Origin of the sequence: Streptosporangium sp. NPDC023615, assembly GCF_040640155.1 — a bacterium.
Taxonomy (GTDB): domain Bacteria; phylum Actinomycetota; class Actinomycetes; order Streptosporangiales; family Streptosporangiaceae; genus Streptosporangium.
The window spans coordinates 54,970-169,716 of sequence record NZ_JBFABE010000004.1; the positions used below are offsets into that span (position 1 = coordinate 54,970).

Annotated in this window: 102 protein-coding genes, 3 tRNA genes and 1 other RNA gene (1 of these 106 only partly in view); 58 read left to right on the forward strand and 48 right to left on the reverse strand. The window is 71.3% G+C overall.

Going from position 1 to position 114,747, the window contains the following annotated elements; translation table 11 throughout:
- Positions 1–127: 127 nt before the first annotated feature.
- The 3 genes from AB0G16_RS04435 to AB0G16_RS04445 all read left to right on the forward strand — a co-directional run bounded on the left by AB0G16_RS04435 (position 128) and on the right by AB0G16_RS04445 (position 2,677).
- Positions 128–1,141 (forward strand): RNA polymerase subunit sigma-70, encoded by a 1,014-nt coding sequence (locus AB0G16_RS04435; RefSeq protein WP_362798447.1) that lies wholly within the window; start codon positions 128–130, stop codon positions 1,139–1,141.
- Between the two features lie 213 nt (positions 1,142–1,354).
- Positions 1,355–2,041 (forward strand): alpha/beta hydrolase, encoded by a 687-nt coding sequence (locus tag AB0G16_RS04440; RefSeq protein WP_362798450.1) that lies wholly within the window; start codon positions 1,355–1,357, stop codon positions 2,039–2,041.
- A gap of 78 nt (positions 2,042–2,119) precedes the next feature.
- Positions 2,120–2,677, forward strand: coding sequence for a cysteine hydrolase family protein (locus AB0G16_RS04445; protein ID WP_362798453.1), 558 nt, complete (start codon positions 2,120–2,122; stop codon positions 2,675–2,677).
- Between the two features lie 150 nt (positions 2,678–2,827).
- Here the strand turns inward: AB0G16_RS04445 and AB0G16_RS04450 are convergent, their stop codons facing one another.
- On the reverse strand, positions 2,828–3,511 hold the full coding sequence (locus tag AB0G16_RS04450; protein ID WP_362798456.1) for a TetR/AcrR family transcriptional regulator: 684 nt from the start codon (positions 3,509–3,511) through the stop codon (positions 2,828–2,830).
- A 65-nt stretch (positions 3,512–3,576) separates the two neighbouring features.
- Here AB0G16_RS04450 and AB0G16_RS04455 point away from each other — a divergent pair, with 65 nt between their 5' ends.
- Positions 3,577–3,882: an antibiotic biosynthesis monooxygenase family protein gene (locus AB0G16_RS04455; RefSeq protein ID WP_362798459.1), complete on the forward strand. Its 306-nt coding sequence runs from the start codon at positions 3,577–3,579 to the stop codon at positions 3,880–3,882.
- A 169-nt stretch (positions 3,883–4,051) separates the two neighbouring features.
- Here the strand turns inward: AB0G16_RS04455 and AB0G16_RS04460 are convergent, their stop codons facing one another.
- Together AB0G16_RS04460 and AB0G16_RS04465 are read right to left on the reverse strand one after the other, a co-directional pair.
- Positions 4,052–4,579, reverse strand: coding sequence for a hypothetical protein (locus tag AB0G16_RS04460; RefSeq protein WP_362798462.1), 528 nt, complete (start codon positions 4,577–4,579; stop codon positions 4,052–4,054).
- A 94-nt stretch (positions 4,580–4,673) separates the two neighbouring features.
- Positions 4,674–4,883 (reverse strand): hypothetical protein, encoded by a 210-nt coding sequence (locus AB0G16_RS04465; RefSeq protein WP_362798465.1) that lies wholly within the window; start codon positions 4,881–4,883, stop codon positions 4,674–4,676.
- 95 nt (positions 4,884–4,978) lie between these two features.
- Here AB0G16_RS04465 and AB0G16_RS04470 point away from each other — a divergent pair, with 95 nt between their 5' ends.
- On the forward strand, positions 4,979–7,114 hold the full coding sequence (locus AB0G16_RS04470; protein WP_362798467.1) for a tetratricopeptide repeat protein: 2,136 nt from the start codon (positions 4,979–4,981) through the stop codon (positions 7,112–7,114).
- Between the two features lie 130 nt (positions 7,115–7,244).
- Here the strand turns inward: AB0G16_RS04470 and AB0G16_RS04475 are convergent, their stop codons facing one another.
- The 3 genes from AB0G16_RS04475 to AB0G16_RS04485 are packed head-to-tail and all read right to left on the reverse strand — an operon-like array spanning position 7,245 to position 10,206.
- Complete coding sequence (locus AB0G16_RS04475) at positions 7,245–8,213, reverse strand: carbohydrate kinase family protein (RefSeq protein ID WP_362798470.1); 969 nt, start codon at positions 8,211–8,213, stop codon at positions 7,245–7,247.
- Positions 8,210–8,968: a hypothetical protein gene (locus AB0G16_RS04480; protein WP_362798473.1), complete on the reverse strand. Its 759-nt coding sequence runs from the start codon at positions 8,966–8,968 to the stop codon at positions 8,210–8,212. Before AB0G16_RS04480 ends, AB0G16_RS04475 begins: the two co-directional genes overlap by 4 nt.
- A 23-nt stretch (positions 8,969–8,991) precedes the next feature.
- Positions 8,992–10,206 carry a hypothetical protein gene (locus tag AB0G16_RS04485; RefSeq protein ID WP_362798475.1) on the reverse strand — a complete coding sequence of 405 codons (1,215 nt, stop codon included), beginning with the start codon at positions 10,204–10,206 and terminating at the stop codon, positions 8,992–8,994.
- Between the two features lie 229 nt (positions 10,207–10,435).
- Here AB0G16_RS04485 and AB0G16_RS04490 point away from each other — a divergent pair, with 229 nt between their 5' ends.
- The 3 genes from AB0G16_RS04490 to AB0G16_RS04500 all read left to right on the forward strand — a co-directional run bounded on the left by AB0G16_RS04490 (position 10,436) and on the right by AB0G16_RS04500 (position 15,140).
- Positions 10,436–13,543: a tetratricopeptide repeat protein gene (locus AB0G16_RS04490; protein WP_362798478.1), complete on the forward strand. Its 3,108-nt coding sequence runs from the start codon at positions 10,436–10,438 to the stop codon at positions 13,541–13,543.
- Between the two features lie 509 nt (positions 13,544–14,052).
- On the forward strand, positions 14,053–14,652 hold the full coding sequence (locus AB0G16_RS04495; protein WP_362798481.1) for an amino acid transporter: 600 nt from the start codon (positions 14,053–14,055) through the stop codon (positions 14,650–14,652).
- A 185-nt stretch (positions 14,653–14,837) separates the two neighbouring features.
- Positions 14,838–15,140 (forward strand): DUF6461 domain-containing protein, encoded by a 303-nt coding sequence (locus AB0G16_RS04500; RefSeq protein WP_362798942.1) that lies wholly within the window; start codon positions 14,838–14,840, stop codon positions 15,138–15,140.
- 238 nt (positions 15,141–15,378) lie between these two features.
- On the opposite strand, the gene AB0G16_RS04505 is transcribed toward AB0G16_RS04500, so the two are convergent.
- Together AB0G16_RS04505 and AB0G16_RS04510 are read right to left on the reverse strand one after the other, a co-directional pair.
- Positions 15,379–15,452 (reverse strand) — tRNA-Ile (locus AB0G16_RS04505).
- A gap of 240 nt (positions 15,453–15,692) precedes the next feature.
- The gene (locus tag AB0G16_RS04510) at positions 15,693–16,139 is read right to left on the reverse strand and encodes a DUF3566 domain-containing protein (protein ID WP_362798484.1); all 447 of its coding nucleotides are present in this window, start codon (positions 16,137–16,139) and stop codon (positions 15,693–15,695) included.
- Here AB0G16_RS04510 and AB0G16_RS04515 point away from each other — a divergent pair.
- On the forward strand, positions 16,138–16,617 hold the full coding sequence (locus AB0G16_RS04515; RefSeq protein ID WP_362798487.1) for a hypothetical protein: 480 nt from the start codon (positions 16,138–16,140) through the stop codon (positions 16,615–16,617). The two genes, AB0G16_RS04510 and AB0G16_RS04515, sit on opposite strands and share 2 nt — an antisense overlap.
- Before the next feature lie 4 nt (positions 16,618–16,621).
- On the opposite strand, the gene gyrA is transcribed toward AB0G16_RS04515, so the two are convergent.
- From gyrA to dnaA, 8 genes are all read right to left on the reverse strand, one after another.
- Complete coding sequence (gene gyrA, locus AB0G16_RS04520) at positions 16,622–19,183, reverse strand: DNA gyrase subunit A (RefSeq protein WP_362798490.1); 2,562 nt, start codon at positions 19,181–19,183, stop codon at positions 16,622–16,624.
- A gap of 31 nt (positions 19,184–19,214) precedes the next feature.
- Positions 19,215–21,158: a DNA topoisomerase (ATP-hydrolyzing) subunit B gene (gene gyrB / locus AB0G16_RS04525; protein WP_362798493.1), complete on the reverse strand. Its 1,944-nt coding sequence runs from the start codon at positions 21,156–21,158 to the stop codon at positions 19,215–19,217.
- A 309-nt stretch (positions 21,159–21,467) separates the two neighbouring features.
- Positions 21,468–22,166, reverse strand: a complete 699-nt coding sequence (locus tag AB0G16_RS04530) for a DciA family protein (RefSeq protein WP_362798496.1) — start codon at positions 22,164–22,166, stop codon at positions 21,468–21,470.
- Positions 22,156–23,331, reverse strand: coding sequence for a DNA replication/repair protein RecF (recF, locus tag AB0G16_RS04535; RefSeq protein WP_362798499.1), 1,176 nt, complete (start codon positions 23,329–23,331; stop codon positions 22,156–22,158). The genes AB0G16_RS04530 and recF overlap by 11 nt, the downstream gene beginning before the upstream one ends.
- A gap of 135 nt (positions 23,332–23,466) precedes the next feature.
- Entirely contained in the window at positions 23,467–24,411 is a 945-nt protein-coding gene (gnd, locus tag AB0G16_RS04540) for a phosphogluconate dehydrogenase (NAD(+)-dependent, decarboxylating) (RefSeq protein WP_362798502.1), read from the reverse strand.
- A 13-nt stretch (positions 24,412–24,424) separates the two neighbouring features.
- Complete coding sequence (locus tag AB0G16_RS04545) at positions 24,425–25,249, reverse strand: 3-keto-5-aminohexanoate cleavage protein (RefSeq protein WP_362798505.1); 825 nt, start codon at positions 25,247–25,249, stop codon at positions 24,425–24,427.
- Positions 25,249–26,388 carry a DNA polymerase III subunit beta gene (gene dnaN / locus AB0G16_RS04550; protein WP_362798508.1) on the reverse strand — a complete coding sequence of 380 codons (1,140 nt, stop codon included), beginning with the start codon at positions 26,386–26,388 and terminating at the stop codon, positions 25,249–25,251. The genes AB0G16_RS04545 and dnaN (AB0G16_RS04550) overlap by 1 nt, the downstream gene beginning before the upstream one ends.
- Positions 26,389–26,996: 608 nt before the next feature.
- Positions 26,997–28,796: a chromosomal replication initiator protein DnaA gene (gene dnaA, locus AB0G16_RS04555; RefSeq protein WP_362798511.1), complete on the reverse strand. Its 1,800-nt coding sequence runs from the start codon at positions 28,794–28,796 to the stop codon at positions 26,997–26,999.
- 543 nt (positions 28,797–29,339) lie between these two features.
- Between dnaA and rpmH the strand changes: the two genes are divergently transcribed.
- From rpmH to AB0G16_RS04595, 8 genes are all read left to right on the forward strand, one after another.
- Entirely contained in the window at positions 29,340–29,477 is a 138-nt protein-coding gene (gene rpmH / locus AB0G16_RS04560; RefSeq protein ID WP_184543430.1) for a 50S ribosomal protein L34, read from the forward strand.
- Between the two features lie 110 nt (positions 29,478–29,587).
- On the forward strand, positions 29,588–29,962 hold the full coding sequence (gene rnpA, locus AB0G16_RS04565; RefSeq protein ID WP_362798515.1) for a ribonuclease P protein component: 375 nt from the start codon (positions 29,588–29,590) through the stop codon (positions 29,960–29,962).
- Positions 29,962–30,240, forward strand: a complete 279-nt coding sequence (gene yidD, locus AB0G16_RS04570) for a membrane protein insertion efficiency factor YidD (protein ID WP_344893437.1) — start codon at positions 29,962–29,964, stop codon at positions 30,238–30,240. Before rnpA ends, yidD begins: the two co-directional genes overlap by 1 nt.
- 4 nt (positions 30,241–30,244) lie before the next feature.
- Complete coding sequence (yidC, locus tag AB0G16_RS04575) at positions 30,245–31,192, forward strand: membrane protein insertase YidC (protein ID WP_362798518.1); 948 nt, start codon at positions 30,245–30,247, stop codon at positions 31,190–31,192.
- A gap of 35 nt (positions 31,193–31,227) precedes the next feature.
- Positions 31,228–31,731, forward strand: coding sequence for a R3H domain-containing nucleic acid-binding protein (locus AB0G16_RS04580; protein ID WP_362798521.1), 504 nt, complete (start codon positions 31,228–31,230; stop codon positions 31,729–31,731).
- Between the two features lie 233 nt (positions 31,732–31,964).
- Positions 31,965–32,675: a 16S rRNA (guanine(527)-N(7))-methyltransferase RsmG gene (rsmG, locus tag AB0G16_RS04585; protein ID WP_362798524.1), complete on the forward strand. Its 711-nt coding sequence runs from the start codon at positions 31,965–31,967 to the stop codon at positions 32,673–32,675.
- A 238-nt stretch (positions 32,676–32,913) separates the two neighbouring features.
- Positions 32,914–33,798 (forward strand): ParA family protein, encoded by an 885-nt coding sequence (locus tag AB0G16_RS04590; protein WP_362798527.1) that lies wholly within the window; start codon positions 32,914–32,916, stop codon positions 33,796–33,798.
- A gap of 71 nt (positions 33,799–33,869) precedes the next feature.
- Positions 33,870–34,859: a ParB/RepB/Spo0J family partition protein gene (locus AB0G16_RS04595; protein ID WP_362798530.1), complete on the forward strand. Its 990-nt coding sequence runs from the start codon at positions 33,870–33,872 to the stop codon at positions 34,857–34,859.
- Positions 34,860–35,560: 701 nt separating this feature from the next.
- On the opposite strand, the gene AB0G16_RS04600 is transcribed toward AB0G16_RS04595, so the two are convergent.
- The 3 genes from AB0G16_RS04600 to AB0G16_RS04610 all read right to left on the reverse strand — a co-directional run bounded on the left by AB0G16_RS04600 (position 35,561) and on the right by AB0G16_RS04610 (position 39,568).
- Positions 35,561–36,619, reverse strand: coding sequence for a beta-eliminating lyase-related protein (locus tag AB0G16_RS04600; protein ID WP_362798533.1), 1,059 nt, complete (start codon positions 36,617–36,619; stop codon positions 35,561–35,563).
- Between the two features lie 221 nt (positions 36,620–36,840).
- Complete coding sequence (locus tag AB0G16_RS04605; protein ID WP_362798536.1) at positions 36,841–37,794, reverse strand: D-alanine--D-alanine ligase; 954 nt, start codon at positions 37,792–37,794, stop codon at positions 36,841–36,843.
- Positions 37,795–38,335: 541 nt separating this feature from the next.
- Positions 38,336–39,568 carry a PLP-dependent aminotransferase family protein gene (locus AB0G16_RS04610; protein WP_362798945.1) on the reverse strand — a complete coding sequence of 411 codons (1,233 nt, stop codon included), beginning with the start codon at positions 39,566–39,568 and terminating at the stop codon, positions 38,336–38,338.
- A 297-nt stretch (positions 39,569–39,865) separates the two neighbouring features.
- On the opposite strand from AB0G16_RS04610, the gene AB0G16_RS04615 reads away from it, so the two are divergent.
- Positions 39,866–40,486 (forward strand): GNAT family N-acetyltransferase, encoded by a 621-nt coding sequence (locus AB0G16_RS04615; RefSeq protein WP_362798539.1) that lies wholly within the window; start codon positions 39,866–39,868, stop codon positions 40,484–40,486.
- Positions 40,487–41,073: 587 nt separating this feature from the next.
- Here the strand turns inward: AB0G16_RS04615 and trxB are convergent.
- The 7 genes from trxB to AB0G16_RS04650 form a co-directional block, all read right to left on the reverse strand.
- Entirely contained in the window at positions 41,074–42,009 is a 936-nt protein-coding gene (trxB, locus tag AB0G16_RS04620) for a thioredoxin-disulfide reductase (protein ID WP_362798948.1), read from the reverse strand.
- A 229-nt stretch (positions 42,010–42,238) separates the two neighbouring features.
- A complete protein-coding gene (locus AB0G16_RS04625) occupies positions 42,239–43,135 on the reverse strand; it encodes a zf-HC2 domain-containing protein (protein WP_362798542.1) in 897 nt (298 codons plus the stop codon).
- A complete protein-coding gene (sigM, locus tag AB0G16_RS04630; RefSeq protein WP_362798545.1) occupies positions 43,125–43,772 on the reverse strand; it encodes an RNA polymerase sigma factor SigM in 648 nt (215 codons plus the stop codon). The genes AB0G16_RS04625 and sigM overlap by 11 nt, the downstream gene beginning before the upstream one ends.
- Positions 43,773–43,883: 111 nt before the next feature.
- Positions 43,884–45,416: a protein kinase family protein gene (locus tag AB0G16_RS04635; protein WP_362798548.1), complete on the reverse strand. Its 1,533-nt coding sequence runs from the start codon at positions 45,414–45,416 to the stop codon at positions 43,884–43,886.
- Positions 45,417–45,611: 195 nt separating this feature from the next.
- Positions 45,612–47,216, reverse strand: coding sequence for a murein biosynthesis integral membrane protein MurJ (murJ, locus tag AB0G16_RS04640; RefSeq protein ID WP_362798551.1), 1,605 nt, complete (start codon positions 47,214–47,216; stop codon positions 45,612–45,614).
- Positions 47,217–47,387: 171 nt separating this feature from the next.
- Positions 47,388–49,571, reverse strand: a complete 2,184-nt coding sequence (locus AB0G16_RS04645; RefSeq protein WP_362798554.1) for a hypothetical protein — start codon at positions 49,569–49,571, stop codon at positions 47,388–47,390.
- 46 nt (positions 49,572–49,617) lie between these two features.
- Complete coding sequence (locus tag AB0G16_RS04650; RefSeq protein WP_362798557.1) at positions 49,618–50,139, reverse strand: YbaK/EbsC family protein; 522 nt, start codon at positions 50,137–50,139, stop codon at positions 49,618–49,620.
- Between the two features lie 159 nt (positions 50,140–50,298).
- On the opposite strand from AB0G16_RS04650, the gene AB0G16_RS04655 reads away from it, so the two are divergent.
- The gene (locus AB0G16_RS04655) at positions 50,299–51,696 is read left to right on the forward strand and encodes a CCA tRNA nucleotidyltransferase (protein WP_362798560.1); all 1,398 of its coding nucleotides are present in this window, start codon (positions 50,299–50,301) and stop codon (positions 51,694–51,696) included.
- Positions 51,697–51,704: 8 nt separating this feature from the next.
- Complete coding sequence (locus AB0G16_RS04660) at positions 51,705–52,928, forward strand: adenosylmethionine--8-amino-7-oxononanoate transaminase (RefSeq protein ID WP_362798951.1); 1,224 nt, start codon at positions 51,705–51,707, stop codon at positions 52,926–52,928.
- On the opposite strand, the gene AB0G16_RS04665 is transcribed toward AB0G16_RS04660, so the two are convergent.
- On the reverse strand, positions 52,882–54,180 hold the full coding sequence (locus tag AB0G16_RS04665; protein ID WP_362798563.1) for an MFS transporter: 1,299 nt from the start codon (positions 54,178–54,180) through the stop codon (positions 52,882–52,884). The genes AB0G16_RS04660 and AB0G16_RS04665 overlap by 47 nt on opposite strands.
- Positions 54,181–54,314: 134 nt before the next feature.
- Here AB0G16_RS04665 and idi point away from each other — a divergent pair, with 134 nt between their 5' ends.
- The 6 genes from idi (at position 54,315) to AB0G16_RS04695 (ending at position 58,498) form a co-directional block, all read left to right on the forward strand.
- Positions 54,315–54,896, forward strand: a complete 582-nt coding sequence (gene idi / locus AB0G16_RS04670) for an isopentenyl-diphosphate Delta-isomerase (protein ID WP_362798566.1) — start codon at positions 54,315–54,317, stop codon at positions 54,894–54,896.
- A gap of 111 nt (positions 54,897–55,007) precedes the next feature.
- Positions 55,008–55,679, forward strand: a complete 672-nt coding sequence (locus AB0G16_RS04675; protein WP_362798569.1) for an HAD family hydrolase — start codon at positions 55,008–55,010, stop codon at positions 55,677–55,679.
- Positions 55,660–56,838, forward strand: a complete 1,179-nt coding sequence (locus AB0G16_RS04680; RefSeq protein ID WP_362798572.1) for a helix-turn-helix transcriptional regulator — start codon at positions 55,660–55,662, stop codon at positions 56,836–56,838. The genes AB0G16_RS04675 and AB0G16_RS04680 overlap by 20 nt, the downstream gene beginning before the upstream one ends.
- A 175-nt stretch (positions 56,839–57,013) precedes the next feature.
- Positions 57,014–57,685, forward strand: a complete 672-nt coding sequence (locus tag AB0G16_RS04685; RefSeq protein WP_362798575.1) for a hypothetical protein — start codon at positions 57,014–57,016, stop codon at positions 57,683–57,685.
- Entirely contained in the window at positions 57,682–58,131 is a 450-nt protein-coding gene (locus AB0G16_RS04690) for a hypothetical protein (RefSeq protein ID WP_362798577.1), read from the forward strand. Before AB0G16_RS04685 ends, AB0G16_RS04690 begins: the two co-directional genes overlap by 4 nt.
- Positions 58,115–58,498 carry a hypothetical protein gene (locus tag AB0G16_RS04695; protein ID WP_362798580.1) on the forward strand — a complete coding sequence of 128 codons (384 nt, stop codon included), beginning with the start codon at positions 58,115–58,117 and terminating at the stop codon, positions 58,496–58,498. Before AB0G16_RS04690 ends, AB0G16_RS04695 begins: the two co-directional genes overlap by 17 nt.
- A 288-nt stretch (positions 58,499–58,786) precedes the next feature.
- Here the strand turns inward: AB0G16_RS04695 and AB0G16_RS04700 are convergent, their stop codons facing one another.
- Together AB0G16_RS04700 and AB0G16_RS04705 are read right to left on the reverse strand one after the other, a co-directional pair.
- Complete coding sequence (locus AB0G16_RS04700) at positions 58,787–59,866, reverse strand: inositol-3-phosphate synthase (protein WP_362798583.1); 1,080 nt, start codon at positions 59,864–59,866, stop codon at positions 58,787–58,789.
- Between the two features lie 31 nt (positions 59,867–59,897).
- Positions 59,898–60,572, reverse strand: coding sequence for a PadR family transcriptional regulator (locus AB0G16_RS04705; protein ID WP_362798586.1), 675 nt, complete (start codon positions 60,570–60,572; stop codon positions 59,898–59,900).
- A 1,002-nt stretch (positions 60,573–61,574) separates the two neighbouring features.
- Here AB0G16_RS04705 and AB0G16_RS04710 point away from each other — a divergent pair.
- The 3 genes from AB0G16_RS04710 (at position 61,575) to AB0G16_RS04720 (ending at position 66,691) form a co-directional block, all read left to right on the forward strand.
- Positions 61,575–64,097 (forward strand): transglycosylase domain-containing protein, encoded by a 2,523-nt coding sequence (locus AB0G16_RS04710; RefSeq protein ID WP_362798589.1) that lies wholly within the window; start codon positions 61,575–61,577, stop codon positions 64,095–64,097.
- Positions 64,097–65,431, forward strand: a complete 1,335-nt coding sequence (locus tag AB0G16_RS04715) for a glycosyltransferase 87 family protein (RefSeq protein WP_362798591.1) — start codon at positions 64,097–64,099, stop codon at positions 65,429–65,431. The genes AB0G16_RS04710 and AB0G16_RS04715 overlap by 1 nt, the downstream gene beginning before the upstream one ends.
- Positions 65,432–65,551: 120 nt before the next feature.
- Complete coding sequence (locus tag AB0G16_RS04720) at positions 65,552–66,691, forward strand: hypothetical protein (RefSeq protein ID WP_362798594.1); 1,140 nt, start codon at positions 65,552–65,554, stop codon at positions 66,689–66,691.
- A 109-nt stretch (positions 66,692–66,800) separates the two neighbouring features.
- Here the strand turns inward: AB0G16_RS04720 and AB0G16_RS04725 are convergent, their stop codons facing one another.
- Positions 66,801–67,559 carry a deoxyribonuclease IV gene (locus AB0G16_RS04725; protein WP_362798597.1) on the reverse strand — a complete coding sequence of 253 codons (759 nt, stop codon included), beginning with the start codon at positions 67,557–67,559 and terminating at the stop codon, positions 66,801–66,803.
- A gap of 93 nt (positions 67,560–67,652) precedes the next feature.
- Here AB0G16_RS04725 and AB0G16_RS04730 point away from each other — a divergent pair, with 93 nt between their 5' ends.
- From AB0G16_RS04730 to AB0G16_RS04765, 8 genes are all read left to right on the forward strand, one after another.
- Positions 67,653–67,832: a hypothetical protein gene (locus tag AB0G16_RS04730; RefSeq protein ID WP_362798600.1), complete on the forward strand. Its 180-nt coding sequence runs from the start codon at positions 67,653–67,655 to the stop codon at positions 67,830–67,832.
- Positions 67,833–68,136: 304 nt separating this feature from the next.
- The gene (gene rpsF / locus AB0G16_RS04735; protein WP_030919721.1) at positions 68,137–68,427 is read left to right on the forward strand and encodes a 30S ribosomal protein S6; all 291 of its coding nucleotides are present in this window, start codon (positions 68,137–68,139) and stop codon (positions 68,425–68,427) included.
- Positions 68,428–68,503: 76 nt separating this feature from the next.
- Positions 68,504–69,088, forward strand: a complete 585-nt coding sequence (locus AB0G16_RS04740) for a single-stranded DNA-binding protein (protein ID WP_362798603.1) — start codon at positions 68,504–68,506, stop codon at positions 69,086–69,088.
- A gap of 100 nt (positions 69,089–69,188) precedes the next feature.
- Positions 69,189–69,425, forward strand: coding sequence for a 30S ribosomal protein S18 (gene rpsR, locus AB0G16_RS04745; protein ID WP_344892480.1), 237 nt, complete (start codon positions 69,189–69,191; stop codon positions 69,423–69,425).
- A gap of 13 nt (positions 69,426–69,438) precedes the next feature.
- Positions 69,439–69,885, forward strand: coding sequence for a 50S ribosomal protein L9 (gene rplI, locus AB0G16_RS04750; RefSeq protein ID WP_362798606.1), 447 nt, complete (start codon positions 69,439–69,441; stop codon positions 69,883–69,885).
- A 441-nt stretch (positions 69,886–70,326) separates the two neighbouring features.
- Complete coding sequence (locus tag AB0G16_RS04755) at positions 70,327–71,214, forward strand: ABC transporter substrate-binding protein (protein WP_362798609.1); 888 nt, start codon at positions 70,327–70,329, stop codon at positions 71,212–71,214.
- A 109-nt stretch (positions 71,215–71,323) separates the two neighbouring features.
- Positions 71,324–72,190, forward strand: coding sequence for an amino acid ABC transporter permease (locus AB0G16_RS04760; protein ID WP_362798612.1), 867 nt, complete (start codon positions 71,324–71,326; stop codon positions 72,188–72,190).
- A 127-nt stretch (positions 72,191–72,317) separates the two neighbouring features.
- Positions 72,318–73,061, forward strand: coding sequence for an amino acid ABC transporter ATP-binding protein (locus AB0G16_RS04765; protein ID WP_362798614.1), 744 nt, complete (start codon positions 72,318–72,320; stop codon positions 73,059–73,061).
- Positions 73,062–73,365: 304 nt separating this feature from the next.
- Here AB0G16_RS04765 and AB0G16_RS04770 read toward each other — a convergent pair whose 3' ends face one another.
- Positions 73,366–75,138 carry an amino acid permease gene (locus AB0G16_RS04770; RefSeq protein WP_362798617.1) on the reverse strand — a complete coding sequence of 591 codons (1,773 nt, stop codon included), beginning with the start codon at positions 75,136–75,138 and terminating at the stop codon, positions 73,366–73,368.
- A gap of 307 nt (positions 75,139–75,445) precedes the next feature.
- Complete coding sequence (locus tag AB0G16_RS04775) at positions 75,446–76,711, reverse strand: MATE family efflux transporter (protein WP_362798955.1); 1,266 nt, start codon at positions 76,709–76,711, stop codon at positions 75,446–75,448.
- A gap of 554 nt (positions 76,712–77,265) precedes the next feature.
- On the opposite strand from AB0G16_RS04775, the gene dnaB reads away from it, so the two are divergent.
- Together dnaB and AB0G16_RS04785 are read left to right on the forward strand one after the other, a co-directional pair.
- Positions 77,266–80,037: a replicative DNA helicase gene (gene dnaB / locus AB0G16_RS04780; protein ID WP_362798620.1), complete on the forward strand. Its 2,772-nt coding sequence runs from the start codon at positions 77,266–77,268 to the stop codon at positions 80,035–80,037.
- A gap of 170 nt (positions 80,038–80,207) precedes the next feature.
- The gene (locus AB0G16_RS04785; RefSeq protein WP_362798623.1) at positions 80,208–80,801 is read left to right on the forward strand and encodes an NAD(P)H-dependent oxidoreductase; all 594 of its coding nucleotides are present in this window, start codon (positions 80,208–80,210) and stop codon (positions 80,799–80,801) included.
- A 112-nt stretch (positions 80,802–80,913) separates the two neighbouring features.
- On the opposite strand, the gene AB0G16_RS04790 is transcribed toward AB0G16_RS04785, so the two are convergent.
- From AB0G16_RS04790 to AB0G16_RS04810, 5 genes are all read right to left on the reverse strand, one after another.
- Positions 80,914–81,630 carry a zf-HC2 domain-containing protein gene (locus AB0G16_RS04790; RefSeq protein ID WP_362798626.1) on the reverse strand — a complete coding sequence of 239 codons (717 nt, stop codon included), beginning with the start codon at positions 81,628–81,630 and terminating at the stop codon, positions 80,914–80,916.
- On the reverse strand, positions 81,627–82,007 hold the full coding sequence (locus tag AB0G16_RS04795; RefSeq protein ID WP_362798629.1) for a sigma factor-like helix-turn-helix DNA-binding protein: 381 nt from the start codon (positions 82,005–82,007) through the stop codon (positions 81,627–81,629). Before AB0G16_RS04795 ends, AB0G16_RS04790 begins: the two co-directional genes overlap by 4 nt.
- Positions 82,008–82,469: 462 nt before the next feature.
- Positions 82,470–83,189 carry a metallophosphoesterase gene (locus AB0G16_RS04800; RefSeq protein ID WP_362798632.1) on the reverse strand — a complete coding sequence of 240 codons (720 nt, stop codon included), beginning with the start codon at positions 83,187–83,189 and terminating at the stop codon, positions 82,470–82,472.
- A 340-nt stretch (positions 83,190–83,529) separates the two neighbouring features.
- Positions 83,530–84,264, reverse strand: coding sequence for an ABC transporter permease (locus tag AB0G16_RS04805; RefSeq protein WP_362798635.1), 735 nt, complete (start codon positions 84,262–84,264; stop codon positions 83,530–83,532).
- The gene (locus AB0G16_RS04810) at positions 84,264–85,160 is read right to left on the reverse strand and encodes an ABC transporter ATP-binding protein (protein ID WP_362798638.1); all 897 of its coding nucleotides are present in this window, start codon (positions 85,158–85,160) and stop codon (positions 84,264–84,266) included. The genes AB0G16_RS04805 and AB0G16_RS04810 overlap by 1 nt, the downstream gene beginning before the upstream one ends.
- Positions 85,161–85,313: 153 nt before the next feature.
- Between AB0G16_RS04810 and AB0G16_RS04815 the strand changes: the two genes are divergently transcribed.
- The 3 genes from AB0G16_RS04815 to dnaN (AB0G16_RS04825) all read left to right on the forward strand — a co-directional run bounded on the left by AB0G16_RS04815 (position 85,314) and on the right by dnaN (AB0G16_RS04825) (position 88,782).
- Complete coding sequence (locus AB0G16_RS04815; protein ID WP_362798641.1) at positions 85,314–86,846, forward strand: histidine kinase; 1,533 nt, start codon at positions 85,314–85,316, stop codon at positions 86,844–86,846.
- Positions 86,843–87,502: a response regulator transcription factor gene (locus AB0G16_RS04820; protein ID WP_362798958.1), complete on the forward strand. Its 660-nt coding sequence runs from the start codon at positions 86,843–86,845 to the stop codon at positions 87,500–87,502. The genes AB0G16_RS04815 and AB0G16_RS04820 overlap by 4 nt, the downstream gene beginning before the upstream one ends.
- A gap of 179 nt (positions 87,503–87,681) precedes the next feature.
- Positions 87,682–88,782 (forward strand): DNA polymerase III subunit beta, encoded by a 1,101-nt coding sequence (gene dnaN, locus AB0G16_RS04825; RefSeq protein ID WP_362798644.1) that lies wholly within the window; start codon positions 87,682–87,684, stop codon positions 88,780–88,782.
- Positions 88,783–89,050: 268 nt separating this feature from the next.
- Here dnaN (AB0G16_RS04825) and AB0G16_RS04830 read toward each other — a convergent pair whose 3' ends face one another.
- The 5 genes from AB0G16_RS04830 to upp form a co-directional block, all read right to left on the reverse strand.
- Positions 89,051–89,752: a FadR/GntR family transcriptional regulator gene (locus AB0G16_RS04830; protein WP_362798647.1), complete on the reverse strand. Its 702-nt coding sequence runs from the start codon at positions 89,750–89,752 to the stop codon at positions 89,051–89,053.
- A 108-nt stretch (positions 89,753–89,860) separates the two neighbouring features.
- On the reverse strand, positions 89,861–91,207 hold the full coding sequence (locus AB0G16_RS04835) for a helix-turn-helix transcriptional regulator (RefSeq protein WP_362798650.1): 1,347 nt from the start codon (positions 91,205–91,207) through the stop codon (positions 89,861–89,863).
- Positions 91,208–91,364: 157 nt separating this feature from the next.
- Positions 91,365–91,895, reverse strand: coding sequence for a PH domain-containing protein (locus tag AB0G16_RS04840; protein WP_362798653.1), 531 nt, complete (start codon positions 91,893–91,895; stop codon positions 91,365–91,367).
- A 400-nt stretch (positions 91,896–92,295) separates the two neighbouring features.
- On the reverse strand, positions 92,296–92,526 hold the full coding sequence (locus tag AB0G16_RS04845; RefSeq protein WP_344892548.1) for a hypothetical protein: 231 nt from the start codon (positions 92,524–92,526) through the stop codon (positions 92,296–92,298).
- A 376-nt stretch (positions 92,527–92,902) separates the two neighbouring features.
- Entirely contained in the window at positions 92,903–93,541 is a 639-nt protein-coding gene (gene upp, locus AB0G16_RS04850) for a uracil phosphoribosyltransferase (protein WP_362798656.1), read from the reverse strand.
- A 178-nt stretch (positions 93,542–93,719) separates the two neighbouring features.
- Between upp and AB0G16_RS04855 the strand changes: the two genes are divergently transcribed.
- The 5 genes from AB0G16_RS04855 (at position 93,720) to AB0G16_RS04875 (ending at position 96,793) form a co-directional block, all read left to right on the forward strand.
- The gene (locus tag AB0G16_RS04855) at positions 93,720–94,229 is read left to right on the forward strand and encodes a tRNA adenosine deaminase-associated protein (RefSeq protein ID WP_362798659.1); all 510 of its coding nucleotides are present in this window, start codon (positions 93,720–93,722) and stop codon (positions 94,227–94,229) included.
- Between the two features lie 16 nt (positions 94,230–94,245).
- A complete protein-coding gene (locus AB0G16_RS04860; protein ID WP_362798661.1) occupies positions 94,246–94,737 on the forward strand; it encodes a tRNA adenosine deaminase-associated protein in 492 nt (163 codons plus the stop codon).
- Positions 94,738–94,763: 26 nt separating this feature from the next.
- Positions 94,764–95,207 (forward strand): tRNA adenosine(34) deaminase TadA, encoded by a 444-nt coding sequence (gene tadA / locus AB0G16_RS04865; RefSeq protein ID WP_362798664.1) that lies wholly within the window; start codon positions 94,764–94,766, stop codon positions 95,205–95,207.
- Positions 95,208–95,231: 24 nt separating this feature from the next.
- Positions 95,232–95,321, forward strand: a tRNA-Ser gene (locus AB0G16_RS04870).
- A 164-nt stretch (positions 95,322–95,485) separates the two neighbouring features.
- Positions 95,486–96,793 carry a UDP-glucose/GDP-mannose dehydrogenase family protein gene (locus tag AB0G16_RS04875; RefSeq protein ID WP_362798961.1) on the forward strand — a complete coding sequence of 436 codons (1,308 nt, stop codon included), beginning with the start codon at positions 95,486–95,488 and terminating at the stop codon, positions 96,791–96,793.
- A 49-nt stretch (positions 96,794–96,842) separates the two neighbouring features.
- On the opposite strand, the gene AB0G16_RS04880 is transcribed toward AB0G16_RS04875, so the two are convergent.
- From AB0G16_RS04880 to AB0G16_RS04890, 3 genes are all read right to left on the reverse strand, one after another.
- Positions 96,843–97,145 carry a type II toxin-antitoxin system VapB family antitoxin gene (locus AB0G16_RS04880; protein WP_362798667.1) on the reverse strand — a complete coding sequence of 101 codons (303 nt, stop codon included), beginning with the start codon at positions 97,143–97,145 and terminating at the stop codon, positions 96,843–96,845.
- Between the two features lie 221 nt (positions 97,146–97,366).
- On the reverse strand, positions 97,367–98,233 hold the full coding sequence (locus tag AB0G16_RS04885; protein ID WP_362798670.1) for a neutral zinc metallopeptidase: 867 nt from the start codon (positions 98,231–98,233) through the stop codon (positions 97,367–97,369).
- Positions 98,234–98,746: 513 nt separating this feature from the next.
- A tRNA-Ser gene (locus tag AB0G16_RS04890) sits at positions 98,747–98,835 on the reverse strand.
- 82 nt (positions 98,836–98,917) lie between these two features.
- Between AB0G16_RS04890 and ffs the strand changes: the two genes are divergently transcribed.
- Together ffs and AB0G16_RS04900 are read left to right on the forward strand one after the other, a co-directional pair.
- Positions 98,918–99,013, forward strand: an RNA gene (gene ffs, locus AB0G16_RS04895) — signal recognition particle sRNA small type.
- Between the two features lie 31 nt (positions 99,014–99,044).
- Positions 99,045–101,420: a DNA polymerase III subunit gamma and tau gene (locus AB0G16_RS04900; RefSeq protein WP_362798673.1), complete on the forward strand. Its 2,376-nt coding sequence runs from the start codon at positions 99,045–99,047 to the stop codon at positions 101,418–101,420.
- A gap of 68 nt (positions 101,421–101,488) precedes the next feature.
- Here the strand turns inward: AB0G16_RS04900 and AB0G16_RS04905 are convergent, their stop codons facing one another.
- A complete protein-coding gene (locus tag AB0G16_RS04905; protein WP_362798676.1) occupies positions 101,489–103,045 on the reverse strand; it encodes a GAF domain-containing protein in 1,557 nt (518 codons plus the stop codon).
- Positions 103,046–103,394: 349 nt separating this feature from the next.
- On the opposite strand from AB0G16_RS04905, the gene AB0G16_RS04910 reads away from it, so the two are divergent.
- The 5 genes from AB0G16_RS04910 (at position 103,395) to AB0G16_RS04930 (ending at position 107,307) form a co-directional block, all read left to right on the forward strand.
- The gene (locus AB0G16_RS04910; RefSeq protein ID WP_362798963.1) at positions 103,395–103,748 is read left to right on the forward strand and encodes a YbaB/EbfC family nucleoid-associated protein; all 354 of its coding nucleotides are present in this window, start codon (positions 103,395–103,397) and stop codon (positions 103,746–103,748) included.
- A gap of 3 nt (positions 103,749–103,751) precedes the next feature.
- The gene (gene recR / locus AB0G16_RS04915; protein ID WP_344892578.1) at positions 103,752–104,351 is read left to right on the forward strand and encodes a recombination mediator RecR; all 600 of its coding nucleotides are present in this window, start codon (positions 103,752–103,754) and stop codon (positions 104,349–104,351) included.
- Complete coding sequence (locus tag AB0G16_RS04920; RefSeq protein WP_362798681.1) at positions 104,344–104,877, forward strand: DUF5063 domain-containing protein; 534 nt, start codon at positions 104,344–104,346, stop codon at positions 104,875–104,877. The genes recR and AB0G16_RS04920 overlap by 8 nt, the downstream gene beginning before the upstream one ends.
- 91 nt (positions 104,878–104,968) lie before the next feature.
- A complete protein-coding gene (locus AB0G16_RS04925; protein ID WP_362798683.1) occupies positions 104,969–106,243 on the forward strand; it encodes an aspartate kinase in 1,275 nt (424 codons plus the stop codon).
- Positions 106,240–107,307, forward strand: a complete 1,068-nt coding sequence (locus tag AB0G16_RS04930; RefSeq protein ID WP_362798686.1) for an aspartate-semialdehyde dehydrogenase — start codon at positions 106,240–106,242, stop codon at positions 107,305–107,307. Before AB0G16_RS04925 ends, AB0G16_RS04930 begins: the two co-directional genes overlap by 4 nt.
- Positions 107,308–107,380: 73 nt before the next feature.
- Here AB0G16_RS04930 and AB0G16_RS04935 read toward each other — a convergent pair whose 3' ends face one another.
- On the reverse strand, positions 107,381–108,031 hold the full coding sequence (locus AB0G16_RS04935; protein ID WP_362798689.1) for a hypothetical protein: 651 nt from the start codon (positions 108,029–108,031) through the stop codon (positions 107,381–107,383).
- A gap of 1,345 nt (positions 108,032–109,376) precedes the next feature.
- On the opposite strand from AB0G16_RS04935, the gene AB0G16_RS04940 reads away from it, so the two are divergent.
- Positions 109,377–110,051, forward strand: a complete 675-nt coding sequence (locus tag AB0G16_RS04940; RefSeq protein ID WP_362798692.1) for a TetR family transcriptional regulator — start codon at positions 109,377–109,379, stop codon at positions 110,049–110,051.
- A gap of 313 nt (positions 110,052–110,364) precedes the next feature.
- Complete coding sequence (locus AB0G16_RS04945; protein ID WP_362798695.1) at positions 110,365–111,132, forward strand: hypothetical protein; 768 nt, start codon at positions 110,365–110,367, stop codon at positions 111,130–111,132.
- Positions 111,133–111,417: 285 nt separating this feature from the next.
- Here the strand turns inward: AB0G16_RS04945 and AB0G16_RS04950 are convergent, their stop codons facing one another.
- Positions 111,418–111,540 carry a hypothetical protein gene (locus AB0G16_RS04950; RefSeq protein ID WP_362798698.1) on the reverse strand — a complete coding sequence of 41 codons (123 nt, stop codon included), beginning with the start codon at positions 111,538–111,540 and terminating at the stop codon, positions 111,418–111,420.
- A 1,494-nt stretch (positions 111,541–113,034) separates the two neighbouring features.
- On the opposite strand from AB0G16_RS04950, the gene AB0G16_RS04955 reads away from it, so the two are divergent.
- Entirely contained in the window at positions 113,035–114,003 is a 969-nt protein-coding gene (locus tag AB0G16_RS04955; protein ID WP_362798701.1) for an LLM class F420-dependent oxidoreductase, read from the forward strand.
- A gap of 13 nt (positions 114,004–114,016) precedes the next feature.
- Positions 114,017–114,747 carry the 5' portion of an amidase gene (locus AB0G16_RS04960; protein WP_362798966.1) on the forward strand. It continues 685 nt past the right edge of the window, so 731 of the gene's 1,416 nt are visible here — the first part of the coding sequence; its start codon is at positions 114,017–114,019; its stop codon lies beyond the right edge, outside the window.

Consider the following 114,747-nt stretch of genomic DNA (forward strand, 5'->3'; position numbering starts at 1 on the left):
CCCTCATCACGTATTCTCGCCCCGAACGGTTCGGCGCCACGGACCGCCCCGGTCGCGGGCCGACCCCTTTCCGGCCGTTCGCCCGTCCCAACGAGGACGAACGGCGCGAACACCGGGGGCGGATCATTTGAACGAGGACAGGGAAGGGGCGCTCGCCGACGCCGTACGGGCGGGCGACGAGCCGGCCTTCGCCGAACTGTTCGGACGCCACCGGCGGGAGCTGCGGGTGCACTGCTACCGGATGCTCGGCTCGCTGGAGGAGTCCGAGGACCTGGTGCAGGAGACGTTCCTGCGGGCCTGGCGCGGACGCGAGACCTTCCAGGGCCGCTCCAGCGCCCGTGCCTGGCTCTACCGGATCGCCACGAACGCGTGCCTGGACTTCCTCGACCGGCGTCCGCGCCGTCCACGGCCGCACGGGGTCCGTCCGCGAAGGGATGCCCCGGACGGGATCCCCTGGCTGCAGCCGTACCCCGATCACCTGCTGGAGCCGGTCGCGCCCGGCGCCGAACCCGACGCCGCCGCGGTGGGCAGGGAGAGCATCGAGCTGGTCTTCCTCGTCGCCCTCCAGCACCTTCCCCCCGGCCAGCGGGCGGCGCTGATCCTGCGGGACGTGCTCGGCTGGCCCGCGAGGGAGACGGCCGCGCTGCTCGGGACGAGCGTCGACTCGGTCAAGAGCGCTCTGCGGCGGGCGCGGTCGACGTTGCGGGCGCACCTTCCGGAACGCCGCCTGGACTGGGCGCCGTCCACGGCCCCGAGTGCCGGTGAACGGGAGCTCCTGCGGCGCTTCATGGACGCCCACGAGCGAGCCGACGCATCCGCACTCGCCAGGCTGCTCCACCAGGACGTGCGGATGACGATGCCTCCCCTTCCGTTCTGGTTCGCCGGGCGCGAGGCGGTCACGGCCTTCGCCGCGGACGCCTTCGGATCCGGTTCGCCGCTGTACGGGGGGCGGTGGCGGAGCGTACTCACCCGCGCGAACCGGCAGCCGGCCGTGGCCGGGTACGTCCGGCCGCCGGGGGGCCGCGAGTACAGGGCCCAGGTGCTGAACGTGCTGCGGATCGAGGACGGGAGGATCGTGGAGATCACCGTCTTCGAGCCGCGCCTGTTCGCCGCCTTCGGGCTGCCGGCGACATCACCCTGACCGTCGGCGACCCCGATCGTCGACGGTCCCGCTCGTCGGCGACCCCGCTCGTCGGCGGCCCCGCTCGTCGACGGTCCCGCGACCGCGCGGTGCCTTACCGGTTCCCGCGGCGTCTCGCCGGGTCACCGCCCGTGAGACCGACCCCTTTCCGGGCGTCCCGGCGTCTCAACGGGTGCGGGCCGCGACGAGCGCGGCCGGGGAGGGGAAACCGGTATGACCACCTACGTACTGATCCACGGTGCCGCGTCCGGCTCGTGGTACTGGCATCTGCTGGAGGGAGAGTTGCGGGCGCGTGGACATGACGTGGTCGCGCCCGACCTGCCGTGCGACGACGACTCGGCCGGTCTGTCCGAGTACGCGGACGCGGTGGTCGAGGCCGTGGGTGACCGTACCGGTCTGGTCGTGGTCGCGCAGTCCCTTGGCGGTTTCACCGCGCCGCTGGTGTGCGAACGGGTACCCGTCGGGCTCCTGGTGCTTCTGACGGCGATGATCCCCTCGCCGGGCGAGACGGCCGGGGACTGGTGGGGCGCGACCGGCTGGGAGCGGGCACGACGCGAACAGGACGAGCACGACGGCCGGGACCCGGACGACGACGCCGCCCTGTTCCTGCACGATGTCCCGTCCGGCCTCGCGGCGGAGGCCGGGCGAAGGGGCCGGGACCAGTCCGCGACCCCGTTCACCGAGCCCTGGCCGCTCACCGCCTGGCCGGCCGTGCCGACGCGCTTCCTGCTCTGCCGCGACGACCGCTTCTTCCCCGCCGGGTTCATGCGCCGTGTCGTCCGGGAGCGCCTCGGCGTCGTCCCCGACGAGATGGGCGGGGGTCACGCCGTCGCCCTCGCCCGGCCCCGCGAACTGGCCGACCGCCTGGAGGCGTACACGCGCTCCGGTACGCGGCCGTAACCGGTGTCGTGTCCTTCGGCGCGGGTGTTTAACTGTGGGTTCGGGTACACAAGTCCCGCATCGACGCAGAGGGAGAGCATGACCACACTGAAGAACCGGCCGAACACCGCGCTCCTCGTCGTCGACGTGCAGAACGCCGTCGTCGGAGAGGCTCACGGGCGGGACGCGGTCGTCGCGAACATCGACGGTCTCGTCGAGAAGGCGCGGCGGGAACGGGTCCCGGTCGTCTGGGTCCAGCACTCCGACGAGGACCTCGAGAGGGAGAGCGACGGGTGGCGGATCGTCCCCGAGCTGACCCCGGGCGACAGCGAGCCGGTCGTCGAGAAGCACTACGGCGACTCCTTCGAGGCCACCGCCCTGGAGACGGTGCTGTCGGATCTCGGTGTCGGGCGGCTCGTCGTCACCGGCGCGCAGACCGATCAGTGCATCCGCGCGACGCTCCACGGCGCGTTCGTCCGGGGGTACGACACGACCCTGGTCAGTGACGCCCACACGACCGAGGACCAGACGGAGTGGGGGGCGCCGCCGCCGGAGAAGGTCATCGCGCACACGAACCTGTACTGGACCTACGAGACCGCGCCCGGGCGGACGGCCGGGACGGTCGCGACCGAGAACGTCGACTTCGGCGCGCCCTGAGGCTCTCGCGCCGGGACCCGCACGCCAAGGCTCTCGCCCTTGGGAGTCCCGCCCCTGGCTCTGCGAAGGCCCGGGTCCCCGTGAGGAGGGTGCCGCCGGGCTCTCCGTGAAGGCCCCGGGCTCTCCGTGAGGGGGTGTCATCGGGGACGGTCAGTCGTCCTCGGCGGCGTCATGCCGTTCGGTCGGGACCTGGCCGCCGAGCGCCCGCCAGACCAGGGCGGCCGTCCGCTCCGGCCACCGCGGGGGCAGTGGGGCTCCGGCGAGCTCACGCCCGTACCAGGAGCCGGTGCACATGGTCAGGGCGACCTCCAGGTCGGCCTCGGCGTCGATGCGCCCGAGCCGCCGCGCGGCCTCCAGGATGGCCAGGAGTCTGGTGCGCCGGGGAGCGATCACGCGGGCGCGGTAGCGGGCGCGGACGCCTGGGTCGGTGGTGTCCTGGAGCATGGTGCCCACCAGCGACAGTCTTCCGGGGAGGGACACCCCGCGCTGGAAGTCGGTGAGCTCGGCCACCAGCGCGGTGAACGGGTCGGTGGCCGACGAGTCCCTGCCTTCCCTGCCTCCCCGACCTTCCCGCCCCTCCCGGTCCTCCCGGTCCTCCCGGTCCTCCCGGTCCTCCCGGTCCTCCCGGTCCTCCAGCGTCGCGATCACCGCGGCGGCCAGCTCGGCCTTGCCCGGCCAACGCCGGTACAGGGCCTGGCGAGTGGTGCCGGCCTCCTCCGCGACCGCCGACAGGGACATGGCCGCGTACCCGTACCGGGAGAGATGCCTGGCCGCGACGGCGAGAACCCGATCGTCGATCGCGCTGTCACGAGCCCGGCCCTGCTTCTGACCCACGCCAGACCTTCCAATCCAATACTGTATTGTATTTATTAATCGCATTCGAGTTGAGGACGGCGGCCATGGTCATCGAGTACATCCGTTATACCGTTCCCCCTTCCCGGGCCGACGAGTTCGAGCGGGCCTACCAGGACGCCTCCCCTGTCCTGGACGCCGACCCGCACTGCCTGGCCTACGAGATCGCCCGGGGCGTCGAGGAACCCGAACACTACGTCGTGCGGATCGAGTGGGACTCGATAGAGGGGCACGAACAGGGCTTCCGCCACAGCCCCGGCTTCCGCGTGTTCCTCGCCGCCGTGCGGCCGTTCATCCCGCAGATCCAGGAGATGAAGCACTACGTCGTCCGCCGGAGCGGGACGTCCGGATGACCGGACCGCCGGCGGACGCGGCGGACGCGGCCAACCCGATGAACGCGGAGCTACGGGCGTCCCCGGCCACGGCCACGCTCACGACCGGACCGGGCCGGGCGCCGTCGGCAGGGCGGGGCCGGGCGCCTCGGAAGCCGGTCGACGGCGAGGACCCGGAGGGGCCGCTCACTCACGTCGAGAGGGACCGGTCCCAGTGCGACAGGATCCGCTGGACGTCCCAGACGTGATGAGTCCCGTCGTGCGCGTTGTTGCGGGCCACGTCCTCGGCACGCTGGATTCCGCGCGCCGCGTGACGAAGGACCACCTGGTGGTCGAGAGCCGCCGACACGGACTCCACCCAGGCGTCGACGGCACCCCGTAACGACCACAGGGCCGCCGCCGGCGCGATCTCGTCGTAGCGGCGGGCACGAGCGAGAAGGTCCTGGTCGTAGCCGGGGACGTGGTCGGCGCCGGCGAGTCGCGCACCCGCCAGCCGCTCGGCCCAGTTGCGCAGGTTGTCCGTGACATGGCTGACATAGGCGGCGGGCGTCCAGGCCAGTTCCGGATGCCGTTCGCTCCCGGTGCGGCCTTCCAGCAGGACGGAGAACCGTCCCGGCAACTCCTCCACCTGCCGTATCGCCTCGTACGGCGTCAGGGACCAGACGTAGCCACAGTCCCGGCAGGGGTCTCCGTACAGGTTCGCACCCCATGGTTCCATGGGGTGCGAACCTATCGGGGCCCCGAGGCCTGAGGCTTCGGGGGGCCGGCCCGCCGGTTCACCCGCGGAAGGGGGCCGTTCCGGACCGCGCCGTTCACGGTGCCGGCATCGGTCCGACGCGGGTTTCACCGAACGCCCCGCGTGCTTTCGCACCATCCCTTCCATTGCTCAATACCCATATCTTCTCGAGAGCCATAAAATAATATTTCTCCTGATCAGGAGGGATATTCATGCCTATTCCCTGCACGAGAACGGCCGGGGAACATCCTTTCGCCTTGACGAGGGCTTCGAATGACGTGAGCATGGAAGGCGCCGTTCATTTTCTCATGTGTGCAAATCTTCGATTCGGTCAACGATTATTCACGGGTGCGGCCTCTTACCCGTGACACGAGCAGGGCGATGAGTGCCGACTCCAGTGCCAGGAACCAGCCATCCGAAAGTCATTTCAACGAGCTGAGCGGAACCGTGCTGGGGCCGGCCGTCCAGGCCCGTGACGTCCACGGCGGGATCCACCTGCATCAGGCGTCAACCCCTCTGCCGCGGCCGACCCAGTTGCCGGCCGGCAGCGCCCTGGTCGATCGCGTCGAGACACTCGCCCTGCTGGACGCCGCGTGTTCCGACCGGGGCGGGACGGGAGTGCCCAGGGTCGCGGTCGTCAGCGGCCCGGCGGGCATCGGTAAGACCGCGGTGGCGTTGCACTGGTCGCACCGGGAACGTGGCGCGTTCCCGGACGGTCAGCTCTTCGCCGACCTGCGAGGGCACTCCGCGGACGCCCCCGTGCAACCGGCGGAGGTCCTGGGGCGGTTCATCCGCGCCTTCGGGATCGCGCCCGAGCGGATCCCCGGCGACCTGGCGGAGCGTTCGGCGCTCTACCAGTCGCTGGTGAACGGGCGTCGCCTGGTCGTCGTACTGGACGACGCCCTGTCGGTGGCGCAGGTGAGCCCGCTGCTGCCGGCCTCCGCGGACGGTGTCGCGATCGTCACCAGCCGGTCGCGGCTGGCGGGGCTGCTGGTGCGCGGGGCGAGAGGGGTCCAGCTCGGCCGGCTCAGCCCGGCCGCGGCCCTGACGCTGCTGGAGCGGGCCGTGGGCGACGATCGGGTGCGCGGTGAGCCGGAGGCGGCCGGCGAGCTGGTGGAGTTGTGCGCGCGGTTGCCGCTCGCCCTGTGCGTGGCCGCCGCCAGGCTCGCCACCAGACCGCACCGGCCGCTGTCGGAGATGGTGGAGGCGCTCGCACACGAGCGACGGCGCCTCAGCGAGCTGTCAGTGGAGGACGACATGACGATCCGGGCCGCTCTCATGCTCTCCTACCAGGGGCTCTCCCCGCGGGAGGCGGCACGCCTCTACCGGTTGCTCGGGCTCTTCCCCGGCCCCACCTTCGACAGCCGGGCCGTGGCCGCCACGGCGGGTCTCCCGCGTGTCCAGGCCCGCCACCTGCTGGAGGTCCTCACGGACGCCAATCTGCTCGACGACGTACCCGGCGGGCGCTATCGCTTCCACGACCTGACCCGGCTGCACGCCCGGGAACTGGCCGAGCAACTGGATTCCGGGACGACCCGGGAGGAGACCGTGCGAAGGGCGCTCGACTGGTTCCTGCACACCGCCTGGAGCGCGAGCCGGATCGTGCTGCCGTACCGCCGGGTGCCCCGGGGGGTGGTGGTCCACGAACCCGCCGAGCCGATCGTCTTCACCGGCCCGGTACAGGCACTCGACTGGCTGGAGGACGAGTTCGACAATCTCAGGGCCGCCTGCCGTGCCGCCTCCGAAGGAGGCCTGTTCGATCTCGCGTGGCAACTGGTGGACGCTCTCTGGCCCCTGTTCCTGTACCGCGGTCATCACGCGGAAAGGCTGGAGGTCGACAGGCTGGGCCTGGCCGCGGCGCGCGCCTGCGCCGACTCCCGGGGCGAGGCCAAGATGCTGAACCGGACCGGGCTGGCCCTGCGTGCCCTCGGCCGGCTGGACGAGGCCGCCGACGACTTCCGCGGTGCGATGGAGATCTGGCGGCGTGAGGGGGACCTGCGGCGGGTGGCCGGCGGCCGGCGCAGGCTGGGGCTGGTGGAGATGGACCGGGGACGGGTCGACGAGGCCATCGCGCTCTTCGGGGAGGCGCTCGACGACTACCGCGCGGTGGGCGGATCGCGCAAGGTGGCGTTGACGTTGTGCGACCTCGGCGACGCTCTGAGCGAGAGAGGTCGCGATGCGGAGGCCGTCGAACACCTGACGGAGGCGCGTCGGCTCCTCGCGGCGGAACCCGACCCCTACAACCAGGCACGCGTGCTCGTCCTGCTCGGCCGCGCGCGGGCAGGGGGACCCGCCGCGGCGGGTGATCTCCTGGAGCGGGCGCTGGAGGAGATGCGGCGGATCGGCTCTGACAGCGGCGAGGTACAGGCCCTGGAGGCGCTGGGAGACCTCGCTCTGGAGAACGGCCGCCGGGACGACGCCCGCGGCCGCTACGAGGACGCACGACGGATCCTCGTCCGGCGCGGGGCCCGGAGCGGAAGGCTGGACGATCGGCTGTCCCGCTTGAACGGCCCCTGACGGCCGGGCGGTGCCCGGCCGTCGGGGCCGCCCCGGCGGGATGCCCGGACGACCTCGGCGGTCTGCGCGTCCCGGCGATCTGCGCGTCCCGGCGGTCAGGGCGTCCCGGCGGAACAGCGCCTCTCGACGATCAGAACGTCTCGGCGCCCGGCCCTCCGGCGGGCGGGCGGAGGTCCCAGCGTCCGGTGACGACGCGCGGCGGGTGCGCGGCCTCCAGCCTCGACAGTTCCTCGCGGGTCAGTGACGCCGTCACCGGGGTGCGGGATCCGATCTTCCATCCGGCGTGCACCACCGCCGTCCTCAGGGCCCGTACCGGATCGGCGGTGTTCCGCCAGACGTGCAGGAAGGTGGCGAACAGCGCGTCACCGGCTCCGGTGGTGTTGACGACCTCCCGCGGCGTCACGGCCCCCACCCTGACGAGCAGGCCGTCCCTCGTCCCGAGCGCCGCTCCCCGCCCGCCGAGCCCGACGCCCACCACCTGGCAACGCGGGTAGCGCCGGAACATCCCGGCCATCCAGTCCTCGGGCGGGCAGGGAAGGCGCTCGTGGCTGCAGAAGACGATCCGCGCGGCCTCCAGCCACGGGCGGTCGTACTCGTCGTCGAGGTCGTCGATGAGGTGGACGTCCACGGCGATGGGGACACCGAGCCGGGCCGCGGGCGGTACCAGGTCCCGGACGAACTTCGCGTTCGTCATGACCAGGAGGTCCGCGCCACGGGCCTGTGCCTCGAAGAGGCCGGGCGGATACGCGACCCGGTCGACGGGCGCCAGGTGCGGGAAGCCCATGCGGCGGCCGTCGGGCGCGACGAGCGTCACGCCCGACGACGATTCGACGCTCTCGACGATCCCGGGGCCGAGCAGGTCCGCACGGCCGAGTTCGGCCGTTATGCCCGCGCCGAGGAGATCGCGGCCGACCACGGTGCACAGGCGCACGTCGTCGCCGAGCGTCTTCAGTGTCCGCGCGATGTGACCCGCGGCCCCGGACACCGCGGCGCACGACCAGCGTGGCGACGACGTTGACGCGTACCGGACCGGGAACTCCCGCACCCCCACGGACACGTAGAAGCTGACGGCGCCGGCGACGAGGATCCCGCGGGTCATGCGGACCTCCCTCCGATGCCACGCGTCCGAGGACGGGCGGGTCCGACCTGCGTCCTGCCCGCCACTTCGAGCGTTCCGATCCGGCCCGCCGAGGAGCCGGTGTACCGGCCCACGATCACCGAGGCGGTGGCCAGGCCCTCGAACGGCATTCCGGCGATCCGCCAGCCGTACAGGAACGAGCCGTAGACGGCGGGCCATGGGTCCGCGCCGCCGGGGAGACCTCCCACCTCGGTGGTCGTGACGAACCGTCCGTCACGCAGGCCGGCCGACAGACCGCCCCCGGCCTCGCGCCCGCCGACCGCGACCTCGCAGCCGGGATAGCGGTCGAGGAGGCCGGAGATGAGGCTCTCCGGATCGTTCCGGGAACCCTCCGGGCCCACGAGGACGTCGGCGACCTCGCACCAGGTCCGGTCCACCGGGTCGTCGAGGGCGGCGACGATGTGCGTGCCGTCGAAGAGGCGCCTGCCGGGCGGCAGGCCGCGGTGGTGTCCCGCCGGAGACAGGATCATGAGGTACGGGGCGCGGAGCGGGCCCTCCCTGGGGATCACCAGGATCGCCAGGTCGCTCCGCCGTGACGCGGTGACTCCGGACGCGGTGGGGGTCCGCGGCGGGACGGTGATCCGGGGCGAGGCCGCGCCCCCGGGCGGGGTAGGGGTTCCGGGCGGGGTGACGACTTCGGGCGCGGGCGGAATCCGGCGCAACCTGAGCGCGTGTTCCAGCCGGAAGAGGTGAACTGAGACGAGTGTGCCGAACACGTCGGTCCTCCGATGCGGGTGGTCTACCTGATGAGAAAGGGCGCGGGAGCGGGTGGGGTCGCCGGGACGGCCGCGGGCTGCCGTAGATCCAGCAACCGGTAGATGAGCCGGCGCATGTTCCGGTCGAAACGGCCCGGCGCGGAGGTGATGCCTTCCGCGACGGCCCGGTAGCGGCCGGGCTCCACCTCCGCGGCGACCCTGACCAACTGCTCTCGTAGCGAGCCGCACGGGGAGAGCCGGGGCGCGACGGCGGCGAGCGCTCCGAGCGCGGACGACGGGTCGACGTCGGCCCGCGGGAAACCGGCCAGTACGACCGGCGCCCCGGTGGCCGTCCCGTACAGGGTCGCCGACCCGTGGTCCCCGATGATCCAGTCGGCCGAGGCGAGGACCGCGTGCCAGTCCGCCTCCGGCGGCACCAGGCTCAGTCCGCGCCTCAGGGAGTCGGCGAACCAGGCCCTCACCTGCCAGGTGCCGTGCCCGAACCAGATGTTGGGGTGCAGGAGCAGCACGACGCGATACTCCTGCCGGGACAGCTCCGTGACCAGGCGGTGCAGCAGCCGCGGCCACCGGCCGAAGAGCGACGTCGCTCCCCAGGTCGAGCTGACCACCACGAGTTTCTGATCCGGTTCGACGGTCAGCGCGCGGCGGTACAGATCTCGGTGCGGCAGGCAGGCGGTCAGCCTGTCGTACGACGGGTCTCCGACGACGGTGGCCACGGGGAGCGCCTCCGGGCACGTCCGGCCCAGCCGTCCCAGCTCGGAGGAGTGGGAGAGCGCCACCGCCGAGGGCAGCACGGCGCCGTCGTACAGCAGGCGCTGGGGATCGAGCCCGTACGCCACACGTTCGCCCGCGGCACGGGCACCGTCCCGCACGGCCACGAGCTTGTTGAAACCGGCACCGTGCGGAATGACGATCAGTGGCGCGTGGATCTCGTGGAGCGCGCCCAGGCTCGCCGCGATGGCGAGGTCGAACCGCTGGTTCCTGGACTGCTCCCAGGGCAGCACCACCGTCCCCAGGCCACCGACGAACTCCGCGACCCCGTTGCTGAAGACGTCCGGGGCCATGGTGACCACGACCTGGATCCTCAGGTCGGACTCCACCAGACGAACGGTGTCCATCAGGCGCTGTCCCGACGTGACGGTATGAACAATCACCAGCACCTCTTTGCAGTTCCTGCGCGTCACCCAACGACCGGCGTCGAGCCCGGTGGGAACCCTGCTCCATCGATGATCGGACATCTGCGTGTCATCACCCCTGACCTCTTCCGACGGACGGGCGAGGCTCGTCGCCCTCTGTCGAGCGTCGCCGCTGAAACTTGCGGAAACCCTTGCGGCGACCCTGTTGCCAGCCAACGAAGATTGAGGATAAATAGGTCATAGAGCTAATCGAATCACTTACTGCTCGATTGACTCCGCCCAGTTAAAAGCGTCATTCAGGAAGGCCACTCCCCACGAGAAGGGGGCTGGAATGGAATTACGTATTCTCGGCCCGGTCGAGTTTTGGTCCCAGGGCCGACGCCGTGACCTGGGGTGGGCCAAGGAGCGTCACATTTTGGCCGTCCTTCTGATGACTCCGGGCAAGCCGGTCTCCACCACGTCGCTTCTCCACAGGGTGTGGGACGAAAACCCGCCGGCCAATGCCCGGAGTAACCTGCACAGTCACGTCGCCCGGCTGAAGGGCCGTCTGCGCGACGCCGGGGACGACGTGCGCCTGAGAGGCGGTTCGGGAGCGTATTCCGTCGAAACGGATCCGGAGAACATCGACTACCATCGCTTTCGCGCACTTTGCTCGAAAGCTCGTTCGAGAATAGAAAAAGGCGACGCCGACGGCGCTCTCCGGCTGTATCGCGAAGCGGGCCGGCTGTGGCGGGGAGATCCGCTGTCCGGCCTCTCCGGTTCCTGGGCCGACCACACCCGCCGGAAGATCGAGGGTGACCTTCTGGCCGGCACCGTCGGACGCGTCGAACTCGAACTTCTCCGCGGCCCGGACAACGGCCTCGTGCCGGAACTGCACGACCTGGTCAACCGATTTCGATTCAACGAGAAACTGATCGAGCTGCTCATGCTGGCGCTCTACCGCGGCGGCCGGCAGGCGGAGGCCCTCGGCGTCTACCGCCAGGCGCACAAGCGTCTCGTCGGCGCGCACGGCACCGAACCGGGACCGGCGTTGCGGACACTGCATCAGCGCATCCTCCAGGGCGACCCGGCGCTGCTGCCCGACCCCTGGCCCGCCCGGCAGGGGAGCAGGCCGCCGAACAGCCTTCCTCGCGACATCCACACCTTCATCGGCAGGACCCCCGAGATCGACCGGCTGATCGACCAGCGCGTACGGGGGGACGCGGTCACCGTTCTCGCGATCGACGGCATGGCGGGTGTCGGGAAGACGGCACTGGCCGTGCACCTTGCCCACCGGCTCGCCGACGACTATCCGGACGGCCTGCTCTACCTCGACCTCCGGGGTCACGACTCCCAGCACGAGCCGATGGACCCGGCGACCGCGCTGGAACGTCTCCTGCGTCTCCTCGGCGTCCCGGTCCCCGGTATCCCGAACGAGCTGGACGAGCGGGCGGCGATGTGGCGCACCGCGCTCGCCCACCGCAAGGTGCTCCTCGTCCTCGACGACGCCGCCGGGCACGACCAGCTCGGCCCCCTCCTGCCCGGGGTGTCCGGCTGTCTTGTCGTGATCACCAGCCGGCGGCGGCTGGCAGGGCTGGACGACGTCCACTCGCTCTCCCTTGAGGTGTTGTCACCGCAGGAGGGAGCCGCTCTCTTCGGCCGTGTCGTGGGTGCGCGGGGCATGTTCCAGGAGGACGAGGTCGCGCGGGTCGTGCGCCTCTGTGGCCATCTCCCCCTGGCGATCCAACTGGCCGGCAGCCGGTTCCGGCACCGGCCCGCGTGGAGCGTGGCCGATCTCGCCGAGCTGCTCGACAGGGACGACCGGCGGCTGGCCGAGATCCGGGCGGGGGACCGGGGGATCATCGCGGCGTTCGAACTGTCCTTCAACGACCTGGACGAATGGCAGCAGCGGGCGTTCTGGCGGCTCGGGCTGCATCCCGGGGTGGACATCACCGCCGACTGCGCGGCGGCGTTGGTGGAATCCGACCGGACCGAGGCGGAGAGGTTGCTCGACGACCTCCTCGACCATCATTTGATCTCCGAGCCCCGCCGGGGCCGGTACCGTTTCCACGACCTCATCGGTGAGTACGCCCGCCTGCTGTCGGAGCGGGAACCGCGGAGCGCGCGGGCCGAGGCGATCCGCCGGGTCCTCGACCACCACCTCCTCACGGCCGACGCCGCCGACCGGCTGCTCTACCCGCACCGCACCCGCGGCCCGGCCGAGATGCCCCGTGCGGCGGGCCCCACGTCCGGCATCGGCACCGAGGAACAGGCCCTCGCCTGGATGAACGCCGAGGTGGACAACCTGCTCCGTGTCGCGCGCTACGCCGCCGACCACGGGTGGACGAGGCACGCGGCCCTGCTTCCGCGCGTCCTCGGCCGGTATCTCGACGTGTGGGGCCCGTGGGCGGAGGGGGCCGAACTCCACGCGCGCGCCGTGGAGGCGTGGCGTGAGCTGGGCGACCCGTCGGGGACCGCGTACGCGCTGGCCGACCTCAGCGTGGTGCGGCGGCAGACCGGCCGGTACGAGGAGGCGCTCCGGCTGGCGGACGAGGCGCTGGCGATCCAGCGCGCCCTCGACGACGAGCGGGCCGTCGCCGACCTGCTCGACAACAGCGGCCTGGTGTACTGGCAGCGTTCCGAGTTCGACGTCGCCCTGGACTGCTTCGAGCGGGCACTGCGGCTGCGCAGGACGCTGGACGACCGTCACGGCCAGGCCGCCAGCCTCACCCACATCGGGATCATCCACTCCCACCGGGGGGACTACACGAGGGCCGCCGAGCACCTGCGGGGGGCGCTCGGGTTGTACCGGCGGGACGGCGACCGGCGCGGGCAGCAGGTCGCACTGAACAACATCGGCGAGATCGAGTTCAAGCTGGGCGACTACACCGCGGCGCTGGGCCACTACGAGGAGGCCGAGTCCCTGCACCCCGACATGGGGCCGCAGAACAGGGCGATCTGGCTCAACAACGTCGCCAACGTCTACCAGCGCCTGAACCGGCACGCCGACGCCCTCGAATGCTACAGAAAGGCCCTGCGGATCTACGGCGACATCGGTGACCGGCGGCACGAGGCGGACGCCCTGAACAACGTCGGCAGTTGCTACGTGCGCATGGGCAGGGACGCGGAGGCGCTCGCCCACCACCACAAGGCCCTGCGCGTCTCGACCGAGATATCGGAACGCCGCGAGGAGAGCCAGGCCCACCTCAGCATCGGCGGCATCCACCATCGCGCGCATCGCCACGACGCCGCCCTCGCCCACTACCGTGAGGCCCTCGACCTGGCGCGCGCCATCGGCGACGTCCACCAGGAGGCCCGCACCCTCGACGAGATGGGCGCCGCGCTCGCAAGCGCCGGCGAGGGGGCGCGGGCGCGGGAGTGCTGGCGGCGGGCACTCGGCCTGTACGAGTCCCTGGGCGTGACCGAGGCACGGGTCGTCCGGACGAGACTCACCGGGTAGAACAGGCGAAAACCGCCAGGTGGCCGGGGAACCCGCCCTCCCAGTATGATCAATTGGACCTTACGAGAAACGGTCAAACGGTTTTTATCACCCTTATCATCTCTTTTGTCATTATCGCCCACATATATTTACGAGGGCCCACATGTCCAAAAGAGTCGACCTCCGCGTTGAGGTTGGCCTATACTTTACTTTACGGATGACATAAAGGCCGTAACCGAAGATCATTCATATTTCCTAGAAAGCAGAACCCATATGAGGCGATTCGACCGTATCGCGGGTGCAGTTCTCGTGGCCGGAGCCTTCATGATCTACGTCATGAACGCGGTGGCGGGCAGCGGCATTCCGGGAACCGGCGCCTGAGGTACTTCCCCGGAAAGGGAGGCGGCGCATGCCGTCTCCCTTTTTGAGGTCCACGGGCCCTCACCCGCCCCACCGGCGGCACCACCGATCACGGTACGGGTGCGCGGCGCCGAATCGCGGCCGAGGTGAGAATCGAGGAGGCCGGCAGGGTGAGGCATGTCAAGACTCCGTGGGAGCCGGCGCCGCTGGAGCAGGTGGTCGCGTTGTTCCAGGGGCTGGACGTCCCCTGGTGGATCGGCGGCGGGTACGCGATCGAGCTGGCGGTGGGGCGGCCCTATCGCGATCACGGTGACATCGACGTCGGCCTGCTGCGGCGTGACCAGCTCGCGGTACGCCGCCTGCTGGCCGGATGGGACTGCCACGCGGCCGATCCGCCGGGCACGCTGCGTTCCTGGCCCGTGAACGAGGTGCTGCCGGACCGGGCGCACGACATCTGGGTGCGGGAGCACGCCGGCGGGCCGTGGCGCTTCCAGCTGATGCTGGACGAGTCCGACGGCGACGAGTGGGTCTACCGGCGTGACGCGCGCGTCCGCCGCCCGCTGTCCTCGCTCACCGTGGCCACGGACGGTTTTCGCCGGCTCGCCCCGGAGGTCCAGCTGCTGTACAAGGCCAAGGGGCTCCGCGCCAAGGACGAGACGGACTTCACGCGGGCGCTGCCGTCGCTGACCGGTCCGCAACGCCGCTGGCTGGCGGAGGCGCTGACGATCGAGCACGGCACGCACCCCTGGCACGACCGGCTGCGGGAGTGAACAGGAGGAGAACGCCCCTCGACGCGGTGCTGCGCGACTTCGGCGGCGTGCCGCGCTTCCACGACGGCTGGGATCACCGAGGCTCCGCCCCCTCGTCGTGACCGAGGCCGGCGATCAGGAGAAGCGCGGCCACGGCGGCGTAGAGCGGAAGCACGAACCCGGGTCCCCGCGAGCCCTCGGGACACATCCACGCCTCGGACTTCTTCGTCTACGCGGCCGACGGCGAGGTGGTCACATGGTTCGACCTGTCAGGTCCCGACGCGCGCGCGGGTAGCGATCCCGATCGATTTGTCGCCATGATGCGCGAAGTAGGTCTGGACCCCGCCCTGGATCCCTGCCTGGAACCGGACACGGACCCGGAGTATCCACCACCCCTTTGTGATGAGTTCCCACGCTCCTTCGCCCTGGCAAGGAAGATCACCGGATTTTCCTTCTCCAGGGAGATGCTCGGCATGCGACTCCTGGGCACCGTCGTCGGCACCGGGTGACGACGACCGGGCGGACCGTGGCGGCGGCTCCCCCGCCGGCCACCCACCGGCGTCCTGCCCTCAGCGCCGTCCGACGGTCGTTCGTGCCCCCAGGGCGGACGTCGCGCCGCTCGGAACGGCCGAAGCGACGCGTCCGGTCTTTTCCGGTGAAGCCGGGGGAGCGCCGTCGCCGCCCGTGCGGCCACCCGGAGATCGAAAAAGGCCACTTCCCGAACCGGGAAATGGCCTCTGAGCTGGGTGGGGCTACCAGGACTTGAACCTGGGACCTCTTCCTTATCAGGGAAGCGCTCTAACCGTCTGAGCTATAGCCCCGCATCACACACGTGAACGGCCCCGCGTCCATCTGGTGGAGGCGAACCCGTCCGTTCGAACAGGGAAAAGCTTACCCTGTTTCGGCACCTGCTTGCGCCATGCTTTTCGCCGTACCGCTCCCGGCGTCCACCCCGGCATCCGCCGTGCCGTCGTCACGCTCCGGGCACGGTGCCGGCGTGCTCCCGGCGTGGTCCGCGTCCTCTCCCCGGCCGCCGGGACCGGGGAGAGGACGCGAGGCGGCTACTCTGCCTCGCTGAAGGTGACCTCGACGCCGCCGACCAGGTCGGAGGCGACGTTGTAGATCACCGCTCCGAGGGTCGACAGGGCGGTGATCAGTCCGACGTTGACCGTGCCGATCAGGGCGGTGTAGCCCAGGATGCGGACCGGCTCGAACCAGGAGGCCACGTTGATGCCGTTGGTGGGCTTGCCGTCGGCGACGGTCAGCTGGTTCACCATCTGGATGATGTTCTCGAACACCCCCAGGCCGGACAGCACCATGTAGAGCACCGCGACGGCGATGAACAGCACCACGAAGCAGACCAGCGACACCACGAAGCTGAACTTCATGGCCGACCACGGCTCGATCCGGCGCAGCACCAGGTGAGCCTTGCGGGGCGACCTGGGGGCGGGGGCGTCACCGGGCTTACGGCCCGGCGATCCCTCCGGCGAGGGCGAGGACGACGACATGCTCCCCGGCGACCACGAGGCCCTGCCCTGCTGCCCCGGCGGCTGGGACGGGGACGGCGGAGCGGAAGGCGACGGGGAGGGAGCCGTCGACTGCGCGGACGGCCGGGGAGGCGGACCCGACGGCCTGGGCGGCTGCCCGGACGGCTGGCCCGACTGGCCCGGCTGGCCCGGCGAACCCGGCTGCCCCGACGGCCGGCCGGGCTGGCCCGGCTGGCCCGGCTGGCCCGACGGACCCGGCTGCCCGGACGGCGGCGGCGACCCGGGACGGATCCGTACCGTGGTCTCGGCCTGCTTGCCGTCGTCGGCCGCCGACACCTTCTTCCTGCCCTTGGAATCGGACGCCGGCTCCTCGGCTCCGGGCGCGGCGGCCTTGCCGTTGACCGTCGGCGAGGTCACCTCGGCTCCGTCCGGCTCGGCGGTCTTCTCCGTCACCTGGTCACGTCTCGCCGCGGCGGGGCGTGAGCCCGGCTTTCCCTGAGCGCTCACGGGTTGTCCCCTTCCCCGGTCTCCGACACCTCACCGGTCTCCGCCGACACGTCGGCGACTTCGGCGGGCTCGGCGACGATCTCGCCGTTCTCCATGGCCTCGGCGTTGCGGGCGAGCGCCACGACGCTGTCCCCCTCCGCGAGATTCATCAGCCGGACCCCCATCGTCTGACGGCCCGACTGCTTGATCTCCCCGGCGCTGGTCCGGATGACACCTCCGGCGGACGTGATCGCGAACACCTCGTCCTCGGGCCTCACCATGACCGCACCCACCAGCTTGCCACGGGCACTCACGATCTTGGCGGTCAGGACGCCCTTTCCGCCCCTCCCCTGGACAGGGTACTGATCGACGGGGGTGCGCTTGGCGTACCCGCCCTCGGTCGCGACGAGCACGTTGTCGCCGTCGGCGATGCGGTTCATCGACAGCAGCTCGTCGCCGTCGAGGAAACGCATGCCGATCACGCCGCTGGTCGCCCGTCCCATCGGCCTCAGCGCCTCGTCCGAGGCGGTGAAGCGGATCGACTGGGCGCCGCGCGAGACGAGGAGGAGGTCGTCCTCCTCCGATACCAACCTGGCTGCGATCACCTCGTCATCCTCGCGCAAATTGATCGCGATGAGGCCACCGGTGCGCGGCGAGTCGTACTCGGACAGGCGCGTCTTCTTCACCAGGCCGCTGCGGGTGGCGAGCACGAGGTACGGGGCGACCTCGTAGTCACGCAGGTCCAGGACCTCCATGACGACCTCGTCCGGCTGCATGGCCAGCAGGTTCGCCAGGTGCTGACCGCGCGCGTCGCGTCCGGAGTCGGGCAGCTCGTAGGCCTTGACCCGGTAGACGCGGCCCTTGTTCGTGAAGAACAGCAGCCAGTGGTGGGTGGTGGTGACGAAGAAGTGGTCGACGATGTCGTCCTGGCGCAGCTGCGCGCCCCGCACGCCCTTGCCGCCGCGCTTCTGCGCCCGGTACAGGTCGGTGTTGGTGCGCTTGGCGTAGCCGCCGCGGGTGATCGTGACGACCATGTCCTCCTCGGCGAGGAGATCCTCGATGGACATGTCGCCCTCGTAGGCGATGATCTCCGTCCGGCGCTCGTCGCCGTAGCGGCCGACGAGCTCCGCGAGCTCGTCCTGGATGATCGTCCGCTGCCGCTCGGGCGAGGCGAGGATGGCCTGGTAGTCGGTGATCTGCGTCATCAGCGCGTCGTACTCGTCGGTGATCTGCTGGCGCTCCAGGGCGGCCAGCTTGCGCAGCTGCATGTCCAGGATGGCCTGCGCCTGGATCTCGTCGATCTCCAGCAGCGTCATCAGGCCGCCCTGGGCCGCCGAGGCCGAGGGGGAGCGCCGGATCAGCGCGATGACCTCGTCCATCCGCTCCAGGGCCTTGAGCAGGGCGCGCAGGATGTGCGCCCGCTCCTCGGCCTTGCGCAGCAGGTAGCGGGTCCGGCGGACCACGACCTCGACCTGGTGCGCCACGTAGTGCTTGACGAACTGGTCGAGCCTGAGCGTGCGCGGCACGCCGTCGACCAGGGCCAGCATGTTCGCGCCGAACGTGGTCTGCAGCTGGGTGTGCTTGTAGAGGTTGTTCAGCACCACCTTGGCGACCGCGTCGCGCTTGAGCACGATCACCAGGCGCTGGCCGACGCGCGAGGAGCTCTCGTCGCGGACGTCGGCGATGCCGGTGATCCGGCCCTCCTTGACCGACTCGGCGATGGTCAGCGCGAGGTTGTCCGGGTTGACCTGGTAGGGCAGCTCGGTGACGACCAGGCACTGACGGCCCTTGGCGTCCTCCTCGACCTCGACGATCGCCCGCATGGTGATCGAGCCGCGGCCGGTGCGGTAGGCGTCGTCGATGCCGCGGCGGCCGACGATCAGCGCGCCGGTCGGGAAGTCGGGGCCCTTGACCCGGGCGATCAGCGCCTCGAGCAGTTCCTCGTCCTCGGCCTCGGGGTTCTGCAGGCACCAGGTGATGCCGGAGGCCACCTCCCGCAGGTTGTGCGACGGGATGTTGGTGGCCATGCCGACCGCGATGCCCGTCGCCCCGTTGACCAGCAGGTTGGGGAAGCGCGAGGGCAGGACGGTCGGCTCCTGGGAGCGGCCGTCGTAGTTGGGGACGAGATCGACGGTGTCCTTGTCGATGTCGCGCAGCATCTCCATGGCGATGGGCGCGAGCTTGCACTCGGTGTAGCGCATCGCCGCCGGCGGGTCGTTGCCCGGCGAGCCGAAGTTGCCCTGCCCGTCGACCAGCGGGTAGCGCAGCGACCAGGGCTGGGCCATCCGCACCACGGTCGCGTAGATCGGCGAGTCGCCGTGCGGGTGGTAGGAGCCCATGACGTCGCCGACGACGCGGGAGCACTTGAAGTAGCCGCGGTCGGGCCGGTAGCCGCCGTCGTACATGGCGTACAGCACGCGGCGGTGCACCGGCTTGAGGCCGTCACGCACGTCCGGCAGCGCGCGCGAGACGATGACCGACATCGCGTAGTCCATGTAGCTGCGCTGCATCTCGGACTGGATGTCGACCGGCTCGATGCGGTCCACCGGCGGGCCGGGCGGAGTGTTGACTTCCGTCACAGGTCAAGATCCTTTTCTGGTACGGCTACCGCTACACGTCGAGGAAACGGACGTCCCGGGCATTCCTAATGATGAAGGAACGGCGGGCTTCGACGTCCTCGCCCATGAGCACGCTGAACAACTCGTCGGCCTGGGCCGCGTCGTCGAGGGTGACCTGGAGGAGCAGGCGGGTGTCGGGGTTCATGGTCGTGTCCCAGAGCTGGGCGGCGTTCATCTCGCCCAGGCCCTTGAAGCGCTGCACGTTGTCGCGGGGCCTCGGGTCGGGCTTGCCCGACTCGATCCCGGCGTTGATGATCGCGTCGCGCTCCCGGTCGGAGTAGGCGTAGGAGGCGTCGTCACCCCTCCGGTCCCACTTGATCTTGTACAGCGGGGGCTGGGAGAGGTACACGTGCCCGGCCTCGATCAGGGGGCGCATGAACCGGAACAGCAGGGTCAGCAGCAGCGTCGTGATGTGCTGGCCGTCGACGTCGGCGTCCGCCATCAGGATCAGCTTGTGGTAGCGGAGCTTGGCGATGTCGAACTCGTCGTGCACGCCCGTGCCCATGGCGGTGATCAGTGCCTGGACCTCGTTGTTCTGCAGGACCCTGTCGATCCGGGCCTTCTCGACATTGAGGATCTTGCCGCGGATCGGGAGGATCGCCTGGAACTTGGAGTCGCGGCCGCCCTTGGCGGAGCCGCCCGCCGAGTCGCCCTCGACGATGTACAGCTCGCACTTCTCCGGGTCGCTCCACTGGCAGTCGGCCAGCTTGCCGGGCAGGCCGGACCCCGACTCCAGCAGCGACTTGCGCCGGGTCAGGTCACGGGCCTGGCGGGCCGCGAGACGGGCGCGGGAGGCCTGCAGGGACTTGGTGATGATGTCCTTGGCCTCGCCGGGGTTGCGCTCGAACCAGTCGCGCAGGTGGTCGTTGCACGCCTTCTGGACGAACGACTTGGCCTCGGTGTTGCCCAGCTTGGTCTTGGTCTGGCCCTCGAACTGGGGGTCGGCCAGCTTCACCGAGATGATCGCGGTCAGGCCCTCGCGGATGTCCTCCCCGGCGAGGTTGTCGTCCTTGCCCTCCTTGAGGAACTTCTGCTCGCGCGCGTAGCGGTTGACGATGGACGTCAGGGCCGCGCGGAAGCCCTCCTCGTGGGTGCCGCCCTCGGCGGTGTTGATCGTGTTGGCGAAGGTGTAGACCGACTCGCTGTAGGAGTTGTTCCACTGCATCGCGATCTCGACCGCGATGCCCTCGCCCTGCGCCTCGAAGTCGATCACCGAGACGTGCGCGGGCTCCTTCTTGGAGTTCAGGTGCTGCACGAAGTCGGACAGGCCGCCCTCGTAGTGGTAGACGACCTCCTTGGGCTCGCCGTTGACGAACTCGGGGCGCTCGTCCCTGATGGAGATCGTCAGGCCCTTGTTGAGGAAGGCCATCTCCTGGAAGCGGCGCGAGAGCGTCTCGAAGTGCCAGGTGGTGGTCTCGAAGATGGTCTCGTCGGCCCAGAAGGTGATCGAGGTGCCGGTCTCGTCGGTCTTCTCGCCCTTGACCAGGGGGGCCGTCGGCCGGGTGTCGACGTAGGTCTGCCGCCAGCGGTGGCCCTCCGTGCGGACCTCCACCTCCAGCCTGCTGGAGAGCGCGTTGACCACGGAGACGCCCACGCCGTGCAGACCGCCGGAGACGGCGTAGGACTTGTCGTCGAACTTGCCTCCCGCGTGCAGCACGGTCAGGACGACCTCGACCGCGGGACGGTTCTCACCGGGGACGTTGCCGACCGGGATGCCACGGCCGTTGTCGACGACCCGGACGCCGTTGTCGGCGAGGAGGGTGACCTCGATCCGGTCGGCGTGACCGGCCAGGGCCTCGTCCACGGAGTTGTCCACGACCTCGTAGACGAGGTGGTGCAGACCGCGTTCTCCGGTGGAGCCGATGTACATGCCGGGGCGTTTGCGGACCGCCTCGAGCCCTTCGAGAACGGTGATTGAGCTAGCGTCGTAGGACAAGTGCGAAATCCTCCTGCCGCGGACACGCGGCAGGGAGAACCTTGTAGCCCCGCCGTGCCCGTCACCGTCGTGAATGCCCCGATGCGCTCACCCAGGGGAACCGGCATGGACGCCGGGGGTGACACGCAAACGGACGTGTCCGGAATTCGATTTCATTCTAGCGGCTCAGAGCACATCCTGTGGCATTGACGGCCTCTGGAATGGCCTGTCGCGCGACGATCATCGTCGTGGACATCCCCCTACGCGGACGGGGTCTCTCGCGCCAGAGGGGCCGCTGATCCGTTTCGAGGGGTCGGATCGCCTACCGGATCAGCCGTAGGTGTCGCCCGGGCCGCGACTTCCGGTGACGCGCAGGCCCCCGTTGCGGCGGGGCCCGTTCTGCGGCCCGCGCACCTTGACGCGCTGCACCGTGCCGTCGCCGAGCTCCTCGTTCAGCCTTCTCACCAGCGTCGGCGCCAGCAGGCGGACCTGGGTGGCCCAGGCCGTGGAGTCGGCGACCACGACCACCTCGCCCTCGGCGAAGGTCTCCGGCCTGGTGTGGGCGGCCATGTCCGCGCCGACGATCTGCTGCCAGCGGCCGAACACCCCGCCGACCGCGACGGGCTGCTCCCAGCCCCGGTCGGCCAGCAGGTCGGCGATGGCCCGCCCGAAGAGCTGGGGGTCACCGGAGTCCCTGCGCTGTCCCGAGGCCCTGCGCCGCGGCTCGCGGCGGGGCAGCTGCCCCCTCCTGGCGGCGTCCGACTTGGCCTGGGCCAGCTTCTCCCTGGCCATCGCCGCCCCCCTGGCGGCGGCGCTCCTCGCCGTCCCCGGCGCGGCTCCCGCGGCCCCGGAGGCCCCGGAGGTTTCAGCGGGCCCGAAACTCCCGGCGGTTCCGGAGGCCTCGCCGCCCCCGGCGCGGTCGCCCGCCGGGGCGGCCGGTCCGGGACCGCCCCCGCCGCCCGGGGCGCCGGTGCCCGACGTTCCCGCTCCCGGTTCGGCGGCCGGGGTGGACGAGTCGTCACCGGACACGGGCCACGCCCCCCTCGGTCACGTCGAAACGCCCCCCGACCAGCTCCACCGGCACGTCGTCGGGGACCGCGGCGGTGATCAGCACCTGCTCGGCCGGGGCGACGATCTCGGCCAGGCGGCGCCTGCGCCTGTTGTCCAGCTCGGCGAAGACGTCGTCCAGGATCAGCACCGGATCGCCGCCGTCGGCCCTGAGCAGGTCGTAGGCGGCCAGCCTGAGCGCCAGCGCGAACGACCACGACTCGCCGTGGCTGGCGTAGCCGCGCGCGGGCAGCTCCCCCAGGCCCAGGAACAGGTCGTCGCGGTGCGGGCCGACGAGGGTCACGCCGCGTTCGAGCTCGGAGGCGCGCACCTCGAGCAGGGCCGCCCGCAGCAGCTCGGCGAGCTTGGCGCGATCGGTGCCGGCGCCGACGTCCAGGGTGCCGCGGTAGTCCAGGTCGGCGGGCGCCGAGTCGGGCGCCAGGCGGGCGTAGGAGGCGGCGACCAGCGGGCGCAGCGTCTCGACCAGCTCCAGCCGGGCGGCGAGCAGCTCGGCGCCGTGCTCGGCCAGGTGGGAGTCCCACACCTCCAGGGTGCTGAGCGGGTCCCCGGCGCCGGCCTCGGCGAACGCCGCGTCGCTCTCGGCCCGGCGCGTGCTCCGGCCGCGGCCCCGGCGGGCCTGCGCGGCGGTGCGCAGCAGGGCACCGCGCTGCTTGAGCACCCGGTCGTAGTCGGCGCGCACTCCGGCGAACCGGGGCGTCCTGGCCACCAGGAGGTCGTCGAGGAAGCGCCGCCGCTCGGAGGGGTCGCCCTTGACCATGGCGAGGTCCTCGGGGGCGAACAGCACCGTGCGCAGCAGCCCGACGACCTCGCGCGGGCGGGAGACGGGGGAGCGGTTCAGCCTGGCCCGGTTGGCCCTGCCGGGGTTGATCTCCAGCTCGATCAGCGCGCGCCGGTCGTCGCGCACCACGACCGAGCGGACGATCGCGCGGGCCGCGCCCTGGCGCACCAGCGGCCCGTCGGCCGCGACCCGGTGGCTCGCCTGCGTCGCCACGTACCCCAGCGCCTCGACGAGGTTGGTCTTGCCCATGCCGTTGGGGCCGACGAAGGCCGTGATCCCCGGTTCCATGCCGAGATCGACGGTTTCGTAGGACCGGAAGTCGGTCAGGGAGAGATGGGCGACATGCACCCCAGGAAGATTAGTCGTCCTCGCCGGTCGGCGGGGCGTTCCGCCCCCGGCGGGCCGTGCCCGACCCGCGCCCGACCCGTGTACGGCCCGCGCCGCGCCCGGAGCGGGCGCGGCGCGGGCCGTACCGGCGCGAGGTCAGCCGGTCGCCTCGGGGGGCGGAGCGACGTCGGCGCCGGGGGAGTCGGCGCCCTTCTCGACCGAGCCGGCCCGGGAGGTGACGGCGTGGCCGCCGAACTGGTTGCGCAGGGCCGCGACGACCTTCATGGCCGGCGAGTCGTCCTGGCGGGAGGCGAACCGGGCGTACAGGGCGGCGGTGATCACCGGCAGCGGGACCGCCAGGTCGACGGCGGCGTTGACCGTCCAGCGTCCTTCGCCGGAGTCCTGGGCGTAGCCCTCCAGCTGCGACAGGTCCGGGTCCTCCTCCAGCGCGCGGACCATCAGGTCCAGCAGCCAGGAGCGGATGACCGTGCCGTGCCGCCAGCTCTTGAACGCGCCGGGCACGTCCTTGACGATGCCGGAGGCCTCCAGCAGCTCCCAGCCCTCGGCGAAGGCCTGCATCATGCCGTACTCGATGCCGTTGTGGACCATCTTGGCGAAGTGACCGGCGCCGACGTCGCCGGCGTGCACGAAGCCGTCCTCGCCCTCGGGCTTGAGGGTCTGGAAGATCGGCATCAGCCGCTCGACCTCGGAGGCCTCGCCACCCACCATGAGCGCGTAGCCGTTCTCCAGCCCCCACACGCCGCCGCTCACGCCGCAGTCGACGAAACCGATGCCCTTGACGCTGAGCTCGACCCCGTGCTTCTGGTCGTCCACGTAGTGCGAGTTGCCGCCGTCGACGACGAGGTCGCCGGGCGACAGCACCTCGGCGAGCGCCTCGATCGTCGCCTGGGTCGCCTCGCCGGCGGGCACCATGACCCACACCGCGCGCGGCGCCTGGAGCCTCTCGGCGAGCTCCTCCAGGCTGGAGACGTCGCTGAGCGCGGGATCGCGGTCGTACCCGACGACGTCGTGACCGCCGCGACGCAGCCGCTCGGCCATGTTGCCGCCCATCTTGCCCAGCCCGACCATGCCGATCTGCATACGAGCACCCCTTTCAAGGGTTTCGATCATCCACCTGTGCCAGGCGCGCCCGTGCGAGCCTCACCAGCTCGGTGTTCCCGTCGACCGGGGCACCGTCGGGGCCGTGGAGGACGTCCTCCAGGCCGATGCGCGTGGCCAGTCCACGCTGCCCCGCCTCGTCCAGGAGAATCCAGGTCGGCTCCTCCTCTCCGTGCAGGAGCCGCGGCCCCGGGACACCGAGCCCGTCGAGGCGGTCCAGGACGGCACTCGCCCGTGCCACGGCGGTGCCGGCCGGGCCGCCGAGGATCTCGACGAGCACCCGTTCGCACTCCAGGCCGCCTGCGGCGAGGGCCTCGGCGCCCTCGGGCGTCCAGACCCCGGCCTCCACGCCGACCCCGAGCCGCCGCAGATCCTTCCACAGGTCGGCGAAACCGGGCTCGGCGAGGTTCACCGAGGCGAAGTCCGGCCGTCCCGCGCCCTCGAGCGTCTCCCAGCCCCGGACGGCCGCCCGCCGGGCGCCGGTGTCCCCCGCGGTCATCCACAGGCCCGTGCTCACCCCGACCGGCAACCCGGGGCACGCCTCGCGGACGGCCCGGACGGCCGCGCCGATGTGCGCGGCGCTGAGCGACTCCCTGCCCGCCTCGTCCCGTGGATGCATGTGCACGGCGTCCGCACCCGCCCCACGGGCCCCACGGGCCGCCTCAGCGAGCTGCAGGGGGGTCACCGGGAGGGCGGGGTGGTCGCCGGGGCTCCTGGCGCCGTTCAGGGACGCCTTGAGCCATGTGGCGGCCGCGCCGGGGCGTCCGGCGGCCTCGCCGGGCCGTTCCGGTGCCCCGGCGGGCCGTGGCGCCCGGGACATCAGCTGGACAGCCGGATGGGCATGATCAGGTAGCGGTAGTCCGGGACGCCGTCGTCGTCGGCGGGCTTGCCGCCGGTGAGGATGGCGGGCTTGGTGGAGGTGGTCATCTGCAGCCGCGCCACGTCCGAGTCGATCGCTCCCAGCCCCTCCAGCAGGAACTGGTGGTTGAAGGCGATGTTGATGTCGTCGCCCTCGAACTCGACCGGGAGCACCTCGACCGCCTGGGCCTCGTCGCCGCTGCCGGCCTCCAGGACCACCTCGTCGCCGCGGAAGGCCAGCCGCACCGGGGTGTTGCGCTCGGCGACCAGGGCCACGCGCTTGACCGCCTCGACGAAGGCGGCGGTGGGCAGCTGGGCGCGGGCCGAGAACTCGGTGGGCAGCAGCGAGCGGTACTTGGGGAACTCCGGGTCGAGCAGCCTGGTGGTGGTGCGGCGTCCCGCGCTGGAGAAGCCGATCATGCCCTCGCCGGTCCCGCCGGCCGAGCTCAGCGCGATCTCCACCTCGGCGCCGGTGCCGCCCAGGGCCTTGGCCGTGTCGGCGAGCGTCCTGCCAGGGATCATCGCGATCGCCGAGAAGTCGGGCTGGCCCGGCTGCCACTTCAGCTCCCGCACCGCCAGGCGGTAGCGGTCGGTGGCGGCGAGGGTGACCGTGTCGCCCTCGATCTCCACCCGTACGCCGGTGAGCATCGGCAGCGTGTCGTCCTTGCCCGCGGCCACCGCCACCTGGCCGACGGCCGAGGCGAAGACGTCGCTGCCCACCCGGCCCGCGGCCGGGGGCATCGTCGGCAGCGAGGGGTAGTCCTCCACGGGCATCGTCAGCAGGGTGAAGCGGGCGCTTCCACAGGTGACCACGGCCTTGGCGCCCTCCACGACGACGTCCACAGGCTGTGCGGGGAGCGCCCTGGTGATCTCGGCCAGCAGCCTGCCGGAGACGAGCACCACGCCCGGCTCCCCGGTCTGCAGTTCGAGCGTCACCTCGGCGGAGACCTCGTAGTCGAAACCGGAGAGCTTGAGCTGACCGGTCTCGGTGACCTCGAGACGCATGCCGGCGAGCACCGGCACGGAGGGACGTGCCGGCAGGCTGCGCGCGGTCCACGCCACCGCCTCGGCGAGCACGTCTCGATCGACCCGGAACATCACGTGGATCCGCCTCCTGTGTGTCGAGCTGCGCGCCGGGCGTCGTCCGCCCGGCGCCGGGGTCCGTCTGGCTTCTCGGTGCCTGTGGTTCGAGTGTTCACTGTCGCGCACCCGAGCTCTCCCGGAACCCTCTTATGGCTCTTGAGTTTCCTGGTTAGAGATACAAGTGGCCATCGTAATAGGGGGTGTGGATACTGTGGAAAGCCGTTGTTTCCGCAGGTCAAGTGCTGTTTTTTCATCCACCGGGGCTGTGGGTGGCCGCTGTGGACAACTCTTGGTCCTGGGGAGAACCGCGCGGTACACACAGGCCGTCCCCAGATCCGGGGGTCTTCGTCCCCAAGTTGTCCACGAGGTTTCCCCAGGTTATCCACCGGGTAAGAGACCCTTTTGTCCCTGTGGACAACTCTCTTCACAGGGCGTCCCCAGGTTATCCACGAGTTGTCCCCAGGTTGTCCCCATGTTCTCCCCAGAGTCGTCCACAGGTGCCGAACGCGGTTCGGACCGGCGTGTCCGCAGATGATCATGGTTGACGGCCCCGGAGGACTCCCCGCGCCCGCGGGTCGTTGATCCACAAGGTTTTCCACAGGCTGTGTATCACGCCTGGGACAAACTCACCCATTACGCGACTGCTGCTTGATCCTCGTGGTGAGTTCGTTGACCTGGTTGTAGATCGAGCGTCGCTCGGCCATGAGGGAGCGGATCTTCCGGTCGGCGTGCATGACCGTGGTGTGGTCCCGCCCGCCGAACTGCTGGCCGATCTTCGGGAGCGACATGTCGGTCAGCTCCCGGCACAGGTACATCGCGATCTGGCGGGCGGTCACCAGGACCCGCGAGCGCGACCCGCCGCACAGGTCGTCGATGGACAGGCCGAAGTAGGCCGCGGTGGAGGCCATGATCGTGGCGACCGTGATCTCCGAACCGGCGTCCTCGGTGATCAGGTCCTTGAGCACCACCTCGGTGAGCTGCAGGTCCACCGACTGCCGGTTCAGGCTGGCGAACGCGGTCACCCTGATCAGGGCGCCCTCCAGCTCGCGGATGTTGGTGGAGATGCGGCTGGCGATGTACTCCAGCACCTCCGGCGGCGCGGCCAGGCCCTCCTGGATCGCCTTCTTGCGCAGGATCGCGATCCGGGTCTCCAGCTCGGGCGGCTGGACGTCGGTGATCAATCCCCACTCGAACCGGTTACGCAGCCGGTCCTCCAGCGTGACCAGCTGTTTCGGCGCCCGGTCGCTGGAGATGACGATCTGCTTGTTGGAGTTGTGCAGCGTGTTGAAGGTGTGGAAGAACTCCTCCTGCGTCTGCTCCTTGCCCTCCAGGAACTGGATGTCGTCCACCAGCAGGATGTCCACCGCCCGGTAGCGACCCCGGAAGTTGTCGGCCTTGTGGTCGCGGATGGAGTTGATGAAGTCGTTGGTGAACTCCTCCGAGCTCACGTACCGCACCCGCGCGCCGTCGTAGAGGCTCTGGGCGTAGTGGCCGATCGCGTGCAGCAGGTGGGTCTTGCCCAGCCCCGAGTCGCCGTAGATGAACAAAGGGTTGTACGCCTTGGCCGGCGCCTCGGCCACCGCGACCGCCGCGGCGTGCGCGAACCGGTTGCTGGAGCCGATCACGAAGGTGTCGAAGGTGTACTTGGGGTTCAGCCGGGCCGGCTCCCCCTGGGTGCGGCTCCCGCGGCCGTCCCACCTGTTCTGCACGGTGCCCGCGCCGCCCACTCCGCCGATGCCGCCGCCCGATCCGCCGACGCCGCCGGCCCCGGGCGGCGCCGCCGCGGGCGCGCCCCGGTCGAAGGAGTCGGGCTCGGACCGCGACGCCGGCGGCTGCGGGGAGTAGCCGCCGTGGCCGTAACCCGGCCGCTGCTCGGTCTGCGAGGGCCCGCCGGGCGCCTCGGAGGGCAGGTAAGGCGGGGAGTCCTCACCCTGCTGGTACGGGTAGGCGAACGGCTGGTGCTGTGGCTGGTGCTGTGGATAGTCGGTGGACGACTGGCCGCCCGGCCCGCCCTGTGGATAGGGGTTCTGCGGCCCGGAACCCCCGTGGTGCTGGGGCGCGGGCGGCTGTGCATAACCCTGCTGGTTCCCGCCGCCCTGTGCATAACCCTGCTGCGGAGCCTGGGGATAAGGGTCCTGGCGGGAGGCGAGACCCGGCTCGGGGCCCGCGGCGCTGGGGTCCACCATGACCGCCACCCGCATCGGGCGGCCGAACTCCTGGGAGAGCGCGTGGCTGATCAGGGGACGAAGCTTGTTCTCCAGGACATCCCTGGCGAAATCGGTCGGCGCGGCGAGCACCACGGTGTCGTTCATCAGGCCGAAGGGCCGGGTCATGTTGAGCCAGACCCGCTGCTGGGAGGGGACGTTCTCGTTGAGAGAGTTCTCCAGCGCCCGCGCCCAGACCGCGCTGAGGTCCGTTCCGTCCATGGTCCGGCTCCCCTCCTCCCGACGCGGCCCCCGCCGGCCCACGCGATCCGTTTATCCACATCGATGGCCGCCGGGCGGACCGGATCTCGACGTCGTCCACACGTTCGGCGTCCCCGCGGACCCTCGCGACCCCTCGCGGGCGCTGCTCGTCGTCCACATCGAATCCACAGGTTGTGCACAGTCTCGTACCTGCGGTCCAACGCATCCTTGCAGTGGAGAGAAGGTCTGGAAGGGACGACAGTAGCCGCGTCCACAGCTGTGTACAAGACGTTGTCCACAGCCTAGGGCAGTACGGGCGGGACGATGCGCACATCCTGTGGACGGCGGGGCGCCGGTGGATAACGTGCCTGTGGAAACGTGGATAACCTGTTCTCCACGTGTTCCCGGAAGCCCTCCGGTTTGACCTGGGACGCGCCCGACCCGTAACGTACGACGGTCGGCCTTGCCACGCGGCGGCTGTTTCGCATGCCCCGCATCCGGCAGGCCAGCCACTGTCGAGCGTCCCCATGTGCTGGGGATGCGTCTTGAGCCTGGAGCCCACTCGTGAGCAAGCGTACTTTCCAGCCGAACAACCGCCGTCGTGCGAAGACCCACGGCTTCCGGCTCCGCATGCGCACCCGCGCCGGCCGCGCCATCCTCGCCGCCCGCCGCCGCAAGGGCCGCGCCGAGATCACCGTCTGACGTATCCGTCGCGCCCCCTTCACGAGGGCGTGAGGCAGTACGCCCGTCGCCCGCCGGCATCACCGCCGGCGGGCGACGGGCGCTACCGCCCAGGGTCGACGAGGTCTTCGGTGCTGCCGTCCGCGTCCCGCATGCGCCGGGGCGACGAGTTCGCCGGCGCGATCAGAGGGGGGAGCCGAGCAGGCCGCCCCACGCTGGTCGCGCATTTCGGCATGCGCTCCGGCGGTGACGCCCTCCCCCTGGTCGGGTTCGTGGTGAGCCGTGCCGTTGGTGATGCGGTCACCAGAAACAGGGTCAAACGTCGGCTGAGACACATCATGCGAGACCGTCTCGAACGGCTTCCGCGAGGTAGCCTGCTGGTTGTACGCGCCAATCCACCGGCCGCGTCCGCGCGGAGCGAGCGTCTGGCCGCCGAACTCGATGCCGCGCTGGATCGTTTACTCAGGCGGCCAGAGCCCCGTGGGGCTCGCACGGATGGGCGATGATGACGGCGCAGCAGACCGCTGGAATTTCTCCGGCTGCCAGGATCCTGATGGCTCCGATCCGGTTCTACCGGTCCTTCGTGAGCCCTCTGCTGGGTCCCCGCTGCCGCTTCCACCCCTCGTGCAGCGCCTACGGCCTCGAGGCCGTGGCCGTTCACGGCGCGCTACGCGGCACATGGTTGACGATCCGGAGAATCGGGCGTTGCCACCCATTCCATCCCGGAGGCTTTGACCCGGTGCCCCCACGCCCGGGCCGGTCCGACGAAACGCAAGGGAGCTAGCTCGGTGGAGCTGTCCTGGCTGAACTGGCTGTACACGGCCGTCGCCCAAGTAATCACCTGGATTCACCAGGGCTACAGCACCTTCATCCCGAAGGACAACGGGCTCAACTGGGCGCTGACCATCATCACGCTCACCGTTCTGATGCGGCTGTTGATCTTCCCGCTCTTCCTCAAGCAGATGAACTCCTCGAAGAAGATCCAGGAGCTCGCGCCCAAGGTCCAGGAGATCCGCAAGCGCTACAAGAACGACAAGCAGCGGATGAACCAGGAGGTCATGGCGCTCTACCAGGGCCAGGGCGCCAACCCCCTGGGGGGCTGCCTGCCGATCCTGGCGCAGTTCCCGATCTTCATCTCGATGTTCACCGTGCTCCAGGCCATGGCCGCCGGACAGGTCAAGTTCGGCATGACCCAGGAGCTGGTGAACGACGCGCGGGCCGCGCACATCTTCGGCGCCCCCATCCCCGCGACGTTCTTCACGAGCTCGGCCGACATCGTCAAGCTGAGCGCCGACCCGATCGTCACGAAGGTCGTGCTCGCGATCTTCGTCGCGGTCAGCTCGCTGACCACGTTCCTCACCGTCCGGCAGAGCGTGACCCGCTCGATCGCGCAGATGCCGGACAACCCGATGGCACAGCAGCAGAAGATCCTGATGTACATCTCGCCGCTGTTCGCGATCTTCTCGCTGAACTTCCCCCTCGGCCTGATCCTGTACTGGGTGACGACGAACGTCTGGACCCTCGGCCAGCAGCACTGGTTCTACAGCCGTAACCCCGCCCCGGTGACCGACGCCAAGGGCAACGTCACGATTCCCGAGCCCAAGCCGGGGCTGCTGAGCAAGGTCAAGAAGCCCGCTCCCGAGCCCGAGGCGCCGCCCGTGCCCGAGGCGAAGGTGATCCGCCAGCAGCCCACCCGCCAGCCCCGCAGCAAGCGGAGCGGCAGCAAGAAGTCCTGACGTCCCATCCCGACAGCACGAAGGAGTGGCCGGACGTGACCGAGGCCGAGGCCGAGAAGGAGCCCGCGAAGGCGGCTCCCGATCTCGCCGCCCTGGAGCAGGAAGGCGAGATCGCGGCGGACTACGTCGAGGGTCTGCTCGACATCGCCGACATAGACGGTGACATCGACATGGATGTCGAAGGCGATCGCGCCGTGGTGTCGGTCGTGGACATCAAGGGCGGCGATCTGGTCGGTCCCAACGGCGAGATCCTGGAGGCCATCCAGGAGCTGACCCGCCTGGCCGTGCACCGCCAGACGGGCGAGCGGTCCCGCCTGATGCTCGACATCGGCGGCTACCGTGACCGCCGCCGGAGCGAGCTGAGCGAACTCGGCACCAAGGTCGCCGCGGACGTCAAGCGGGACGGCGAGCCCAAGTCGCTGCAGCCGATGACGCCGTTCGAGCGGAAGATCGTGCACGACGCCGTCGCGGCGGCGGGCCTGCGGAGCGAGTCCGAGGGCGAGGAGCCCCGCCGTTTCGTGGTGGTCCTGCCCGTCTGACGCCCGGCGGGTGGAGCCTTCACCGCTCGTGCCCGCGCCGGTGAGCCAGAGACCGCCGTCCCCGAATCCTTCGGGGGCGGCGGTTTTTCCTTGCCCACCGACCTGGCCGGCGAGCCCTCCGGGACGGCTTCGAGACAGTCCCGTACGCGCGGCCTGTACGACGACGCGGAGGCGGGCCGTTAGCCTTGAGAACGGCCTGACCCCGACATGTCCAAGGGAAGAGTGAACGTCGAGTGAGTGACCACATCCCCGAACCGCCCGAGGTCGCGCGCGAGGTCTTCACCGGCGACGCCTGGGCGAGGGCGCAGGCGTTCGCGGAGCTGCTCGCCGGTCCAGGAGTGGTACGCGGGCTGCTCGGCCCCCGGGAGGTGCCGCGCCTGTGGGACCGGCACCTGCTCAACTGCGCGGTGGTCGCCGAGGTCGTACGTCCGGATGTGCGCCTGGTCGACATCGGTTCGGGCGCCGGCCTGCCGGGCCTGGTCCTGGCGATCGTACGGCCGGACATCACCGTCACCCTGCTGGAGCCGCTGCTGCGTCGCACGGTCTTCCTGGAGGAGTGCGTGGCGACCCTGGAACTCGGCAACGTCGAGGTGTTGCGCGGCCGCGCGGAGGAGTTCGCGGGAAAGCGGGAATTCGATGTCGCCTCGGCCCGGGCGGTGGCGCCGTTGGGGCGTCTGCTGAAATGGTCGTTGCCGCTGTTGCGGGAGGGAGGCGAGTTGCTGGCCATGAAGGGCGAGCGTGCCGCCGAGGAACTGGCGGACGCCAAGGAGCAATTGCACACGAGTGCCGTCCAAACCGCCGAGCTCGCATCGGTCGGGCACGGTAAGGTCGAGCCGCCCGCAACTCTCATCCGGGTGGTCGCCGGTCGCGCTCCCGAGGGGGCGCGGAAGGCCTCCGGCCGGAAGGATCGCGCCTCGCGGAGCAAGCGCGAAGCCAGTGGATGAACCGAGCAAAGCGAGTACGAGGCCAGTGAACGACCGTGCGCATTCGATCATCGGCGCGACGAGCGGTCTCGGCTGGCCGGGGCACTCCGCGGCTCCGCCACATGGACGCCTTTCCGGTCTCGGCTGGCCGGCACCGGCTTCCGGTGCCCATGTCAGGCCGGTTGAAAGGACGACGCCCGTGACCCAGACCCCCCTTAACCCCGGCGACTCGCCGCTGGTACGAGAGGCACTCAGTTCAGTGGTTTCACGTGAAACATCGGCCCAGAAGACCGCCGCCACCAATGGAACCAGCGCCGCTCCCGGGGCCGTCGCCGGTGCCCGGGACGGAGACTGGCCCCGGCCCGCCAAGACGCGGATCTTCACCGTGGCCAACCAGAAGGGCGGGGTCGGCAAGACCACGACCTCGGTCAACCTCGCCGCGGCGCTGTCCATGCACGGCCAGCGGGTCCTCGTGGTCGACCTCGACCCGCAGGGCAACGCCTCGACGGCCCTGGCCGTCGAGCACCGGGGCGACGTCCCGGACATGTACAAGGTCCTCGTGGAGGACCTGCCGCTCGCGGAGGCGGTGAAGGAGGTCCCGGACATGCCGGGCCTCTACTGCGCTCCCGCCACCATCGACCTGGCCGGTGCCGAGATCGAGCTGGTCTCCATGGTCGCCCGGGAGGCTCGCCTCCAGCGGGCGCTGGCCGCGTACGACGCCGTCACGTTCGACTACATCCTCATCGACTGCCCGCCGTCGCTCGGCCTGCTGACCGTCAACGCGCTGATGGCCGCGAACGAGCTGCTGATCCCGATCCAGTGCGAGTACTACGCCCTGGAAGGTCTCGGCCAGCTGCTGAGGAACGTCGATCTGGTGCGGGCCCACCTGAACCCCACCCTCGACCTCTCCACCATTCTCATGACCATGTACGACGGGCGTACCCGACTGGCCTCGCAGGTGGCCGAGGAGGTCCGCTCGCACTTCGGCGCCACCGTGCTGAGCACGCTGATCCCCCGGAGCGTGCGGGTCTCCGAGGCGCCCAGCTACGGTCAGTCCGTCATGACCTACGACCCGGGCTCCAGCGGAGCGATGGCCTACATGGACGCCGCGCGAGAGATCGCTTACCGCGCTGTGACCGTATGAGCGCCGGGAGCGCCGCGGCAGTCGCCGCGGACATGTCAGTCTGGGTGTCACCTTGAGCGTCGGGAGGGGCCGTGAGTAAGCAACCGAGGGGACTTGGCAGGGGTCTGGGGGCGCTGATCCCGACAGGTCCGGCCGTCGTCGCGGAACCACCGGCGTCGATGACCGCGACGCTGGTCGCCCCCGAGCCGATCACCCCCGAGCCGGTCGTGCCTGAGCAGGCCGGCCCCCGGCCGGTCGTGGGCGCCTACTTCCTCGAGATCCCGGTCGAGGACATCCTTCCCAACCCGCGTCAGCCCCGGGACGTCTTCGCCGAGGAGGCCCTGAAGGAACTGGCCGCCTCGATCAGCGAGGTCGGCCTGCTGCAGCCGATCGTGGTGCGCGCGGCGGGCGAGGGAAAATATGAGCTGATCATGGGCGAGCGACGCTGGCGCGCCTCCAAGCTGGCCGGCCTCTCCGAGATCCCCGCGATCGTCCGCAGCACCCAGGAGGACAAGCTCCTGCTCGACGCCCTGATCGAGAACCTCCAGCGCGAGCAGCTCAACGCCCTGGAGGAGGCGGCGGCGTACCGCCAGCTGCTCGACGACTTCGGCGCGACCCACGAGCAGCTCGCCACCCGCATCGGCCGCTCCCGCTCGCACGTGACCAACACGATCCGCCTGCTGAACCTCCCGGCCGCGGTGCAGCGCAGTGTGGCGGCGGGCACGATCAGCGCCGGGCACGCCAAGGCTCTCCTGCGGCTGGAGGATCCCGCCGCTCAGGAGCATCTCGCCAACCGGATCAAGGCGGAACTGCTCTCGGTCCGCGCGGTGGAGGAGATCGCCGCCGTCGGCGACGCGAAGGCGGCCCCGGCGCCGACCCCGCGGGCCCCCCGGGCGAAGCCCGCCGAGGAGCCCGCCCTGCGGCACCTGGCCGACCGGCTCTCCGACCGCTTCGAGACCCGCGTGAAGGTCGACTTCGGTCGCCGCAAGGGACGCATCGTGGTGGAGTTCGCGACCATCGACGATCTGGAGCGCATCATCGGGACGATGGCTCCCGGGTCGCTGCAACCCACGGACGGATGACCCCGCTCGCGGTCCGGATCGACCGCGAGACGGACAACGGACCTCGCGCCGGAGGCGAGTGATCGAACCGTCTGAGTGACACCCTCCCGGAAGGCGCCGGTCCTGGCGCCTCCCCCGGATGCCCTCGCCCTCTACCGGCGCCTTCTTCCCGACCCCTTCCGGCGGAGCGTCAGGACGCCTCCCCTTCCGGAACCCACTCTCCGGCACGCACACGGCTGTTCCGGAGGACCCCTGTTCGGAGGGTGAGGCCTCGCTCGTGCCGTGCCCGCCGGACGATCGCCGTTGTTTCACGTGAAACAACGGCTGCCGGCCTTTCCCGCCGTCCGCCAAACGGCATCGCTTCCGTGTCGACCACCCCGGCCAACGACCACCGGTCATCCGGTGGCAGCCTCTGTCGTTCGTTCACGGAGAACTCGGCGCCCGTACGGACACCGTGCTTGGGGTAGGGGGTGCGGCGCCGCTTCCACGGGAGCCCGCGTCACGCCCCCTGTGACAAGGTGCCGCCCGCCTTCCTGGTCGTCTCCGCGCCTGCAGGGGCGATGTTTCACGTGAAACACGGCGCAGCCGCGAGCGGTTCCCCTCGGGCGACAACCGTGAGGCGGCTCCGGGAGGATTCCCGCGTGCGTCGAATCCCGTGCGGGCCGATGGAGCGCTCACCGTCCACGGGTCACGGTTCATGTTTCACGTGAAACACGGACGGGTCAGGAGCCGGTGGCTCCACGGACGGCGAGCGTGATGTCGGCGACGAAGGCGTCGATGTGCTCGGGGGTGGTGTCGAAGGCGGTCACCCAGCGGACCACGTTCTCGGTGGCGTCCCAGACGTGGAAGAGGTACCGCTGCATCAACTCCACGATGGCCTTCTCCGGGAGGGCGGCGAAGACGGCATTGGACTGCACGGGATGGCGGAGGGAGACACCGGGAAGATCCGCGACTCCCCCGGCCAGCCGGTGGGCCATGGCGTTCGCGTGGGCGGCATTGTCACGCCAGAGATCGTCGGTGAGGAGGGCGGTCAACTGGGCGGAGACGAAACGCATCTTGGAGGCGAGCTGCATGCCCTGCTTGCGGAGGAACGGCGCCGAGCCGTCCAGCTCGGGGCGGAGGATCACGAGCGCCTCGGCACCCAGGGCCCCGTTCTTGGTGGCACCGAAACTGAGGAGGTCCACGCCCGCGTCCGTGGTCAGGGACCGCAGGGAGCAACCCAGTTCGGCCGCGGCATTGGCCAGACGGGCACCGTCCATGTGCAGGAAGAGGCCGTGCGCGTGCGCGAACTCCGCCAGCTCCGCGATCTCGGCCGCCGTGTAGCAGGTGCCGCACTCGGTCACCTGGGAGATGGAGACGACGCGAGGCTGGGAGTGCTGGATGTTGCCCAGCGCTCCCAGTTCGCCCCGGAGATCCTCGGGGGAGATCTTGCCGTCCGCCGTGGGGAGGGGGATCAGCTTGGTGCCCAGCACGCGTTCCGCGGCCCCGCCCTCGTTGGTGTTGATGTGGGCGGTGGCCGGGCAGAGCACCGCATCGTAGGGGCGGAGCGCCAGCCCGAGTCCCACGACGTTGGCTCCGGTGCCGTTGAACATCGGATAGGTGGTCGCCCGGGGACCGAACACGTCACGGAAGGCGTCTTCCATCGCCGTGGTCCAGACGTCCCCACCGTACGCGGGAGCGTCACCGGTGTTCGCTTCAAGGATGGCCGCGAGCACCGCGGGGTGCACTCCCGCATGGTTGTCGCTGGCGAAGCTTTTGGGGAATCGAGTCGAGGTCAGCACACGGTCAGCGTAAGGGGGAGGCCGGACCGCCTTCGCCCGCGTTCCGGCCCCGTCCCTCAGCTCACCTCGTCGTGCCGTCGGCCCGGTTCGTGCTCTCCCCGGTCGCCGGTCCCGGCCGCAGTCGAAGATCCGCCTGCCGGAAGGCACGCCCGGCCGATGACTCCCCTCCCCGAGGACCCTGCCGAGCGAGGGGCACGCCTGCCGGGAGGGAGGGAGCGGGGTCAGGCTCCCCGGGCGGCGGCCTGCTCCAGCAACACCCGGCACAGGGCACCGAGGTCGTCTCCGGCCGCCTCGGCCGCCATGGGAAGCAGGGAGGTCTCTGTCATACCGGGGGCGACGTTCACCTCCAGGAAATGCGGCAGCCCGTCGGCGTCGACGATCAGGTCGGTGCGGGAGACGTCCCGGAGACCGAGGGCGGTGTGCGCGGTCACGGCCATCTCGGCGCAGGCCGCCGAGGCCTCGGGCGAGAGGCGTGCCGGAGCGAAGAACTCGGTGTGCCCGGCGGTGTAGCGGGCCGCGTAGTCGTACACCCCCTCGTTGGGGACGATCTCCACCGGCGGGAGGGCCACGGGCCCGTCCCCGAGGTCCACCACGGAGACGGCCACCTCGACACCCTCGATGCAGCGCTCGATCAGCGCGGTGTCACCGTAGGCGAAACACCCGACCATGGCCGCGGGAAGCTCCTCGGCGGAACGGACGACCGAGGCGCCGAGCGCCGACCCGCCCCGGGACGGCTTGACGAAGAGCGGCAGACCGAGCCGGTCGACGATACGGGCCAGCACCGCGGAGGCGCCGAGATCGTGGAAGGTCTCCTTGGGCAGGGTGACCGACGCGGGGGTGCGCAGCCCGACCGAACGGACGACCGTCTTGGCGGTGGGCTTGTCGTAGGCGACCCGGCAGGCGTCGGGGCCGGCGCCCACGTAGGGGATGGAGAGGAGCTCCAGCACCGAGCGGATGGCGCCGTCCTCTCCGGCGCCGCCGTGCAGGGTCACGAAGACCGCGTCCGGCGGGTCCGCGAGCACGGCGGGGACCAGTGACGCGTCGGTGTCCCTGGTCTCCACGGAGATGCCCGCTCCCCGCAGCACCTCGCTCACCCGGCGGCCCGAACGCAGCGAGACCTCCCGCTCGTAGGACAGGCCGCCCGCCAGGACGAGCACGTGGCCCAGATCACTCATCAGTTACCTCCAGCGTCCAGGCCCCGGCCCCGGGGCCGGGGAGAAACGCGGCGCGTTGCCGCACGAATCGGTGACGTCTCCGGTGGCGACGGTGACCGGGCCACCACACGGAGCGGCGGTCCCCCTCGCCACCGGGCCGGCGGCGAGGAACCTCGCCGCGCGTCGGCGCAGAAGGTCACCGTACGGCACCGGCGGGGGGAGCTCGTGCCGCCGGTCCCCCCGAACGGAAAGCGCCCCCGAGACGGTCTGCGAGACGCTCGCCGTCACGAGTCCCGGAGCGCCCGGACGCTCGTCGTCACGGGACGTGGGCCGGTCCGGGACTCACCGGTGCCGGCGGCGGATCACCACCCGGACGGACCGCGAGCCGGACGGGTTCACGCCCGGACGGCCACGGGCCGGAGCGAACGCCGGACGGACCGCCCGAACGTCCCCGTCCGCACAAACCGTCCGCACAAACCGTCCGCACAAACCGTCCGCACGGACCGCCCGGGCGGGGCCCCTGGAGCGGGACCGCCCGGACGGACCGCCGGAACACGACGGGTCAGGCGAGGTCGGGCGCGGGGGTGTCGACCCCGGCCCGCTCCGGGGACGACCCGGTGCCGAAGGTGTCGCGCAGGCGGAGCTCCTGCTCGATCACGCCGGCCAGGCGGCGGACGCCCTCCCGGATGCGGTCGGGCTCCGGATAGCAGTAGGAGAGCCGCATGTGCCGCGCGCCGCTGCCGTCGGAGAAGAAACCGGTCCCCGGCACGAAGGCCACCCGCTCGGCGACGGCCCGGGGCAGGAGCGCCTTGGAGTCGAGCCCCTCGGGCAGGGTGGCCCAGACGAAGAATCCGCCCGCCGGGCGGGTCCAGGTGACGCCGTCGGGCATCAGCGCCTCCAGCGAGGTGAGCATGGTGTCGCGGCGCTCGCGGTAGAGCTCCCTGAACGTCTTGATCTGCTCGCGCCAGGGCTGCGTGGCCAGGTACTGGCCGACGGCGAGCTGGGTGAAGGAGGAGTGCGACAGCACCGCCGACTCCATCGCCAGCACCAGCTTCTCCCGGATGGGGTGCGGGGCGAGCGCCCAGCCGACCCGGAAGCCCGGGGCCAGCGTCTTGGAGAACGAGCCGAGGTAGACCACGCCGTCGGCGTTGTCGGCGCGCAGCGTCCGCATGGGCTCGCCGTCGAAACCGAGCATGCCGTACGGGTTGTCCTCGACGATCAGCACGTCGGCCCGCTGGCAGATCTCCAGCACCTGCTGCCGTCGCGCGGCGCTGAGCGTGACCCCGGCGGGGTTCTGGAAGGTGGGGATCGTGTAGAGGAACTTGATCCGGTTGCCGGCGCTCTTCAGCGCGTAGATGGTCTGGGCCAGCGACTCGGGGACGATCCCCTCGGAGTCCATGGCGATGTGGATGACGTTGGCCTGGTAGGCGGCGAAGGTGCCGAGCGCCCCGACGTAGGAGGGGCCCTCGGCGAGCACCACGTCACCCGGGTCGATGAAGATCCGCGTGATCAGGTCCAGGGCCTGCTGGGAGCCGACGGTCACCACGACGTCGTCGGAGTTGGCCTCGATCCCCTCCATGCGCATGACGTCGCAGATCTGCTCGCGCAGGTGCGGGTCTCCCTGACCGGAGCCGTACTGCAGCGCGACCGTGCCGCGCCGGGCGACCAGGTCGGCGACCAGCTCGCCCACCACGTCCAGCGGGAGAGCGGTGACGTAGGGCATTCCGCCGGCGAGCGAGACCACCTCGGGCCTCGACGCGACGGAGAAGAGAGCTCGGATCTCGGAGGCGACCATCCCGGTTGCGCGGGCTGCGTAGCGGTCGACGTAGGAGTCGATACGCGAGCCCTGGGTGGGGGCGACGGCCTGACCGTGATCTTTGTTCTGGGGCACGGTCCACCTCCTCGATTGTTGGAGCATTAAAATGCTCATGCTAGAGAAACCAGGTTACGTCAGGGGTTGCGGTCGTCCGCGTGGGGGGACGGGACCTCCTGAAACCAGGACCCGCACTGGGCTACGATGCCAGCGATGACGCCGTTTTCGCGCGTTTTTCGCCATGGCTTGCACTCGTCTCGCCAGGATTGGGGCCAACAGGTGTCGCGTCGGCTGGCAAACGTCACCCTCGACAATCTCGACGACCTGCCGCGCCGTTGCCGCCGGTGCGTCTTCTGGGAACTGGATCCGGTCAACGCCGAGCGGGCCGTGAAGGCCGGGGATCCCGGGCTGGAGAAGGAGGCCTGGATCTCGTCCACCCTGCTGGAGTGGGGGAGCTGCGGCAAGATCGTTTATGTGGACGGGGTGGCGGCCGGCTTCGTGCTCTACGCGCCGCCGCACTACGTGCCGCGCGCGGTGGCCTTCCCGACCTCGCCGGTCAGCGCGGACGCGGTGCTGCTGATGACCGCGCACATCATCCCGGAGTTCTCCGGCGGTGGCCTGGGCCGCATGCTGGTCCAGGGCATGGCCAAGGACCTGACCCGTCGCGGGGTACGGGCGATCGAGGCGTTCGGCGACCTGAAGTGGGAGCAGCCGGGGGCGTGCCTGATGCCCGCCGACTACCTGCTGTCCGTGGGATTCAAGACGGTGCGCCCGCACCTGCGGTTCCCGCGCCTGCGGCTGGAACTCAAGAACGCCGTCTCGTGGCGTGAGGACGTCGAGGTGGCACTGGAGAGGCTGCTCGGGTCCATGAGCCCGGAGAGGGCCCTGCGACCCGTCTGAGGGCCGTCTGGGCCGCGCCGACGGCCCCGCAGGGACACCCCGCGGGACCGTCCCGACGCGATCACCCCCACGGGCGGCCTCGCCGGGGCCGCCCCGGCGAGACCGGGGCCGCCTCGCGAGACCGCAGCCGCCCGGATGCCCGGCACCGCCCGGATGCCCGGCACCGCCCGGATGAGACCGCAGCCGCCCCGGTGGGACCGTGGACGGAGCGCCCCGGTGGGACCGCACCCCCGGGGTCCCCGCATGGAGAGAGCCCCCCGCCGTGGGGGCGGGGGGCTCTCTCGTGGGTGGGTGTGCCGCTCGGAAGCGGGTGATACGGCGGGGGCCGTGGGGAGCCACCTGCCGCAGGGGGCCTGGACGATGCCCTCGAGTTCGCGGAGCGGCATGGCCTTCGGCTCGGCACCGAACGATCCGCTTCGCGAACTCTCCGTCCTATAGACGCCCGAGGCGGGAATCCGGAGTACGCCGTGACGCGTGGCCGTCACCGGATTCCCGTCGGCTCCCGCCGACGCGCGGCGTGACGCCGACCGGCCCTGTGGACCGGCCCGGAGGACGGCCCGGCCCGCGGCCCGCCGTCCCCTCCGGTGTCACGCGTGGCCGTGGTCGGCCAGCCAGCGCTCGGAGTCGAGCGACGCGGCACAGCCGGTGCCCGCGGCGGTGATGGCCTGGCGGTAGATGTGGTCGACGACGTCGCCGGCGGCGAAGACGCCGTCCAGGTTGGTACGCGTCGTCGGGGCCTCCACCTTGACGTAGCCCTCGTCGTCGAGCTCCACCTGGCCCTTGAAGAGCTCGTTGCGGGGGTCGTGGCCGATCGCGATGAACAGGCCGGTGGCGGCGAGGTCGGTCTCCGCGCCGGTCTTGAGGTTGCGCAGCCGCACCCCGCTGACCTTGTTCTCGCCCAGCACGTCGACCACCTCGCTGTCCCACACGAAGCGGATCTTCTCGTTCGCGAACGCGCGATCCTGCATGATCTTGCTGGCGCGCAGCTCGTCACGGCGGTGCACGACGGTGACCGAGGAGGCGAACCGGGTCAGGAAGGTGGCCTCCTCCATGGCGGTGTCGCCGCCGCCCACGACCACGATGTCCTGGCCGCGGAAGAAGAAGCCGTCACAGGTGGCGCACCAGGACACGCCGTGGCCGGAGAGCCGCTTCTCGTTGGGCACTCCCAGCTCCCGGTAGCCCGAGCCGGTGGCCAGGATGACGGACCTGGCGAGGTAGGTGTCGGTGGCGGTCCTGACGACCTTGGGGTCGGCGGTCAGGTCGACCTCCACGACGTCGTCGGCGACCAGCTCGGCGCCGAACCGCTCGGCCTGCTTGCGCAGCCCGTCCATCAGGTCGGGCCCCATGATGCCGTCGGGGAAGCCGGGGAAGTTCTCCACCTCGGTGGTGTTCATCAGAGCACCGCCGGCGGTGACCGAGCCCTCGAAGACCAGCGGGTTCAGCTCGGCACGCGCGGAGTAGACCGCTGCCGTGTACCCGGCGGGACCCGATCCGATGATGATCACATTCCGGACGTCCATCAGTGCTCGTGCCTCTCCCTCTGTCGTTGCCACCGGCGTCAACAGATCCTAGGCGCCGGTGATTCCCGCCCGTCGTGACGCCCGGCCCGCCGAGGCGCCGGTCCGCTCGGGGGTGGAAGAGCCGAAGGCCCGGCACGGAACGTGTTCCGTGCCGGGCCTCGTGAGACCGGAGCGGCTCCGGTCCCGGTGTGTTCTCGAACTCACCGCGATCTTCCGGCGTCCGTGACGCCGGTCACCTCCAGCGTGCGAGGGCGGGCTTTCTCACCACGTCGCACTGGGGGCCCATCACGTGGACGCTCACCGTGTTCTTGGCCTGATCCTTCCAGAAGAGCAGGATGTTGGCCTCTTGACCGTTGTAGAAACCCTGGTCCACGGCGAAGGGCGACGCGCCGACCTTCGCGGCGACCTTCCTGACGCACGCGTCGGTCCCGGACTGCCCGGCGGTCCCGTCGAGGATGGTCGCCGGGCCGATGTAGTCCAGCAGCGCGCCCCGGAGCTCGGCGTCGGTGTAGTTGTAGTTGCTGTCCGTCAGCGTGTACCGGACCGTGTCGGACGCCAGGGGCGGGCCGCTGGGGGATCCGGCCGGGTCGGGCGCGGTGAGCGTCCCGGTCGCCAGCGCGGTCGCGCCGATCACCACGGCCGCCGCTCCCGCCGCCACGGCGGGCATCGCCCACCGGCCACGCCGGTTCGCGCCGCGACGCCTCGCCGGGACCACCGGGGTCACGGTGCCGTCGTCGCCGACGACCCCCAGCCGAACGGCGGGCTCCGGCTCCTTCTCGGGGAGAGGGGTCTCCCACGGCGCCGGCTCGGGAGAGGTCGTCTCCCACGGCGCGTCGCGCATCATGTCTTCCCAGGCCGGTGCCTCCACCAGCCCGATTCCACCACCTCCACGGAAGCTCTCCGCCTCGGCGGCCAGGGCGCGGTCGATCCTCAGCGCGACTCCCATCGGCATCGCCGGGGTGGGCGTCGCCGCGAGCATCTCGCGGACCGCTGCCAGGTCGGCCAGGCTTTCGCCACACGGATCGCAGATCGCGAGATGCTCGCGTACCCGCATGGCCGTGGTGTCGTCGAGGAGTCCCTCGGCCAGTTCGGCCAAGATCTCCAAGTCGTAGTGCGTATCAGCCGTCACGAAGTTCTGCTCCCTTCGCGGATGAGACGCGGGTCAGGTCCGATCGGTTCCGCAAATGGGAAAGAATCGGGGCGAGCTTCGCCCTGCCGCGCGCGCATCGGCTCTTCACCGTGCCGCTCGGCACCTCCAGGACCTGGGCCGCGTCTTCGACCGAGTAACCCATCATGTCCACGAGCACCAGCGCGGCGCGCTGGTCGGAGGGCAGCAGCTTCAGGGCCGCCGACACCTCCATGGACACCTCGCGCTCGGCCGTCTGGTCGAGCACGGGAGTCTCGCGCTCCGCGGCCTCGACGAGCTCGTCGTCGGCCACGGGGCGCACCGATTTCCTGCGCATGCGGTCCAGGCAGGCGTTGACCACGATCCGGTGCAGCCACGTGGTCACCGCCGCCTCGCCGCGGAAGCTCCCGGCCTTGCGGTAGGCCGAGACGAAGGCGTCCTGAACGGCATCGGCCGCTTCGTCGGGGTCGCCCAGAGTGCGCAGGGCGACGGCCCACATGCGGTCCCGATGTCGCTTGACTATCTCGCTGAAGGCGTGCGGATCCCCGGCGATGTGCCGGGTGAGCAGCTCGGCGTCGGGCACGGGGCCCTTCGCCGTCTGGTCGTCCGCCGCCGGCGGGTTGTCTGGTGGGGAATTCACAAGGAGAGTCCTGCTGCCGGTCCGGGGAGAACACCACTACGGGATAGATGGTGCCACGGATTCATGGATGATCTGTAAGAAGCTGACTAAAAGAGATCGAATCAACCGATGTCACTTGGTCGCCATGATCTTCGCCTCCACCACCTGGCCGCGGAACCCCTCGGGTGAGGAGGGCATCTCGGTGAACCAGACGAGCACGTACCGGCCCTTGTGCGGATTCTCGGCGGCGAACGTCTTCTTGCCCGAGAGCCCGTTGAACTTCGCCACCACGTCCATGGCGGTGAGTTCCGCGGAGTCGCCGATCCTGAGCTCCGCGGTGCCGCCCGAGGTGCCGCCGAAGTCGATCGAGACCTGCTTGACCGGGATGCTCCTGCCCATGTCCAGCAGCAGGCCGACGCCCTTCTTGAGCCGTCCGAAGTCGGCGGAGTCGTAGGTCTCGGAGTGCCAGTCGGTGGACTCCTTGCCGTCGACCGCGCCCGGGGCCCACCTGCTGCCCTCCTCCCGGTCGCCCAGCGGGTCGAAGCCGATGACCGAGGAGGGCTTCACCTCCCGCACGGCGACGGTCGCGATGGGCGTGGGCGTGGCGCTGCGCTCACCCGGGGCCGGGGTGCCCGCGTTGCCGATGCTGCGGCCCAGCGTCCAGGCGCCCAGGCCGACGGCCGCCATCACCAGCAGCACGACCACGGTCATGGCGACCTTGTTGAGCATCCCTCCGCCGGCGGCGGGGCGGGCACCGGGGTGATGTTGCTGGTGTTGCTGGTGGTGCGGCGGGGGAGGCGTGTGACGCCTCGGCGCCTCGGTGTCGACGCCCTCGGAGCGGGAGGCCGCCACCGGCAGCGCCGTCATCGGCATCGGTGCCGGTATCGGCATCGGGCTGGGCCGGGCCACCGAGGCCAGGGCCTCGGCGAAGTCGGCGGGCGTGGTCAGCGGCTCCAGCGAGCGCCGGGTCTCCGGCAGGATCGCCCGGCAGACGATGGCGTCGAGGTAGCCGGGAACGCCCGCGGTGACCTGACGCGGCGTGCAGAAGTGCCCGTCGCCCACGGGCGCCACGGGCAGCCCGCCGCCGTCGCGCTCGTCACCGGGCCAGTGGCCGGTCAGCCCGGCGTACAGCAGCCGGCCGAGCCCCTCGGTGTCGGCGCGGGCCGGGTCGTCGCTCGTCACGTCGTCCAGGACCGCGTCCACCCCCAGGCCGAGCAGCTTGACCGTGCCGCCGGCCGTCCACACCAGCTGCCGGGGGGTCAGGCAGAGGTGGGCGAGGCCCGCCTCGTGCGCGTGGGCCATGGCCTCGGCGGCCTCGGCGACCATCGCGGCGGCCCGCTCGGGGTCGAGCGGACCACCGGCGATCATGTCGCCGAAGTTCTCGCCGCTCACCCACTCGCTGACCACGTAGGTGTGGCCGTCGTCCTCGGTCGCGTCGAAGACCTGGGTCAGGCGGGGGTCGGTCAGCCGGCTGGCCACCCGGGCCGCCGTGACGACCTCGTTCAGGCGGGGGAAGTCGGGATCGAAGGTGTGGACGGCGACGGGCCGGGCGAGCACCTCGTCGATGGCCTTCCACAGGGTGGCTCCGCCCGCCTCGTGGACACGGTCCTCGAGGCGGAAACGATCGGCCAGCTTGGTGCCGGGTTCGACCGCCGGTGAACTCATACCTGCCCCGCATCCAAGAGCACGACGGCATTCCGCCGGGTCGGCACGTCACAACACATCACGCGATGCCGGGTGGATCCGCCCACGCCCTCCTGCTTCCATTAGCCGCATGTCACCACACGCGTCGCACCATGGTAGTCCCGCACCGGTTCCGCCCGTGTTCGCCTTGTCAGACGTTTGAGACAAGCCTTTGGCTTACCGGCCTACCCGTCCTGCCACCATTCCAACGATCGAACTCACTTCGGGGATGCGCATCCGGTGGGCGATCGCCAAGTAAAGAACCATACCGAGTCCGCCGCCCGCCGCCAGCATGACGGCGGAGCTGAGCGCGTTCAGTCCGCTGAGTTCCTGGGTGACCCACAGGACGGCGAGGGCGAATCCGGCGGCCGGGAGCGCGGCGAGGTACATCCGGGACAGTCCTGCGGCCACCCTGCGTCCCCCCAGCCCCCCCACGCGGCGCGCGGCCAGGATCCAGGCGACCGCCGCGCCGACCACGTAGGCGACGGTGAACGCGAAGGCCAGGCCCATCACGACGTAGCGCGCGGGCAGGACGTGGTACGCCACCAGGCTGAGCGTGGCGCTCACCGCCACGTTGCCCAGGGCGATGAACACCGGGGTGCGGGTGTCGCCGAAGGCGTAGAAGACCCGTAGCAGCAACTGGAAGATCGAGAACGGGACCAGCCCCAGCCCGAACACCTGGAGCACGTTGCCCATGTAGACCGCCGCCTCGACGGTCATGTTGCCCCACGAGAAGACCAGCACGGTCACCGCGGGACCCAGCACCATCAGCAGCAGGCCGGCGGGCACCAGCAGCACCGACACCAGCCGCACCCCCGAGGCGAACTCCTCGCGGACCGTGTCGAGCTGTCCGTCGGCCACCCCCCGGCTCATCCTGGGCAGCATGGCGGTGATCACCGAGACCGCGATGATCCCGTAGGGGAGCTGGAAGAGCTGGTAGGCGTAGGCGTAGGCCGAGTTGCCCGCGCCGGGCGCCCGATTGCCCGCGCCGGTCGCCAGATTGGTGGTGATCAGGAAGCTGATCTGGCCGATCCCCACGTAGGCGAAGGTCCAGACCGCCGTGCGGCCCATCTCGTCGAGCCCGGCGTTGCGCATGTCGAACCGGGGCCGGAAGCGGAAGCCGACCCGGTGGAGCGCGACGACCAGCACCGCGCACTGCACCACGATGCCGGCGGTGGTGCCGAGCCCGAGTAGGGCCAGATCGGCGTCGGTGACCGTGTCGACGTCCGCGCCCGCGTCACCCAGCTTCAGGTAGTAGACGACGGCGACGGCGATCATCACGATGTTGTTGAGCACGGGCGCCCACATCGGGGCGGCGAACCTGTCGCGGGTGTTGAGGATCGCCCCGGCGATCGCGCCGATCCCGAAGAAGGCGATCATCGGCAGGATGTACCAGGCCAACCTGACCGCCACCTCGGTCTCCCGGGGATCCCAGCCGGTGCTGTAGAGGCCGATCAGCGGCCTGGCCAGTAGGACCGAGACCACCGCGATCACCGTCAGGGCGAGCACCCCGAGCGTCATCAGCCGCTGTTCGTAGGCCCGGCCCCCGTCGGGGTCGCTCCTCTGCCGCCGGATGATCATCGGCACCACGACGCTGCTCAGGACCCCGCCGAGGAGGGAGTCGAACAGGATGAACGGGATGGTGTACGCCACGTTGTAGGCGTCGCCCAGCGCGAAGGTGCCGATGGCCGCCGCGAGCACCGCCGTCCGGACGAAGCCGGTGACGCGCGAGACCATCGTCCCCGCCGCCATGATCGCGCTCGCGCGCAGGACCCTGCTCATGCGCTCTCCTCCGCCGGGTGCCCGGAACCGCTCGGGATCGGTCCGGGCTGGTCGAATGGATGTGGGTTGCCCACAATAGGTGTGAGCCGCCCGAGATCGGCTTGGACGGGCCCAGGATCACCTGGGATCACCCGGGATCGTCCGGGCCGCCCGGGGGACGCTCCGGACCGCTCAGGACTCGCTGCCGGCCGGCTCGCGCTCGCGTGCCACCGGCGGGGCGGCCACGGGGCGGCGGCCCCCCCTGCGGCGCAGGACGCGCAGCACCACGGCGGCCAGCATCACCACCAGGGCCGCCCCCACGATGGCCAGCGCGACCGCCGTGTAGCCGGTGGTGCGCACGGTCAGCTCGATCGGCTTGCCGTACGCGCGGCCGTCCTCGGTGGTGAGCTGGACCTTCACGGTGGTCTGGCCGCTGGCTGTGGTCGAGGTCATGGGGATCCGGATGGTCTCGTTCTGGCCGCCCTCGATCTGCAGCCGGTCCTCGTAGGGCTCGATCCTGAGCAGCTCGGGCTGGGCGGAGGTGACGCGGAGCCGGACCACCACGCGGCCGGCGTCGCCGGGGCCGAGCTGGTTGCGCACGCTGATCGGCACGTCGCCGTCGCGACCGGCCAGGGTGCGCAGCCGTGACTGCTCGCTGCCGGTGATGGTGACCAGGGCGATCCGGCCGTCGACCGCCTCCCCGACCTGCTGGACGTACGGTGTCGCGGCGGCGGTCCTGCCTCGCCAGGCCGAGGAGGTCAGCCGCAGCATCGCGAGGTCGAAGGCGTCCAGGTCCCGCGCGACGGTGACGGCGGCGGTCAGGTCGGCGCGGGCGCCGACCTTCTTGACGGAGCTCAGGTACGGCTTGGGCAGCTCCAGGCGCCGGTCCTGCTCGGTGTAGGTCAGCCCGGCCCGGGGGATCGGGGCGCCCTTGCCGCGCTTGACCGCGTCCAGCGTGACCGGCGCCAGCCAGGGCAGGGTGGCGGCGGTTCTCACCAGGCCGGTCACGTACGCCGGGTCCGGGTCCCACCGGCGGTGCGGCACGGCGATCACGGTCCTGGTCGCGGTCACCGGCTCCGAGGCGATCATCGCCGTCTCCGCGATGAAGCGCCGGCGCCCGGCCAGGGCCGCGCCGGAGGCGGAGGTGTCCGCGCCGAGGGTCTCGCTCAGGGGCTCGTCGGCCACCAGGGCGGTGATCGGGCCGTTGACGCTGTCCAGGGTCGCCCAGGCGTCCGGGGTGGTGGCCGCGGCGATGCCCGCGGAGGTCGCCGGAGAGGTGCCCGTGGTGCCCACGGGGGTGCCCGGGGGCGTCGCCGGGGGCAGGTTCGGCGCGGCCAGCAGCACGGTGTCGACCCCGCCGGTGGCCAGCAGGTCCAGCCCGTCGTGGTCGATCAGCCCGTCCACCGGCCAGTTCACGTCGGTGATCGTGTCGCGGCCCAGGGTCTGCCTGGAGACGATCCGGGCCGCGTCGATCCCGGTCGCGGTGATGTCGTCGACGCCGTTGTGGGCGAGCGCGGCCACGTCGGGGTCGCCGTACGGGGTGGCGATCACCGGATGGTCGGCGACGGCCTCGCGGAAGCCGGCGAGCCACCGGGCGGCCTCCGTCCTCGCCGGGCGCTGCTGGAGGCGGTCCTTGGCCCTGACCGCGTGCGGCCCGCCCAGGGCGCGCGCGTCGTCGAGCAGGGCCGGGTCGACCACCCAGGTGAGGCCCTTGGCCGAGGAGGTGTCCCGGGCGATCGTGAGCAGGTCGTCCAGGCGCTTGCCGGACGCCATCGCCGCGGCCAGGCCCTCGTCGGCGAAGACGGTGTCGCCGCTGCGGCGCGGCTGGTCGACGGCGGGCAGCACCATGGCGAGCCGGGTGCGGGGTACCCGGACGTCGCGCGGCATGTAGGTCACCGTGGTGCGCAGGGCGGCGACCTCCTGCTGGAGGGCGTCGATGACCTCGATCACGACCGGGTAGACGCCGAAGCGGGTGAAGTTGAGCTTCTCCGGGGTGAAGACGAACTCCCACGGCATCTTCCCCGCGGGCGCGATCGGGGCCTGGACGTAGCTCTGGCAGCACCAGGGGGCCGGCAGGGGGCTCTGTCCCGCCTGGTAGGCCGTCAGCTCGTCGCGCCGGGTGAACGGCTGGGACGAGTAGTTCATCTGGATGCGCAGCCCGGTCAGCGGCTCGCTCCCGGTGTTGACCAGGGACCCGGAGATCTTGATCTCGGTGGTCGGGTCACGCGGGACGTCGGGGCCGATCGCCTCCAGCACGACCTGCAGGCCCGCGCGGTTCACCGAGGCCGCCCGGGCGTTCGCCGTGCCCGGAAGGACCACGGCCGCGGGCATGAGCAGCGTGGCGAGCAGGGCCAGCAGCGCGGCCTTGTGGATCACGTTCCGGCCAGGGGTCGAGTACGGCGCACGACCGCAATGCTATGGCCTAACCGGCGAGGGGAAAGGTCACCGGCTCCCTCCGGGAAGCGGGCCGGGTCAGGTCCACGACCCTTCCCGCGACCAGTCTCAGCAGGTGATCCGCCCGGATCGACAGCGCCGTGCGGCGCTCTCCGGTGGGTACGTACACGGGCGTGGCGACACCGGTCAGCCGCCCGTCCACCAGCACGGTCAGGGTGGCGGGCAGCAGCAACGGGCAGACCAGGCCCGCGGCGTAGTCGGTGGCGGAGTTGACGGTGAAGGCCGAGGCCGGGCGGACCCTGCGGGCGTTCAGCAGGCCGCCGATCACGCCGGGACGCGGGGGCGTGCCGACCGAGCCGACGACCGCCACCGGCTCGCGGTCCGTCCGCGTCGTGACCTCGTAGACCGTCACCCCCACGCAGAGCTCCGGATCGGCCGCCAGCACCTCGGGCAGTTCGTCCGAACATGTCATCGCGCGGGGAAGGCGTACGATCTCATGATGGACCTGGTGGGCGAGGAGCCAGCGGTGGATCGTGAGCGCATCCTTCATGTGTGTGCTCCTTGCCTCGACGCACGGCCCCCGAGGTTTCCCTACCGACCGTAACCTGGTGATCGCTTCAGGTGTATGCCCGCAGGGGAACATGTTCCGTAACCGAAGGACCTACCCGGCTTGTCCCTTTCAAATCTGACCCAGAGCCAGCGCCACGGCATGAGTGAGCTGTTCCGGAAGATCGCTCCTGTGACGGACGAGCTCGGTGAGCTCTTCGCCGCCCGGGGCTACCAGATCGCCCTCGTCGGCGGCTCGGTACGCGACGTCTTCCTGGGCAGGATCGGCAACGATCTCGACCTGACCACGGACGCCAGGCCCGAGACGGTCCTGGAGCTCGTCCGCGACTGGGCCGACTCCGTCTGGACGATCGGCATCGACTTCGGCACGGTCGGCGTCCGCAAGGGCGGCTGGCTGCTGGAGATCACCACGTACCGCAGCGAGTCCTACGACCCCAGGTCGCGCAAGCCCGAGGTGGCCTACGGCGACACGCTCGAGGGGGACCTGGCCCGGCGCGACTTCGCGGTCAACGCGATGGCGCTGCGCCTGCCGTCCCGCGAGTTCGTCGACCCGCACGGCGGCCTGGACGACCTGCACGCCCGGGTGCTGCGCACCCCCGGCCCCCCCGAGCGCTCGTTCGGCGACGACCCGCTGCGGATGCTCCGCGCCGCCCGGTTCGCCAGCCAGCTCGGTTTCACGGTGGACCGGGCGGCGCTGGCGGCGATGGGCGCGATGGCCGACCGGATCGACATCGTCTCGGCCGAGCGCATCCGCGACGAGCTGGACAAGCTCCTGTGCGGCGACCATCCCCGCGAGGGGCTGAGGCTCCTGGTGGAGAGCGGCCTGGCCGCGCACGTGCTGCCCGAGCTGCCCGGCCTGCGCCTGGAGATCGACGAGCACCACCGGCACAAGGACGTCTACGAGCACTCGCTGATCGTGCTGGAGCAGGCGATCGACCTGGAGGAGAGCGGTCCCGACCGCGTCCTTCGCTGGGCCGCGCTCCTGCACGACGTGGGCAAGCCCAAGACGCGGCGGCACGAGCCCGGCGGGCGGGTCTCCTTCCACCACCACGAGGTGGTCGGCGCCCAGCTCGCCAGGAAGCGGATGACCGAGCTGAAGTTCCCCAAGGACGTGGTGGCCGACGTCTCACGCCTGGTGGAGCTGCACCTGCGCTTCCACGGGTACGGCTCGGGAGAGTGGACCGACTCGGCGGTGCGCCGCTACGTCCGCGACGCCGGGCACCTGCTGGAGCGCCTGCACAAGCTGACCCGCGCCGACTGCACCACCCGCAACCGGCGCAAGGCCCAGGCGCTGTCGGCGACCTACGACCAGCTCGAGGAGCGGATCGCCCGGCTGGCCGAGGAGGAGGAGCTCGGCAAGATCCGGCCCGAGCTCGACGGCAACGAGATCCAGCGGGTCCTCGGCCTGCCGCCGGGCCCGGTCGTGGGCCGCGCCTACCGGTTCCTGCTGGAGATGCGCCTGGACCGGGGCGTTCTGGGCCGGGAGGCCGCCGAGGAGGCGCTGCGCGCCTGGGCCCGGGAGAACGGGGTGACCTCCTGACCGGTGAGATCGCCCGGCTCGACCGCGAGCACGTCTGGCACCCCTACGCCTCCTCGCCCCCGGCGGCGGCGCCGTACGTGGTCCGCCGCGCCGACGGGGTCCGGCTGACCCTCGACGACGGCCGAGAGCTGATCGACGGCATGTCCTCCTGGTGGGCGGCGGTGCACGGCTACAACCACCCCCGCCTCAACCGGGCGCTGCGCGAGCAGCTCGACGACATGGCGCACGTGATGTTCGGCGGCCTCACCCACGAGCCCGCCGTACGGCTGGCCGCCACGCTCGCCGGCATGACCGGGCTGCCCCGGGTGTTCCTCGCCGACTCCGGGTCGGTCGCCGTCGAGGTGGCGATCAAGATGGCGTTCCGGTTCAGCGGCAGGGGGCGGCTGCTCACCGTCCGGGGCGGCTACCACGGCGACACGTTCGGCGCGATGTCGGTCTGCGACCCGGACGACGGCATGCACCACCTGTTCTCCGGCGTGCTGCCCGGCCACGTGTTCGCCGACCGGCCGCCGCGCGCCTACGACGAGGGCTACGCCGCCCGGCTGGCCGACCTGGTCGCCCGGCACGCCCACGAGCTGGCCGCGATCATCGTGGAGCCGGTCGTGCAGGGCGCGGGCGGCATGCGCTTCTACCACCCGGCCTACCTGCGGCTGCTGCGCGAGCTGGCCGACGAGCACGGCGTCCTGCTGATCGCCGACGAGATCGCCACCGGGTTCGGCAGGACCGGGGAGCTGTTCGGCTGCGACCACGCCGGGATCCGCCCCGACATCATGTGCCTGGGCAAGGCCCTGACCGGCGGCTACCTGTCGATGGCCGCGACGCTGTGCACCGAGCGGGTGGCCCGGGGGGTCGGTGTGCTGACGCACGGGCCGACGTTCATGGGCAACCCGCTGGCCGCGGCCGTCGCGAACGCCTCACTGGAGCTGCTCGGCGAGCGGCCGTGGCGGGCGGAGGTCGCGCGGATCGAGGCGGGCCTGCGCGACGGCCTGGCCGGGGCCGCGGACGCGCCCGGCGTCCGCGAGGTGCGGGTCCTGGGCGCGATCGGGGTCGTCGAGACCCGCGAGCCCGTGGACGTGGCGTCGGTCCAGGACGTCGTCATGCGGCACGGCGTCTGGCTGCGGCCGTTCGGGCGGCTGCTGTACGCGATGCCGCCCTACGCGATCGGCGACGAGGACCTGGCGCGGGTCACGACGGCGATGACGGCAGTGGCTCGGGCGCTCGGGCCGGCGTGACGATCCGGTAGAGCACCGCGCCCCCGGCGTAGCCCGCGGCGATGAGCACCAGCACCGTGATCGACCTGCCGTCCGGCGGGAGCAGCGCCGCCGCCAGCGCGGCGGCCAGCACGTAACTGCCGTTGAAGAGCATGTCGTAGATGGAGAAGGCCCGGCCGAGGTAGGCGTCGCGCAGGTCCCGCTGGACGGTGGTGTCGGCGCAGATCTTGACGCTCTGCCCGGCGATGCCCAGCACGAGGCCCGCGACCGCGAACCCCCACCGCTGGAACGGCAGGCCGAGCGCCAGCATCAGCACCCCGGCGGTGACCAGCATGGCCGGGATCCACCGCTCGATGCCGAACCGCCCGGTGGCCCACGGCGTCACCAGGATGGCCAGGAAGTAGCCGACGCCCGAGGTGGCGACCACCAGGGAGGCCATGGCCAGCGCGTCCTCGGCGTTCTCGGCGAAGTAGTAGCGCGACAGCAGGATGAGCATCGCCGTGCACATGCCGTACATGAACCGGTGGGTGGCCATCGCGCCCATCGCCGCGGCGGCGGCCCGATGACGCGCGATGTGCCGGGCGCCGTCGACCAGGCCGGACAGCACGTGGCGCACGGCCTCGCGGGTCTGGGGCCGGTCCGGGTCGTGGGCGGGGCCGAGCAGGTTCCTGCCCATGGTCAGGGCGATCAGCGCGGTGGACGCGGAGACGATCCCGGCGACGACCAGCAGCACCGCCGTGCCCCGGTCGCCCGCGCCGAGGACCGAGCGCAGCAGGAAGCCGACGCCCACCCCGACGAAGGTGAGCACGGTGCCGGAGGTCGGGGTGACCGCGTTGGCCACCATCAGCCGGTCGGACGGCACCACGTGCGGGAGCGAGGCCCCCAGCGAGGCCAGGAAGAACCGGTTCACCGCGAGCACGCCGAGCGCGGCGACGTAGAAGACCCCGTCGGCCAGGTCCGCGACGACCAGCCCCGCCGCGCCCAGCAGCAGCAGGCCGCGCGCCAGCGAGGCGACGACCAGGATCTGCCGCCGTGACCAGCGGTCGATGAACACGCCGACGAAGGGACCCAGGATCGAGTACGGCAGCAGCAGCACGGCCAGGCCGGCGGCGACCTGCGCCGCGCTGGTGCTCGTCTCGGGGCTGAAGAAGGCGAAGCCGATCACCGCGAACTGAAAGATCCCGTCGGAGAACTGCGAGACCAGGCGGGTCGCGTACAGCCTCCTGAAGTCCCGGCCTTCCAGGACGACGCGTAGATCGGATACGAAGGACACGCGCTCAGCCTATGTGCGGCTCCCCCGGGCGGACATCGGGAACATCCCTGAATGTACGCCGAACATTTCCGACCTTTGATCACGTATCCATGTGGGGGCGCGAGCGGCCGACACGGTCACGTACCCTCTGTCGGGTGACGCCTGATGAACACGTCGTGCTCGTCGACACCGACGGAAACGCGATCGGCACGGCGGCCAAGGCCACGGTGCACGGTCCGGACACTCCCCTCCATCTGGCCTTCTCCAGCTACGTGTTCGACGAGCAGGGCCGGGTGCTCCTCTCCCGCCGCGCCTCGCACAAGATCACCTGGCCCGGGGCGTGGACCAACAGCTGCTGCGGCCACCCGCTGCCCGGCGAACCGCTGTCGGAGGCGGTGACCCGCAGGCTCTCCTACGAGCTGGGCCTGGAGGGGGGCCGCCTCGACCTGCTCCTGCCGCGCTTCGCCTACCGGGCGGTCATGGAGAACGGGATCGTCGAGCACGAGCTCTGCCCGGTCTACCGGGTGGTCGCCGGTGCCCAGGCGGTGCCGAACCCCGAGGAGGTCGGGGAGGTGCGCTGGATGCCGTGGAAGGAGTTCACCGACGGGGTGCTCGGCGGGCACCTGCCGATCTCCCCGTGGTGCCGGGAACAGGTCGCCCAGCTCGCCGAGCTCGGCGCCGACCCGCTCACCTGGCCTGCCGCCGACCCTGCCGACCTGCCGCCCGCCGCCCGCTGACGTAAGAGAGGCCCGCGGAGCACCGGCGCGAGAGCTCCCACCTGCGGGCGGAACACGTCCGCTTGTGCCCTTCCCAGACGCACGCCGCCGCGCTGATTTACTCTCCGGAGTGTGGTCGCGACTGTGGTGTTCGACATAGGTGAGACGCTGGTTCGGGATGACCGCTACTGGGGGGCGTGGGCGGACTGGTTGAACGTTCCTCGCCATACCCTGTCCGCCCTGGTCGGCGCGGTGACGGCGCTCGGCATGGACAACGCGGAGGCGGTCCGCATTCTTCGACCCGGTATCGACCTGCATGCGGAGCGCCGGGCCCGTGAGGAGGCCGGCTATGGCGAGCACCTCGATGAGACCGACCTGTACCCCGACGTGCGGCAGGGTCTGCAGGCTCTGCGCGACGCGGGACTTCGCGTCTGCGTCGCGGGAAACCAGACGCGCAAAGCCGGTGATCTCCTGCGAGCGCTGTCGATTCCCGCCGACATCATCATCACCTCGGAGGAATGGGGTGTCGCGAAACCTGCGCCCGAGTTTTTCGAAAAGGTTCTCCAGCTTGCTGATGCGCCTGCTCAGGAGACCGTTTACGTAGGTGACCATCCTGCGAACGACATCATTCCCGCGAAGACATTCGGTCTACGTACATGTGTGATTCGACGCGGCCCCTGGGGGTACTTGTGGGGAAACGATGCGGCAACCTTGAATGCAGCTGACTGGAAGATCGACAGCATTACGCAACTTCCACCTCTATTAGCTGAAAGTAAGCGCAGAGATGGCCCGCACAGCACCTAGAAACAACATCGGAGAGCGCATCGCCGCGATTCGTGGCGCACGCCGCATGTACCAAGCCGATCTTGCTCGGGCGGCCAGCGTCTCCATCAGCATGCTTCGGAAGATCGAGCAGGGAACGCGCGTACCCAGCGATCACATCCTGGACGCCATCGCCGCAGCACTGGGTGTCGATCCATCGCGCCTCCTGGGTGATTCCGGCCGCCTCGACAGCCGTGTCCACGACGCGATCCCTGCTCTACGCGAGGTCATCACCGCCTACGACGTTCCCGACAAGGGACCGGTGCGGCCCTTGCCTGCGCTTCGAGCAGCTGTCACCGGCGCAGTTCAAAAGCGCCTGGGTGCTCAATATGTACTGCTGTCACAGATCCTTCCCGAACTGCTCGGTGAACTCATCCGTGGGGCTCATGAGGCGGCTGATCCCGACGCCTTCGCGGCGCTGCTCGTCGACACCTACCGAGCTTCTGACGCGGTCGCCTACAAATACGGTTATCTGGATTTGTCGGCCCGGCTGATCGAGCTGATGCGTCAGGTCTCGGCGACCGCCGAGGACCCTCTTTTGAGTGCGTCAACCGCGTATGTGCGTACCGAGATCTTCTTCGCCGCACACGCGTACCAGGCGGGTTTGCGTGCTGTCGAGTCGGCGATTGACAGCCTTCCGGAAGAGGCGGGGCGTCAACGCCTTGGCGTCCTGGGAGCCTTGCACATGCGAGCGGCCGTCGTCGCGGCGCGAGCGGCCAACGCCGATGCCGCCATGGCCCACCTGGGTGAGGCGCGGCGGCTCGGCGACATAGTCCCTGAGGACATCTATTACGGGACCGCGTTCGGTCCCTGCTCGGTCCGCGTCCATGAGGTATCCGTCGCGCTCGGTCTGGGCGACCAACACCTTCGGCTTGCCCTCACTTTGGGTGCTGACTGGTCGCCACCTCCGAGCATGCCGGCCGAACGTCGCAGCGGCTTCTTCATCGACTTGGCCAGAGCCCAGCTGTGGGCCGGCCTGAAGGACGCGGCGTTCGAATCACTGAGGACGGCCCGCCGGATCGCGCCGCAGCACACCCGAGAACATCCGTGGGTTCGCGAGGACGCCGAGACTCTGCTGCGCCTGCACCGCGCCAGCAGCGAAACCCTGGTCGGTTTCGCCGAATGGGTCGGCGTGATCTAGCAGCCACTCCAGTGACACAAGGTGTGGCACTTCACGGACTCTCTGCCAAGCACCATGGGATCGCCCGAGTCAAGGCGTAGGCGAGTGGTGACACTCCGTTTCCCTGCGCACAAGCGGAGCCCGCAGGCGCGGTAACGCCGTACGGGCTCCTTGATCAGGAAGTGAGTCCTGACCCGTGAACAAGCCTAGTGCTCCGGTTCTCGAACGGACCACGGTGGCCGGTTGCCACTGCTTCGCCGACGCCCCACCCATGCCGATGGGATGCGCCACCTGCGGACACGCCCCCTACGCGCACGGCTGCCCCGGCCAAGCCTCCGACCACGAGTACCTCCAGCCGTCCGCCGAGCTGATGGACGAGCGCCTCGAAGCGCGCCACCGGCTCGGTCTCGGCCGGACCCTGCCGAGGTTCGAGTCCGCCCGCGAGGCCACCGCGCAGCCGACGCTCGTGCCCGCGCCCCGCCGGGCCGAGCCCGAGGCGGCACCGGCGCGTACCCGGCCTGACGGCCGCACCGACCTCCGCCGCCCGGCCCCCGGCGATGCCCGCCCGCACCGGCTGGTTGAGACGCGGGCCGACCGCGCGCTCCGCCTGGCTCTCGCCCGCGACCCCCTCGCCCGGCGACGAGCCCGCGCCGCAGCCCACGCCCTCCACCCGGCCGACGTCGGCGCCCCGCCCCCGCGCCCCGAGCGGATACCTGCCCGGTCGCCGCTCACCCCGCTGCCGCTCCCGTCCGAGCACCGGCACCAGGCTCTCCGGTCGGGGCTCGCCGTCGCCCTCGGCCGGAGCCACCTCCCGGACACCCTCCCGTCCCGACGGTACGAGCCCTCCTGGCGGGAGGTCGCGGCATGAACGCGGCCCCGCCGCAGGGCGACACCCCCATGAGCAGGCGCGGCGGCGTACTTCCTTCCCATGCGCACGCCGCCGCGCCGTCGACCAACGCCCGGGACGAGGAGCACCGGCCCGCCGCCCTGCGCCGCGCCGAGGAACTGGCCGCCGCGCTGGCCCGTCACGGCATCGCGGCCGACGTCCACGAGCTGGCCTCCGGCCGGGCCACGGTGTCGATCTACTACGGACTGATCGCCTACACCGACGGCGAGGAGTTCCGCTGGACCTCCCCCAAGCTCTCGCGCCGGGGCAGGCCGCTAGCCGTCTCGGAGGCGATGACGGCCGCCGCGGCCGAACGGCTCGCCGAGCACTACCGGATCCTGTGCTCCCGCCCGCTCACCGACGTGCTCGGCAGCGAACTGCCGCTGCTCGCCGACGTTCTGGTGGCCGACCATGTCGTCCCGCGATGACGCCCTGGCGGCACGAGCCGCCCGGCAGGTACAGGAGCACGCGCCGACCTGGATGGTCTTCTGGAGTCTGCGCCACCGCCGCTTCGAGGCGTGGGAGTGCACCGACCTGGTCCGGTGCCGCGCCGTGCATGCGGACAGCGCCGGTGAACTGTGGGACCTGATGCAGCAGGTGGAACTCGACCTGTGGCGGACCCAGCTCCAAGGCGACCGGTCACCTACGCCCCGTGTGGGCCGACCGCGCCGGGACGGCCTTCTTCAAGAGCTCTCCTTCATAGGTGAACCCGTCGGTCATGTACTGGCCGACGATCCGGCACGGGTCACGCGCCGGATCGTCGAGCGCCACCCCGAGCCGGAGACGGCTCCATGAGCAGCGCGACGGTGCGGCGACCGGCTCTCCCGTACCGCCACGTCTTCACTCCCGCGGGCGACGGCGCGCGGCCAGAAGGGCCGCCGCCAGGAGGGTCGTCCGCGGGATGAGTGCGGTGCCCTCGTCAGGGGTGGCGAGGGCACCGCATGTTCTCAAGCTGGTCTCCGCACGCGCGGAAGACTTCGGACCTCGGCGAATTCGAGGGGTCGTCGCAACGCTCCGGCTCGGGGAGCGCGATCGACGTCGAGGTCCGTCACCCCGTTCCGGGGCGGGGCCACGGGCCGGACGTCAGCGCTCGACCTCGCCGCGGATGAACTTCTCCACGTACTCGTGGGCCTCCTCGTCGGAGTACTGCTCCGGCGGGGACTTCATGAAGTACGAGGAGGCCGACAGGATCGGGCCGGCGATGCCCCGGTCCAGGGCGATCTTGGCGGCGCGGACCGCGTCGATGATGACGCCGGCGGAGTTGGGGGAGTCCCAGACCTCCAGCTTGTACTCCAGGCTGAGCGGGGTGTCGCCGAAGGACCTGCCCTCCAGGCGCACGTAGGCCCACTTGCGGTCGTCCAGCCACGGCACGTGGTCCGACGGGCCGATGTGCACGTCGGCCTTGCGCATCTCGTGGGGGATCTGCGAGGTGACCGACTGCGTCTTGGAGATCTTCTTGGACTGCAGGCGCTTGCGCTCCAGCATGTTCATGAAGTCCATGTTCCCGCCGAAGTTGAGCTGGTATGTGCGCAGCAGCTCCACCCCGCGGTCCTCGAACAGCTTGGCCATCACGCGGTGGGTGATGGTCGCGCCGACCTGCGACTTGATGTCGTCGCCGACGATCGGCACCCCGGCGTCGACGAACTTCTGCGCCCAGACCGGGTCGGAGGCGATGAACACCGGCAGCGCGTTGACGAAGGCGACCTTGGCGTCGAGGGCGCACTGGGCGTAGAAGCGGTCGGCCTCCTCCGAGCCCACCGGCAGGTAGGAGACCAGGACGTCGACCCGCGCCTCCCGCAGGACCTGCACGACGTCGACCGGGGCGTCGTCGGACTCCTCGACCATCTCCCGGTAGTACTCGCCCAGGCCGTCGAAGGTGTGACCGCGCTGCACCGTCACGCCCAGCGGCGGCACGTCGCAGATCTTGATCGTGTTGTTCTCCGAGGCCACGATCGCCTCGGACAGGTCACGCCCGACCTTCTTGGCGTCGACGTCGAACGCCGCGACGAACTCGACGTCGCCGACGTGGTAGTCGCCGAACTTCACGTGCATCAGGCCCGGCACCCTGGCGCCGGGGTCGGCGTCCCGGTAGTAGTGCACGCCCTGCACGAGCGACGCGGCACAGTTGCCTACCCCGACAATGGCTACGCGCACCGAACCCATGGCACTCGCTCCCCTTTAGTTCTCTGTGATGTCAGTTCTCTTCGGGGACGGCACGCCGCCCCGTCGTGCCCGTTCCGGGCGCGGGCGCCCGGAACGACTCTTCGGGCGCCGGGAGCCGTCCGGCCTCCGGCGGCGAGGCCCGCCGCTCGGTGGCGATCAGCTCGTTCAACCAGCGCACTTCGCGCTCGACCGACTCCAGGCCGTGACGCTGGAGTTCGAGGGTGTAACTGTCCAGCCGCTCGCGCGTGCGGGCCAGGGCCGTGCGCACGCCGTCCAGCCGCTCCTCCAGCCGGCTGCGGCGGCCCTCCAGGATGCGCAGCCGGACCTCCGCCTCGGTGTGCCTGAAGAAGGCGAAGTGCACGCCGAAGCTCTCGTCCTCCCAGGCGGACGGACCGGCCTGGGTGAGCAGCTCCTGGAGGCGCTCCTTGCCCTCCGCGGTCAGCCGGTAGACGATCTTCGATCGGCGTCCGGAGAGCACGGTGGGCGCGTCCGCGGGCGCGGCCGCCGCCGCGCCGTCGCCGTCCTCGATGATCAGCCCGTCGGTCAGGAGCTGGCGCAGGCACGGGTACAGCGAGCCGTAGGAGAACGCCCGGAACATGCCGAGCAGGGCGTTGAGCCGTTTGCGCAGCTCGTAGCCGTGTAGCGGGGTCTCGTGCAACGACCCGAGCACGGCCAGCTCCAGCACGCCGCCTCGTCCGCCGGCCACTGGAAACCACCACCTCTCGCGTCGATGTATCGAACCGATACATCAGCAGGATACGTCTATCCAATATAGGTCTGCAATCAGCGACTTTCCGAAGAGGTTGGGAGCAAACAACAAAAAGCCGTAGTCTGGCGCTTATGTGGTCACAGCAGACGGTGATGAGGCCCGGCCTCCGCGGGACGCGGACCGCTTTTCAATACGGGAAATCCCGCGTCGGCGCGGGAGAGGTCTGCCAAGGTTGTTGTCGGAACCAGTTGACGATCTCGTTCGTCCCCGGGAACGGAGATCCACCCGAACAGGCCGGCCAGCAGTGAGCCAAGGCGACGAGATCTTCGGCGACCGGAAGGTCACCCGGGAGGTAGTCTCGCCCGCCTGCACGCCGTGTAGACCCCGATGACCGAACGAGGACGCGTGAGTTACAGCCACAGCAATGACCCGGAGCCGAACGGGCGCCCGGAGGGCGCGGACGGTTCGGCTCGTCAGGGGCGGCGCCGTCGCTCAGGCCAAGGAGCCGCTCCCCGTGCAGTTCCCCCATCGCAAAGCGCCCAAACCGGCGGCGCGGGGTGGGACCCGTCCCGGCAACCGCAGCCCGGTCCGGCGCGATCCTCGGCACAACCGGCGCAACCGGCGCAGCCCTGGCAGTCCGAACCGCCCCGGGGCGCGGGCGCCGATCCCCGGACCGCGATGATGCCCCAGCCCGGGGGAATGCCCTACCCCGCCTCAGGTGACGCGCGTCCCGGCGGCCCCGGTCCCGGCGCGCCCCCTCCCGGCGGCCCGGGTCCGGGCGGCGCGGGTCCGGGCGCATCGCGTCCCGGTGGCGCGGCTTCCGGTGCACCCTATCCCGGTGGCGCCCCCCGGCGGACGGGCGGGGCGCCCGGGCACGACGCCGGTCTCGCCGACGGGCCGCCCGGTGGCGGGGCGACGGCGAGGGGCGGCGATCCGCGCCGCGGGGACACCGACCCGAACGACCGCCGCGCCGCGGCCGCGTTCGAGGACACCCGGTCGATGACGGCCGCCCAGGCGGCCGGCGGACGCTCCGGGCCGGGCGAGGGCGGCGGGCGCAGGCGCCGCGGACGCGCCGCGGGCGCGACGGCGCGGGGTGCCGCCGCACTCGAGGGGCCCGGCGGTCCCGCGGGACCGGGCGGCCCGGGCGGGGACGGCCCCGGGGACGGCGAGGAGGACGCGCCGAAGAAGAGGTGGACGCGCTTCCTGCCCAGCTGGAAGATCCTGATGGCCAGTCTCGTGGTCGTCACCGCCGGCGTCTTCGGCATGATCGCGGTGGCCTACGCCAACACCCCGGTCCCCACCGCCAAGGACAGCGTGGACGACCGGGGCAGCATGATCTACTACGCCAACGGCAAGGTGCTGGCCCGCCTGGGCGTCAAGCGCACCCCGGTGACGATCGACAAGATCCCCGACCACGTCGAGGACGCGGTCATCGCGCTGGAGAACCAGACCTTCCGCACCGACAGCGGCATCGACCCGTACGGCATGGCCCGCTCGGTCTGGAGCACCGTCAGCGGCGCCCAGCTCCAGGGCGCCTCGACGATCACCCAGCAGATGGCCCGCGCCTACTACGAGGGGCTCAACCAGGAAGTGTCGGTGCAGCGCAAGATCAAGGAGATCTTCGTCGCCGTCAAGATCAGCAAGAAACTGCCGAAGAACGCCATCCTCGAGCAGTACATGAACACCATCTACTTCGGCCGCGGCGCGAACGGCATCCAGGCCGCGGCCCAGCAGTTCTTCGACAAGAACGTCGACGAGCTGACCGTGCAGGAGGGCGCCTACCTCGCCGGCCACATCCAGAGCCCCGACGCCTTCGACATCCAGGAGCGGGCCGGGAAGTACGCCGCCACCAAGGAGCGCTACGAGATCGCGCTGAAGAACATGGCGGAGATGAACCCGGCCAAGTACGGCAAGTACGCCGGCAGCCCCTTCGAGGACCTGGAGTTCGCCGACTACAAGATCAACCAGCCCTTCAAGGGGCTCCAGGGCTACATGCTCGACATCGTCCTGCGGGAGCTCGGCGAACGCGGCATCGAGCGCAAGGACCTGGAGATCGGCGGCTTCAAGGTCTACACGACCTTCGACAAGAGCCTCATGCGGGCCGCGCAGAAGGCGGTCAAGGGCCGTACCAAGGGGCTGGACCCGACCATCCACGCCACGATGGCCACGGTGAACCCCAAGAACGGCCGGGTGCTCGCCTTCTACAGCGGCGACGACTTCATCAAGTACTCCGTCAACCGCGCGTTCGACGTCACCAAGCAGGCGGCGTCGGCCTTCAAGCCCTACGTGCTCGCGGCCTGGCTGGAGAGCGGCAGGTCGCTCAACAGCTACGTCGACGGCAAGCCCACGATCGAGATGCCGAACACCAAGCCGATCAGCAACTCGAACAGGCAGGGGTTCGGGCCGATCAACATGGTCACGGCCATGGCCAGCTCGGTCAACACCGTCTTCGCGCAGATGGGCCAGGCCGTCACCCTCAAGGAGGTGGCGCGGATCGCCACCGAGGCGGGCGTGGGCGAGAGGGCCAAGCGCAACCCCGCCTACGAGGGCATGAACGGGGTCGACTACGCGGTCGAGAAGCAGAACTACCAGGCCACCATCGGTGTCGCGTCGGTCACCGCGGTCGAGCAGGCCGCCGGCTACTCGATCTTCGCCAACGAGGGCAAGCACGTCGACTGGCACACCGTCGTCAAGGTGGTCGACTCCAACGGCGCGGTCAGGGTCCCGGAACTGGCCGTGCCGGAGACGGTCATCACCCCCGAGTCCGCCGCCGACGCGACCGTCGCGCTCCAGGCCGTGGTCAAGAGCGGCACCGGCACCGCGGCGAACATCGGCACCCGCCCGGTGGCCGGCAAGACCGGCACCAACAACGACTACAAGGACGCCTGGTTCGTCGGCTACACCCCGCAGCTGGTCACCGCGGTCGGCATGGCCAAGGACGTCCCCTACAACAGGGCCGGGACGCGCAGGCTCAAGGTCGACAAGTACGGCATGCCCAACCGTAAGATCCCCAACGAGAAGATCCTGTGGAAGGAGGAGTCGATGCCCTCCTTCATCGGCGGCGGTGGCACCCCGACCCAGATCTGGCACGACTTCATGCAGGTCGCGACCGCCAAGCACGAGGTCGTGCCCTTCCCGCCGAGGGCCGACGTCGGCACCCAGAGCAACCTGGCCACCCCCACCCCGACTCCCAGCCCGACGCCGACGGCCGAGGAGACCAACCCGTTCCCCGACGAGAACGGGGACGAGAACGGCTGGTCCGACGGCGGCGGTGACGGGACCGAGGACCCCGAGGGCCGCGAGTGCCTGCCCTGGGACGGCTCGTGCGGCGTCGGCGAGAACGGCGGCGGTGACGGCGGCGGAGGCGGTGACGGCGGCGGAGGCACCGGCGACGGCGGCGGCGGTGACGGCGGTGACGGCGGGGGAGGCTTCGAGGAACAGCGGCCCGAGGGGGACTTCGGCCAGAACGGCGCCCCCGGCGCGGCCGTGCCGGCGCCCGCCACGAACCAGCGGCGGTCGTGATGAAGAACCTGAAGACCCCCGAGAACCCCGAGAACCCCGAGCCGCCGCGGGACGTGTCGTCCGAGTTCGGCGCCCGAACCCTCCCGTACGTGCCCCTGGCCCTGTTCGCGGGGCTGGGGGCGGTGCTGGCCTGGTTCTGGAAGTGGCCGTGCCGGGTCGGCGGAGCCTGGAACGACGGGACGAAGCAGTTCACGAACTTCTGCTACACCGACATCTATCCCCTGTGGTGGAACGAGAAGCTCAACGAGGGCAAGATCCCCTACTTCGACTACCCGGTCGAGTACCCCGTCGGCATCGGCGGGATCATGGAGTTCTTCCGCCGGATCGTGAGCCCCATGGGCGACCCGGGGACGGCGTTCTACGACCTCACCGTGGTCCTGATGGCGATCTGCCTGGTCGTCGGCGTGCTGCTGATGGCCACGCTGGCCGGCCCGGCCCGGCGCTGGGACGCGCTCTGGTACGCCCTGGCGCCCGCGCTGATCCTCACCGCGTACATCAACTGGGACCTGGCGGCCAACGCCCTCGCGCTGGGCGCGCTGCTGGCCTGGTCGAAGCGGAAGCAGTGGCTCGCGGGCATCCTGCTGGGCCTGGCGATCGCCACGAAGTTCTACCCGCTGATGTTCCTGGGCCCGCTCTTCCTGCTGACGCTGCGCACCGGCCGGTGGAAGCCGTTCCTGCAGACGCTCGGCGGCGTCGTGGGGGCCTGGCTCGTCGTCAATGTACCGATCATGTTCTTCGCCTTCGACGGCTGGAAGAGGTTCTACGTCTTCAGCCAGGAACGCCCGGCCGACTGGGGCTCGATCTGGTACTTCTTCCAGCAGAAGCAGTGGCCCGTCCTGGGTGACGGCGCGCTCCTCGACAAGCTGGGCATCGTCTCCCTGGCCGCGTTCTGCCTGGCCATCGCCGTGATCTCGCTGACCGCCAGGACGCGTCCCCGGCTGATGCAGTTGTGCTTCCTCACCCTGGCGGCGTTCATGCTGACCAACAAGGTCTGGTCGCCGCAGTACGTGCTCTGGCTGATCCCCTTCGCGGTCCTGGCCAGGCCGGGCTGGAAGCCGCTCGCGCTCTGGCAGCTCGCCGAGTGCTGGTACTTCTTCGCGATCTGGCTCTACCTGGTGGGCCTGCAGCCGGGCAACGAGGCCCTGGGCATCGCCGGCGACACGTACTTCACCGGGGTGTGGGGCCGGGTGGTCACCATTCTGATCATGATGGCGTTCGTCGTACGGGACATTCTCTCTCCGGAGAAGGACGTGATCCGCGAGGACGGGAGCGACGACCGGGCGGGAGGCGTCTTCGACGGCGCCCCGGACCGCTTCAGGCTGGCGCTCTCCTAGCGTCTCCGTGGCGCCCCCGGGTCTCCATGACGGGTGCCGGGGGCGCCGGGTGGACGGATGATCCGTCCCGTGGGCGCCGGGGCTGGCCGCGAGAGGGATGATCCGCGACAATTCCACCTTGTGACCGCTTCTGCCCAGGTGACCACTCCGGCCGGCCCCCCGCGCGACACCGCGTCCGAGGGGCTGTTGCTCTGGCTGGCCTCGCGCGTGGGGATCGTCGTCCTGACGGTCGTCGGCGCCCAGGCGATGATGGAGGGGGATGCGGTCCCGCGACCCTTCCTGGAGCGCTGGCGCAACTGGGACGCCAACCTTCTGGTCACCATCGCCGAGCACGGCTACGACGGGGTGCCGGGGGCCGACCCCGACAGAGGGCTGCCCGCCTTCTTCCCCGGCATGCCCCTGGCGCTGCGCGCCGTGCACCTGCTGGTGGACGACTGGACGGTCGCCGGGCTGCTGATCTCGTTCGCGGCCGGTGCGGTCGCGATGATGGCGCTGGCCAGGCTGGCCGAGTTCGAGGGGCGGCCGGGGACGGGCTGGCGCGCGGTGCTGGCGCTGATGCTCTGGCCGATGGCGGTGTTCCTGTTCGCCGGCTACAGCGAGTCGCTCTTCCTGGCCTTCGCGCTGCCCGCCTGGCTCGCGGCGCGTCAGGGCCGCTGGCCGCTGGCCGCCGCCCTGGCCGCGGGCGCCTCCTGCGTGCGCATCACCGGCCTGTTCCTGGCCTGCGCGCTGATCGTGGAGTTCCTCGCCCGGCGGCAGCCGTTGCGGCGGGCCGGGTGGCTGGTGCTCCCCTTCGTGCCGCCGGCGCTCTACTCCGCCTATCAGCACTCCCGTACCGGCGACTGGCTGGCCTGGAAGACCGCGCAGGAGGCCGGCTGGGGACGGCACATGGTCTGGCCGTGGGAGTCGCTGATGACGACGTGGAACGCGGCCATGGGCGAGGGGAGGGTCGCCTGGGCGTTCCGGCTGGAGATCGCCGGGGCGGTCGTCGGGATCGTGCTCGTGCTGGTCCTGCTCCTGATGCGCCGGTGGAGCGAGCTCGTGTACGTGGGCCTCCAGGTGGGTGCCCTGCTCTGCTCCGCCTACTACCTGTCGGTCCCGCGCTCGGCACTGCTGTGGTGGCCGCTCTTCATCCTGATCGCCAGGGCGAGCAACGGTCCGGCGCCGTGGCGGAAGTGGGTCATCATCGGCTACGCCCTGCTGGTCGGGCCGCTGATGGCCCTCAACACCCTGATCTTCGTCGACGGCGCCTGGGTGGGCTGACCTGCGGCGGGCCGATGCGGCCCGACCCCTTACCCGTTATCGCGGTGAAGTAATCCCATGAAGTTATCCACAGGCTGTGGACGGATCGCCGCGCCGCGCCCGGCCCCGTCTACAGTTTCGACCGCAGGAAGGCGATGTCCTGGGCCTGGCCGTCGGCGGGCGTCTCCACCACGATCGGCGCGCCGGCGCTCCGGCACACCTGGAGGATGAGCTCGGGGTCGATCGTTCCCGCCCCCAGGCTCGCGTGCCGGTCGGCGCCCGAGTCGAAGGCGTCGCGCGAGTCGTTGCAGTGGACCAGGTCGATGCGGCCGGTGATCGCCATGACCCGCTCGACCACGTCCGCCAGGTCCTCGCCGCCCGCGTGGGCGTGGCAGGTGTCGAGGCAGAATCCGACGTCGAACCCGTCCAGCGCGTCCCAGAGCCGGCCGATGCGCTCCAGCTTGCGGGCCATCGCGTTGCCGCCGCCCGCGGTGTTCTCGATCAGCACCGGGACGTCGTGCCCCTCCAGGCGCTCGAACACCTTGCGCCAGTTGTCGAAGCCCGTCTGCGGGTCGTCGCCCGCGCCGACGTGCCCGCCGTGCACGATCAGCCCGCGCGCCCCCAGCTCGGCCGCGGCCGCGAGATTCGCGGCGAGCAGCTTCCGGCTGGGGATGCGGACCCGGTTGTTGGCGGTCGCCACGTTGATCACGTACGGGGCGTGCACGTAGACCGCCACGTCCGAGTCCTTGATCTGCCCCGTCCTGTCGCCGACGACCGGGCCCTTCCAGCCCTGGGGGTCACCGAGGAAGAACTGCACGACCTCGGCGCCGCGCGCCCTGGCGTGCGCCAGCGGGTCGTCCTGATCGACATGAGCTCCGATAAGCGGCATGTATCCGAGAGTAGCCGTTTCAACGTCCGAAGCCGGGGCAGTCGCAGGGCGCGCCCCACCGCCCGCCCCCACGGGCCAGAACGAGGAGTTCACATGGCTTACCGCCGCCGAGGGATGAGTCTCGTCCTGCTGATCTACATCCTGATCGGCCTCTACGTCGCCTGGGTGTACGACTACATCACGCCCGCCCTGCTCAAGGACATCGCCGAGGCCCTGCTCGCGGTCTTCCTGTGGTTCCTCGTGCTGCTGGGCGTGGACCTGAACCTGAGTTAGCCGCCCCGCCGCCACCCGACCGCCGGTGCGGCCTCGGCCGCCGTCGGGGCCCCACGGGGAACCCCCGTGACGGACGCCGAAGGACGCACCGGCGAGTTCCCTCCCACCTCGGGACCCGCCCGGCGCGGCGACGGGCCGACCTCCACCGGACTGGTAGGCTGACACGGCTACGTCGAACGGGTGTGTTATCGCCCACCCTCCACCCAGGACGCCGAAATGGGCGTCGGGGGTGCAGCACGTCAGCGTCCTCCTGTCACGGCACCGTGTCGTGACCGCAACAGTCCAGAGGAGGTTGGAAGTCAGCATGCGCCGTTACGAAGTGATGGTCATTCTTGACCCCTCGCTCGATGAGCGTACGGTCGCCCCTTCCCTCGACCAGTTCCTCACGGTCGTCCGCAACGACGGCGGCACCGTGGAGAAGGTCGACGTGTGGGGTCGCCGCAGGCTCTCCTACGACATCGCGAAGAAGCCCGAGGGCATCTACGCCGTCATCGACCTGAGCGCCGAGCCGGCCACCGTCAAGGAGCTCGACCGTCAGATGAACCTCAACGAGGGCATCCTGCGGACCAAGGTCCTGCGCCCGGACGTGCACTAAACCCCGGCTTTTGTCGGGCGGCAGTCGTACTCTGAGCCGATAACCAGCGAAGGCCGCAGGAAGGGCAGCTCCAGCCATGGCAGCAGGCGACACCACGATCACCATCGTCGGCAACCTCGTCGACGATCCCGAGCTGCGCTTCACCCCGACGGGGCAAGCGGTGGCCCGGTTCCGCATCGCATCCACTCCGAGGTTCCTCGACAAGACGACCAACGAGTGGAAGGACGGCGAAGGGCTGTTCCTGACCTGCAACGTGTGGCGGCAGGCGGCGGAGAACGTCGCCGAGAGCCTCCAGCGCGGCATGCGGGTCATCGTCCAGGGACGGCTGCGCCAGAGGTCTTACGAGACCAAGGAAGGCGAGAAGCGCACCGTCTACGAGGTCGAGGTCGACGAGGTCGGCCCCTCCCTGAGGAACGCGACCGCCAAGGTCAACAAGACCGCCCGTCAGGGCGGTGGCGGTGGCGGCGGTTTCGGCGGCGGCCCGGCCAACGACCCGTGGGCCTCCGCGGCGCCCGCCGCACCGCAAGGTGGCGGCGGCGGTTTCTCCGGCGGCGGTGGCAACAACTACGGGGGCGGCGGTCAGCAGGGCGGCCAGCAGGGCGGCCAGCAGGGTGGCGGCGGCTTCGGCGGCGGCGACTTCAGCGACGAACCGCCCTTCTAGCCACGACTCGCGCGGGCGGCCACGATCGCGCCCCGCACCCCAGTCCCTATCCGCAGCGACCATTCCCGCCTGACGGCGGGGCTCTGAAAGGAGCACCACGATGGCCAAGCCGGCACTGCGCAAGCCCAAGAAGAAGGTTTGCCTGTTCTGCCACGACAAGATCTCCTACGTCGACTACAAGGACACGGGGCTGCTTCGGAAGTTCATCTCCGACCGCGGCAAGATCCGTGCCCGCCGGGTGACGGGCAACTGCACCCAGCACCAGCGTGACGTGGCGACCGCTATCAAGAACGCTCGTGAGATGGCGCTCCTGCCGTACATGAGCACCGCGCGTTAAGGAGGTCGGACAGATGAAGCTCATTCTCACCAGTGAGGTCACCGGCCTCGGCACGCCCGGCGACATCGTCGAGGTCAAGAGCGGCTACGGCCGCAACTACCTGCTCCCCCGTGGCTTCGCGATCCTGTGGACGCGCGGCGGCGAGAAGCAGATCGCCTCGATCAAGAAGGCTCGTGACGCCCGCGAGATCCGCGACCTCGGCACCGCCAAGGAGGTCGCGGGCCAGCTCCAGGCCCTCAAGGTGCAGCTGAAGACGAAGGCCGGCGAGTCCGGCCGCCTCTTCGGCTCCATCACCACGGGCGACGTCGCCGAGGCCGTCAAGGCCGCCGGCGGCCCCCTGCTCGACCGCCGTCGCATCGAGATCGCCTCCGCGATCAAGAGCCTCGGCACCCACCGGGTCAGCGTCAAGCTGCATCCGGAGGTCTCCGCCTCCCTCGACATCGAGGTCGTCGCGGCCTGACCCGTTCCACCGGCGCGGGCCCCTCTCCCTGACGGGAGGGGGGCCCGCGCGCGTTTCCGGACCCGCACCGGGGATCTCCCCGCCGGATCACACATCGGGGTTCCGGCCGGCGGGGAGGCGCCGGACGACCGCTCGGGCCCGGCCGTCCCGCCTTGAGCGCGAAGGCTCGCCCGCTTCCGCCCGGCCGTCCCGCCCTGAGCGCGAAGGCTCGCCCGCTTCCGCCCGGCCGTCCCGCCCTGAGCGCGAACGGCCCGCCCGCTTCCGCCGGGCCGGTCGGGCCCGGCGGCTCGGCCCTCAGCGCGAACGGCCCGGCGAACCCGCCGCGGGCGGCGTAGGCGCCCCCGAACGCCGACTGCGGGGCGCCCGGCGGGACCCCGTCGCTCCAGGTCATCGGGGATACGTACAATTCGTGGGTCGCTGCTTCATCCTGGAGGTCTTGTCATGGTCCGTCCTTCGACGCTGTTCGCCCTCGGCGCCCTGGCGGTGGCCGCCGTGGGCTGTGCCCCGGCCTCGGAGACGACCCAGGCGAGCCCCTCGGCCCCGGGCGCCGCCGGGACGGCCTCCTCCGGTGCCGACCCCTGCGCCAAGGAGAGCCTGCCGCTGAAGACCCCCGGCAAGCTGACCATCGGCACCGACAAGCCCGCCTACGAGCCCTGGTTCGCCGACGACGACCCGTCCAACGGCAAGGGATTCGAGAGCGCGGTGGCCTACGCCGTGGCGGACCGGCTGGGCTTCGCCAACGGTGACGTCACCTGGGCCACGGTGAAGTTCGACTCCGCGTTCGCCCCCGGAGCCAAGCAGTTCGACTTCGACCTCAACCAGGTCTCGGTGACCCCCGACCGGGCCAAGGTCGTCGACTTCAGCAAGGGCTACTACACGGTCAAGCAGGCCGTGGTCGCGCTGGAGGCCTCAAAGGTCGCCTCCGCCACGGATCTGGCGAGCCTGAAGGACGCCAAGATCGGCGTCCAGGTCGGCACCACCTCGCTGCAGGCGGTCAAGGACGTCATCCGGCCCTCGGCCGAGCCCAACGTCTACAACGAGCAGATCGACGCCGTCAACGCGCTGAAGAACAAGCAGGTCGACGCCGTGGTGGTGGACCTGCCCACCGCCTTCTACGTGACCGCGGCCCAGGTCGACAACTCCAGGATCGTCGGTCAGTTCGGTACCGCCTCCGGCGTTCCCGAGGTCTTCGGCGCGGTCTTCGAGAAGGGCAGCCCCCTGGTGAGCTGCGTGAACGGGGCGATCGACGAGCTGGCCACGTCCGGTGAGCTCGCGAAGATCGAGACCAGGTGGCTCGGGTCCGCCGCGGGCGCCCCGGAGCTGAAGTGACGTCACCGTCCCCCGTGCCGGCGTCACGTCCCGCGAGCGTGCCGATGTCACGCCCGGCGAGGATCCGCCCCCGGGCGCGCCGCGCGAGCGGTGCGCACGACGGCGCCCGATGAGGAACGACGAGGGCCTGCGGGTCCCCGACGGCTGGACGAAGAGCGACCGCCAGGTCGAGCGGGAGCGGCTGCGCAGGCGGTCGTCGGTCCGCTCCGGCTCGATCGCGACGGTCTCGACGGTCCTCGTCCTCGTCCTGCTCGCCTGGCTCTTCACCACCTCCCCGGGCTGGCCCCGCGTACGGGAGACGTTCTTCGACCCCGAACAACTCGTCCGGGCACTGCCGGACGTGCTGAGCGGCTTCCTGCTCAACATCAAGATCTTCCTGATCGCGGAGCCGCTGATCCTCGTCGTGGGGCTCGTGGTCGCGCTGATCCGCAACCTGCAGGCCCCGGTGTTCTTCCCGCTGCGTGCCCTGGCGGTGCTGTACACCGACGTCTTCCGCGGCGTGCCCACGATCCTGATCATCTATCTGGTGGGGTTCGGCCTGCCCGCGCTCGGCCTGCAGGGCACGCCGACGGATCTCGCGACGCTGGGCATCATCGCGCTCACCCTCTCCTACGGGGCGTACGTGGCGGAGGTCTTCCGGGCGGGCATCGAGTCGGTGCATCCCAGCCAGCGGGCCGCCGCGCGTTCCCTGGGTCTGAGCCACGGCCAGACCATGCGCTACGTGGTGGTGCCCCAGGCGTCGCGACGGGTGGTGCCGCCGCTGCTCAACGACTTCGTCTCGCTGCAGAAGGACACCGCGCTCGTCGCCACGATCGGCCCGCTCGAGGCGCTGCGGCAGGCGCAGATCCACGCGGCCAGCACCTTCAACTACACGCCCTACCTGGTGGCGGCGCTGCTGTTCATCCTGCTCACCATCCCGATGGCGCGCTTCACCGACTACCTGGCGGCGCGTTCGCAGCGGAGGCGGAGCCAGTGAGCGGTCGGACGGCGGCGAGGACCGTGGTGGCGACGGCAGCGAGGACGGTGGCGGCGGGGACCGCGGCGGCGGGGACCGCGGCGGCGGGGACGGTGGTGGCGGGGACGGCGGAGGGGGGGGCGGCGGCATGAGCCTGCTGAGCATCGAGGGCCTGTGGAAGAACTACCACGGCCACAGCGTGCTGCGCGGCGTCGACCTGGAGGTCGAGCCGCACGAGGTGGTCTGCCTGATCGGGGCCTCGGGGTCGGGCAAGTCCACCCTGCTGCGCTGCGTCAACCTGCTGGAGACGGCCGACGACGGCACGATCCACCTGGACGGCGAGGAGATCACCGATGTCCGGACCGATCCGGACGAGGTGCGCAAGCGGATGGGCATCGTGTTCCAGGCGTTCAACCTGTTCCCGCACATGACCGTGCTGGACAACGTCACGCTGGCCCCCCGCAAGGTACACGGGACGGGCAGGCAGGAGGCCGAACGGCAGGCTCGTGAGCTGCTCGCCAGGTTCGGCCTGGCGGACAAGGCGGGCGCCTACCCCGACCAGCTCTCCGGCGGTCAGCAGCAGCGCGCGGCCATCATCCGGGCCCTGGCCACCAAGCCGCGGCTCATGCTGCTGGACGAGGTCACCTCGGCACTGGACCCCGAACTGGTCAAGGAGGTGCTGGAGATCATCCGGGAGCTCAAGGCGGGCGGGATGACCATGATCCTGACCACCCACGAGATGGGCTTCTGCCGCGAGATCGCCGACACCGTCTGCTTCCTGGACGGCGGGGTGCTGCTGGAGCGCGGTACTCCCGAGCAGATCTTCACCGATCCCCGCGAGGCTCGTACCAGGGAGTTCGTTCAGACCGTGATCGACGCCCGGCGTCTGTGAGCCGCTGAGCGCCTGCCGGGCATCCGCCGATGGCCGGTGCGGTTCCCGCGCCGGCCCGCGGGCGTGACCTCTGCGGCCCCTGTGTCCTTCCGTGTCTTCCTGCCCCTCAGGGGCCCCGCACGCCCGGAGAGAACCGTACGTGACCCCGAGACCCGTGAAAGGTTCCGGGCAGGCGCAGGAGGGCTCAGGGAGGCGCCGGGAGGCCAGGGAACGCGCCGTGTGCCCGCTCCCGGGTCCCCGGGTCCCGGGTTCCGGGTTCCGCTCCCAGGATCCCCGGACCACGGCTCACGCTGCCCGGGTCTCCTCAGCGGCGGTGCCTGCCCCGGGAACCGCCACCGGGGCCGTAGGGGCCGGGCGGTCCGGAAGGTCCGGCAGGCCCGGAAGGTCCGTAGGGACCGGAGACCCCGGGTGGCCGCCCGTAGGGTTCGGGCGTTCCGTAGGGCCCGGACGAGCCGGGAGGCCCGTAGGGGTTCGGAGGACCGTAGGGTCCGCCCTGACCACCGGGTCCGCCCTGTCCACCCGGTCTACCGGGGCCGCCCGGGCCGAAGGGATCGGGCGGGCCGGGCGGGCCCGGCGGGTCGAAGGGTCCCCGGGCGGTGCGGTCGCCGGGACCCCCGGGAGGCAGCGGCTCCGACAGCTCGGCGAGCACGCTGTTGCGCCTGCCGTACATCAGGTAGACCAGGACGCCGAAGGCCATCCAGATGATGTAGTACAGCCAGGTGATGAGCTGGAGGTTCACCATCAGCCAGAGGCAGGCGAGGATCGAGGCGATCGGCACGCCCGGGGAGAGCGGCGTGCGGAACCCGCGGGGCAGGTCCGGCATCGTCTTCCGCATCCTGATCACCCCCGCCGCCACCGCGATGAACACGAACAGGGCGCCGATCACGACCAGCGGTTCGAGCGTGAGCACGTTCACGAACTCGGCCAGCAGGATCGCCAGGAAACCGATGATCAGGGTGACCCGGGTCGGGCTGTGGTAGCTCCGGTTGATCTTGGAGAGCGAGCGGGGGATCAGCCCGTCGCGCGCCATGGAGAACAGCACACGGGTCAGGCCGACGAGCAGCACCAGGATCACGGTGGTGAGGCCGAGCACCGCGCCGATGTTGATGATGTGCACCATGAAGCCCTCGCCGGCGCTGCGGAAGGCGTTGGCGAGCGGCGCGTCTTTGTTGATCTTGTCGTACGGGGTCATGCCGACCATCACCACGGCGACCGCGATGTACAGGACCGTGGTGATCACCAGGCTGCGGATGATGCCCTTCGGCATGGAACGGGGGGCGTCCTCGGCCTCCTCCGCACCGGTGGCCACGACGTCGAAGCCGATGTAGGCGAACGTGATGACCGCGGAGGCGGCGAAGATGCCGAACCAGCCGAAGGCGCCCGTCTGGCCGAAGATGATGCCGAGCACCGGGGAGTCCATGGTGTCCGCGGCCTTGGCCGCGGGCTCCGCCGGCACCGGGATGGCCATGAGGTTGTTCTGGTCGAAGTGGAGGGCGCCGACCACGATGACCGCGCCGATGGCCAGCAGCTTGGCCACCACGATGATCCACAGCGCGCGCAGGCCGACGCGGGCGCCCAGGGCCACCACCGCCGTCAGGACGACCAGGATGAAGATCGTGAAAAGGTCGAACCCCTCGGCCTGACCGACCACCCCGGCGATCACGTCCGGGAAGGTCACGCCGAAGTCGGCGAGCATCTGGGCGGCGTAGAGCGACCACGCGCGGGCCACCACCGAGGTGGCCAGCAGGAGTTCCATCACCAGGGACCAGCCCACCACCCACGCCCAGACCTCGCCGAAGATGACGTAGGTGAAGGTGTAGGCGCTTCCCGAACTCGGCATGGCCGAGGACAGTTCCGCGAAGCAGAAGGCCACGAGGAGGGTGGTGATTCCAGCGATCATGAAGGAGAGGATCACGCCCGGTCCGGCCATGGAGGCCGCCTGACGGCCCGCGAGGCTGAAGATGCCCGCGCCGATCATGACACCGAGGCCGAGGACGATGAGGTCCTTCCTGCGGTAGGCGGTGGGCAGGCCGTGGCGCGCACCGGTCCATCGGCCGGTGGCATGGCTCGGTGGCATGCGGCGCACTATCGAAAGGGAAGAACCTTCGGGCACGATGTGACCAATCGTGGTGGGTGCATAACCCGTATTGTCGGACTCGTTTCACAGTGCCGTAGGAGAGTTCCGCTGGACAAGGGCTATCCGGTCACGTGGTGGACACCACAGTGTCACGCGTGGATCACCCGATCGGGCGGACACCGCCCGTCACGGCCACGTCGTCCGCCCTCCACGCGGCACCCGGACGACCCGCATCCCCTGCGGGGCAGGGGAATCCGCGCGGCCCGTCACGGCCGCCGGGCCACGGGGGCGGCGGGCCGCCCGCCGCTCAGGCGCCGACCACCAGCCACGCCCTCCCGTACGCGCGGACCGACAGGGTGACGAGACGGGCGATCATCCACAGGCCGAGGGCCAGCCAGAGTGTCACCAGGCCGCCGTCGCGCAGGTCGACCAGGTACGCGGCGGGCAGGTAGGCGAGCGTCGTCCACACCCCCGCCCAGGCGAGATAGCGCCGGTCCCCGGCGCCGATGAGCACCCCGTCCAGCACGAACACCACCCCGGCGGCCGGTTGCAGGACGGCCACCACCCACAGCAGGCCGAGCAGGTGTGCCGAGACCGCCGGCCCGGCGTCGAACAGGGCGGGAACGAACGGCCTGGCGGCCACCACGGCAAGGCCGAGCAGCACTCCGGAGCCGATGCCCCAGAGCACCATCCGCCAGGTCGCGCCGCGCGCCGCCGCCACGTCCCCCGCGCCCAGGGCGCGGCCGGTGATCGCCTGCCCGGCGATCGCGATGGCGTCCAGGGCGAACGCCAGCAGGGTCCAGATCCTGGTGGCGATCGTGTGCGCCTCGATCTGGTCCTCTCCCATGCGGACGGCCGCGGCGGCCGCGACGGCCAGCACCACCTGCAGGCAGGCCGTACGGATGACCAGGGCGATCCCGGCCGAACCCGCGGCGCGCACGCCCGCCAGGTCGGGGCGGAACGGGGCCCGGTGCCGGAGGAGGATCAGGCCGAGATAGACGGCGGCGGCGAGCGACTGGGCCACGACCGTGCCCCAGGCCGAACCCGCGATGCCCCAGCCGAGTCCCAGGACGAACAGGACGTTGAGGCCCGCGTTCAGCGCGAAGGCGCCGACCGAGACCAGCAACGGGGTGGTGGTGTCCTGCATGCCGCGCAGCACGCCCGTGCCCGCCAGCACCAGCAGCATGGCCGGGACGCCCAGCAGGCTGATCCGCAGGTAGGTCACGGCCTGGCGGGCGAGTTCCCCCTCGGCGCCGATCACCTGGACCAGCCAGGGGGCCAGCGGCCAGACCACCAGGACGATCACTGATCCGACCCCCGCGGCCAGCCAGAGACCGTCCACGCCCTGCCGCAGGGCCCGGCCGGTCTCGCCCGCCCCGATCTGCCGGGCCACCGCCGCGGTCGTTCCGTAGGCCAGGAAGACGCACAGTCCCACCAGGAAGGTCAGCACCGTGCTCGCCACCCCCAGGGCGCCGAGCGCGGGAGCGGGCAGGCGGCCGACCACGACGGTGTCGGTCAGCAGGAAGAGCGGCTCGGCCACCAGCGCGCCGAACGCGGGCAGCGCGAGGCGCATGATCTGCCGGTCGTACTCCCGGCCCGTGCCGCCGTCCCGGCCGGCGCGCCGGCCTCGGTCGGGCCTCTCGTCACGGGCGGGGTCGCCGGGACGGCTCGGGCGGTCGTCGCGACCCGGCCGGCCGTCGTGGGCGAGGCGACCGGGCCGGCGGTCGCGGGCGGGGCGATCCGGGCGACCGGAGGCGCCGGAGCGCCCGGGACCAGAGGTAAGAGGCACAGATGCATTGTGCCCGTTACCCTCCGGGGGATCACCAGCGGGAGGAAGCGGTCGGGGCATACCATGTGGGGCCACTCTCGGCGTGTCGCCCCAACTTTCTTTTCTCCACAGGCGGTGGATGACGTTTTCCCTGGTCACAGAGTTATCCACAGTTGTGGGTAAGAGTTATCCACAGGGCTGTCCCCAGGGTGCCCACACCCTGGGGGGAGAACTGCACAGCTTATCCACACCTCTGTCCACCGGCCGCGTTGCCAGTGCGGGCACGGAGCCGGGAAACTGTCAGCCCGGTGAGCTACAAATGGGGATAACGTAACTGTGTTCGAAAGAGGGGGTGTGCGGTGAGCATCGCGGAGCCACCGGTCTTCCAGCCGGGATTCGAGCGCACCCCGCCGAACAACATCGAGGCCGAGCAGTCGGTCCTGGGCGGCATGCTCCTCTCCAAGGACGCCATCGCCGACGTGGTCGAGATCCTGCGGTCCGACGACTTCTACCGACCGGCCCACCAGATCATCTACGACATCATCACCGACCTCTACGGCCGTGGCGACCCCGCCGACTCCGTCACCCTCTTCGACGAGCTGCAGAAACGGGGCGAGGTCGCCCGGATCGGCGGCGGCGCCTACCTGCACACGCTGACCGCCGTCGTGCCGACCGCGGCCAACGCCGGCTACTACGCGAGGATCGTCCGCGAGCAGGCCATCCTGCGCCGCCTGATCGAGGCCGGCACCCGCATCGTCTCCTACGGCTACGGGGGGCAGGACGAGGAGGTCGACGACCTGGTCGACCGCGCCCAGGCGGAGATCTACAAGGTCACCGAGCGCCGCACCTCCGAGGACTACGTCCCGCTGGCCGACATCATGCCGGGCGCGCTGGACGAGCTGGAGGCCATCGGCGGCCGGGGCGGTCAGATGGTCGGCGTCCCCACCGGCTTCCAGGACCTCGACGCCCTCACCAACGGCCTGCACCCCGGCCAGATGATCGTCGTGGCAGCCCGTCCCGCCATCGGCAAGGCGCTCGCCCTGGACACGCCGCTCCCCACCCCGGACGGCTGGACGACCATGGGCGAGGTGAGGCCGGGGGACCGTCTCATCGGCGCGGACGGCAGGCCGACCCGCGTGGTCGCGGCGACCGGCGTGCTGCACGGGCGCCCCTGCTACGAGGTGGAGTTCGACGACGGCACGGTGATCGTCGCCGACGCCCGGCACCAGTGGCGGACGACCAGCGCCCCCGTGACCAGCGCCCCCGCGACCGTCGCCCACCCGCACGTCTCCGCTCACCGGGACGCCTCCACCCACCCGAACGTCTCCGCGCGCCGGAGCACCTCCACCGACCGGGAAACCGTGCACCGGGACGTCAACGCGCACCGGGACGTGACCGCGCACCAGCGCGTCGTCACGACGGAGGAGATCGCCCGCACGCTGCACGGCGCACCGGCGGGCGGGCAGGTAGGCCACGCGGTCGCCGTCGCCGCCGGGTTCGACCTGCCCGAACGGGATCTGCCCCTCCCCCCCTACGCGCTCGGGGTCGCCCTGGGGGTCGGGCTCGGCGCCCGGCTCGGCGCCACAGGGAAGGGCCGTCACGGGACGGCCGAGGCCACCGTCGACATCGGGCACACCGGCGCCGGGCACACCGGCCGTGAGGACACCGGTGACGCCGAAAACGCCACCGGGGAGATCGGCGTGGTCACGGGTATCGAGAACGCCCCGGACGCCGACGGGGATGCCGCCGTGGTCACGGGTGCCGGGAACGCCACGGACGCCACGGGCGCCACGGGCGCCACGGCCCCCACCGGCGCCACGGGCGCCGGTGGGGGCCACGGCTCGTGGCCGGCCGCGCTCGACCCGGAGATCGTCCTCAACCTGGAGACCGAAGGACTGCGGATCACCGGCGAGGGTCCTGACGCCGCGGACCCCCCCGGCACCTCCGGCCCTCACCCCGTCCCCGTCGTTCCCGATCTCCTCGGTGTCCTCGGTGTCCTCGGCGCCCTCGGTGAGGAACGGATCCCCGGGACGTACCTGCGGGCCTCCTGTGAGCAGCGGCGCGCCCTGCTCGCCGGGCTCCTCGACGCCCGCGGCCACGTCGACCACGACGGCCGGGTCCGGCTCCCGATCACCGGTGACGGGCTCGCCCGGGACGCCTTCGAACTGGTGCTGAGCCTGGGGCACCTGGCCACCATGACGGCGGAGGTCACCGAGGACGGCGGCGACGCCCCCCGCGTCCACCACATGATCGACTTCGTGGCGCCCGAGAAGGTGTTCCGGTTGTCCGGCAAGGCCGTCCGGCAGGTGACCGGCGCTGATGCGGCGACACGGGTCCGGAACATCGTCGACGTGCGGCCGGTGCCCTCGACGCCGGTGAGGTGCGTGGAGGTCGACGCCGCCGACCACATGTACCTCGCCGGGCCGACGTGCGTCCCCACCCACAACAGCACGCTCGGGCTGGACTTCGCCCGGTCCGCCGCGATCAAGCACGGCATGACGACCGTGGTGTTCTCCCTGGAGATGTCCCGCAACGAGATCACCATGCGCCTGCTGTCGGCCGAGGCGCGGGTGGCGCTGCACGCCATGCGCTCGGGCACGATGACCGACGACGACTGGGCCAAGCTGGCCCGGCGGATGGGCGAGGTCGCCGAGGCCCCGCTGTTCATCGACGACTCGCCCAACATGTCGATGATGGAGATCAGGGCCAAGTGCCGCCGCCTCAAGCAGCGCAACGACCTGCGGTTCGTCATCATCGACTACCTGCAGCTCATGTCCTCGCCGAAGAAGACCGAGAGCCGCCAGAACGAGGTCTCCGAGATCTCCCGGGCCATCAAGCTCCTCGCCAAGGAGCTGGAGGTGCCGGTGATCGCGATCTCCCAGCTCAACCGTGGTCCCGAGCAGCGCACCGACAAGAGGCCCATGGTCAGCGACCTTCGCGAATCCGGAAGCATCGAGCAGGATGCCGACATGGTCATTCTGCTGCACCGGGAGGACGCCTACGAGCGCGAGTCGCCCCGGGCCGGCGAGGCCGACCTGATCGTGGCCAAGCACCGTAACGGCCCCACCGCCACGGTCACCGTGGCCTTCCAGGGCCACTACAGCCGTTTCGTCGACATGGCGCCCCACTAGGGGACGGCTTCAGGGCCGCCCCGTGTCACCGGGTTCGCGGCCCGAGCCGAACCGGACGAGACGCCGGGACGGTCCCTTCTCCTCCTTGACCTGAACCAAAGTTCAGGTACGACCCTTGTCCGGGAGGCACCGCAAAGGACGCGGGGTCCCGTGACCGGTGGAGGAGTCCCATGACCGAGCAGACCGTCAAGCTCGCTGTGATCGTAGGCAGCGTCCGGGAGGGACGGATCGGCCCGACCGTCGCGAGCTGGTTCACCGACCAGGCCCGGCTGCGCGAGGGCCTGGACGTCGACCTCGTCGACCTGGCCGACTTCCCGCTGCCGTTGGCGCTGCCGGGTTTCGGCTCGGCACCCGACCCCGAGGCGGCGCGCACCCTGGAGTCCCTGTCCCCGCGGCTGGCCGCGGCCGAGGCCTTCGTGGTCGTGACCCCCGAGTACAACCACAGCTTTCCCGCCTCGCTGAAGAACGTCATCGACTGGCACGACCGGCAGTGGCGCGCCAAGCCGGTCGGGTTCGTCTCCTACGGTGGCCTCTCCGGCGGGCTGCGGGCGGTCGAGCAGCTCCGGCTGGTCTTCGCCGAACTGCACGCGGTGACCGTCCGCGACACCGTGAGCTTCCACGGCGTCTGGAGCCGCTTCGACGACGCCGGGATCCCGAGAGATTCACAGGGCTGTGAGGGCGCGGCGAAGATCCTGCTGGATCAGCTCACCTGGTGGGCGAGGACCCTGCGCGAGGGCAGGGTGGCGCGCCCGTACGCCGCCTGATCGGGAGCCGGTCGTCCCGGGCTGATCGGCCGTCCGCCGCCCTGGGAGGTCGGGGCCGCCGTCCCGGGCTGATCGCGCGTCCGTCGTCCCGGTGGGGGGCGGGGGCGTCCGGTCAGACGGCGACGGTGAGCAGCGTGTCCCCGTCCCTCGTGCGTACCTCGAAGCGGGTTATCCCGACGGGCTCCCAGGCGACCCCGCCGTGGACGTAGAGGGGATCGGGGGAGCCGGGGACGCCGTACCCCCGTTCGGGCACCGCCCATCCGGTGACCACCCGGCGCTCGCCGGTGAGGGAGACGGCGATCAGCTCGCACTCCAGCGGCCCGGTGACCCCTCCGAGTTCGAGGACGGCATGGGTGCCCCACCCCTTGGTCTCGATCACCAGCCCGCCGGTGATCCCGCCGGTCCCGGTGCCGGCGACCGGTACGCCCCTCCGGTAGGCGTCCTCGGCCGGCCCGTGCGCGGAGTGGCCGGCGGGGGCGCCCGCGTCCTCGCCGGAGAGGGCGGCCCCGGCCGCGACCCCGCCGGCGAACAGGGTGACCGCCGCGGCGGCACCGATCACGAACGTGCCCCGGCGGGCACGCCGGCCGGTGGCCCTGTGGTGCCGCGGAAGGTCGATGACCTTGGCCCGCTCCCCGCCGGCGGATGCCGCGTCACCGTGCCTCGGGCGCCCGATGCCGCCCAGCGCGTCCGCCACCCCCGACAGCTCCCGCAACTCCACGGCGCAGACCGCGCAGGTGCGCAGGTGCGCGGAGAAGGCCACCCGGTCCTCCTCCTCCAGCAGGCCCAGGGCGTAGGCGCCCACGTCGGTGTGCTCCACTCGCGCGGTCATGCCGTCACCCCCCTCTCCTCCAGGGCGGCGCGCAGCGCGCGAAGGGCGTGGTAGACCCTGACCTTCACGGTCTCGACCCCCATGCCCAGGGCCTCGGCGGCGTCGTTCACCGACCGGCCCCGCAGCACGGTCTCGTGGAGGATCTCGCGGTGGACGGGGGAGAGCGACGCCAGCGCGGCCGGCATCACGACCTGCCGGAGCGGGTCCTCGGCGCGACCCGGCACGGGCAGGCTCTCCGGGGATCTCTCGCCCGTCCCGAGAGGATGCGCGTCCCGGCGGTGCCGGCTCCGCCGGTCGCCGTACGGCGGGGAGGCCTTCGCGAGGTCCTCTTCGGAGAGGCCGGCCGGAGGGGAGGCCCAGACGCCCCGGCGCGTCATGATCGGCGCTCCACGGTTCGCGCGTGCCGGTGGCCGCCGGCACGCGGAACGGGGTTCACCACCCGGCGATCTCCTGGGCCACGGAAGAGGGCCGAGGTCGTGCCGGTGCCCGCTGGATCGGACCACCGCCGGGCTTTCGTGATCACTTTCTGCCCTCCCGTTCCGGCCGCCGGACGATTCCGGTCTCGGCAGGCAGTACGGCGGCGCACCCGGGCCGGGTTCAAAGATCGTGCGGATTCCCGGATTGTCGGCTGAAACGACACGCCATAAAGGGAGATTCGGGCCGACCCCCGGCACGGGGAACCCGGCGGATCCGCCGACTCGGACGGATCCGCCGGCTCCGGCCGACAGGAGACCGGCCGGTCGAGGCGGGAGAGACCGGTCGGGCCGGGTAGGGAACAGCCCACCCCGCATCTCACGGGGCCGGCCGCCCGGGATCTCACGGGGCCGGGCGTCCCGATCTCACAGGACCGGGCGGAAGTGGGTGACGAGACGGCCGCCGTCGAAGACGTGCAGGGCGATCTGCGGCGGAAGGTCGTAGTCGATGGGAATCGGCGTGTTCATCTCCTGGCCGAGCCGGAGCGTGGAGACGACACCGGGCGCGACCACGAGCGGCAGGCCCGCGAAGACGGTGCTCGCCGCGGTGTGGGCGTGTCCCGTCAGGACGGCCGCCACCTGGGGATACTGCCGGATGATTCCCTCCAGCCGCTCCGGGTTGCGCAGCCGGATCCCGTCGACGTACGGCAGGCCCAGGGAGACCGGGGGATGGTGCATGCCCACCAGGGCGGGGGTGTCCGGCGCCTCGCCGAGAACGCGGTGCAGCCAGCCGATCGTCTCGTCGTCCAGGACTCCCTCCGGCCGGTCCGGGACGCTGGAGTCGCACAGTGCCACGGTGAGTCCGTTGAGCCGGAGGACCTGGTTGATCGGGCCGTCGCCGTCCTCGTCCAGCAGGACCTTGCGGAAGGCCGGCCGGACATCGTGGTTGCCCGGGCAGATGAGCGTCGGACGGCGCGTGGTCAGCAGATCGCGCGCGATCTCGTACTCCTCGATCAGACCGTTGTCGGCGATGTCGCCGGTCACCAGGACCGCGTCCAGGGGACCGGGAAGGTTCTCCAGGTGCCGCATGACGGATCGGGTCCTGTCGATGCTGCGAGGGGAGCCGTCGATGTGGACGTCACTCACATGGGCCAGGATCAGCATCACCCAAGAGTGACATATCCATCTCCCCGGTGTCCGGCATCCGACACGGAGGGCGCGGACGCGCCGCACCCGGCCCGCACCCGGCCCGGATCTGGGCCGAATCTGGGCCGGGTCCGGGCCCGCCCCCGGACACGGCGAGCCGTGTTCCGCCGGCCGAGGTCCCGACGGCGGCGAACGCCCTCGTGCCCCCGCCACCGGGGCGCGGGACACGAGGGCGTTCGGAAAAGCAGCCGTGGCCCGTCCTCGCCCCTGCAAAGGACGGACCGCGGCGGTCCCATGCGCGCGTACGCGATCGCGGCGGTGCGCGATCACGCCGCGCCCGTCACTCCCACCGGAAGAACCGCGTCGCCAGCGCTCCGGTGACCAGGACGGTCAACGCCATCATCGCCAGGTGCAGCGGCTGCGGCGGCTGCCCGGCCCAGGTGGCGCGGAGCGTGTCGGCGAACGGCGCCACCGGCAGGAAGTCCCCGATGCGGCGCAGCAGGTCGGGCATCAGCTCGCGGGGGACCCACATACCGGCCATGAACAGCAGCGGGAACATCAGCAGCGAGCCGATGGCGGGGGCGGCCTTGGAGGTCGGCGCCACGGCGGCGATCAGCAGTCCCATGCCGAACAGCGAGGCCGTGCCGAGCACGAACACGCCCGCGAAGGTCAGCGGGCTCTTCGGCATGGCCGTGCCGAGGACGAGGTAGCCGAGGACGACGAGCAGGACGGTGGCGATGGTCGCCGCCACGAGGTTGTTGGCCACCTGGGCGACCAGCAGCCGGATCGGGTTGACCGGGGTGGTGGACAGCCGGCGCAGCACACCGGTCTCCCGGTAGCTCACCAGCGTTCCCGGCAGGACGGTGAACGCCATCGTCACCACGGCCAGGACCACCATCAGGGCCGGCAACTGGGTGTCGATGCCCCGCTGGCCGCCCATCTCGGGATTGACCTCCTGCAGCCCCGGGGTGCTGCCCAGCCCCAGCAGCAGCGCGAGCGGCAGCAGGATCGAGAAGATCGAGGCGGCCGGCTCCCGCAGCAGGAGCTTGGCCTCGATCAGGAGCATCTTCCTCATCAGGCGATCTTCTTTCCGGTCAGGCCCAGGAAGGCGTCGTCGAGGGTGGCCCGCTCCACGCGCAGGTCGACGGGGGTGACGCCCGCGGTCGCCAGGGCGGTCGCGACCGCGAGCAGCAGGTCGCCGGTGCCGATGACCGTCACCTGACCGCCGGTGAGTCCCACGGAGGCCACCTCGGGCAGGCGGCGCAACACGGCCTCGTCGAGCGGGCCGGTGAGCCGGAACCTGATGGTCTGCCGGCCGTCGACCCTGGCGATCAGCCCCGAGGGGCTGTCCACCGCGACGACCCGTCCCGCGTCGAACAGCGCGAGCCGGTCGCAGAGCCGTTCGGCCTCCTCCATGAAGTGGGTGACCAGCAGGATCGTCACACCGCTGTCGCGGACCCGTTCGATGAGCTCCCAGGTGTCGCGGCGGGCCTGCGGGTCCAGGCCGGTGGTGAGCTCGTCCAGGATCGCCACGCGGGGCCTGCCGATCAGCGCCAGCGCGATCGAGAGCCGTTGCTGCTGGCCGCCGGAGAGCTTGCCGTAGGGGGTGTCGCGCTTGGCGGAGAGCCCGACCCGCTCCAGCAGCTCCCCCCAGTCCGCGGGGTCTCGGTAGAAGGACGCGTACAGGTCGAGCGCCTCCCACACCTTGATCTTCTCCGGCAGGGTGGAGCTCTGCAGCTGGACGCCCAGCCGCTCCTTGAGCTCGATGCCGCTCAGGCCACCGAGGACGCTCACCGTTCCGGAGTCGGGGACGCGCAGGCCGGCGACACACTCCACGGTGGTCGTCTTGCCGGCGCCGTTGGGACCGAGGACGCCGAAGATCTCGCCCTCGTCCACGGTGAACGAGACGTCGTCCACCGCCAGTTGGTCGCGGTACCGCTTGCGGAGGTCGCTGACCTCGATGACCTTCATGACGACGACGCTAGAAGCCCGGCCGGCCGCGGAGAATCGGGCCAGGCACCCGTCCGGGTCGGGTCAGGGACCCACCGGGGTGGAGCTAGCCCCACCCCCGGGCGGCACGCGGCACCCCTGGGAACGCCGGGCCCGATCGCCGACACTTGGGACATGAGAACGTACGCGGTGGCGATCGGCAGGGCACTGGCGCTGGGAGTGATGGCCCTGGCGGACGTGGTGCTGGTGACCCTGACACTGGCCGGGGTCGTGCTGGCGTTCGGCCTGGGCATGGTCTTCCTGTTCCCGCCGGTGGCCCAGGCGATGAGGTGCCGCACGAACCAGGTCAGGAGCCTGAACGCCGAGTGGCTCGGGCTCGGCGTACCGACCCCGTACCTGCCGGCGCCGCTGCCGGTGCGGCCCCAGCCCGACGGCTGGTACCGGCACGACCGCCAGCTCTACAAGACCGGTCGCTGGCCCGACTGGCACAACCGCTGGCAGTGGCTGGTCGGGGACCCGGCCACCTGGCGGGACGGTCTGTGGCTGTTCCTCAGCCCGCTGACCGCGGCCTTCCTGCTGCTCCCCCTCGTGCTGGCCGGATGCGCCGTGCTCGCCGCCGGCTCCCAGGACTCGCCCGCGTGGCCGGTGGCCCTGGGGTGCGCCGCCGTCGCGGCACTGGCCGCGACCCCCTACCTGCTGCGCGGGTACGCCTGGTGGAACCTCCTGCTGCTCTCCCCCACGGCCGAGTCGGTGCTCACCGCGCAGATCCAGCGCCTCGACCAGGCCCGCCTGGCCACGGTCGACTCCCAGGCGTCCGAGCTGCGGCGGATCGAGCGCGACCTGCACGACGGCGCGCAGGCCCGGCTGGTGGCGATCGGCATGACGCTCGGCGCGGTCGAGGAGCTCATGGACAAGGACCCGGCGGCGGCCAGGGCGCTGCTGGGCAAGGTCAAGGAGGCCTCCTCCACCGCGCTCGTCGAGCTGCGCGACCTGGTCAGGGGCATCCACCCGCCGGTGCTGGCCGAGCGCGGCCTCGGTGACGCCGTCCGCGCCCTGGCGCTGGACAGCGCGCTCAAGGTCACGGTCACCGTGGACCTGGCCTCCCGCCCCGACTCGCCCGTGGAGTCGGCCGCCTACTTCTCGATCAGCGAGCTTCTCGCCAACGCGGCCCGGCACGGCGGCGCCGAACGGGTGTGGGTGGACATCAGCGGGCACGACCACGCGCTGCGCGTCGTCGTCACCGACGACGGCTCGGGAGGCGCCGACCCCTCCCGGGGGAGCGGCCTGCGCGGCATCGAACGCAGGCTCGCGGCCTTCGACGGGGTACTCGCGGTCAACAGCCCCCGGGGCGGCCCGACCACCGTCACCTTCGACCTGCCCAACGCGCTCGCCGAGAGGCATCGGGACCGCAAGGTGCCCCTGCCGCGCGGAAAGATGGTCATCGTCGGGCTCGGCTGGGGGCTCGGCTGGCTGCCGCTGTTCCCGCAGGGCATGGTGGCGGGCGTCATGAAGCTCATCGACATCGAGCACCGTAGCTGGTTCCTCGCGCTCTACCTGCCCGGCCCGCTGCAGTGGCCGCTGATCGCCTTCAACATCCTGCTGGGCCTGACCATGTACGCCGCGGCCATGCTCATCCCCCTGCAGCACGCCCGCCGCAACCGTCTGGCCGAGGTCGCGCCGACTCGCCTATGGTTGGGCCGGTGTTGAGCCCCAGAGTCGTCATCGCCGAGGATCTGTACCTGCTGCGCGACGGCCTCGTCCACCTGCTCCAGGCGCACGGGTTCGAGGTGGTCGCCGCCGTCGAGTCGGGGCCCGAGCTGCTGCGGGCGCTGCTCGACCTGCGGCCCGACGTCGCCGTGGTCGACGTGCGCCTGCCGCCCACGTTCACCGACGAGGGGCTCCAGGCGGCGCTGACGGCCCGCCGCGCCGTCCCGGGCCTGCCGGTGCTGGTGCTGTCCCAGCACGTCGAGCAGCTCTACGCGCGCGAGCTGCTGGCCGACGGCTCCGGCGCGATCGGCTACCTGCTCAAGGACCGGGTCTTCAAGGCCGAGCAGTTCGTCGACGCGGTCCGCCGGGTCGCCGCCGGGGGCACCGCGATGGATCCCGAGGTGATCGCCAAGCTGCTGGCCAGCACCGCCCGCCACGAGCCGCTCGGCGCGCTGACGCCGCGCGAGCGCGAGGTGCTGGAGCTGATGGCCGAGGGCCGCTCCAACGCGGCCATCTCCCAGCGGCTGTTCCTCAGCGAGAGCGCGGTCGGCAAGCACACGGCCGGGATCTTCGCCAAGCTCGACCTGGCCCCCTCCGACGACGACAACCGCAGGGTCCTGGCCGTCCTGACCTACCTCAACGCCGCCCGCGGCTGACCGTCCCGGGCCCGGCTCCGCGTCCCGCCCCCGCCCCCCGCCGCCCTGTGCCGCCGCCGCGTTGCCTTCGCGTCCCGGCCGGTCTCCCCGCCCCCTGACGTTTCGTCGGTGGTAGCGGATAACGTGCTGCATGTACGGCTTCCGTGTGGGATCGCCGTTCGGGACGGAGGGATGATCAGGTGAAGTTCCGGGTTAACCGTGATGTCCTGGCCGACGCGGTGGCCTGGGTGGCCAGGGCGCTGCCGAACCGGCCCGCCCTGCCCGTCCTGTCCGGCCTGCTCCTGGAGGCCGACGAGGACGACCTCGTGATCTCCGCCTTCGACTACGACGTCTCCGCCCGCGTCTCGATCGAGGCGGTCGTGGCGGAGCCCGGCCGGGCGCTGATCCCGGGCCGGATCCTGGCCGAGATCACGCGCAGCCTGCCGGGGGAGGCGGTGGAGGTCGTCGCCGACGGCTCCGAGGCGGTCCTGACCTGCGGAAGCGCCGAGTTCGGCCTGCTGACCATGCCGGTCGAGGACTTCCCCGCCCTCCCGGAGATGCCGCCGAGGATCGGCGCGGTCGGCGGCGGGATCTTCGCCACCGCGGTCAATCAGGTGGCCCCCGCCGCCAGCCGGGACGAGACCCTTCCCATGCTGACCGGCATCCGGGTCGACATCTCCGGCGAGGGCGTGACCATGGCCGCCACCGACCGTTACCGCATCGCGGCCAGGGAGTTCGACTGGCGGCCCGAGCGGCCGGACGGCACGGCCGCCGCCATGGTGCCCGCGCGGGTGCTCGTCGAGGTGGCCAGGTCGCTGCGCGGCGGCGAGGTGTCGATCGCGCTGGGCGACGGCATCGCCGGTTTCGAGAGCGTCGGCCGCAGCACCACGGTGCGCCTGCTCGACGAGCAGTTCATCGACTACCGCGCGCGGCTGACCGACGACTGGTCGATCCGGGCCGACGTGCGGACGGCCCCGTTCATCGACGCGATCAAGCGGGTCGCGCTGGTCGCCGAGCGCAACACCGCGATCCGGCTCTCCTTCGGCCAGGGACAGGTCCTGATCCAGGCGGGGGGCGGGGACATCGGCCGCGGCACCGAGGTCGTCGACGCCGAGCTCTCCGGCGACGACATCCAGATCGCCTTCCAGTCCCAGTTCCTGCTGGACGGGCTGAGCGGGGTCGAGACCGAGTTCGTCCGGCTGAACATGGAGTCACCGAGCCGGCCCGCGCTCGTCACCGAGGTCCCCGGTGACGCCGACCCGGCCTTCCGCTACCTCGTGATGTCGCTGCGCCTGCCCTGAGGTCGTTCTCCGCCGCCGGTCGTCTCCTCCCGGCAGGGGAGGGGGAGGCGCCCTGCCCTTCCGTCCGCGAACGCGTGACCGGCGGCGAATCCCTCCGGCGGTGAACACCTGACCGAGGCGAGTTTTCCGCGGTGAACGCGTGACCGATGGCGAACGTGTGGCCGGCGGCGAACCCCTCCGGCGGGTGACCGGCGGGGAAGACGCGACCGCCGCCGGGACGCGGGACCGGAAGGGCCCCGCACCGCGGCGGCGGAGGGGAGGTCGAGGGTCAGGCGGAGAGTTCCTGCTCCTCGGTCAGCGCGATCAGGATGTGCTCCATGCACGCGTGACCGGCGTGCTCGGCGGCGGCGGCGTCGCCGGCCGCGATGGCGCGGGCGATCGCGTCGTGCGGGATGTAGGTGGTGTTCAGGGTGCTGCTCAGCGAGGTGCCCGCGGCGGTGATGCTGGCGCGCAGCGCCGCGGAGAAGTCCTCGTACAGCTCGATCAGCACCAGGTTGTGCGTGGCGCGGACGACCGCGATGTGGAAGGCCAGGTCGGCCTCGACGAACGCGTTCGGCTCGCCACGCTCCCAGGCCCTGTCCCGCTCGGCCAGCGCCGCCTCGATCAGCAGGATGTCGGCCTCGGTGCGCCGGGTGGCCGCCAGCCTCGCGGCCTCCACCTCCAGGGCGCGCCGCACCTCCAGGATCTCCAGTTGCTCGGCCGTGCGCAGGCGCCGCAGCATGGCCCCCGACAGCTCGCTGGTGGCCCGGACGTAGGTGCCGTCACCCTGACGGCACTCCAGCAGCCCGGCGTGGGTCAGCGCCCGCACCGCCTCGCGGACGGTGTTGCGGCCGACCCCGAGCTGCTCGGCGAGGACGGTCTCGGTGGGAATCTTCGCGTTCATCGGCCAGGAATCAGAAGTGATCTGCTCCTTGAGTTGGTCGATCACTTGGTCGACGAGGGATGCTCGCTGCGCAGTACGCAGACTCACCGTCCGCCTCCTCCTGGGAAACCGGTCATCCTACGAATCAATGACTGGTAGACCCTAGTTATTCCGGAGGCACGAGAACAAATCTGGAACCGCGCGAACGAGACCGGCTTACCGGACCAGAGCCCGATCGACCGTCACGCCCACCATCGCCTCGCGCACTCCGGCTGCCTCGAGAGCCCTACGATACGCGGCGGTGCGCTGCTCGTCCGCACCGACCTCGCCGTACAGGTCACCGAGGACACGCCAGACCCGCGCCGCCTCCCGATCGGGGCTGGAGAGCTCGTAGGGGAGATCTCCCAGGGCCCGCCGGGCGGCGTCCAGGGCACCCGCCACGTCCCCCCGGCCGTGGTCGGCCGCGATCCGGGCGAGCACCAGGTGCGCGGTCGCCGCGACGGCGCCGCCCCGGCCGTCCAGCATGCCGAGGGCGGTCCCGGCCAGCGAGGCCGCGCCCGCCGCGTCGCCCGACTCCAGCTGTATCCGGGCGAGGACGATGAGGCTCGTGACGTGCTCCCTGGCACGCTCCGGGAAGGCCGAGAAGACCTCGCCCGCACAGGTCGCGAGCCGGCCGGCCTCGTCGAGCGGCCCGCCCGCGAGGGCGGTCTGGCGTGCCCAGTGCGTCGCGACGAGGGCGAGCTGGGACGCCATCCGTGCCGGGCGTCCGGTCGCGATCGCGTCGTCGGCCAGGCGTACGGCCAGGGCCGAGTCGTCCCCGTCGGCGGCGGCGACACTCGCCTGCCAGAGGGCGTGGATCTCCGCGGAGCGGTTGACCGCCCTCCGGACGCCGTTGACCGCGAGGACGTGCCGGACGTAGGCCATGCTCGCCTCGTCGGCGGTCGGCGCCTCCACCAGGCAGGCGGCCAGCTCGACGGCCAGCTCCCCGTACGCCAGGGGCAGGCTCTCGACCTCGGCGAGCGCGTGGACGGCCAGGTCCCGGGCGCGCAGCATGTCCCCGGCGTTCTGGTAGCAGCGGCTCAGCGCCACCGCCAGCGGCAGGTCGGCCAGGCGTTCCGGGTGGGCGACGGCCTCCCGGCGGAGCCATTCGAACGCCTCCACCGCCGGACCGAGCCGCCCCTGGAGCTCCAGTGCGCGGGCCCGGCCGAACCGCGCGTGCGCGGCCAGCATGGCGTTCTCCTCGCCGGCGACCTTGATGATCTCGCCGAACCGGTCCGCCGCGACACCCGGGTCGCCGTGCAGGAGTTCCAGTTCCGCGTGCCGCAGGCCCAGCTCGGTGTCGATGCGCTGACGCGGTTCGATCCCGTGCAGCAAGAACTCGGTGGTGCATCCCAGGCGTTCGGCCAGCAGGCGCGCGACCACAGGGGTCGGAGTTCGCTTGCCCGACTCGATGAGGGAGACATAACTGTCGGAAAGGTCGGGCCCGGCGAGCTGAGCCTGGGACATGCGTCTGCTCAGTCTCAGGCCGCGGACGCGGTCACCTATGGTTCCCTGACTCGGCATCTGATCTCTCAGGGCGGGGGATGGTCAATGTTCTGGCCATGATGGCATGAAGCGACCGAATCAGGTAACCCCACCTGAAAAATCCTCACCAGAAAGTGTCAGCGATCTCCAGTATTACTGTCATCGCGGACATTACTGCCATCAAGGACATAAGCCCTTAATCATCCGAGTCATTCCCTCCCGGGAAGAGCATCTGGCAGACCTCCAGGTAGAGCGTCTCCGGGTAGGGGATGTAATTGACCCTCGACAGCGCCTGGTCCTGACCGGCCGACTCCAGAACGAACTCTCCATAACCGAGCATTCGACCGAGGACCGAGCGCTGGAAACTCATGTCGGTGACCTTGGCGAGCGGCATCATGTCGACCTTGCGAGTGATCAGGCCGGTGGTGAGCAGCATTCGCTTGGAGGTGACGACGAAGTAGTCGACCGACCACTCGGCGACCTTCCACACGAAGCGGATCAGCAGCAGAAGCCAGGCCCACCAGACGACGACGAGCGCGCCTCCGCCGCCCGAGTCGCCGAACCACTTGCTCAGCAGCCCGGCGAGGATCAGGCCGCCGAAGACCTCGGCGACGGCACGGAGCAGTACGGCCGGGTGACGCCGCACCATGATGACCTGGTGTTCGTGGGGGAGCAGGTAGCGGTTGACCGACGAGGGAGCGGAGTCCCCGTGGGTCACGAGCCTCATGAGAGATGTGAGACGAACTGGGCCAATGAATCGGCCGCCGTGTAAACCGTGTCCATGGCGCCCCTCACGGCGTTGGCTGCGTCATCTGGTCGCGTGAACAGGAAAAATGCCACGAAACCGACAGCGCTATACGATAGGACCTTCTTGACCTGCACTTTGGCCTCCTACTACCACTCACCCACTGCACCCGTCGTATACATTACCCAGGGCCATGCCGCGGTAAAGCGCATCGGCCCATCCGGTCTCAGACCGGCCGCGACGATCCCCTGACCGGCCCCTGGGGGACCCGCCCGGACCCTCGCCCTCGTACCGCGCGTCCGTCCCGGTCTCCCGTGACCTCCGCGCCCGCGATCCTCGTCACCCGCGCCCCGTTCCCGCCCTCACGTGCCGTCACCCGCCGTCACCCGCGCTCGCTCGCGACCAGCGCGAGGACCTCGAGGTGCTTGCGGGCGATCCGCTCGACCAGCGCCGGATGGGCGTGACCGACCACCTCCAGCGCCCCGTAGTGAGCCGCCTCTATGCAGCGGGTCACCGTGGAGGCCGGATGGATCTTCGAGAACTCGTCCCTGAGCGCGGCGCTGAAGTCCGCGTACGGGTCCGGCTCGGTGGCCGGGATGATTCGCTCGCTCATGGTTCTCCCTGGTGTGCGCCCGCGGCCTCGGCGGACCGGGGACACAGAAGAGATGTCTTCGCCACGCTTCGTACCCGACCATTGACCTTGTGTAACCATCGAGCGGTAGAGGAACCGTCCATCAGGGGAAAGGAACGGTTCCGGAAACGTCAACACGCCGTGGCGCGGGCGGGCGCGCGCCGCCGGATCGGCGCGGTGAGGCCTCTCCCCGATCACGAGGTCGGCGTCGGTCCGGGAGCCGGCGCGCGCCGGTCCGCGCGGGCTCGGGCACGCAAGGGCGCGCCGGTCCGTGCCGGGGAGGCGGCGGGGGTGCTTCGGTCCGCGCCGGGTCGTCAGGACCCGGGAAGGGGAGGACGCGGGGACGCGGGAGGGCGGGTCAGACCACGCCGTAGAGGCGGTCCCCGGCGTCGCCCAGCCCGGGGACGATGTAGCCGTGCTCGTTGAGCCGCTCGTCCAGGGCCGCGGTCACCAGGCGGACCGGCCTGCCGGCGTCGGCGAGGGCCTCGTCGAGGTGGGCGATGCCCTCGGGGGCGGCCAGCAGGCAGAGCGCGGTCACGTCGTCGGCGCCCCGGTCGAAGAGGAACCGGATCGCGGCGGCCAGGGTGCCGCCGGTGGCCAGCATCGGGTCCAGCACGTACACCTGGCGTCCGGAGAGGTCCTCGGGCAGCCGGGTGGCGTAGGTCTGCGCCTGGAGCGTGGACTCGTCGCGGATCATCCCGAGGAAGCCGACCTCCGCCGTGGGCAGCAGGCGGGTCATGCCCTCCAGCATCCCCAGCCCCGCCCGCAGGATCGGGACCACCAGGGGATAGGGCTGCGCCAGCCGCACTCCCGTGGCCGGGGCCACCGGGGTCTGAACGGTCAGCTCGGTGACGCGGACCTGCCGGGTCGCCTCGTAGGCCAGCAGGGTGACCAGTTCGTCGGCCAGGCGCCGGAACGTGGGGGAGTCCGTGGTGACGTCTCGCAGCGCGGTCAGCTTGTGGGCCACCAGGGGATGGTCGACGACCAGGGTTTCCATGGTGGCCAAAGGTATCCTGGCCCGCCGGCCCGCGATGAGCCGGGTACCCCGGCCGGGCACCCGATCGACATCACCCGCTCACTCGGATTTGATCACAATTTGGTCGGAGAGGCACACGTCGGCGTCCCGCTTCTGAAAGCATTGACCTCCGTAGAGAAAGCATTCGGTGGGGATGGCCATGTCAGACGAAGACTCGCTGGACTTTGCCATCGTGATCTACCGGGAGGACGACCGCTGGGAGGCGGAGATGCTCCCGGTGGCGCTCACCTCCGACCTCGAGGGCCTCATCCACGCCCTGCGCCAGCAGCCGAGCATGAGCGGCACGATTGGCCTGGTCGCCGTTGGGGATGAGTTCTTCGTGGCGCTACGGGTGTTCGGCGAGAGGGTCGAGGTCTTCCTCTCCGACATCGCCGCGTCCTGGGACTTCCCGCTCGCCCAGCAGGCGCTGGAGTACCTCGACGTGCCGGTCCCCGACGAGGACGAGCTCGACGCGATCCTCCAGGACGAGGAGACGGCGCTCCCCGCGGGAGACCTGTCGATCTTCGCGGACCTGGGGCTCGACGAGATGGAGCTCGGCATCCTGTCCGGGGACATCGACCTCCTGCCCGAGGACGTCCTGTCCAGCATCGCCGCGCGGCTCGGGTTCTCCGAGCCGTTCGAGCGCGCCATCGACTCTGTGTTCGGTTGAACCCGGGAGATCGGCCATGCCCTCCACACCATCCGGCAACAGTGTGTTCTCCGCAGCCTTCGTCCGTACGGCGGACGGCTGGAACGGCGCGGAGGTCGACCTCGGCGAGGCGGAACTCGTCGACGACCTCGGCGACGCCGTCCAGGAGCACCTGGGGCTCACCGGCGACGAGCTGGCGCTGCTCTGCGTGGAGGTGGAGGACGAGTGGTTCGCGGTCGTCCGCTACCAGGGAGACCTGGAGCCGCGCGCGTTCCTGTCCGACGTCAACGCGGGCCTGTCCGACGGCCTGGGTGAGCTGCTGACCGAGCTCGCCGGGGTGGCCGTCGACAAGGACACCCCCGACCTGGGCGTGCGGCCGGGGGGTGACTTCGAGCTCCTGGAGGACCTCGGCCTGAGCTCCGACGAGCTCGTCGAGCTCAGCATGGAGGAGGGCGCGCTCCCCGGGGACACGCTCTCGGTGATCGCCGAGCGGCTGGCCTTCGCGGACGAGCTCGACCGGCTGCGGTGACGGCGCCGGCCGGTTTCGTACGGGAGATGAGGCTCGCCCTGGAGCGGGCGGCAGAGGCGGGGACCCGGGGCGAGGTGCCCGTCGGCGCGGTCGTCGTCGGACCGGACGGCACGCTGCTCGCGGGCGCGGGCAACGACAGGGAGGCCTCCGCCGATCCCACCGCGCACGCCGAGATCCTCGCGCTGCGGCGGGCCGCGCGCCTGCGCGGGCAGTGGCGGCTGAACGGTTGCACGCTGGTGGTCACGCTGGAGCCCTGCACCATGTGCGCGGGGGCCGCCGTGCTGGCCCGGGTCGACCGCGTGGTCTACGGCGCCGAGGACGCCAGGGGCGGCGCGGCCGGGTCGCTCTGGGACGTCCTGCGGGACCGCCGCCTCAACCACCGCCCCGAGGTCGTCGGCGGAGTCCTGGCCGAAGAGTGCGCGGCGGTTCTCACGGAATTCTTCACCGCTCGCCGGATGCGCGAGCAATAGCGGTTATCCGGTAGGCTGCTCCGCGGTGGAGTCGCCTAGTGGCCGAGGGCGCACGCCTCGAAAGCGTGTGATGGGGCAACCTATCCGTGGGTTCAAATCCCACCTCCACCGCCACCGAGAGCCTTCGACCTGCGTGAGCAGGGCGGAGGCTCTTCGCATATCAGGACCTTCTCGCGGGCAGGACCTCCTCGCGGTCAGAGGATCCCGGGGGTGGCGTCGACGACCCCGTCCCGGGCCTGTCGCCGTACCTCCCGCAGGAAAGGAATGAGCACGTGCGAATGACCGTGATCGGGTGCGGCCATCTGGGCGCGGCGCACGCGGCCTCCATGGCGGAGATCGGCCACGAGGTGATCGGCGTGGACATCGACCCCGGCAAGATCGACATCCTGCGGTCGGGGCGCGCCTGGTTCCACGAGCCCGAGCTGGACGACCTGCTCGCCAGGCACGTGGCGAGCGGCCGGCTCCGGTTCACGACCTCGTTCGCCGAGGCCGGCGCGTTCGGCGAGACGCACTTCCTCGGGGTCGCCACCCCCGGCATGGCCGACCGCGACGACTACGACCTGTCACAGGTGTGGGCGGCGGTGTCCGCGCTCGCGCCGCACCTGCGCCGGCCGTGCCTGATCGTCGGCAAGTCCACCGTCTCGGTCGGGACCACGGCGGCCGTCCAGGAGCTGGCGCGCGAACTCGCCCCGGCCGGCCGGGACGTCGAGGTCGCCTGGAACCCGGAGTTCCTGCGGGAGGGCCACGCGGTGACCGACACGCTGCGCCCGGACAGGATCGTGGCCGGGGTGACCTCGGCCTGGGCCGAGGAGACGATCCGCGCGGCGTACCGGCCGATCACCGACGCCGGGGTGCCGCTGATCTTCACCGACCCGGCCACGTGCGAGCTCGTCAAGGGGGCGGCCAACGCCTTCCTGGCCACGAAGATCTCCTTCATCAACGCGGTGGCCGACCTGTGCGAGGCCGCGGGCGCCGACGTCGCCCAGCTCGCCGACGCGATCGGGCTGGACCCGCGGATCGGCCGCGCCTTCCTGGACGCCGGCATCGGGTACGGCGGGGGGTGCCTGCCGAAGGACACCCGCGCCTTCGCCGCCCGCGCGGGACAGCTCGGCGCGGAATCGGCCGTGGGCCTGCTGACCACCGTCGACCGGATCAACGCGGGACGGCGGCAGCGGGTCGTCGAGGCCGTCCGCAAGGCGTGCGGCGGAGACCTGTCCGGGAAGAACGTGACGCTGTGGGGGGCCGCCTTCAAGGTCGGCACCGACGACATCCGTGACTCGCCCGCGCTCGACGTCGCCGTCCGCCTGCACGCCCAGGGGGCGGTGGTCACCGTCTACGACCCGATGGCGCTGGACAACGCCAGGGCCGCCCACCCTGAGATCGGCTACGCCGGTGACGCCCTGGAGGCCGCGGCCGGGGCGGACGCGCTGGTGGTCGTGACGGCCTGGCCGGAGTTCCGCGCCGTCGACCCCGTGGCGGTCGGTGCCGCCGTGGCCGAGCGGGTCGTGATCGACGCGCGGGGGGCGCTGGACGAGCCCCGGTGGCACGACGCGTACTGGACACTGCACCGGATCGGCCGCGGGTAGCGGAACGGGAGCGGGTCCTGGGCCCCGGTCTTCGGTACGGGGTGGGCGGTCAGCCCTGCTCGGGCATTTCCAGGACCCGCGCGTGCAGGACCGAGCGCTGGTGCAGGGCCGAGCGCAGGGCGCGGTGCAGGCCGTCCTCCAGGTACAGTTCGCCGCGCCACTGCACCACGTGCGGGAACAGGTCGCCGTAGAACGTGGAGTCCTTGGCGAGCAGGGAGTGCAGGTCGAGCACCGCTTTCGTGGTGATCAACGTGTCGAGCCGGACCTGCCGGGGCGGTATCTGCGCCCACTCGCGGTGCGAGAGGCCGTGCGCGGGATAGGGCCGTTCATCGCCGATCAGCTTGAAGATCACAGTACGTAGTTTAGGAGAGAATCCCGCCGTTCGCCCGGTCACCCGTCCCGTCCCAGCTCGGAGGGGTCCCCGGTGACGCTCCGGTCCCCGGCCGGGCCCGTGCTCCCGTGACGGCGGGTGAACCGCCTGGCACGCTGAGCCCGGAGCCCGGAGATTCGGGAGTCGGGAGTCGGTCGCGGGGCCCGGCCGGGGCGGCGGCCCGGCCGGCCGGGCCGCCGGGATCAGATCGAGCCGGCGAAGGTGTCACACTGGGCGGGCTTTCCAGTCTCGTAGCCGGTGGTGAACCACTTGACGCGCTGCGCCGAGGTCCCGTGGGTGAAACCCTCGGGGTTCACCCGGCCCTGGGTGCGCTGCTGGATGCTGTCGTCGCCCACGGCCGACGCGGCGCTCAGCGCCTCCTCGATGTCCGTCTTCGTGAACGGCTTCTCGAACAGGCCGGTCTCGTAGGCGTTCTTGGCCCAGGCTCCCGCGTAGCAGTCCGCCTGCAGCTCCAGCCGGACCGAGGCGCTCTCCGGCCCCTGCTGGTCGCCCCGCTGGGCCTTGGCGTTCGTGCCGAGCAGGTTCTGCACGTGGTGGCCGTACTCGTGCCCGATGACGTACGCCTGGGCGAACGGGCCGCCCTTCGCGCCGAACTTGCTCTCCAGCTCCTTGAAGAAGCTGAGGTCGAGGTAGACCTGGCGGTCAGCCGGGCAGTAGAAGGGCCCGACCGCGGAGTCGGCGTCACCGCAGGCGGTGCTCACCTGTCCGGAGAACATGACGGTCTTGGCCGGTTCGTACCCCTGGATCGCCTTGGGCCAGTACTCCTGGATGCTGTTGACCACGCCGACCACCCGGCACTCCTCGTTCTGGTCGGCGTCCTGCCCGGTCTTGCACTGGGCGGAGAGGTCGGAACTCGGGCCCACGGCCGCGGGTTCGCCGCCACCGCCGCCGGTGACGCCTCCGAGGTCGACCCCGAACACCAGTGCCACGATGAGCGCGATGATGCCGGCCGCGCCTCCGCCGACGGCCAGGCCGCCGCCGGGAATCCTGCCCCGGCCGCGACTCTCGACCTGTGAGCTGTCCAGCTGGGCGCCATCCTTGAAATCCATCGCCCGACGTCCCTTCGATCCGCTTGGGGCGCTTCCCCTGCCCCGAGAAGGACCTGACATGCCGGACAGGGAGCGAGTGAGCTGGTGTGTTACGTACCCTTTTGTAGGCTTTAGTCCCTAAAGCCACATAATTCGGTACGCCGAGCCCGCGGCGAGGTGGCCCGGATCCGGAGGCGCACCGGAGCGTCGCCCTGACCGCACCGCCCGGCGCGAGACGGCGAGAGGGGCGGCACGACACGATCGCGACGTCATGTGGTCGATGGACGATCGAGGGCCGGGATCTCGTGGTCGAGGACGGCCCGCTCAGGGCCGAGGACACCCTGAGTCGACCGCGCGGGGGCATCTGCGCCGCACCGGGACCCGGACCACGACCCGGACCACGACCCGGGCCGGGACCCGAACCGCGGCCCGGGAACCGGGCCGGACCTCGCGCACAGGGGTTCGCGACGAGCCCCGGACGCGCGAAAGCCCGCTCCGGGACGGAGCGGGCTTTCGCGTTACGGCTGGTAACCGTGGCGGAGGATAGGAGATTCGAACTCCTGAGGGGTTGCCCCCAACACGCTTTCCAAGCGTGCGCCCTAGGCCAACTAGGCGAATCCTCCGTCGAGAAGCTTACCCAACTTTCGAAGTGCGCGGACCACTGATTTCCGACACCGACCACTCGAATCTGAGGTTAGACTGGGGGCCGACCCCTCGCGCGGCGTCATCCTGTGAACCTCCCCAGGGCCGGAAGGCAGCAAGGATAAGCGGGCTCTGGCGGGTGTGCGAGGGGTCTCTTCGTTTACAGGCCCCTCGCAGGTGGGATCGCCGCATGAGTCTTGCGCTGTACCGCAAGTACCGGCCCGGGACCTTCGCCGAGGTCAAGGGCCAGGAACACGTCACCGAGCCGCTGCGCCAGGCTCTGCGCAGCGGGCGGATCAACCACGCCTACCTGTTCAGCGGACCCCGCGGGTGCGGCAAGACGTCCAGCGCGCGCATTCTCGCCCGTTCGCTGAACTGCGAGAAGGGCCCGACCCCCGACCCCTGCGGGCAGTGCGAGTCCTGCGTGGCCCTGGCCCCCACCGGCCCCGGCCACCTCGACGTCATCGAGATCGACGCCGCCTCGCACGGAGGCGTGGACGACGCGCGCGACCTGCGCGAGCGGGCCTTCTTCGCCCCGGTGTCGTCACGTTTCAAGATCTACATCATCGACGAGGCGCACATGGTGACCCGGGAGGGTTTCAACGCGCTGCTCAAGCTCGTCGAGGAACCCCCGCCGCACCTGAAGTTCGTCTTCGCGACCACAGAGCCGGAGAAGGTCATCGGGACGATCAAGTCCCGGACCCACCACTACCCGTTCCGGCTGATCCCGCCGGCCGCGCTGCGCGCGCTCATGGAGGAGATCCTCACCTCCGAGAAGGTCGCCTTCGAGCCCGCCGCGCTCCCGCTGGTGGTGCGGGCCGGCGCGGGTTCGGCCCGCGACTCGCTGTCGATCCTCGACCAGCTCTACGCCGGTTCCGGCGAGGCGGGCATCACCTACGCGGGCGCGGTCTCGCTGCTCGGCTACACCGACGGCGACCTGCTCGACGAGGCGGTCGAGGCCTTCGCCGCCCGGGACGGCGCCCAGGCGTTCCAGGTGGTGAACCGGGTGATCGAGGGCGGCCACGACCCACGCCGCTTCGCCATGGATCTGCTGGAGCGCTTCCGCGACCTGGTGATCCTGGCCAACGTGCCCGAGGCGGCCGGCAGCGGGCTGCTCGACAGGCCCGCCGACGAGCTGGAACGCCTCCAGACGCAGGCGGCCTCGATGGGCCCGGCCGAGCTGACCCGCGCCGCGGAGATCCTCAACGCGGGCCTGACCGAGATGCGCGGGGCCGCCTCGCCCCGGCTGCTGCTCGAACTCATGTGCGCCAGGATCCTGCTCCCCGGAGCGGCCCAGGGCGAGGCCGCGCTGCTCACCCGCCTGGAACGGCTGGAACAGGGCGGGATCGCCGCCCCCGCGCCCCCCCGGTCCCCCGCGCCCGCGGCTTCGCGGGCCACGCCCGTGGCACCGACTCCAGCGGTCCAGGCGCCGCCGTCCCAGGCGCAGCCGTCCGCGGCTCCCGCGGCTCCCGCGGCTTCCGCGGCGCCTCCGGCCGTCCCGCGCGACCAGGCCGCCGGGACGGCGCCCGCCTCCGCCGAGGGGGCCGCCGTCCGCGACGACGACTGGCCCGAGGCGGTCAGGCCCGGCGCGCCCGGCCAGGAGCGGCAGGCCGGGTCTCCCGGCCGGCACCCCGCCGGCCCGGTGACGGGCGTCCCCCCCGGCGGGGACGCGCCGCCCGCCACCGGTGGCTCGGTCCCCGGCGCCGGTGCGGCGGACCCCGGTGCGGGAACGGTGCAGCAGGCGTGGCCCCAGGTGCTCGCCGCGCTCAAACGGCGCAGCATCGTCGTGTGGGCCAACGTCAACACCAACGCCCAGATCGCCGGGGTCGAGGGCAACATCGTCACCCTGGGGTTCGCCCAGGTCGGCGCCATGAGGAACTTCACCGGCGGAGGCAAGGACGCGGTCGTCGCCGAGGTCCTCCAGGAGGTCCTCGGCGGTACGTGGAGGGTCGAGGCCGTCGTCGGCGGCGGTCCGGCCCCGTCGGCCGGGGGACGGTCCCCGGCTCCGCGCCGGCCGGCCGGCCCCCAGCCCGCCGCGCCCCAGGAGCCCGCGTCCCGGCCCTCGACACCCCAGACGTCGCAGGTGCCGCAGGCACCGCCACGTGACCCCACCCCCGCCACCCCCGCCACCCCCGCCGCTCCTGCCTCCACCGTTCCCGGTCCCCCGGCCGCCTCCGCGGCGTCCCCGGCGGCACCGCCCGCACCCGCGGCGGGAAGGGGGACGTCCGCCCGGCCGGTCTCTCCCCCCACGGACGAGTCCTGGCCGGACGAGCCGATGCCGGAGGATCCCGGTTCGCCTCCCCCGCCGAGTCCCGGGCTGGCCGCCGCCCGTTCGGCCGCCAAGGCGGCGGCGCAGACCGGCCCCAGGGCGCCGGCCAGGAACGGTGCCAAGGCCGCCGCCTGGCCGGACGCCGTTCCCGGTCGTGCCTCGCGTGGCGCCGCCCCCGACGCCGACGAGGTCGACCCGCTGAACGACGCGGACGCCGACGTCGACGCGCTCAGCGGCATGGCCCTCATCCAGCGCGAGCTCGGCGGTCAGATCATCGAGGAGATCGACCACACCTGACGTCCCGGAACGCGGCGCCGGACCCGGCGGGGCCGGCAGCCGCGTTCCCAGCGCCGGGCGGGCCGACGTCAGGGCGGGTCCGCGTCGCCGATGCGGACCCGGGCGGCCACCGCGCGATGGTCGTGGCGGGGCAGCACGGCGACGAGGCGCTCCAGGACCTGGACGTCGTGCCTGCCGTGTTCGGTCCCGGCGTACGCCCACAGGGCCTCGGGATCGTCCCGGCACAGCAGGCGGGCCCGTACCTGACCCTCCAGCTCCTCGCGTTCACGGCGCAGCGCGGGCGCCTCCGAGCGCGGCAGCAGGGGGCCGCGGTAGGCGCGCGCGACCGCGACGGTCTCGCCGGCCGTGAGCAACCGCTTGAGCTCCACGAAATCCGCCTCGACCGCGCAGGTCAGGCGGTAGGGCCGGGTCGCGACGGCGCCTCTGAGCCGCGCCCGGAGCCGGTGGATCTCGGCGCGGACGGTCACCGGGTTCCCGGCGTCGCCGTACAGGTGGAAGGAGAGCTGGGCGGCCGTCATCCCCCCGGGGTTGAGGGCGAGCATCGCGAGGATCTCGGCGTGGCGCGGGGAGAGCGGCAGGCGCGCCCCGTCCAGGTACGCCGAGGGATGGTCGGCGCCGAGGAAGGACAGGGTGAGCACGGGAGCGCGCGCCCGGCCCACCAGGCGCAGCAGGAAGCCGTCCTCGCCGAGCGCCTCCAGGAAGGCGCCACGCCCGTCGGGCAGCAGCACCCGGTCACCCGTCTCCGGCAGCGGGACGCGACGGCCCGCCCAGCGCAGCGCGTCGTCACCGGCGACGATCCGCCCGGTCGTGGTGACCAGTGCCCCGGGCTCGCCGCGCAACGCGCTCAGCCGCCCCTCGTGACGGTGCCTGAACCGCTGGTCGCGTTCGAGCATGTGCAGCGTGAGGCGGTCCTCGGCCAGCCGGGCGGCGGCCTCGACGAGGGCGACGCTCGCCGGGCTCATGATCCGCGTCATGGCGCTGACGTCGACGCAGCCCAGCGGTTCGCCGCTGTCGGGGTCGACGATCGGCGCGGCCGAGCAGGACCAGACGTGCAGCGCCCTGACCAGGTGCTCGGCCGAGAAGACGTAGAGGGGACGCCGGGACGCGAGCGCGGTGCCCGGGCCGTTGGTGCCGATCGCGGCCTCGCTCCAGTCGAAGCCGTCGGCCAGCCCCACCTCGTCGGCGTGTCCCATCGCCCGGTGGCTCCCGTCGCGCCAGAGCACCCTGCCGGCGGCGTCGGTGACGAGCAGGATCTGGTCGTCGGCCTCGACGGCCTCCAGGAGGGTCTCGGTGATGACCGGCAGCAGCCTGCTCATCGGATGGGCGGAACGCACCTCCCGGATGTCCTCGCCCGCGAAGGCGGGGGGTGCCGACCCGGCCTCGGGGTCGACGCCGGCCGCCAGACAGCGCCGCCAGGAGGCGGAGATGACCCCCCTGGGCCGATCACCCGCCACGCCGCCCGCCCCCTCCGGTTCCCGCTCTCGCCGCCGTACCGCCCCCTCGCCCGCGGACGGTCCGCCGACCGCGGACGGTCCGCCGACCGCCGCCTCGTGCAGGCGCCGCAACCGCAGCGCGTAGGAGTCGGGATCGGCCCTCTGGACAGCTCTCAGATGGCCGTCGCCCACGTATCCCCCTGGAACAAACCGATGGCCCCCCTCGGGACAAGCCGATGGCCGAAGCATCGGCGCTCGGGCACCCGCCCGCAACCGGTTCGGCCGAACCGGGCGTGCGAAGGGTGAGTGAACGATCGCAACGTGTGTGCAACGTGCGCCGGGTTACCTTCTGACGGCACGCCGCCGTGTGCGGCCGCTCCGGCGCGTGCGATGTCGGGTCCCGGGCGTCTGGAGGGGGGACCGGGGCCCGGCAGGGGTTTAAGTCCCGTTCCCCGGGCAGGCGTGCGGGCTCCAGTGCAACACCCGGCCCGGACCCCGTAGGCTCGTGACGACCGATGCCACGGACGAGGAGCACACCACGGTGAACCCAGGGGATGTCAACCTGCAGCAGCTGCTGGAGCAGGCACAGCTCATGCAGCAGCAGCTTGTGAGCGCCCAGCAGGAGTTGAACGACGCGGAGGTCCAGGGGACCGCGGGCGGTGGCCTGGTCGTGGCCACCGTCAACGGCGGGGGCGAGCTGCTCGAACTCAAGATCAGCCCCGAGGCCGTCGACCCCGGCGATCCGCAGGAGACGGCCGAGACCATCGCCGACCTGGTCATCGCCGCGATCCGGGACGCCGTGCGCGCCGCGGCCGACCTTCAGCAGGAGAAGCTCGGTCCCCTGGCTCAGGGGCTGGGCGGCGGGAGCGGGCTCGGCCAGCTTCCCGGGTTCTAGGTCATGTACGAGGGGGTCGTCCAGAACCTGATCGACGAGCTCGGCATGCTGCCGGGCGTCGGTCCCAAGAGCGCGCAGCGCATCGCGTTCCACCTGCTGGCCGCGGAGCCGGCCGACGTGAAGCGGCTCGCGCACGCCCTGCTCGAGGTCAAGGACAAGGTCCGCTTCTGCCGGGTCTGCGGCAACGTCGCGGCCGAGGAGGAGTGCCGGATCTGCCGCGACACCAGGCGCGATCTCCACGTGATCTGCGTCGTCGAGGAGTCCAAGGACGTGGTGGCGATCGAGAAGACCCGCGAGTTCCGGGGTCGCTACCACGTGCTCGGCGGGGCGATCAGCCCGATCGACGGCATCGGCCCCGACGACCTGAACATCCGGGACCTCATGACCCGCCTGGCGGACGGCCAGGTCACCGAGCTGATCCTCGCCACCGATCCGAACCTGGAGGGGGAGGCGACGGCCACCTACCTCGCCCGTCTGGTCAAGCCGATGGGACTGAAAGTGACACGACTGGCCAGCGGTCTGCCGGTAGGCGGTGACCTCGAGTACGCCGACGAGGTCACCTTGGGCCGCGCGTTCGAAGGAAGGAGGCTCCTGGATGTCTGACGACCCCTGGAGCGCTCTCGCGGAGCGGATCGCGGAGCACGCGGAGAACTACATCGACGGCCTGACCCGCCTGGCGGGCGGCGAGGGCGGTGACGCCATCCTGTCGCTGCTGCTGGTCGAGGTGGGGCAGGTCTGCTCGGCCGGGGCACAGCTCGGGGCGAGCCGGGACGTCATCCTGTCGGGCAACTGGGAGCCGCACCTGGGCGAGGACCCGGACGTCGACGCCGTCCGCACGGCGCTCGCCGAGCGGCTGGGGCCGGTCGACGACTACGCCGAGGTCTTCGACCCGTACAAGGACACCGTGGTCACCCCCTACCGCCTCTCCGACGACCTGACGGCGGTGGCGGCCGACCTCCTGCACGGCCTGCGGCACTACAAGGCCGGCCGGCCGCTGGAGGCCCTGTGGTGGTGGCAGTACTCCTACTTCAACACCTGGGGCAACCACGCCGGGGCGGCGATGCGGGCGCTTCAGGCGCTTGTCGCTCATACCCGTCTGGACGTGGCCGAGGAGCGCACAACCGTGTGATCGTCCACATGCTGGGCTAAATCACGGGCCCCCCGGTAGGGCGCCAGTAGACTGTGAGCTCCACAGCCCTAGATTGCTTCGGAGACATCTCGTGGCGCTCGTCGTTCAGAAGTACGGTGGTTCGTCCGTCGCCGACGCGTCCTGCATCAAGCGGGTCGCGCAGCGGATCGTCGCGACGAAAAAAGCCGGCAACGACGTCGTGGTGATCGTCTCTGCCATGGGCGACACCACGGACGAACTGCTCGACCTCGCCCAGCAGGTCTCACCGCTGCCCCCGGGCCGCGAGCTCGACATGCTGCTCACCTCGGGAGAGCGCATCTCGATGGCCCTGCTGGCGATGGCGATCGCCAACCTCGGCCAGGAGGCCCGTTCCTTCACCGGGTCCCAGGCCGGCGTGATCACCGACTCCTCGCACGGCCGCGCGCGCATCATCGACGTGACGCCCGGCCGGATCCGGGGGGCGCTCGACAACGGCCAGATCGCCATCGTGGCCGGGTTCCAGGGCGTCTCCCAGGACACCAAGGACATCACCACCCTCGGCCGGGGCGGCTCGGACACCACCGCGGTCGCGCTGGCCGCCGCCCTGGACGCCGACGTGTGCGAGATCTACACCGACGTGGACGGCGTCTTCACCGCCGACCCGCGCATCGTCCCGGCCGCCCGTAAGATCCCCCGCATCTCCTACGACGAGATGATGGAGATGGCGGCCTGCGGGGCGAAGATCCTCCACCTGCGCTGCGTCGAGTACGCCCGCCGGTTCGGCCTGCCGATCCACGTCAGAAGCTCGTTCAGCACCAAGGAAGGCACGTGGGTCGTCTCCGACCCCGACAGCGAAGGAAAAGAGATGGAGCAGCCGATCATCTCCGGCGTCGCGCACGACCGGAGCGAGGCCAAGATCACTGTTGTCGGGGTGCCCGACAAGGTCGGTGAGGCTGCGACGATCTTCAAAACGCTCGCCGACGCCGAGATCAACATCGACATGATCGTGCAGAACGTGTCGGCGGCCACGACCGGCCGTACGGACATCTCCTTCACGCTGCCCACCAGCGACGGCTCGGCCGCGCTCACCGCGCTGAAGAAGATCCAGGAGCGCATCGGCTTCGAGTCGCTGCTCTTCGACGACCAGATCGGCAAGGTCTCGCTGATCGGCGCGGGCATGCGCTCGCACCCCGGCGTCACCGCGACGTTCTTCGCGGCCCTCGCCGACGCGGGGGTGAACATCGAGATGATCTCCACCTCGGAGATCCGCATCTCGGTGATCGTCGGGCAGGACGAGGTGGACACGGCGGTCAGCGCCGCGCACCGCGCGTTCGACCTCGACGCCGACCAGGTGGAAGCCGTTATCTACGGAGGTACCGGGCGATGAGCCGTAAGCCGACCCTCGCTCTGATCGGCGCCACCGGCGCCGTCGGCACCGTGATGCGCGACATCATCTCCGGCCGCGACGACGTGTACGGCGAGATCAGGCTCGTCGCGTCCGCCCGCTCGGCCGGCAAGGTCCTGCCGGTGCGCGGCGAGGACGTCGTCGTCCAGGAGCTGACCCCCGAGGTCTTCGACGGCGTCGACATCGCGATCTTCGACGTGCCGGACGAGGTCTCCGCGACGTGGGTGCCGATCGCCGCGGGTCGCGGCGCCGTCGTCATCGACAAGTCCGGCACGTTCCGGATGAATCCCGAGGTCCCCCTGGTGGTGCCGGAGGTCAACCCGGAGGCGGCCCGGACGCGGCCCCTGGGCATCATCTCCACCCCCAACTGCACGACCCTGTCGATGATGGCCGCGATGGGCGCCCTGCACGAGGTGTACGGCCTGAACGCGCTGGTCGTCGCCTCCTACCAGGCGGTCTCCGGCGCCGGCGTGGCCGGCTCGGCCCGTCTCTACGACGAGGTCGAGGCCCTGGCGGGCGACCGGACGATCGGGCAGAGCGCCGGGGACGTGCGCAAGGCCCTGCAGAACAGGCTGGGGGACGGCGAGTCGCCCTTCCCGGCGCCGGTGGCGTTCAACGTGGTGCCGTGGGCGGGCTCGCTCAAGGACGACGGCTGGGCGTCGGAGGAGCTCAAGCTCCGCAACGAGTCGCGGAAGATCCTCGGGATCGACGACCTGAAGGTCTCGGCGACCTGCGTCCGGGTCCCCGTGATCACCACCCACTCGCTGGCCGTGCACGCGACCTTCGAGCGCGAGGTCACGGTGGCCGACGCCCACCGGATCCTGGAGGCCGCCCCGACCGTGGTCGTGATGGACGACCCGGCGAACGGCGTCTTCCCGACCCCGGCGGACGTGGTCGGGACCGACCCCACCTACGTGGGCCGGATCCGCCAGGCGCTCGACTTCCCCAACACGCTCGACCTGTTCGTCTGCGGCGACAACCTCCGCAAGGGCGCCGCCCTGAACGCGGCGGAGATCGCCGAGCTGGTCGCGGCCGAGTTCGCGTGACCCTCGGCCCGTGCGGCGGCACCCGGTGCCGCCGCAGGGGCCGGCTCCGCACGGGCCGGGCACTTCTCACGGGTCAGCGGAAGAGGATGTCCCAGTGGTCCGCCTCGCGGGCGTAGAGAGGTCCTGACGTTCCATCGGCCCCGTACAGGCGGGCCCGGTCGCCCCGGACCCCCTGTGACGGGTGGTTCTTGGTGATGTACCGGTTGATGCACCGGTTGGGTTTGATGTCGAGCTTGTAGCCGGCGAAGTGGCTGTAGGGCCCCGGGGCGTGTCCCACCTCGGTACCGCCGGTGACCACCAGGCGGCAGCCGCTACGGCGCTTCAGATCGATGGCGCTGGAGATGGTGCCGCTCCGCACCGCCTGCAAAGAGGTGCAGGTGCGTCCCTGGCGGTTCGAACACCCGCCGGAGGAGGTCACGCGCAGGCCGGCCTCGCGCAGAAGCCGCTCGGCGTCGACCTGCTGGAGCCGCAGGGGCCCCTGCCGGAGGGCCTGCCGCGCCTGGGAGGGCTGAGCCTCGGCGGCCTTCCCTGCCGTCTTCCCCGCGACCTCAGCGGCCGTCCCCCCCGCGACCTTCCCGACGGTCTTGCCGGTCGTTCTCCCGGCGGTCTTCCCGGCCGCCTTCCCGGCGGCTTCTCCGGTGACCTTTTCGGCCGTCTTCGCAACGGCTTTCCCGGCCGTCTTCGCAACGGCCTCTCCGGCGGTGGAGGGCGTCCGTTCCCTCACCGCGGGAGGCGGGGCCGCCGCCGATCCGCCCCTCGGGACCCGGGGCACCTCGGCCTGCCGGGCCGCCGCGGGAGCGGTTCCGGGGGCACGGGCCACGCCCTGTTCCGCCGTCCCGCCCTTCCGGACCGCGGGGGCCGTCCGCGTACGTGACACCGCGGGGGCCGCCCGCGTACGTGTCGCGGTCGTGGCGGTGGCCGTCCGTCCGTGCGGTGCGGCGGTGGTCGTCGTGCGTTCGCCCGCCGGGGCGGCAGGGGGCTTGCGTTCACGCGAGGTGGTGTCCGGAGCCGTCCGTCCGGGCGGTACGGTCTTCGCGGCCGGGGCGACCTTCCGCTCCGGCGACGAGGACTCCGGTGTCCCGGTGCGCGTACGCGGTGCGGTCCCGCCGCCTCCGGTCCCGTCCGCCGTGGCCGAGGCTCCGGACTCTCCCGACGTTTCCGGTCTGTGCGGTTTGTTCCGCCCGTTCGGTTCACCCGGCCGGTCCGGTTCACCCGGCCCGCCCGGCCGGGCCCGGCGGTTTCGTGCCGGTGTCCGGGGGGCCGCGAGGAGGGACGCGGTCGCTCCCCGCTGTCCTTCGTGCGGGGCGGCCGCCTGGAGGTACAGTTCCGATAGCCGGTGCCGGGTGGCCTTCCGCGGGAAGGCCGCGTACGGCGCGATGGCCACCGGCCCGCCGGTGCCCGTCGTGACGGGCACGGCCGGGCGGCCTCGGGGCATGGTGGTGCCCGGTCCGTACCGGCTCTCCGCGTCCGCGTCGGGGGTCGACGCGATGAAGGCTATCTGCAGAGCGAGCACTGTTCCCGTGATGAACCGGGTAGCCCGCCGTCTACAGGGACGTATCCCCATTTATGTATCCCTTGTCGCGGGAGCCCTTCCACCAAATGGATCAATCCCACTTCCGAAGCCGGATGATCCCTCCCGAAGCGCGAATTTTGCCCGGTAATGGCGATCATCGTGCGGGTTGATGACCTGATGGGACCGTAGACGGTGCGATGCCCGGCACGCTCGTGTCCACCGGACGGCACGCGCTCCCGGCGGCTCCGAGCGCGCCGCCCCATATCCGGGCGCGGAGCGGTAGAAGTGAAGGGCGGTCCCGGTGCCCGGCGGTCCGGGCGGATCCCGGGGCCGGCTGAGCCGGGGCTCGGAGCTGTGGCGCGTTACCGGCGTGGGGCGGAAGGTACGGGGGATTGACGGCAATCACCGATATCAGTGGCGGGGTCGATGTGGCGCGCTTAGGGTCGTTCACAAGGGCTTCTCCCGGGTGGCACAGGACGGATGACCTAGGGTTCGTCCCAGGGAGAGATCAGCCGAGCCCGTCTCCCAGCTTTGATCGACAGGTGACAAGTGCCCTATGACCGAGCCGACCCCGAGAACCCGTGGATCAGACAGGACCCGTGAGGTCATCGTGGAGACGGCCCTGCGGCTCTTTCGCGAGCGCGGGTACGAGGCGACCACGATGCGGGCCATCGCCGCCGAGGCCGGAGTGTCCGTGGGCAACGCCTACTACTACTTCGCCTCCAAGGAGATCCTGGTCCAGTCGTACTACGACCGGGCGCAGACCGAGCACGAGGCCGCGTGCGAGAAGCTCCTGGCCACCGAGCGCCGGTTCGCCGCGCGGCTGGAAGGGGTGCTGCGGGAGTGGGTGCGGGTGTCGGAGCCGTACCACGAGTTCGCGGTGAAGTTCTTCAAGCACGCCGCCGAGCCGGGCAACCCGCTCAATCCGTTCAGCGCCGAGTCCTCGCCCTCCCGGGACGCCTCGATCGGGATCTACCGGCGGGTCGTGGAGGGCTCCTCCGACCGTATCGACGCCGAGCTCAGGGCCGAGTTGCCCGAGCTGCTCTGGCTCATGTCGATGGGCGTCGTGCTGTTCTGGGTGCACGACCATTCGGAGGGATGCCGGCGGACGTACCGCTTCATAGAGCTCACCGTGCCGCTGGTCGACCGCCTGGTCGGGCTCTCGCACCTGCCCGGCCTGCGCGGTGTCGCGCGTGACTTCATCGCGGGGGTCCACGAACTTCGCGATTGACCGCTCCCCTCCCTGAAGGGAGGGATTCCCGGCTCGGGCCGTCTCGTGGAGCCGCGCGCCCGGAGGCCGCGCGCCCGGAGGCCGCGCCCCCGGAGACCTCGCGCCCTCGACACCGGCCGGCTTCGGACGGGCCCGGACGAGCGCCACGCGCGCGGAGTTCTCGTCCCTGGGGCACCGTTCCGGACGCGGCGCAGGTACCGAGGGCCGCAGCGTCCTCCGGGTTTCCCGATGTTTCCTGGGAGAACTCCAGGAATATCCGTATCCAACTGATTACCCTGAGTGGTCGGTTCGATGACGGGTTCAAAGGAGTCCCATGGGCTGGGTAGCCGTGCTGGTGGTGTTGTCCGTCGCGATCACGCTGATCGCGTTCCGTGTTCTGAGGAGAAAGGGACGGGAGGAGGGCGCCCACGGCTCGTCGTCGGTGGACTTCTCCGCCAACATCGCCCTCGCCGTCTATCTGCTGGTGCTGGCCTACGCGGCCGTCCTGTGCCGGGACAACCTCTCGGTCACGGAGGTGGACGTCCAGGCCGAGGCCGAGAGCCTCACCGAGATGTACTGGGCCGTGGCGCCCGTCCCCGAGGCCGCGCCCGTCAGGAGCCAGATACGGCAGTACACCGCGCAGAGCATCGATCTCGACTGGCCGCTCATGGCCGGAAAGACCATGTCCCCCATCCCCGGGCAGACGCTCGCCGACGCGCGGACCACGCTGCTCCGGCTCCGCCCGGTCGGCGACGAGGCCAGGAACCTCCAGCAGAACGCGCTCGACAGGGTCTCCGAGATCTCGCACGCCCGGATCATCAGGGGCGACGACGCGAGCACCGGCCTGGAGAGCATCTTCGTGATCTCCATGATCGTTTCCGGCCTGTTAGTGATCATCCTGCCCTGGACGCACGGGATACGGCCCACGAGGTCTTCGATGATCGGCGATCTGGTGCGGGTGAGCGTGGTCGTGATCGGCGTGTGCTTCATCACGCTGATCAGTCACCCGTTCAGCGGCCTCGGCGCCGTCGGGCCCGACGCGTTCCAGGCCGCGCAGCGGGAGTACGACCACATCGACGGCCGTTTCCCGTCCCAGCCCTGACCGGAGACCCCCGGAAGGGCCGGACGCCCGGGCACACCGGAAACCCCGGAACACCGGGGAAGCCCCGGAACACCGGGCGGTGCGAGGGTGCCGTGGCGGTCCGGAAACGCCGGGTGATCCGGCCGCGCCGGAGGGCCGGACGCCTCGGAGGGCCGGCCGCTGCGGAAGGGTGGGCGGCCGGGTGGTCCGGGTGGTTCGGAGCCCGCCGGAGGTTCTCTCCCGGCGGGCTCGGCCGAACGGACCGCCCGGCGGGTGACGTTCTCCCGGGCGGGTCCGGCCCGACGACTACCTGTGGCTCCTGCCGTTGAGTGCGGCGACGGCGGTGACCGAGATCACGCCGGTGAACATGACCACGAGGACCACCGTGCGGTCGGTGCCCTCGCGTCGGGTGGCGTAACGGTCCAGCACCAGCCGCTGCCGGACCAGGGGTGGCAGCGAAGGCGTTCTGGCGGGCGGCCGGGGCGTGCGGGTCCTGGACGGCTCAGGCGCGGCGGGAGTCTCGGGAGCGACCGGGAACGGGGCGGGCGGGAACACCGGAGCCGGCGGTGCGGGTGGCGCCGGCCGGGGCCGGGAGGGGGTCGGCTCGGGCGAGGAGGGCCGCGAGGGCGACGGGGAAGGGGGCGACGGGGAAGGGGGCGACGGCGACACCGTGGGGGGCCACGGCTTCGGCTCGGGCTTTGGCTTCGGACCGATTTCCGGTTTGAGGTCGGGCTCCGGTTTGAGATCAGAGTCCGGTTTGAGGTCGGGGTCCGGTTTGAGGTCGGGGTCCGGAAGGGAGCCGGGACGCGGTCTGACGCCGAGGCCCGGCTTCAGGCCGAGGCCCACCTCGAGGACGGGTCCCCTCCCGGCCTCGGGTTCCGGCTCCGCGTCGGCCGATCCGCCGGCGACACGACCACTCACGACCCGTCCGCCGGCGGCCCGACCGCTGGTGACCGGTCCGCCCGTGACCGGGTCCTTTCCCGCCTGCCCAGCCCCGGTCCGACCTCTTCCGATCAGGCCGCCCAGCCCCGGTCCGTTCGCCGCCGGTGCGCCCGCCAGGCCTTTCAGGAGCCCGCTCACGGGGTCTTTCGACGGTGTCGTCCGGCGATCGGGGCGCGAGGATCCTCCGGCCGTACGCGGCGACGTCGCCGGAAGGGCCGCCGTCACCCCCGCACCGGCTTCCGCCCCGCGCCCGGGCGCCGTCGACGCGCCCTGCCCCGCCCCGCGCCCCGGCCGAGGCTCCCGCCGCCGGTCCGGTCCGTGCTCCGGTCGCCGGTCAGGTCCCTGTCCCGCCCTCCACGGCGACCGGTGCTCCCGGCCGGGCTCCGTCCCGGGCCTCGTCCCGGGTCTCGTCCCGGGCCTCATCCCGGGCTCTGTCGCGGGCTTCGCCCCCGACCTCGCCCCGGTCCTCGCCCCGCCCCTCGTCCCGGTCGCCGTGCCCGGTCTCGTCGAGTCGCCGGCGGCGGGGGCCGGGAGCGCCGGCCCTCCGGGCCACGGGGACGCCGCGAACGGCTCCCCGGCCCGCCCGGCCTCTCCCGGATGCCGGACCCTCCTGACGTACCGGGTGACCTGGGGGCGGGGTGGCGCCGCGCCGTCTCCGGACCGGGAGGCGGAGGCCGGGAGCGCCGAGGTCGGGAAGACGGGGGCCGCCCCGGCCAGCAGGGGGGCCGCCACGCAGGTCGCGAGAGCGGCCATGCTGAGCAGGCTTCGTCGCTGGTTCGTCCGCCGATGCTTCATCACGTACCGTTTCTAACATCATACGGACAGTGATGGGACGGTAAACGGATGGTCCGCCCCGGCCCTGTCGCGCGTCATACCGTCCGGTTGGTACGGTCGCACTGCTGACGCCCCCCGGAACGGGTGCGACAAGCTACGGCAGAACGTCGTTCTAGGAACGGCGACCACGGACAGGGAGGCGGCACGATGGTTACGGGCCCACGCTGGGGGATGACGATTCCCTTCTACGACCGTTCGCTGGCCGACTCCAGGGAGCTGGTCGGCGAGCTGCCCGAACTGGGGTACACCGACGCCTGGTCCGCCGAGGTCAACGGCGTCGACGGCTTCGTGCCGCTGGCGATGGCCGCCGAATGGGCCCCCGGCCTGCGGCTCGGCAGCGCGATCGTCCCGGTCTCCACCCGCGGTCCCGGCCTGCTCGCCATGTCCGCGGCCACCCTCGCCGACCTCGCCCCCGAACGCTTCGTGCTGGGGATCGGGGCCTCCTCCCCCGCCATCGTGGAGCGCTGGAACGCCGGGGAGTTCGTCAAGCCCTTCGCCAGGACCAGGGACACCCTGCGCTTCCTGCGCAGCGCCCTGGCGGGCGAGAAGGTCACCGAGCGGTACGAGACGTTCGAGATCAAGGGCTTCAAGCTGGAGCGGGCGCCCCGGATCCCCCCGAGGATCGTGCTGGCCGCGCTGCGCCCCCGGATGCTGCGCCTGGCCGCCGAGGAGGCCGACGGTGCGATCACCAACTGGCTCTCCCCGCAGGACGTGCCCAGGATCAGGGCCGAGATCGGCCCGGACACCGAGCTGATCGCCCGGCTGTTCGTGTGCGTCAGCGAGGACGCGGAGAAGGTGCGCGCGCTCGGGCGCCGGATGCTCGCCGGCTATCTGACCGTCCCGGTGTACGCGGCCTTCCACGACTGGCTGGGACGCGGCGAGGTGCTGCGGCCGATGCACGAGGCCTGGGCGGCCGGTGACCGCCAGGCGGCGCTCAAGGCCATCCCGGACGAGGTCGTGGACGATCTCATCGTGCACGGCGACGCCGCCACCTGCCGGGCCAGGATCCGGGAGTATGTGCGCAACGGCCTGAACACCCCCGTCCTCGCCCCCATCCCCGGCGGCGAGGTCTCGATCGCGCAGGCCGTACGAGACCTGGCCCCCGCGAAGGAGTGAGGCGTTGCACGAGGTGCTGAGGCTGGACGCGACCGGACAGGCGCGCGCCGTACGGGAGGGAGAGATCTCGGCGAGGGAGCTCGCCGAGGCGGCGATCGCCCGGATCGAGTCCCGTGACGGCGTCGTCAACGCGGTGGTGCACCGCAGGTTCGAGCGGGCGCTGGCCGAGGCGGACGACGTCGCGCCCGGCGCCCCCGGCGCCCCCTTCGCGGGAGTGCCGACGCTGCTGAAGGATCTGGGCTGGGCGATGGCCGGAGAGCCCTACCGCGCGGGCTCACGCACCCTGGAGGGGATGACGGCACGCGGGGACGGCCACGCGGTGGCCAAGCTGCGCCGGGCGGGCTTCGTCGTCCTGGGCAGGACCAACACCCCGGAGTTCGGCACCGCGATCACCACCGAGCCGGTGGTCTCGGGCCCCACCCGCAATCCCCACGACCCGCGCTACAGCAGCGGGGGGTCCAGCGGGGGGTCCGCCGCCGCCGTGGCGGCGGGCATGGTCGCGGTGGCCACCGCCAGCGACGGCGGCGGGTCGATCCGCATCCCGGCGAGCATGTGCGGGCTGGTGGGCCTCAAGCCGAGCAGGGGCCGGGTCAGTTCCGGGCCGTCGGCGGGCGAGCCCTGGGCCGGCTTCTCGGCCGCGGGGCTGCTCTGCCGCACGGTCAGGGACAGCGCCGCGACCCTCGACGTGGTCGCCGGGACGATGCCGGGCGACCCCTACGGCGCGCCTGCCTGGCGGCGCCCGCT

Coding starts and splice junctions, on each gene's coding strand:
- AB0G16_RS04440 (WP_362798450.1), top strand. CDS start 1,355: ATGACCACCTACGTACTGATCCACGGTGCCGCGTCCGGCTCGTGGTAC.
- AB0G16_RS04445 (WP_362798453.1), top strand. CDS start 2,120: ATGACCACACTGAAGAACCGGCCGAACACCGCGCTCCTCGTCGTCGAC.
- AB0G16_RS04455 (WP_362798459.1), top strand. CDS start 3,577: ATGGTCATCGAGTACATCCGTTATACCGTTCCCCCTTCCCGGGCCGAC.
- AB0G16_RS04460 (WP_362798462.1), bottom strand. CDS start 4,579: ATGGAACCATGGGGTGCGAACCTGTACGGAGACCCCTGCCGGGACTGT.
- AB0G16_RS04465 (WP_362798465.1), bottom strand. CDS start 4,883: ATGCTCACGTCATTCGAAGCCCTCGTCAAGGCGAAAGGATGTTCCCCG.
- AB0G16_RS04470 (WP_362798467.1), top strand. CDS start 4,979: ATGAGTGCCGACTCCAGTGCCAGGAACCAGCCATCCGAAAGTCATTTC.
- AB0G16_RS04475 (WP_362798470.1), bottom strand. CDS start 8,213: ATGACCCGCGGGATCCTCGTCGCCGGCGCCGTCAGCTTCTACGTGTCC.
- AB0G16_RS04485 (WP_362798475.1), bottom strand. CDS start 10,206: ATGTCCGATCATCGATGGAGCAGGGTTCCCACCGGGCTCGACGCCGGT.
- AB0G16_RS04490 (WP_362798478.1), top strand. CDS start 10,436: ATGGAATTACGTATTCTCGGCCCGGTCGAGTTTTGGTCCCAGGGCCGA.
- AB0G16_RS04515 (WP_362798487.1), top strand. CDS start 16,138: ATGCTCCCCGGCGACCACGAGGCCCTGCCCTGCTGCCCCGGCGGCTGG.
- AB0G16_RS04510 (WP_362798484.1), bottom strand. CDS start 16,139: ATGTCGTCGTCCTCGCCCTCGCCGGAGGGATCGCCGGGCCGTAAGCCC.
- gnd (WP_362798502.1), bottom strand. CDS start 24,411: ATGCAGATCGGCATGGTCGGGCTGGGCAAGATGGGCGGCAACATGGCC.
- AB0G16_RS04545 (WP_362798505.1), bottom strand. CDS start 25,249: ATGTCCCGGGCGCCACGGCCCGCCGGGGCACCGGAACGGCCCGGCGAG.
- dnaA (WP_362798511.1), bottom strand. CDS start 28,796: ATGGACGGAACGGACCTCAGCGCGGTCTGGGCGCGGGCGCTGGAGAAC.
- yidD (WP_344893437.1), top strand. CDS start 29,962: ATGACGGCGCAGCAGACCGCTGGAATTTCTCCGGCTGCCAGGATCCTG.
- AB0G16_RS04605 (WP_362798536.1), bottom strand. CDS start 37,794: ATGAGTGATCTGGGCCACGTGCTCGTCCTGGCGGGCGGCCTGTCCTAC.
- AB0G16_RS04610 (WP_362798945.1), bottom strand. CDS start 39,568: ATGGTCGCCTCCGAGATCCGAGCTCTCTTCTCCGTCGCGTCGAGGCCC.
- AB0G16_RS04635 (WP_362798548.1), bottom strand. CDS start 45,416: ATGAGTTCACCGGCGGTCGAACCCGGCACCAAGCTGGCCGATCGTTTC.
- murJ (WP_362798551.1), bottom strand. CDS start 47,216: ATGAGCAGGGTCCTGCGCGCGAGCGCGATCATGGCGGCGGGGACGATG.
- AB0G16_RS04650 (WP_362798557.1), bottom strand. CDS start 50,139: ATGAAGGATGCGCTCACGATCCACCGCTGGCTCCTCGCCCACCAGGTC.
- AB0G16_RS04655 (WP_362798560.1), top strand. CDS start 50,299: ATGAGTGAGCTGTTCCGGAAGATCGCTCCTGTGACGGACGAGCTCGGT.
- AB0G16_RS04680 (WP_362798572.1), top strand. CDS start 55,660: ATGGCCCGCACAGCACCTAGAAACAACATCGGAGAGCGCATCGCCGCG.
- AB0G16_RS04690 (WP_362798577.1), top strand. CDS start 57,682: ATGAACGCGGCCCCGCCGCAGGGCGACACCCCCATGAGCAGGCGCGGC.
- AB0G16_RS04695 (WP_362798580.1), top strand. CDS start 58,115: ATGTCGTCCCGCGATGACGCCCTGGCGGCACGAGCCGCCCGGCAGGTA.
- AB0G16_RS04700 (WP_362798583.1), bottom strand. CDS start 59,866: ATGGGTTCGGTGCGCGTAGCCATTGTCGGGGTAGGCAACTGTGCCGCG.
- AB0G16_RS04710 (WP_362798589.1), top strand. CDS start 61,575: ATGACGGCCGCCCAGGCGGCCGGCGGACGCTCCGGGCCGGGCGAGGGC.
- AB0G16_RS04715 (WP_362798591.1), top strand. CDS start 64,097: ATGAAGAACCTGAAGACCCCCGAGAACCCCGAGAACCCCGAGCCGCCG.
- AB0G16_RS04725 (WP_362798597.1), bottom strand. CDS start 67,559: ATGCCGCTTATCGGAGCTCATGTCGATCAGGACGACCCGCTGGCGCAC.
- AB0G16_RS04730 (WP_362798600.1), top strand. CDS start 67,653: ATGGCTTACCGCCGCCGAGGGATGAGTCTCGTCCTGCTGATCTACATC.
- rpsF (WP_030919721.1), top strand. CDS start 68,137: ATGCGCCGTTACGAAGTGATGGTCATTCTTGACCCCTCGCTCGATGAG.
- AB0G16_RS04740 (WP_362798603.1), top strand. CDS start 68,504: ATGGCAGCAGGCGACACCACGATCACCATCGTCGGCAACCTCGTCGAC.
- rpsR (WP_344892480.1), top strand. CDS start 69,189: ATGGCCAAGCCGGCACTGCGCAAGCCCAAGAAGAAGGTTTGCCTGTTC.
- rplI (WP_362798606.1), top strand. CDS start 69,439: ATGAAGCTCATTCTCACCAGTGAGGTCACCGGCCTCGGCACGCCCGGC.
- AB0G16_RS04755 (WP_362798609.1), top strand. CDS start 70,327: ATGGTCCGTCCTTCGACGCTGTTCGCCCTCGGCGCCCTGGCGGTGGCC.
- AB0G16_RS04760 (WP_362798612.1), top strand. CDS start 71,324: ATGAGGAACGACGAGGGCCTGCGGGTCCCCGACGGCTGGACGAAGAGC.
- AB0G16_RS04765 (WP_362798614.1), top strand. CDS start 72,318: ATGAGCCTGCTGAGCATCGAGGGCCTGTGGAAGAACTACCACGGCCAC.
- AB0G16_RS04770 (WP_362798617.1), bottom strand. CDS start 75,138: ATGCCACCGAGCCATGCCACCGGCCGATGGACCGGTGCGCGCCACGGC.
- AB0G16_RS04775 (WP_362798955.1), bottom strand. CDS start 76,711: ATGCGCCTCGCGCTGCCCGCGTTCGGCGCGCTGGTGGCCGAGCCGCTC.
- AB0G16_RS04785 (WP_362798623.1), top strand. CDS start 80,208: ATGACCGAGCAGACCGTCAAGCTCGCTGTGATCGTAGGCAGCGTCCGG.
- AB0G16_RS04790 (WP_362798626.1), bottom strand. CDS start 81,630: ATGACCGCGCGAGTGGAGCACACCGACGTGGGCGCCTACGCCCTGGGC.
- AB0G16_RS04795 (WP_362798629.1), bottom strand. CDS start 82,007: ATGACGCGCCGGGGCGTCTGGGCCTCCCCTCCGGCCGGCCTCTCCGAA.
- AB0G16_RS04805 (WP_362798635.1), bottom strand. CDS start 84,264: ATGAGGAAGATGCTCCTGATCGAGGCCAAGCTCCTGCTGCGGGAGCCG.
- AB0G16_RS04810 (WP_362798638.1), bottom strand. CDS start 85,160: ATGAAGGTCATCGAGGTCAGCGACCTCCGCAAGCGGTACCGCGACCAA.
- AB0G16_RS04815 (WP_362798641.1), top strand. CDS start 85,314: ATGAGAACGTACGCGGTGGCGATCGGCAGGGCACTGGCGCTGGGAGTG.
- AB0G16_RS04835 (WP_362798650.1), bottom strand. CDS start 91,207: ATGCCGAGTCAGGGAACCATAGGTGACCGCGTCCGCGGCCTGAGACTG.
- AB0G16_RS04840 (WP_362798653.1), bottom strand. CDS start 91,895: ATGAGGCTCGTGACCCACGGGGACTCCGCTCCCTCGTCGGTCAACCGC.
- AB0G16_RS04845 (WP_344892548.1), bottom strand. CDS start 92,526: ATGAGCGAGCGAATCATCCCGGCCACCGAGCCGGACCCGTACGCGGAC.
- upp (WP_362798656.1), bottom strand. CDS start 93,541: ATGGAAACCCTGGTCGTCGACCATCCCCTGGTGGCCCACAAGCTGACC.
- AB0G16_RS04855 (WP_362798659.1), top strand. CDS start 93,720: ATGTCAGACGAAGACTCGCTGGACTTTGCCATCGTGATCTACCGGGAG.
- AB0G16_RS04860 (WP_362798661.1), top strand. CDS start 94,246: ATGCCCTCCACACCATCCGGCAACAGTGTGTTCTCCGCAGCCTTCGTC.
- tadA (WP_362798664.1), top strand. CDS start 94,764: ATGAGGCTCGCCCTGGAGCGGGCGGCAGAGGCGGGGACCCGGGGCGAG.
- AB0G16_RS04875 (WP_362798961.1), top strand. CDS start 95,486: ATGACCGTGATCGGGTGCGGCCATCTGGGCGCGGCGCACGCGGCCTCC.
- AB0G16_RS04885 (WP_362798670.1), bottom strand. CDS start 98,233: ATGGATTTCAAGGATGGCGCCCAGCTGGACAGCTCACAGGTCGAGAGT.
- AB0G16_RS04900 (WP_362798673.1), top strand. CDS start 99,045: ATGAGTCTTGCGCTGTACCGCAAGTACCGGCCCGGGACCTTCGCCGAG.
- recR (WP_344892578.1), top strand. CDS start 103,752: ATGTACGAGGGGGTCGTCCAGAACCTGATCGACGAGCTCGGCATGCTG.
- AB0G16_RS04920 (WP_362798681.1), top strand. CDS start 104,344: ATGTCTGACGACCCCTGGAGCGCTCTCGCGGAGCGGATCGCGGAGCAC.
- AB0G16_RS04930 (WP_362798686.1), top strand. CDS start 106,240: ATGAGCCGTAAGCCGACCCTCGCTCTGATCGGCGCCACCGGCGCCGTC.
- AB0G16_RS04940 (WP_362798692.1), top strand. CDS start 109,377: ATGACCGAGCCGACCCCGAGAACCCGTGGATCAGACAGGACCCGTGAG.
- AB0G16_RS04945 (WP_362798695.1), top strand. CDS start 110,365: ATGGGCTGGGTAGCCGTGCTGGTGGTGTTGTCCGTCGCGATCACGCTG.
- AB0G16_RS04955 (WP_362798701.1), top strand. CDS start 113,035: ATGGTTACGGGCCCACGCTGGGGGATGACGATTCCCTTCTACGACCGT.